The 114,128-nt window shown below is 63.3% G+C and carries 101 protein-coding genes, 9 tRNA genes and 1 riboswitch (2 of these 111 running past the window's edge); of the genes, 50 read left to right on the top strand and 60 right to left on the bottom strand.

Going from position 1 to position 114,128, the window contains the following annotated elements; all coding sequences use genetic code 11:
- The 11 genes from ACZ0BA_RS03555 to dbpA all read left to right on the top strand — a co-directional run.
- On the top strand, positions 1–2,381 hold the 3' portion of the coding sequence (locus ACZ0BA_RS03555; protein ID WP_463449962.1) for an AAA family ATPase. It extends 1,450 nt beyond the left edge of the window; the window shows 2,381 of its 3,831 coding nt (coding positions 1,451–3,831); its start codon lies beyond the left edge, outside the window; the stop codon is at positions 2,379–2,381.
- 93 nt (positions 2,382–2,474) lie between these two features.
- Positions 2,475–3,059: a putative metalloprotease CJM1_0395 family protein gene (locus tag ACZ0BA_RS03550; RefSeq protein ID WP_463449961.1), complete on the top strand. Its 585-nt coding sequence runs from the start codon at positions 2,475–2,477 to the stop codon at positions 3,057–3,059.
- Positions 3,060–3,113: 54 nt separating this feature from the next.
- Positions 3,114–3,323: a hypothetical protein gene (locus tag ACZ0BA_RS03545; RefSeq protein WP_008449977.1), complete on the top strand. Its 210-nt coding sequence runs from the start codon at positions 3,114–3,116 to the stop codon at positions 3,321–3,323.
- 67 nt (positions 3,324–3,390) lie between these two features.
- The gene (locus tag ACZ0BA_RS03540; protein WP_463449960.1) at positions 3,391–4,386 is read left to right on the top strand and encodes a hypothetical protein; all 996 of its coding nucleotides are present in this window, start codon (positions 3,391–3,393) and stop codon (positions 4,384–4,386) included.
- A gap of 129 nt (positions 4,387–4,515) precedes the next feature.
- Positions 4,516–5,685, top strand: coding sequence for a methyltransferase (locus ACZ0BA_RS03535; protein WP_463449959.1), 1,170 nt, complete (start codon positions 4,516–4,518; stop codon positions 5,683–5,685).
- Positions 5,686–5,748: 63 nt separating this feature from the next.
- Positions 5,749–5,825, top strand: a tRNA-Met gene (locus ACZ0BA_RS03530).
- A gap of 165 nt (positions 5,826–5,990) precedes the next feature.
- Positions 5,991–6,791, top strand: a complete 801-nt coding sequence (locus ACZ0BA_RS03525; RefSeq protein WP_463449958.1) for an alpha/beta fold hydrolase — start codon at positions 5,991–5,993, stop codon at positions 6,789–6,791.
- Between the two features lie 4 nt (positions 6,792–6,795).
- Positions 6,796–8,394, top strand: coding sequence for a hybrid sensor histidine kinase/response regulator (locus ACZ0BA_RS03520; protein WP_463449957.1), 1,599 nt, complete (start codon positions 6,796–6,798; stop codon positions 8,392–8,394).
- Positions 8,395–8,499: 105 nt separating this feature from the next.
- Positions 8,500–10,200 (top strand): acid phosphatase, encoded by a 1,701-nt coding sequence (locus ACZ0BA_RS03515; RefSeq protein ID WP_463449956.1) that lies wholly within the window; start codon positions 8,500–8,502, stop codon positions 10,198–10,200.
- 125 nt (positions 10,201–10,325) lie between these two features.
- A complete protein-coding gene (locus ACZ0BA_RS03510; RefSeq protein ID WP_090314314.1) occupies positions 10,326–10,550 on the top strand; it encodes a hypothetical protein in 225 nt (74 codons plus the stop codon).
- A gap of 102 nt (positions 10,551–10,652) precedes the next feature.
- Positions 10,653–12,092, top strand: coding sequence for an ATP-dependent RNA helicase DbpA (gene dbpA, locus ACZ0BA_RS03505; RefSeq protein WP_463449955.1), 1,440 nt, complete (start codon positions 10,653–10,655; stop codon positions 12,090–12,092).
- A 20-nt stretch (positions 12,093–12,112) separates the two neighbouring features.
- On the opposite strand, the gene ACZ0BA_RS03500 is transcribed toward dbpA, so the two are convergent.
- The 6 genes from ACZ0BA_RS03500 to ACZ0BA_RS03475 all read right to left on the bottom strand — a co-directional run bounded on the left by ACZ0BA_RS03500 (position 12,113) and on the right by ACZ0BA_RS03475 (position 20,133).
- Complete coding sequence (locus ACZ0BA_RS03500; protein ID WP_463449954.1) at positions 12,113–14,101, bottom strand: hypothetical protein; 1,989 nt, start codon at positions 14,099–14,101, stop codon at positions 12,113–12,115.
- 538 nt (positions 14,102–14,639) lie between these two features.
- Positions 14,640–14,963 carry a hypothetical protein gene (locus ACZ0BA_RS03495; protein WP_463449953.1) on the bottom strand — a complete coding sequence of 108 codons (324 nt, stop codon included), beginning with the start codon at positions 14,961–14,963 and terminating at the stop codon, positions 14,640–14,642.
- 438 nt (positions 14,964–15,401) lie between these two features.
- Entirely contained in the window at positions 15,402–16,412 is a 1,011-nt protein-coding gene (locus tag ACZ0BA_RS03490; protein ID WP_463449952.1) for an alpha/beta fold hydrolase, read from the bottom strand.
- A 135-nt stretch (positions 16,413–16,547) separates the two neighbouring features.
- The gene (locus ACZ0BA_RS03485) at positions 16,548–17,621 is read right to left on the bottom strand and encodes a c-type cytochrome (protein ID WP_463449951.1); all 1,074 of its coding nucleotides are present in this window, start codon (positions 17,619–17,621) and stop codon (positions 16,548–16,550) included.
- Positions 17,618–19,387, bottom strand: a complete 1,770-nt coding sequence (locus ACZ0BA_RS03480) for a GMC family oxidoreductase (protein ID WP_463449950.1) — start codon at positions 19,385–19,387, stop codon at positions 17,618–17,620. The genes ACZ0BA_RS03485 and ACZ0BA_RS03480 overlap by 4 nt, the downstream gene beginning before the upstream one ends.
- Positions 19,387–20,133 (bottom strand): gluconate 2-dehydrogenase subunit 3 family protein, encoded by a 747-nt coding sequence (locus ACZ0BA_RS03475; RefSeq protein ID WP_463449949.1) that lies wholly within the window; start codon positions 20,131–20,133, stop codon positions 19,387–19,389. The genes ACZ0BA_RS03480 and ACZ0BA_RS03475 overlap by 1 nt, the downstream gene beginning before the upstream one ends.
- A 229-nt stretch (positions 20,134–20,362) precedes the next feature.
- Between ACZ0BA_RS03475 and ACZ0BA_RS03470 the strand changes: the two genes are divergently transcribed.
- Positions 20,363–21,112, top strand: a complete 750-nt coding sequence (locus ACZ0BA_RS03470) for a hypothetical protein (protein WP_463449948.1) — start codon at positions 20,363–20,365, stop codon at positions 21,110–21,112.
- A gap of 15 nt (positions 21,113–21,127) precedes the next feature.
- On the opposite strand, the gene ACZ0BA_RS03465 is transcribed toward ACZ0BA_RS03470, so the two are convergent.
- From ACZ0BA_RS03465 to apbC, 15 genes are all read right to left on the bottom strand, one after another.
- On the bottom strand, positions 21,128–22,723 hold the full coding sequence (locus ACZ0BA_RS03465; RefSeq protein WP_463449947.1) for an amidase: 1,596 nt from the start codon (positions 22,721–22,723) through the stop codon (positions 21,128–21,130).
- A gap of 244 nt (positions 22,724–22,967) precedes the next feature.
- Positions 22,968–23,543, bottom strand: a complete 576-nt coding sequence (locus tag ACZ0BA_RS03460) for an elongation factor P (protein ID WP_209715243.1) — start codon at positions 23,541–23,543, stop codon at positions 22,968–22,970.
- Between the two features lie 130 nt (positions 23,544–23,673).
- Positions 23,674–24,825 carry an elongation factor P maturation arginine rhamnosyltransferase EarP gene (gene earP / locus ACZ0BA_RS03455; protein ID WP_463449946.1) on the bottom strand — a complete coding sequence of 384 codons (1,152 nt, stop codon included), beginning with the start codon at positions 24,823–24,825 and terminating at the stop codon, positions 23,674–23,676.
- A 127-nt stretch (positions 24,826–24,952) separates the two neighbouring features.
- Positions 24,953–25,028: transfer RNA gene (locus ACZ0BA_RS03450), tRNA-Glu, on the bottom strand.
- A gap of 65 nt (positions 25,029–25,093) precedes the next feature.
- A tRNA-Glu gene (locus tag ACZ0BA_RS03445) sits at positions 25,094–25,169 on the bottom strand.
- Between the two features lie 174 nt (positions 25,170–25,343).
- Positions 25,344–25,419, bottom strand: a tRNA-Glu gene (locus ACZ0BA_RS03440).
- A 22-nt stretch (positions 25,420–25,441) separates the two neighbouring features.
- A tRNA-Ala gene (locus ACZ0BA_RS03435) sits at positions 25,442–25,517 on the bottom strand.
- 73 nt (positions 25,518–25,590) lie between these two features.
- A tRNA-Glu gene (locus ACZ0BA_RS03430) sits at positions 25,591–25,666 on the bottom strand.
- A gap of 44 nt (positions 25,667–25,710) precedes the next feature.
- A tRNA-Ala gene (locus tag ACZ0BA_RS03425) sits at positions 25,711–25,786 on the bottom strand.
- 124 nt (positions 25,787–25,910) lie between these two features.
- Positions 25,911–25,986: transfer RNA gene (locus ACZ0BA_RS03420), tRNA-Glu, on the bottom strand.
- Between the two features lie 58 nt (positions 25,987–26,044).
- Positions 26,045–26,120, bottom strand: a tRNA-Ala gene (locus ACZ0BA_RS03415).
- Positions 26,121–26,203: 83 nt separating this feature from the next.
- Positions 26,204–27,610, bottom strand: a complete 1,407-nt coding sequence (gene gltX, locus ACZ0BA_RS03410) for a glutamate--tRNA ligase (RefSeq protein ID WP_463449945.1) — start codon at positions 27,608–27,610, stop codon at positions 26,204–26,206.
- A 30-nt stretch (positions 27,611–27,640) separates the two neighbouring features.
- The gene (locus tag ACZ0BA_RS03405; protein ID WP_463449944.1) at positions 27,641–28,054 is read right to left on the bottom strand and encodes a VOC family protein; all 414 of its coding nucleotides are present in this window, start codon (positions 28,052–28,054) and stop codon (positions 27,641–27,643) included.
- 149 nt (positions 28,055–28,203) lie between these two features.
- Positions 28,204–28,821: a TetR/AcrR family transcriptional regulator gene (locus ACZ0BA_RS03400; RefSeq protein ID WP_463449943.1), complete on the bottom strand. Its 618-nt coding sequence runs from the start codon at positions 28,819–28,821 to the stop codon at positions 28,204–28,206.
- Positions 28,822–28,837: 16 nt separating this feature from the next.
- Positions 28,838–29,926 (bottom strand): iron-sulfur cluster carrier protein ApbC, encoded by a 1,089-nt coding sequence (gene apbC / locus ACZ0BA_RS03395; RefSeq protein ID WP_463449942.1) that lies wholly within the window; start codon positions 29,924–29,926, stop codon positions 28,838–28,840.
- Between the two features lie 133 nt (positions 29,927–30,059).
- On the opposite strand from apbC, the gene metG reads away from it, so the two are divergent.
- The 5 genes from metG (at position 30,060) to ACZ0BA_RS03370 (ending at position 36,009) form a co-directional block, all read left to right on the top strand.
- A complete protein-coding gene (gene metG / locus ACZ0BA_RS03390) occupies positions 30,060–32,231 on the top strand; it encodes a methionine--tRNA ligase (RefSeq protein ID WP_463449941.1) in 2,172 nt (723 codons plus the stop codon).
- A gap of 14 nt (positions 32,232–32,245) precedes the next feature.
- On the top strand, positions 32,246–32,725 hold the full coding sequence (locus ACZ0BA_RS03385) for a GNAT family N-acetyltransferase (RefSeq protein ID WP_463449940.1): 480 nt from the start codon (positions 32,246–32,248) through the stop codon (positions 32,723–32,725).
- Positions 32,726–32,874: 149 nt separating this feature from the next.
- Positions 32,875–33,348 (top strand): hypothetical protein, encoded by a 474-nt coding sequence (locus tag ACZ0BA_RS03380; protein ID WP_463449939.1) that lies wholly within the window; start codon positions 32,875–32,877, stop codon positions 33,346–33,348.
- Positions 33,349–33,767: 419 nt separating this feature from the next.
- Positions 33,768–35,504 (top strand): extracellular catalytic domain type 1 short-chain-length polyhydroxyalkanoate depolymerase, encoded by a 1,737-nt coding sequence (locus tag ACZ0BA_RS03375; RefSeq protein ID WP_463449938.1) that lies wholly within the window; start codon positions 33,768–33,770, stop codon positions 35,502–35,504.
- A 145-nt stretch (positions 35,505–35,649) separates the two neighbouring features.
- Complete coding sequence (locus ACZ0BA_RS03370) at positions 35,650–36,009, top strand: hypothetical protein (RefSeq protein ID WP_463449937.1); 360 nt, start codon at positions 35,650–35,652, stop codon at positions 36,007–36,009.
- A 53-nt stretch (positions 36,010–36,062) separates the two neighbouring features.
- Here the strand turns inward: ACZ0BA_RS03370 and ACZ0BA_RS03365 are convergent, their stop codons facing one another.
- The 4 genes from ACZ0BA_RS03365 to ACZ0BA_RS03350 all read right to left on the bottom strand — a co-directional run bounded on the left by ACZ0BA_RS03365 (position 36,063) and on the right by ACZ0BA_RS03350 (position 42,944).
- On the bottom strand, positions 36,063–37,127 hold the full coding sequence (locus ACZ0BA_RS03365; protein ID WP_463449936.1) for a porin: 1,065 nt from the start codon (positions 37,125–37,127) through the stop codon (positions 36,063–36,065).
- A 16-nt stretch (positions 37,128–37,143) separates the two neighbouring features.
- Entirely contained in the window at positions 37,144–40,767 is a 3,624-nt protein-coding gene (locus ACZ0BA_RS03360) for a hydantoinase B/oxoprolinase family protein (protein WP_463449935.1), read from the bottom strand.
- 44 nt (positions 40,768–40,811) lie between these two features.
- Complete coding sequence (locus ACZ0BA_RS03355; RefSeq protein ID WP_463449934.1) at positions 40,812–42,089, bottom strand: MFS transporter; 1,278 nt, start codon at positions 42,087–42,089, stop codon at positions 40,812–40,814.
- A gap of 81 nt (positions 42,090–42,170) precedes the next feature.
- Positions 42,171–42,944, bottom strand: a complete 774-nt coding sequence (locus ACZ0BA_RS03350; RefSeq protein ID WP_463449933.1) for a putative hydro-lyase — start codon at positions 42,942–42,944, stop codon at positions 42,171–42,173.
- Positions 42,945–43,097: 153 nt separating this feature from the next.
- Between ACZ0BA_RS03350 and ACZ0BA_RS03345 the strand changes: the two genes are divergently transcribed.
- On the top strand, positions 43,098–44,033 hold the full coding sequence (locus ACZ0BA_RS03345) for a LysR family transcriptional regulator (protein WP_463449932.1): 936 nt from the start codon (positions 43,098–43,100) through the stop codon (positions 44,031–44,033).
- Between the two features lie 64 nt (positions 44,034–44,097).
- Here ACZ0BA_RS03345 and ACZ0BA_RS03340 read toward each other — a convergent pair whose 3' ends face one another.
- The gene (locus tag ACZ0BA_RS03340) at positions 44,098–45,000 is read right to left on the bottom strand and encodes a DMT family transporter (protein ID WP_463454700.1); all 903 of its coding nucleotides are present in this window, start codon (positions 44,998–45,000) and stop codon (positions 44,098–44,100) included.
- Between the two features lie 137 nt (positions 45,001–45,137).
- Here ACZ0BA_RS03340 and ACZ0BA_RS03335 point away from each other — a divergent pair, with 137 nt between their 5' ends.
- The 3 genes from ACZ0BA_RS03335 to panC are packed head-to-tail and all read left to right on the top strand — an operon-like array spanning position 45,138 to position 47,183.
- A complete protein-coding gene (locus ACZ0BA_RS03335; RefSeq protein ID WP_315392152.1) occupies positions 45,138–45,347 on the top strand; it encodes a DUF3460 family protein in 210 nt (69 codons plus the stop codon).
- Between the two features lie 18 nt (positions 45,348–45,365).
- On the top strand, positions 45,366–46,286 hold the full coding sequence (locus ACZ0BA_RS03330; protein WP_463449931.1) for a segregation and condensation protein A: 921 nt from the start codon (positions 45,366–45,368) through the stop codon (positions 46,284–46,286).
- Between the two features lie 57 nt (positions 46,287–46,343).
- On the top strand, positions 46,344–47,183 hold the full coding sequence (gene panC, locus ACZ0BA_RS03325) for a pantoate--beta-alanine ligase (protein ID WP_090314342.1): 840 nt from the start codon (positions 46,344–46,346) through the stop codon (positions 47,181–47,183).
- Here the strand turns inward: panC and ACZ0BA_RS03320 are convergent.
- The 16 genes from ACZ0BA_RS03320 to flhD all read right to left on the bottom strand — a co-directional run bounded on the left by ACZ0BA_RS03320 (position 47,180) and on the right by flhD (position 61,625).
- Positions 47,180–47,590, bottom strand: a complete 411-nt coding sequence (locus ACZ0BA_RS03320; RefSeq protein ID WP_463449930.1) for a hypothetical protein — start codon at positions 47,588–47,590, stop codon at positions 47,180–47,182. The two genes, panC and ACZ0BA_RS03320, sit on opposite strands and share 4 nt — an antisense overlap.
- A 54-nt stretch (positions 47,591–47,644) precedes the next feature.
- Entirely contained in the window at positions 47,645–48,862 is a 1,218-nt protein-coding gene (locus tag ACZ0BA_RS03315) for an EAL and HDOD domain-containing protein (RefSeq protein WP_463449929.1), read from the bottom strand.
- Between the two features lie 93 nt (positions 48,863–48,955).
- Entirely contained in the window at positions 48,956–49,345 is a 390-nt protein-coding gene (gene cheY / locus ACZ0BA_RS03310) for a chemotaxis response regulator CheY (RefSeq protein WP_008450066.1), read from the bottom strand.
- Between the two features lie 177 nt (positions 49,346–49,522).
- Positions 49,523–50,593, bottom strand: coding sequence for a protein-glutamate methylesterase/protein-glutamine glutaminase (locus ACZ0BA_RS03305; protein ID WP_463449928.1), 1,071 nt, complete (start codon positions 50,591–50,593; stop codon positions 49,523–49,525).
- Between the two features lie 69 nt (positions 50,594–50,662).
- Positions 50,663–51,259 (bottom strand): chemoreceptor glutamine deamidase CheD, encoded by a 597-nt coding sequence (cheD, locus tag ACZ0BA_RS03300; protein ID WP_463449927.1) that lies wholly within the window; start codon positions 51,257–51,259, stop codon positions 50,663–50,665.
- A 3-nt stretch (positions 51,260–51,262) separates the two neighbouring features.
- A complete protein-coding gene (locus ACZ0BA_RS03295) occupies positions 51,263–52,138 on the bottom strand; it encodes a CheR family methyltransferase (RefSeq protein WP_463449926.1) in 876 nt (291 codons plus the stop codon).
- Positions 52,139–52,195: 57 nt separating this feature from the next.
- Complete coding sequence (locus tag ACZ0BA_RS03290; RefSeq protein ID WP_463449925.1) at positions 52,196–53,920, bottom strand: methyl-accepting chemotaxis protein; 1,725 nt, start codon at positions 53,918–53,920, stop codon at positions 52,196–52,198.
- A 135-nt stretch (positions 53,921–54,055) separates the two neighbouring features.
- Entirely contained in the window at positions 54,056–54,544 is a 489-nt protein-coding gene (locus tag ACZ0BA_RS03285) for a chemotaxis protein CheW (protein WP_463449924.1), read from the bottom strand.
- 32 nt (positions 54,545–54,576) lie between these two features.
- Complete coding sequence (gene cheA / locus ACZ0BA_RS03280) at positions 54,577–56,766, bottom strand: chemotaxis protein CheA (protein WP_463449923.1); 2,190 nt, start codon at positions 56,764–56,766, stop codon at positions 54,577–54,579.
- A 39-nt stretch (positions 56,767–56,805) separates the two neighbouring features.
- Complete coding sequence (locus ACZ0BA_RS03275; RefSeq protein WP_090314352.1) at positions 56,806–57,171, bottom strand: response regulator; 366 nt, start codon at positions 57,169–57,171, stop codon at positions 56,806–56,808.
- 82 nt (positions 57,172–57,253) lie between these two features.
- Positions 57,254–57,802, bottom strand: coding sequence for a chemotaxis protein (locus ACZ0BA_RS03270; protein WP_463449922.1), 549 nt, complete (start codon positions 57,800–57,802; stop codon positions 57,254–57,256).
- A 55-nt stretch (positions 57,803–57,857) separates the two neighbouring features.
- Positions 57,858–58,820: a flagellar motor protein MotB gene (gene motB, locus ACZ0BA_RS03265; protein WP_463449921.1), complete on the bottom strand. Its 963-nt coding sequence runs from the start codon at positions 58,818–58,820 to the stop codon at positions 57,858–57,860.
- Between the two features lie 52 nt (positions 58,821–58,872).
- Positions 58,873–59,733, bottom strand: a complete 861-nt coding sequence (gene motA / locus ACZ0BA_RS03260; protein WP_463449920.1) for a flagellar motor stator protein MotA — start codon at positions 59,731–59,733, stop codon at positions 58,873–58,875.
- A 132-nt stretch (positions 59,734–59,865) separates the two neighbouring features.
- Positions 59,866–60,678 (bottom strand): SAM-dependent methyltransferase, encoded by an 813-nt coding sequence (locus tag ACZ0BA_RS03255; RefSeq protein ID WP_463449919.1) that lies wholly within the window; start codon positions 60,676–60,678, stop codon positions 59,866–59,868.
- On the bottom strand, positions 60,675–61,220 hold the full coding sequence (gene flhC / locus ACZ0BA_RS03250; RefSeq protein WP_463449918.1) for a flagellar transcriptional regulator FlhC: 546 nt from the start codon (positions 61,218–61,220) through the stop codon (positions 60,675–60,677). Before flhC ends, ACZ0BA_RS03255 begins: the two co-directional genes overlap by 4 nt.
- Positions 61,221–61,307: 87 nt before the next feature.
- Positions 61,308–61,625, bottom strand: coding sequence for a flagellar transcriptional regulator FlhD (gene flhD, locus ACZ0BA_RS03245; RefSeq protein WP_463449917.1), 318 nt, complete (start codon positions 61,623–61,625; stop codon positions 61,308–61,310).
- A gap of 650 nt (positions 61,626–62,275) precedes the next feature.
- Between flhD and kynU the strand changes: the two genes are divergently transcribed.
- The 4 genes from kynU to ACZ0BA_RS03225 all read left to right on the top strand — a co-directional run bounded on the left by kynU (position 62,276) and on the right by ACZ0BA_RS03225 (position 65,830).
- On the top strand, positions 62,276–63,538 hold the full coding sequence (gene kynU, locus ACZ0BA_RS03240) for a kynureninase (protein WP_463449916.1): 1,263 nt from the start codon (positions 62,276–62,278) through the stop codon (positions 63,536–63,538).
- 10 nt (positions 63,539–63,548) lie between these two features.
- On the top strand, positions 63,549–64,439 hold the full coding sequence (kynA, locus tag ACZ0BA_RS03235) for a tryptophan 2,3-dioxygenase (protein WP_463449915.1): 891 nt from the start codon (positions 63,549–63,551) through the stop codon (positions 64,437–64,439).
- Between the two features lie 149 nt (positions 64,440–64,588).
- The gene (locus tag ACZ0BA_RS03230; RefSeq protein ID WP_463449914.1) at positions 64,589–65,134 is read left to right on the top strand and encodes an RBBP9/YdeN family alpha/beta hydrolase; all 546 of its coding nucleotides are present in this window, start codon (positions 64,589–64,591) and stop codon (positions 65,132–65,134) included.
- An 81-nt stretch (positions 65,135–65,215) separates the two neighbouring features.
- On the top strand, positions 65,216–65,830 hold the full coding sequence (locus tag ACZ0BA_RS03225) for a CHRD domain-containing protein (protein ID WP_463449913.1): 615 nt from the start codon (positions 65,216–65,218) through the stop codon (positions 65,828–65,830).
- A gap of 83 nt (positions 65,831–65,913) precedes the next feature.
- On the opposite strand, the gene htpG is transcribed toward ACZ0BA_RS03225, so the two are convergent.
- Together htpG and ACZ0BA_RS03215 are read right to left on the bottom strand one after the other, a co-directional pair.
- Complete coding sequence (gene htpG, locus ACZ0BA_RS03220) at positions 65,914–67,833, bottom strand: molecular chaperone HtpG (protein ID WP_463449912.1); 1,920 nt, start codon at positions 67,831–67,833, stop codon at positions 65,914–65,916.
- A 118-nt stretch (positions 67,834–67,951) separates the two neighbouring features.
- Positions 67,952–69,625 (bottom strand): aminotransferase-like domain-containing protein, encoded by a 1,674-nt coding sequence (locus tag ACZ0BA_RS03215; RefSeq protein ID WP_463449911.1) that lies wholly within the window; start codon positions 69,623–69,625, stop codon positions 67,952–67,954.
- A gap of 186 nt (positions 69,626–69,811) precedes the next feature.
- Here ACZ0BA_RS03215 and ACZ0BA_RS03210 point away from each other — a divergent pair, with 186 nt between their 5' ends.
- From ACZ0BA_RS03210 to ACZ0BA_RS03195, 4 genes are all read left to right on the top strand, one after another.
- The gene (locus ACZ0BA_RS03210) at positions 69,812–70,690 is read left to right on the top strand and encodes a DMT family transporter (RefSeq protein WP_463454699.1); all 879 of its coding nucleotides are present in this window, start codon (positions 69,812–69,814) and stop codon (positions 70,688–70,690) included.
- A 112-nt stretch (positions 70,691–70,802) separates the two neighbouring features.
- Positions 70,803–71,264, top strand: a complete 462-nt coding sequence (locus tag ACZ0BA_RS03205) for a RidA family protein (protein WP_463449910.1) — start codon at positions 70,803–70,805, stop codon at positions 71,262–71,264.
- 109 nt (positions 71,265–71,373) lie between these two features.
- On the top strand, positions 71,374–72,567 hold the full coding sequence (locus tag ACZ0BA_RS03200) for an aminotransferase-like domain-containing protein (RefSeq protein ID WP_463449909.1): 1,194 nt from the start codon (positions 71,374–71,376) through the stop codon (positions 72,565–72,567).
- A 315-nt stretch (positions 72,568–72,882) separates the two neighbouring features.
- Positions 72,883–74,238 carry a diguanylate cyclase domain-containing protein gene (locus tag ACZ0BA_RS03195; protein ID WP_463449908.1) on the top strand — a complete coding sequence of 452 codons (1,356 nt, stop codon included), beginning with the start codon at positions 72,883–72,885 and terminating at the stop codon, positions 74,236–74,238.
- Here ACZ0BA_RS03195 and ACZ0BA_RS03190 read toward each other — a convergent pair.
- Positions 74,216–75,415 carry a hypothetical protein gene (locus tag ACZ0BA_RS03190; protein WP_463449907.1) on the bottom strand — a complete coding sequence of 400 codons (1,200 nt, stop codon included), beginning with the start codon at positions 75,413–75,415 and terminating at the stop codon, positions 74,216–74,218. The genes ACZ0BA_RS03195 and ACZ0BA_RS03190 overlap by 23 nt on opposite strands.
- A gap of 175 nt (positions 75,416–75,590) precedes the next feature.
- Here ACZ0BA_RS03190 and ACZ0BA_RS03185 point away from each other — a divergent pair, with 175 nt between their 5' ends.
- Positions 75,591–76,655 (top strand): AraC family transcriptional regulator, encoded by a 1,065-nt coding sequence (locus ACZ0BA_RS03185; RefSeq protein ID WP_463449906.1) that lies wholly within the window; start codon positions 75,591–75,593, stop codon positions 76,653–76,655.
- Positions 76,656–76,673: 18 nt separating this feature from the next.
- Here the strand turns inward: ACZ0BA_RS03185 and ACZ0BA_RS03180 are convergent, their stop codons facing one another.
- Genes ACZ0BA_RS03180 through ACZ0BA_RS03170 form a run of 3 tightly spaced genes read right to left on the bottom strand, consistent with a single transcriptional unit; the run spans position 76,674 to position 80,507 of the window.
- A complete protein-coding gene (locus ACZ0BA_RS03180; protein WP_463449905.1) occupies positions 76,674–77,549 on the bottom strand; it encodes an SDR family NAD(P)-dependent oxidoreductase in 876 nt (291 codons plus the stop codon).
- A 19-nt stretch (positions 77,550–77,568) separates the two neighbouring features.
- On the bottom strand, positions 77,569–79,086 hold the full coding sequence (locus ACZ0BA_RS03175; RefSeq protein WP_463449904.1) for an aldehyde dehydrogenase: 1,518 nt from the start codon (positions 79,084–79,086) through the stop codon (positions 77,569–77,571).
- 8 nt (positions 79,087–79,094) lie between these two features.
- A complete protein-coding gene (locus ACZ0BA_RS03170) occupies positions 79,095–80,507 on the bottom strand; it encodes a flavin-containing monooxygenase (protein ID WP_463449903.1) in 1,413 nt (470 codons plus the stop codon).
- Between the two features lie 262 nt (positions 80,508–80,769).
- Here ACZ0BA_RS03170 and ACZ0BA_RS03165 point away from each other — a divergent pair, with 262 nt between their 5' ends.
- Complete coding sequence (locus ACZ0BA_RS03165) at positions 80,770–83,208, top strand: TonB-dependent receptor (RefSeq protein ID WP_463449902.1); 2,439 nt, start codon at positions 80,770–80,772, stop codon at positions 83,206–83,208.
- A gap of 4 nt (positions 83,209–83,212) precedes the next feature.
- On the opposite strand, the gene ACZ0BA_RS03160 is transcribed toward ACZ0BA_RS03165, so the two are convergent.
- Complete coding sequence (locus ACZ0BA_RS03160) at positions 83,213–83,644, bottom strand: hypothetical protein (RefSeq protein WP_463449901.1); 432 nt, start codon at positions 83,642–83,644, stop codon at positions 83,213–83,215.
- A 151-nt stretch (positions 83,645–83,795) separates the two neighbouring features.
- Between ACZ0BA_RS03160 and ACZ0BA_RS03155 the strand changes: the two genes are divergently transcribed.
- Entirely contained in the window at positions 83,796–84,194 is a 399-nt protein-coding gene (locus ACZ0BA_RS03155; RefSeq protein WP_463449900.1) for a VOC family protein, read from the top strand.
- Positions 84,195–84,201: 7 nt separating this feature from the next.
- On the opposite strand, the gene ACZ0BA_RS03150 is transcribed toward ACZ0BA_RS03155, so the two are convergent.
- Both ACZ0BA_RS03150 and ACZ0BA_RS03145 read right to left on the bottom strand, forming a co-directional pair.
- Complete coding sequence (locus ACZ0BA_RS03150) at positions 84,202–84,402, bottom strand: hypothetical protein (protein ID WP_090314373.1); 201 nt, start codon at positions 84,400–84,402, stop codon at positions 84,202–84,204.
- Positions 84,403–84,455: 53 nt separating this feature from the next.
- Complete coding sequence (locus ACZ0BA_RS03145; RefSeq protein WP_463449899.1) at positions 84,456–87,302, bottom strand: M16 family metallopeptidase; 2,847 nt, start codon at positions 87,300–87,302, stop codon at positions 84,456–84,458.
- Between the two features lie 96 nt (positions 87,303–87,398).
- Positions 87,399–87,548, top strand: a riboswitch (FMN riboswitch).
- Positions 87,549–87,644: 96 nt separating this feature from the next.
- Between ACZ0BA_RS03145 and ribB the strand changes: the two genes are divergently transcribed.
- Complete coding sequence (gene ribB / locus ACZ0BA_RS03140; RefSeq protein ID WP_463449898.1) at positions 87,645–88,325, top strand: 3,4-dihydroxy-2-butanone-4-phosphate synthase; 681 nt, start codon at positions 87,645–87,647, stop codon at positions 88,323–88,325.
- 92 nt (positions 88,326–88,417) lie between these two features.
- Here ribB and ACZ0BA_RS03135 read toward each other — a convergent pair whose 3' ends face one another.
- Positions 88,418–89,806, bottom strand: coding sequence for an MFS transporter (locus tag ACZ0BA_RS03135; protein WP_463449897.1), 1,389 nt, complete (start codon positions 89,804–89,806; stop codon positions 88,418–88,420).
- A gap of 115 nt (positions 89,807–89,921) precedes the next feature.
- On the opposite strand from ACZ0BA_RS03135, the gene ACZ0BA_RS03130 reads away from it, so the two are divergent.
- The 6 genes from ACZ0BA_RS03130 to ACZ0BA_RS03105 are packed head-to-tail and all read left to right on the top strand — an operon-like array spanning position 89,922 to position 94,638.
- Positions 89,922–90,800, top strand: a complete 879-nt coding sequence (locus tag ACZ0BA_RS03130) for a LysR family transcriptional regulator (protein ID WP_463449896.1) — start codon at positions 89,922–89,924, stop codon at positions 90,798–90,800.
- Positions 90,801–90,840: 40 nt separating this feature from the next.
- Positions 90,841–91,629: an MlaE family ABC transporter permease gene (locus ACZ0BA_RS03125; RefSeq protein WP_463449895.1), complete on the top strand. Its 789-nt coding sequence runs from the start codon at positions 90,841–90,843 to the stop codon at positions 91,627–91,629.
- A gap of 21 nt (positions 91,630–91,650) precedes the next feature.
- A complete protein-coding gene (locus ACZ0BA_RS03120; protein WP_463449894.1) occupies positions 91,651–92,631 on the top strand; it encodes an MlaD family protein in 981 nt (326 codons plus the stop codon).
- On the top strand, positions 92,628–93,299 hold the full coding sequence (locus tag ACZ0BA_RS03115) for a hypothetical protein (RefSeq protein ID WP_463449893.1): 672 nt from the start codon (positions 92,628–92,630) through the stop codon (positions 93,297–93,299). Before ACZ0BA_RS03120 ends, ACZ0BA_RS03115 begins: the two co-directional genes overlap by 4 nt.
- 11 nt (positions 93,300–93,310) lie before the next feature.
- Positions 93,311–94,291, top strand: a complete 981-nt coding sequence (locus ACZ0BA_RS03110) for a nucleoside hydrolase (protein ID WP_463449892.1) — start codon at positions 93,311–93,313, stop codon at positions 94,289–94,291.
- Positions 94,288–94,638, top strand: a complete 351-nt coding sequence (locus ACZ0BA_RS03105) for a translation initiation factor Sui1 (RefSeq protein ID WP_463449891.1) — start codon at positions 94,288–94,290, stop codon at positions 94,636–94,638. The genes ACZ0BA_RS03110 and ACZ0BA_RS03105 overlap by 4 nt, the downstream gene beginning before the upstream one ends.
- An 18-nt stretch (positions 94,639–94,656) precedes the next feature.
- On the opposite strand, the gene ACZ0BA_RS03100 is transcribed toward ACZ0BA_RS03105, so the two are convergent.
- Positions 94,657–95,925 carry a DEAD/DEAH box helicase gene (locus tag ACZ0BA_RS03100; protein ID WP_463449890.1) on the bottom strand — a complete coding sequence of 423 codons (1,269 nt, stop codon included), beginning with the start codon at positions 95,923–95,925 and terminating at the stop codon, positions 94,657–94,659.
- A gap of 115 nt (positions 95,926–96,040) precedes the next feature.
- On the opposite strand from ACZ0BA_RS03100, the gene ACZ0BA_RS03095 reads away from it, so the two are divergent.
- Positions 96,041–97,015, top strand: coding sequence for a dipeptidase (locus ACZ0BA_RS03095; protein ID WP_463449889.1), 975 nt, complete (start codon positions 96,041–96,043; stop codon positions 97,013–97,015).
- A gap of 34 nt (positions 97,016–97,049) precedes the next feature.
- On the opposite strand, the gene ACZ0BA_RS03090 is transcribed toward ACZ0BA_RS03095, so the two are convergent.
- Entirely contained in the window at positions 97,050–98,891 is a 1,842-nt protein-coding gene (locus ACZ0BA_RS03090) for a DUF4153 domain-containing protein (protein WP_463449888.1), read from the bottom strand.
- Between the two features lie 179 nt (positions 98,892–99,070).
- On the opposite strand from ACZ0BA_RS03090, the gene dapC reads away from it, so the two are divergent.
- The 3 genes from dapC to ACZ0BA_RS03075 all read left to right on the top strand — a co-directional run bounded on the left by dapC (position 99,071) and on the right by ACZ0BA_RS03075 (position 102,340).
- Complete coding sequence (gene dapC / locus ACZ0BA_RS03085) at positions 99,071–100,285, top strand: succinyldiaminopimelate transaminase (protein WP_463454698.1); 1,215 nt, start codon at positions 99,071–99,073, stop codon at positions 100,283–100,285.
- A gap of 22 nt (positions 100,286–100,307) precedes the next feature.
- Positions 100,308–101,135, top strand: coding sequence for a 2,3,4,5-tetrahydropyridine-2,6-dicarboxylate N-succinyltransferase (gene dapD / locus ACZ0BA_RS03080; RefSeq protein WP_463449887.1), 828 nt, complete (start codon positions 100,308–100,310; stop codon positions 101,133–101,135).
- Positions 101,136–101,197: 62 nt separating this feature from the next.
- On the top strand, positions 101,198–102,340 hold the full coding sequence (locus ACZ0BA_RS03075) for a PilT/PilU family type 4a pilus ATPase (RefSeq protein WP_463449886.1): 1,143 nt from the start codon (positions 101,198–101,200) through the stop codon (positions 102,338–102,340).
- Positions 102,341–102,404: 64 nt separating this feature from the next.
- Here the strand turns inward: ACZ0BA_RS03075 and ACZ0BA_RS03070 are convergent, their stop codons facing one another.
- From ACZ0BA_RS03070 to ACZ0BA_RS03060, 3 genes are read right to left on the bottom strand one after another with little or no spacing between them, the layout of a single operon-like run.
- Complete coding sequence (locus tag ACZ0BA_RS03070) at positions 102,405–103,172, bottom strand: hypothetical protein (RefSeq protein WP_463449885.1); 768 nt, start codon at positions 103,170–103,172, stop codon at positions 102,405–102,407.
- Positions 103,159–104,298, bottom strand: coding sequence for an AAA family ATPase (locus tag ACZ0BA_RS03065; RefSeq protein ID WP_463449884.1), 1,140 nt, complete (start codon positions 104,296–104,298; stop codon positions 103,159–103,161). The genes ACZ0BA_RS03070 and ACZ0BA_RS03065 overlap by 14 nt, the downstream gene beginning before the upstream one ends.
- A gap of 18 nt (positions 104,299–104,316) precedes the next feature.
- Positions 104,317–105,519, bottom strand: coding sequence for a hypothetical protein (locus ACZ0BA_RS03060; protein WP_463449883.1), 1,203 nt, complete (start codon positions 105,517–105,519; stop codon positions 104,317–104,319).
- Positions 105,520–106,119: 600 nt separating this feature from the next.
- Here ACZ0BA_RS03060 and ACZ0BA_RS03055 point away from each other — a divergent pair.
- The 5 genes from ACZ0BA_RS03055 (at position 106,120) to ACZ0BA_RS03035 (ending at position 111,194) form a co-directional block, all read left to right on the top strand.
- On the top strand, positions 106,120–106,347 hold the full coding sequence (locus tag ACZ0BA_RS03055; protein ID WP_463449882.1) for a hypothetical protein: 228 nt from the start codon (positions 106,120–106,122) through the stop codon (positions 106,345–106,347).
- Between the two features lie 384 nt (positions 106,348–106,731).
- Positions 106,732–107,085 carry an ArsC family reductase gene (locus ACZ0BA_RS03050; protein ID WP_463449881.1) on the top strand — a complete coding sequence of 118 codons (354 nt, stop codon included), beginning with the start codon at positions 106,732–106,734 and terminating at the stop codon, positions 107,083–107,085.
- A gap of 8 nt (positions 107,086–107,093) precedes the next feature.
- Positions 107,094–108,227: a succinyl-diaminopimelate desuccinylase gene (gene dapE / locus ACZ0BA_RS03045; protein ID WP_463454697.1), complete on the top strand. Its 1,134-nt coding sequence runs from the start codon at positions 107,094–107,096 to the stop codon at positions 108,225–108,227.
- Positions 108,228–108,280: 53 nt separating this feature from the next.
- Positions 108,281–109,168, top strand: coding sequence for a 50S ribosomal protein L3 N(5)-glutamine methyltransferase (prmB, locus tag ACZ0BA_RS03040; RefSeq protein ID WP_463449880.1), 888 nt, complete (start codon positions 108,281–108,283; stop codon positions 109,166–109,168).
- A 25-nt stretch (positions 109,169–109,193) separates the two neighbouring features.
- On the top strand, positions 109,194–111,194 hold the full coding sequence (locus ACZ0BA_RS03035) for an ATP-binding cassette domain-containing protein (RefSeq protein ID WP_463449879.1): 2,001 nt from the start codon (positions 109,194–109,196) through the stop codon (positions 111,192–111,194).
- A gap of 22 nt (positions 111,195–111,216) precedes the next feature.
- Here the strand turns inward: ACZ0BA_RS03035 and ACZ0BA_RS03030 are convergent, their stop codons facing one another.
- Positions 111,217–111,738 (bottom strand): chemotaxis protein CheW, encoded by a 522-nt coding sequence (locus ACZ0BA_RS03030; RefSeq protein WP_463454696.1) that lies wholly within the window; start codon positions 111,736–111,738, stop codon positions 111,217–111,219.
- Between the two features lie 168 nt (positions 111,739–111,906).
- Between ACZ0BA_RS03030 and arfB the strand changes: the two genes are divergently transcribed.
- The gene (arfB, locus tag ACZ0BA_RS03025; protein WP_463449878.1) at positions 111,907–112,305 is read left to right on the top strand and encodes an alternative ribosome rescue aminoacyl-tRNA hydrolase ArfB; all 399 of its coding nucleotides are present in this window, start codon (positions 111,907–111,909) and stop codon (positions 112,303–112,305) included.
- Here arfB and ACZ0BA_RS03020 read toward each other — a convergent pair.
- Positions 112,295–113,080 (bottom strand): sulfite exporter TauE/SafE family protein, encoded by a 786-nt coding sequence (locus tag ACZ0BA_RS03020; RefSeq protein WP_463449877.1) that lies wholly within the window; start codon positions 113,078–113,080, stop codon positions 112,295–112,297. The two genes, arfB and ACZ0BA_RS03020, sit on opposite strands and share 11 nt — an antisense overlap.
- 82 nt (positions 113,081–113,162) lie before the next feature.
- On the opposite strand from ACZ0BA_RS03020, the gene ACZ0BA_RS03015 reads away from it, so the two are divergent.
- Positions 113,163–114,071 (top strand): LysR substrate-binding domain-containing protein, encoded by a 909-nt coding sequence (locus ACZ0BA_RS03015; RefSeq protein ID WP_463449876.1) that lies wholly within the window; start codon positions 113,163–113,165, stop codon positions 114,069–114,071.
- On the opposite strand, the gene ACZ0BA_RS03010 is transcribed toward ACZ0BA_RS03015, so the two are convergent.
- Positions 114,068–114,128, bottom strand: the final stretch of a protein-coding gene (locus ACZ0BA_RS03010; protein WP_463449875.1) for a flagellar assembly protein A. Its footprint extends 1,808 nt past the window's final position; the window shows 61 of its 1,869 coding nt (coding positions 1,809–1,869); the start codon falls outside the window, past its right edge — the gene reads right to left on this strand; the stop codon is at positions 114,068–114,070. The two genes, ACZ0BA_RS03015 and ACZ0BA_RS03010, sit on opposite strands and share 4 nt — an antisense overlap.

Raw genomic sequence — 114,128 nt, 5'->3', positions numbered from 1 at the left:
CCAGCGCCAAGCTGGCGACATCGAGCGCCGTGCTGCAAACGCTGGAAGCCCGGCGCCAGGACGCCGTTCAGGCGTTGGCCGCGTTCTCCGCCGAGCAGCTGCAAGCGACGCGCAGCGGCTGGGAGCAGCGCCGGGACCTGCTGGCCAGCGCCGAGAAAATATGGATAGAGCTGGAGGCGCGCCAGCAGCGCGGTGCGCAGATCGCGGCGCAGTCGGCGCAACTGCGCCAGACGATGGAGGCGGCCGAGAAGCAGTTGGCGGCGGCGCAGCAGGAAAACATCGCCATCATGGCGGCGTTCTCCCAGGCCGAACGTTCGCTGAAGCTGGCGGAAGCGGCGTGCGCGGAAAACGTCGAATCGCTGCGGGCCTCGCTGGAAGACGACACGCCCTGCCCCGTGTGCGGCGCGCACGAGCATCCGTACCGCCACAACGACGGCCCGCTGCAAGCGATGCTCGGCGGGCTGCGGGACGAAGTGACGCGCTGCCGCCGGCAGATGGAGGCCAACGTCCATCAGCAGGCGGTCCAGCGCGCGAGCGTGCAGGCCAGCGTCGAGCAGTTGCAAGTGCTGGCCATGGAAGACCGCGGCGTGCAGCAGGCGCTGGAAAAAACCAGTGCCGCGTGGAGCGCCCATGCGCTGGTTTCAGAAAGCGCCTCGGCGCTTCAGTTGCCGCCGGAGCCAGAGCGCACCGACTGGTTCACGTCTGAGCTGGAGGCCGCGCGCACCGCCCTGCAAGCGGCCGAGCGGCAGGAACGCGCCCTGTACGCGGCGCGAATCGCCCGCGACCAGGCGCAATCGGCCTGGGATGCGGCGTCGGCGGAACACGCGCGCCTGCAAGGCGTAGCATCCAGCGCGCAGACCGCGCTGGCGCTGGCCAATACCGAATACAAGGGCCTGGAAGACCAGCGCATCGACGTGGCGCTGACACTGGGCGCGCTGCTGTCGGACCTCGACGCCGCCTTCAGTGGCGGTGACATCCCGAGCGACGAATGGAAGGATGACTGGAAAACCGGCCCGGCGCGCTTCCACGCAGCCCGCCAGGCCGAAAGCAAGCAATGGCTGGCGCAACGCGCAGCCTACGACGAACGCAGCGCCGCCATGGCGACCATCGACGTCGAGCTCAATGCACTGAACGAAGCTCTTGCCAAGACCGGCCACGATGCGCTCAGCGCCCGCGAAGCCTGGAACGCAGCCGACGCCGCGTTGCGCGCCATGCAGGAACAACGCATGGAATTATGGGGCGGCAAACAGGTGCGCGAAGTCGAACAGGCACTGAATGCGGCAATCGACGCCGCCAGGTCGCAATTGTCCAGCCGCCAGCAGGCCGTCCAGCAGGCGACACAGACCAGGACACGGCTGGACGAGGCGCTGGCGCAAGCGGGCCATCGTCTGGTCTCGTTGCGCGATGCCGCCACGGCAGCCGCTGAAGATCTGCAGGACTGGCTCGCAGCGTTCCAGCAGCGCCAGTCCGCCGACGACGAACACAGTCTGCGCGATATCGACGACCTGTACGCGCTGCTGGCCCATACCGCCGACGACATCGACGCGCGGCGCAGCGCCCTGCAAGCCATCGACCGGGCCGCAGACAACGCCGCCACTATTTTGAAGGAACGCCAACGCCAGCGCGAACTGCACCAGTTGTCGGCGCCGCCCGGGCGCATGCCCGCGATAGTGACGACGGAGGACGGGCCTCCCGAGCTTCCCGAGTCGCCGGTCGCCGCACTTGCCACCGCGCTCAATCAGCTGATGGCCGAACGCAAAGCGGCGCACGACGCCGCGACCGCGCTGCAACTGGCGTTGGCGCAGGACGACGCCAAGCGCCAGCAATCGCAGGCGATGCTGGCCGAGATCGAAAAACAGGAAGCGATCGAACAGCGCTGGTCGCGCATGAGCGACTTGATCGGCTCGGCCGACGGCAAAAAATTCCGCAACTACGCGCAGCAGTTCACGCTGGACGTGTTGCTCGGCTATGCCAACGCCCACCTGAACCACCTCGCGCGGCGCTACCAGCTCGAACGCATCAACAATCCGGCCAGCCCCTCGCTGGCGCTGCTGGTGCGCGATCAGGACATGGGCGGCGAAATGCGCTCGGTGCACTCGCTGTCCGGCGGCGAATCGTTCCTGGTGTCGCTGGCGCTGGCCCTGGGACTGGCGTCGCTGTCATCGAACCGGGTGCGCGTCGAATCGCTGTTCATCGATGAAGGCTTCGGTAGCCTCGATGCGGAAACGCTGCGCGTCGCCATGGACGCGCTGGACGGTTTGCAGGCCATGGGCCGCAAGGTGGGCGTCATCTCGCACGTGCAGGAGATGACGGAGCGGATCGCCACCAAGATTCTGGTGCAACCGTCCGCCGGTGGCCGCAGCACGATCACGGTGATGTGAGTGCCGGCGCCCGCGCGGCGCCGTTGACAGCCAATTCGCCAGCGTCCAAGGTAATTTTGCTATCATGAAGACACCATTCTGGAAGCGACCATCATGAGCATTGGCGCCATATCAACCAGTTCAGCGATCCTGCCGCCCGGGCGCACCGCGCCGCAGGCCCGGGAGGATGCGTCCGCGCCGGTCGGTTCCAGGACCGCCGCCAGCGCTGGCCCCTCCACCACAACCCTGACCCCGGAAGCATTGAAGCTGATCGACGAGCTCAAAGCGCGCGATGCCGAAGTGCGCCAGCACGAGCAAGCGCATTTGGCGGCGGCCGGCGGCCTGGCCGTTTCTGGTGCCAACTACACCTATCAACGCGGCCCCAATGGCGTCAATTACGCGATCGGCGGAGAAGTCCAGATCGACACCTCGCCCGGCGGCACGCCCGAGGAAACCATCGCCCGCGCCGCAAGCATCCAGGCGGCGGCGCTGGCGCCAGCCGGACCGTCGGGCCCCGACCGCGCGGTGGCCGCCCAGGCGCAGCAGATGGAAACCCAGGCCCGCGCGGAACTGGCGCAGCAATCGCAAGCGCCGACGGGCGCCGGCCAGCAGCAAGATCAGGGTGGCTCATCCGACCGCGTCCGCCGCGCTTACGGCAGCGGGCCGGCGCCGCAGCCCGCGCTGAATGTGTATGCGTGAGCGGCCGGCACGAATGCTAAAATCCCGCCTTTGTCGCTCGCTTCCGGATCAATCATGTTAAAAGCACCACGCACCCTCACCTTCAAATGCGCCAAGTGCGCCAAAGCCGTGCAGGTGCGCCTGCAAAAAGTATCGGCCTGCTCGCACATCCAGCCGTACCTGGGCATTTGCGCTTGCGGCGAGGTCAAACACCATGCCATCGGCCAAAAAGACGCTGTCGCATCCTACCTGGCCGCCCCCGAAGGCTGGACCCACCACCACTAATTAGCGGCGGGCCCTCAAGTTTTCGGCGGCCGAACCGTTATATAAGTATTACTAAACGGAAACTGCCATGTCTACTCTCTCCGCACTCGGCGCCCGCGCTTTGCCGGCGTCCTACACTGCCGCCACGCCGCAAAACGACGGCAAGACCACCGGCGCCGCCGCCACGCAGAAGAGCAACAGCGCAGCGTCCTCGCCGCTTTCCCTGTCCAGCAGCGCGCTGGACATGCAAAAACGTGTCGCCTCGGTCGGCACGGCGACCGTCGATTTCGCCGAAGACCTGATGAACAGCTTCACGCAGGCGCTGTTCGGCGACGCCGCCAAAGGCGCGACCATCGACTTCGACTCGGCCAGCCTGGAAGCCTCCTCCAGCTACGCGCTCGGCGTGCAGCAAAGCTCCGGCCCGAACGGCACCCGCTCGCTGGCCGCCTTCAGCCTGACGGACAGCTCGCACTTCATCGGCAAGGGCACGATCACCACCGCCGACGGCCGCAAGTTCGACTTCGAGGTGGAAGTCAAATACGCTTACCAGCTCGACGCCGCCGCCAGCCAGACCAGCGGCAACGCGCCGAAGGCCGACAAGGTTGCCAATAACGCCGGCGACCGCGCCGACCGCGCCAATGAAAACGCGGGCAACAAGCCGCAAACGATCGACCTGCCGAGCGTGCAACTGCCGAACATCGACTTCGCCGGCACCCTGGCCGACCTGTTCCAGCTGATCGGACGGGATCTGCAAACGGCGTTGTCCACCAGCGGCGACCAGGACGACCAAAGCGTCGACCGCAACGCGCTGCGCAGCCTGTCGCTGCGGTTGCTCAACCTTGTCGATAGCAAGGATGCCGGCGCCTACACCGCGCCAACCACGGCCGACCAGGCCAAATCGGCCGCCGCGTATGGCGGCCAGGCCGGCGCCGCCGACCAGGTGACCGGCGGCCCGTCGGGCACCATCGATCCGGCCATGGAAGCGGCCAAGCCGTCTGCCGTGGCGGCAGCGCAAGCCGATTCCGCGCCACCGGCCTCGGTCAACGCCGATGACGGCAAAGGCGCCAGCACCGCCGCAAGCTGACCACAAAGTATAATAAGCACCGCAACACGGAACGCCGCAGGGATGCATTGCATCCCCGGCGTTTTTTGTGCTTGTTTTTTTCCCATCGTTGCCATCCGCTTAGCTGTTTATTCCTACCGATTGCCTGACATGCCCGTACAAACTCCCGCCTCCCCGATTCCGCAGCTGATCCACTGGGAGGAGAACGGCGTGCAGTGCTCCGCGCGCTGGCGCTCCGAGGCCGGCATGCCGCCGCCCAAGCGTGTGATCATCGCCGACGACCGCACCAACGCCGATGTGGCCTACCGGCTGGCCTGCGAAGGCACGGCCCTGCTGTGGCGCGGCGACTTCCAGAACGCGCGCCAGCTGCTGCAAGCGCTGGCCCGCCGCGCCGACGTCAAAGGCAAGCCATCCAAAAAAGCCAAGCCGGCCAAGGCGCCGGCATCACCGACCGAAGCGTTCCACCTGCACCGCCAGGCGCAATCGCAGCGCGCCCGCACGCTGGCCATGCTGCTGATCCCTTTCGACGCCGGCTACGCCATTCCGCTGCGCCGCGCGCCGGACGTGCAACTGGCCTGCAACGAGGCGTATGGCCGTTTCGAGGAACCGTTCATCGCCTCGCTGCGCGAGCTGCTTGGACTGATCGGCGCGCACGAATGGCGCCGTACCGGCGTCGAGATCCCGGCGCTGGACGCGCGCATCCACCCGCACTACGGCGTGTTCTCGCCGGTGCGCGGCGAATACGTCGACCTCGTGGCCAACACGCCGCTGCCGGCCGGCGTCAAGCTGGCGTATGACATCGGCGTCGGCACCGGCGTGCTGTCGGCGGTGCTGGCCAAGCGCGGCATCGCCCGCGTGATCGGCACCGACCAGGACCCGCGCGCGCTCAGCTGCGCGCGCGAAAACCTGGCGCGGCTCGATCTGGACGGTCAGGTCGAGCTGCTGCAAACAGACCTGTTCCCCGACGGCCGCGCGCCGCTGGTCGTGTGCAACCCGCCGTGGGTGCCTGCGCGGCCGAGCTCGCCGATTGAATACGCCGTCTACGATCCGGACAGCCGGATGCTGCGCGGCTTCCTGGCCGGGCTGGCCGATCACCTGACACCGGGCGGCGAAGGCTGGCTGATCCTGTCCGATCTGGCCGAGCACCTGGGACTGCGTCCACGCGACGACCTGATGGCGTGGATCGCCGCCGCCGGCCTGAAGGTGATCGAGCGCCACGACGTGCGTCCGACCCATCCGCGCGCCGCCGACGCGACCGATCCGCTGCACGCCGCGCGCGCGGCAGAGGTGACGTCGCTGTGGCGCCTGGCCGCCGCGTAAAACAGCGCGATTTATCAGCCCCTTGCGGATTCGCGCAGGCCTGTGTATAATTTGGGCCTCAGACGCGGGGTGGAGCAGTCTGGCAGCTCGTCGGGCTCATAACCCGAAGGTCACAGGTTCAAATCCTGTCCCCGCAACCACATTCGAAAAGCCGTTGATTCTTGCAAAGGAATCAGCGGCTTTTTCCATTTTCGCCCGCCCCTGACCGCCCTCGCCTATCTCATCGCTGGCATTCCCGTTTTGATGCTATCCTTGCGCTATCCTTATCTTGCAAAAGTAATATTAATGTCCTGGACAACATTCCTATGCAACTGAAAAGCCGCAACAATATCAGCGTCCATGGCGAGGGGGACGCGACCATGATATTGGTCCACGGCTTCGGGTGCGACCAGAGCATGTGGCGCCACTTGCTGCCGGCCTTCCGCGACCAGTTCCGCATCGTGTTGCTCGATCTGGTCGGTAGCGGCGGCTCGGACCTGTCGGCCTATGATAAAAACAAATATTCCACCCTGCACGGCTACGCGGACGACCTGCTGGAGATCGTCGACCATTACGCGACGGGGCCGGTGGTGTTCGTCGGACATTCCGTGAGCGCCATGATCGGCCTGCTCGCGTCGAACGCGGCGGCGCACAAGTTCGCCGCGCAAATCATGATCGGTCCGTCGGCGTGTTACATCGATGACGAGAACTACCGCGGCGGCTTCTCGCGCGCCGACATCGACGATCTGCTCGACACGATGGCAGGCAACTACCTCGGCTGGTCGAGCACCATGGCCCCGGCCATCATGGGCGCGCCCGACATGCCTGAACTGGGCGTGGAGTTGACCAACAGCTTTTGCCGTACCGATCCCGATATCGCCAAACACTTTGCGCGCGTCACGTTCCTGTCGGACCACCGCGCCGACCTGGTCAAATCGACCATCCCGACCCTGATCCTGCAATGTAGCGACGACTTGATCGCCCCCCGGGAAGTGGGCGAGTTCATCCAGCGCGCCATCCCCGGCAGCCAGCTGGCGATGATCGAGAACACCGGCCACTGCCCGCACCTGAGCGCGCCGGCTGCGAGCATCGACGCCATGCGCGCCTTCCTCGCCACGCCGCGCTGACGGCATGCGGGAGCGACGCAGCTCGGGCTGGGACCTGTGGGAGGACGCCCCCTGCGGACTGCTGATCGCCGCGCCCGACGGCAAGGTGTTGCGCGTTAACCTGACGTTGTCGCGCTGGCTCGGCTACGAATTGGCCGAGCTGGTCGGCCACAAGCGCTTTCCCGACCTGATGCCGATGGGCGCGCGCGTGTTCCTGCAAACTCATTGGACGCCGCTGCTGCAAATGCAGGGGTCGGTGTCCGAGGTCCAGCTGGACCTGCTGCACAAGGACGGGCGGCGCATTCCGATGATGTTGAGCGCCATCCGGCGTGAGCGCAACGGCGCCGCGCAGGACGAAATCGCGGTGCTGATGGCGGCCGACCGCAAGCTGTACGAACGCGAGCTGCTGGCGGCGCGCGCCAAGGCGGAGGCGGCCACCGACGATCTGGCGCTGGCGCAAACCCGGCTGCGGCAGGCCAACGACGCCATGGCCGCCGAGGATCGCCGCAAAGACGAATTCCTGGCGACGCTGGCGCACGAGCTTCGCAACCCGCTTGCGCCGCTGTCCAACGTCATCGCCACGATGGCGTTGCGCGGCGCGGACGCGCCACCGTCGGCGCGCGAGCTGGCGGTGCTGGCGCGCCAGGTGACGCAAATGACCCGGTTGGTGGACGATTTGATGAACGTTTCGCGCATCAGCCAGGGCAAGATCGACCTGCGGCTGGAGCCGACCGATCTGGGGCAGACGCTCCGGTTCGCCGCCGAGGAGGCGTTGTCGTCGCTCCACGCGGCCGGCCAATCGCTGCGCGTCGACCTGCCGCCCCATCCGATGTGGGCCAACGTCGACCGGGCGCGCTTGACGCAGATCGTCGCCAATTTACTCAACAACGCCAGCAAATATAGCCACTCGGGCGCCTACATCGATCTGGTGGCCGGAATTTCCGACGGCAGCGCGGTGATCGAGGTCATTGACGACGGCATGGGCATTCCCGAAGACCAGCTGGACAATATCTTCGGCATGTTCTCGCAGCTGACCCCGGCCCTCGACCGGGCCCAGGGCGGACTGGGCATCGGCCTGTCGCTGGTCAAGGGCTTGGTCGCGCTGCACGGTGGCGAGGTCTCGGCCAGAAGCGCGGGCGTCGGACAGGGCAGCTGTTTCACGGTTCGCCTGCCGTTGATCGAAGCGCCGGCGGCGGCGGTCGCCGAACCGGCCGCGCCGACCACCACCACGCCCGCGAGCCGACCGGCGAGCGTGGTCATCGTCGACGACAACGTCGACGCAGCCGACACGCTGGCGGCGGCGATGGAGATGCTGGGTTATGTGCCGGCCGTCGCCAACACGGGGCGCGACGCCTTGCGCCTGATCGGCCAATCGCTTCCCGACGCGGCCATCCTGGACATCGGCTTACCGGACATGAACGGCTATGAACTGGCGCGAAAGATCCGCAGCGAGCCGTGGGGACGCGCCATGGTGCTGGTCGCCGCGACCGGCTGGGGCCAGGAGTCGGACAAGCAGGCCGCCAGCGATGCCGGATTCGACCTCCACTTCACCAAGCCGCTCGATTTCATGAAACTGGACCAGCAGCTTCGGCCGTTGATGCCAACCAACCGGGGTCAAGTCTGACATTCGGACACGTGCTGTACCGTGCTGCTGACGAGGCCGTGTCCGAATGACAGACTTGACCCCGCAGGTTTTTTTACATTCCGACACATCCATTTGGCTCCGTAAATGCCACAATTACGCTTTTTGGCAGCTCAGGAGGCAGTAGTGAAGGATACGGACCCGGTCGAAGTACAAGCACAGCAGGACGCACCCGCCAATCCGGCGCGCCGCCGCATCTTCCAGGCCGCCGCGGCGACCGGACTGGCCACCTCCCTGCCCGTCCTCGGCAATGCCGCGCCGGCCAGGCAGCCGGCCAAGGGCTCGCTGGACGCCAAACTCAAAGCCAGCGTCAAGAACGTGGTCGTGATCTACCTGGAAAACCGCAGCTTCAACAACCTGTTCGCCAACTTCCCCGGCACCGCCGCGCCATTGTCTGCCGTGCCGGCCGCCTCCTACCAGCAGCGCGACCGCAACGGCGCGGTGCTGCCTGCCCTGCCCAAGGTTTGGGGCGGCATGGTGCCCACGCCGCAGGACATCGGCGGTAAAAAATACGCGCTGAAGGAAGATGACATCAAGGACTTGCCGAACGCGCCCTTCAAGCTTGCCGACGTCGAAGGCAAGCCGCTGCCGGAGGCGGTCATCACGCGCGACCTGTGGCACCTGTTCTACCAGAACCAGATGCAGATCAACGGCGGCAAGAACGACGGCTTCGCAGCGTGGGGCAACACCGGCGGCATGGTCATGGGCTACTACGGCGAGACCAGCAAAAACCTCGGCCTGTGGAAGATCGCGGAGCAGTTCACCTTGTGCGATAACTTCTTCATGGCGGCTTTCGGCGGCTCCTACCTGAACCACCAGTTCCTGATCACCGGTCGCACGCCGGAGTACTTCAACGCGCCGCAGACCGCCGCCAAGAAGAAAATCGCGGTGCTCGACGACGGTCCGACCGGCATGTGGCTGAGCGTGACCAAGGACAGCCCGGCGTCGGCGATGGACGGTATGCCGCTGTACGTCAACAACGGCGCCATCACGCCGGACGGCTACGCGGTCAACACCATGGCGCCGCCTTACCAGCCGAGCTACATCCGTCCGGCGGCCGGTGGCGATAAACTGCTGGCCGATCCCGACGATGCCGGCACCCTGCCGCCGCAAACCTACGACACCATCGGCGACCTGCTGTCGGCCAAAAAGGTGGGCTGGGCGTGGTACGGCGGCGCGTGGCAGGCGGCGCTCGACGCGCGCGGCGGCGGCGAGAAACCGAACTTCCAGTACCATCACCAGCCGTTCAACTACTTCAAGCAGTTCGCGCCCGGCACCGCCGCGCGCGCCGAGCACCTGCGCGATGCCGGCATGGGCGATAGCCCCATTTCGAACAAATTCATCGCCGACGCCATCGCCGGCAAGCTGCCCGCCGTGACGTTCTATAAACCGCAGGGCAACCTCAATCTGCACGCCGGCTATTCGGACGTGGAGTCCGGCGACGCCCACATCGCCAACGTGATCGAGCACCTGAAAAAATCCCCGCAGTGGAAGGACATGGTCATCGTGATCACCTTCGACGAAAACGGCGGCTGGTGGGACCACGTGGCGCCGCCCAAGGGCGACCGCTGGGGTCCCGGCTCGCGCATCCCGGCCATTGTGGTGTCGCCGTTCGCCAAGAAGGGCCAGGTCGATCACAGCTTCTACGACACCACGTCGATCCTGCGCTTCATCACCCGCCTGCACGACCTGCCGCTGCTGCAAGGGCTGAAGGTGCGCAACGAGGCCTTCGCGGCGCGCCAGGCGACGCCGCCGGGCGATCTGACCGGGGCTTTGAGCTTCCGCTGATTCCCCTAGGGGCCGCGTGGGTATGCTACAATCGCGGTCATTACCTCACTGAGCCCGACTCCTGCAGCCGGGCTTTTGTTTTGAGCGGCGCATTTTCGATGGCGCCGTGGGCACGAGATTTTGAAATGAGAGATAAAAAAGATAACGCTACGTTCGACCTGCCCGGTTTCAGCCCGGCCGCGCCGCTCGAACCGGAAGCGAAGCGCCCACCGGCGCCACGCGCCAGGCGCGCGCAGCTCAAGCAGGAACAACTCGAACTGCTCGATCCGACCGACGCCAGCGGCTTGCCGGTCTGGGTCCGCGACGAGTCCCTGGACCTGACCGGCTTGCCGGTGTGGGCGCCAAACTAATCGTCACAGTAGTAACACCGACATCACCACCGCACACAGCATCAGGGCCGGAACGGAGCCTGTTAGACTGTGCTTACGTCCTTTTTGAACAGGCCTGACATCATGACTTCCCCCGACAACACCACGCCGGAAGGCGACAGCACCGCCTTCGCCAGCCTGCCGCTGACCGCCGAATTCCTCGCCAACCTCGATTCGCTCGGCTACAAGTCGATGACCACCATCCAGGCGCAAAGCCTGCCGTCGGTGCTGGCCGGACGCGACCTGATCGCGCAGGCCAAGACCGGCAGCGGCAAGACCGCCGCTTTCGGCATCGGCATCCTGGCAAAACTGAATCCGGCCTGGTTCGCGGTGCAGGCGCTGGTGCTGTGCCCGACCCGCGAGCTGGCCGACCAGGTGGCCAACGAGTTGCGCCGCCTGGCGCGCAGCACCGGCAACGTCAAGGTGCTGGTGCTGACCGGCGGCTCGCCGATGCGTCCGCAAATCGCTTCGCTTGAACACGGCGCCCACATCGTCGTCGGCACCCCGGGCCGCGTGCGCGACCACCTGGGCCGCGCGACGCTGGACCTGTCCAAGGTCGAAACGCTGGTGCTCGACGAGGCCGACCGCATGACCGACATGGGTTTCTATGACGAAATCGCCGGCATCGTCAGCGCCTGCCCGAAGCGCCGCCAGACCTTGCTGTTCTCGGCCACCTATCCGGACGACATCCGCCGCGCCACCGATTCCTTCCTGGCCGATCCGGTCGAGGTGACCGTCGAGGCCCAGCACGACAACAGCAAGATCGAACAGCTGTTCTTCGAGATCGGCTTCGACCAGCGCACCGCCGCCGTCGGCAAGCTGCTGGGGCACTACAAGCCGGCATCGGCGATCGCCTTCTGCAATACCAAGGTGCAGTGCCGCGAACTGGCCGACGACTTGCGCGCCAAGGGCTTCTCGGCGCTGGCCTTGTTCGGCGAACTGGAACAGCGCGAGCGCGACGAGATCCTGGTGCTGTTCTCGAACCGCAGCTGCTCGGTGCTGGTGGCAACCGACGTCGCCGCGCGCGGCCTCGACATCCCGAATCTCGAGGCGGTGATCAACGTCGACGTCTCGAAGGACACCGAAGTGCACATCCACCGCGTCGGCCGCACCGGCCGCGTGGGCGAAAAGGGCCTGGCGCTGTCGCTGTGCGCGCCCAACGAAAAAAAATGGGTCAAGCTGATCGAGGAATACCAGGGCTCCAAGGTCGAGTGGTTCGACCTCGATAGCCTGGACGGCGACGACTACGGCGTCGATCCGGCGCCGATGATGACGTTGGTGATCTCGGGCGGCAAAAAGGACAAACTGCGTCCCGGCGACCTGTTGGGCGCCCTGACCGGCGACGCGGGCCTGAGCAAGGAACAAGTGGGCAAGATCAACGTCTTCGAGTTCCAGACCTATGTGGCGATCGACCGCCGCGTCGCCTACGAGGCGTTCGATCGCCTGAGCAAAAACAACCCGCTGGGCGGCGACTTCGGCGCCATCAAAGGGCGCAACTTCAAGATGCGCTTTATCGAGGCTTAAACTACTGTCCAACGGTCGGGCTAGCGCTGCAGGATCAGGCCGTCGAGCATGGCGCCACCCTGCGCGCCGGGCCGGCCGGACGCACTGTCGTAATCGACCACCGCCGCCTTGGTGGTGGCATCGGTGTGCCAGATTTTCAGGCTGAAGCGCCCTTTCGCCTCCCGCGCGGTCGCTGTGCCGGCCGCGGTGGCCAGTTCGAACCGGTAGTCGCCCCGGCCGTCGACCTTGCCGCGTCCTTCAAATTGTCCCGGCCTGCCGGCCGTCGCACGCAGCTCGTCGCTGCGAAAACCCCATCCCGCCAAATGAAACTGCAATTGCCCCGCGCCCGGGGACGCGCCGGCCGGTGATGGCGCGACAAAGCGGAAGCTTGCCTTGCCGGCCTTGAGCGGCGACGCCTTGAGCGCGCCCTGGGCGGACGAGACCGCGCCACTGCCGCCGACGATGCCGGCGCCCGGCGCGTAGACCACGACCTGGCGGCTGACCGAGACCGCGAGTCCGGCGCGGTTGACCAGCGTGACGGTCACCGGATAGATGCCCGGCGCCGCGTAGCGATGGCTGGCGCTGGCGCTGCCGGCGCCCCGCCCTTCGCGCATCGCGCCCGGCTGCTCGTCGCCGCCGTCGCCCCAGGACCAGCTGACGCCGCGCATGCCCACCAGGTCTTCATCGGCATAGTGGACGGCGGCGTCGAGTGGCTCGCCAACGGCGACCAGGTCGGCGGCCACCACAGGTCCCAGCGCGTGCGTCCCCTTGCTGGCGCAGCACGGCAGCAACAGCACCATGCCGGCGTTGCTGTCGGCGACGATGACACCGGCGTCGGAGATCGCCAGGCCGCCCTCCACCACCAGTTCGGCGGGTGCGTTGCGCAGACGGGTGTTCAATTCGACCATGCCGGCGGCGGCGGTCCAGGCGAACGGTTCGTACTTGCCGCCGGCGTTGCGCGCCCAGCCGACGATGGTCCCATGCTTGTTGACGCCCAGCGCGCGGGAGCCCGTACCGAGCGGGGCGCCGTCCAGCGTGCCCAGGTCGATCATGCCGCCGGCGTCGGTCCACGCCATCGCGTGCTGGTCGCCGCTGGCGAGATTGACGACGCCGGCGATATTGGCGTTGGGACTCATCGCCAGCACATATGATTCGACGCCGCCGGCCGTGCCCAGGTCGCGCATGCCGTTGGCGGCGCTCCACATGAACGCGTGGTTCAGATTGGCGGAGCCGGGAACGGCATAGTAGCCCGCAACGCGCCCGTCGCGGGCGACGGCGGCCGGCGCCGAATAATCGCTGCGGAAGCTGTCGATGTCGATCATGCCGGCCGCCTGCGTCCAGGCGAACGAGTGGGTGTCCGACGACGAGGTGTCCGAGTTACCGGCGATCAGTCCCGCATCGTTCAACGCGGTGGCCACCGAAAAACTTGCAAGGCCGCTGGTGAACGCGCCCAGGCCGCGCATGCCGTCGGCCGCACTCCAACGGAAGGCCAGCGGCGGCGTCGCCGGCACGCCGTCGGAATAACCGGCCACCACACCCTCGTTGTTGATCGCGAACCCGGCCGACGCGGAGGCGCCCGGCAGCACGCCGAGATCGGTCATGCCCGCGCCGGCGCTCCAGACAAACGCGTGGTTGGCGCCGACGCCGGTGTCGGCGCGGCCCACCACCTGGCCGGCGTCGTTCAAGCCGACGGCGTTGGCGCTCGCGCCGCCCAGCGTGCCGATATCGCGAACGCCTTTGCCATCGTAGAAAAAGCCGCGCGAGCCCTGTTCCGTATGCAGCGAGAACGATACCTGGTTGCGGACATTGATGACGGGCAGCTCGCTGATTTGCCCGGCGCCGAGGTTGACCACGCGGTAAAGCGTCGTCGCCGGGTGGTCGCCGGCGGCGCGGGCTTGCGGCTGGGCCTGTGCAGAGAAGGTAATGGTGGCAGCAGCTGTGATCGCCAAGCCGGCCAACAGGCGCGGAGCGATGAGGTTGCGCCGCTTCGTAACCCGGCACGCTGGCGATACGGTGTTGATCGATGACATGTGCTGCTCCTTTCAACAATGAAGAACGCCGGCGCCGTCCGCTTGATGCGGAACGACGACGCGAACTTTGAGTGTGGAGCGATACATCGACGCCGGCATGCGCGGCGTCAGTCGTGCGCATGATGCCGATCATGGACAGCACGATAAAAACGGGGTTGTTCCTGCGCGCTAACGTCGTTCCATATTCGGCAGCAATACCGCCAGCACACCGAGCAGCGGCAGATAGGAACACAGCTTGTACACATAGGCGACAGACCACATCGGCAAGATGGCCGAGCACCAACGCGTTCACCTTGTTAAGGCGGTCCCTGCCTAGCGCTCTCGACGCCACATGTTGGCGCATCTTTTGTCGACCGCCGCAGCACTACCTGATCAACTGGCAAGCAGATTGCAGCTAGCGGCACTGCAGCCTGCATGAGGCCCATGTACCGCCACGATACTGTTTGACAAAAGATGCGGTTATACACAATACCGATTGAGCTAACAGATTAGCAATGACTTTACTTGCAGCATTTTTATCGTCAGCATCGCCACTGATTCAGAAGCGTGGAACGCCCTTTTTGCTCCTCGTAGCGTCCATTGACATTTGACGACGTACCGCCACACAGGTTTCCTCAAATATTTTTCCGTTGCAGTACCTATTCAAGAACTCCTGCTGCTGCATTGGCTTGCCTCGGATAACTATATCGCTTGGGTTGCTTACCTTGGGCACAGCAGATGGCTTAGCCCGCTCTGCTACGCACGCTTCGCGCAGCGAAATCCGCTTGATCTCGTTACACACACTGTCGGACGCATGGCAAACATTGGAAAGCATCCATAAAGCAGCAGAGATAGCAGTAATCCGGAATATCAACTTGTTCATGTATTGTTCACTATCTTTAAGGACTACTTCGCGAAACTTTTATCGAAGGCTTTGGAACGGTCCTCGGTTGACGACTTGTCGCTCCGGTCCATAGCTAAAAAGCCGACTACAGCAACTAAGAGGACAATTAAAATGATGATTAAAGTTTTCTTTTGCACCGTTCCTCCGCTAAGGTGTAATGTACTAGTTGCCGGGATGGCCGCCATCGGCGGCCCGATTCTGCTATCGCCATAAGACTTAAGCCAATGTAGCTCCGTATTAGCGCCTACGCCATGCGCTGCGCCAAAGCGCTCTCACTCTGTCGCGGCAGATTGAACGAACGGATCAGTGCCAATAGGACATGCGTAACCGTAAGATATGGTTTTCAGCCGCTCTCTTCTTGCGCGGTTGTATCTCCGCGTCGAACTTCACCGTTCGACTAAAGCAGCACGTCAGGGGCTATTTCAGTTGCCTGAGCACGTCCAGCACCGCTTGCACCACGGCTTCGGGCTTGTCCGCATGGATCACGTGGCCGGCGCCCGGCACAATGCGCTGTTTGCCGCGCGTGGACAGCGCGGCCATCTCTTTTTGGATGGCGACGTTCTCGTCCTCGGTCGCTTTATTCAACGCGCTCTGTGGCTTGCCCGGCTGTGCGTAAGGGCTGACGCCGCGCGTCAGCACCACCAGCGGCAGATCGCCGAATGGCCGGCGCAGTTTGCGCAGCTGTTCGTCGCTGACCTTGATGGCGTCCCACTCGGCGACGTTGGTGCGCCAGTAGGCTGGCGTGGTGTTTGACTTCAGCACCGCCGCGCCCAGCGCCGGGCCGTATGCCTGCGCCACATCGCCGACGCAGTTCATCTGCTCCTCGCTGCCCGGCTTGATGCCCTTGGTGGCGGCGGCCAGGCAGTATTTGTTCTGCTCCGCGACCATCCCGTAAAACTTGCCGATCATTCCCTGGCTGGCTTTGTCGAGGCGGCTGGTCTCATCCTCGTGTTCGGCTTCGACCAGCACGAGCCCTTTGACCTCCTGCGGATAGCGATACGTGTAGACCTGCACATTACCACCACCGAGCGAGTTGCCCACCAGGATATAGGGCGGCTTGACGCCGGCGCCGGCCAGCAGCTTGTGCAAATCGGTAGTCACGCTCTCAGAAGTATTTGGCGTCTTGGCCGGATCGCTGAATCCAAAGCCGGCGCGGTCGAACACACAGGCGCGGGTATGCTTGGCCACTTCCGGCTGCACGCGGTGCCAGTTCCAGCCGGCGTCGCCCGACGGTGCATCGAAGATCACCGTGGTCGCGCCCTGTCCGGCGCAGAAGATATTCATCTTGCGTCCACCGACGTCAATCAACTGGTGCGGCACCGCGAAGGCGCTGGATGCCTCCTGCCATGACGAAGCGGCCGCATACACCGAGCCAGGAACAGCGGCCGTCAATGCCAGCAACGTAACACCGGACAAAACTTTTCTCATCGAGACTATCCCTTGTACAAGTGGTTCGAACGCGGCGGCAACCGGCGGCGCCGCCAGGAAAGTTGATCATACAACAAGCGGCGTCGCGCGGCTATCGACGGCGCCGCTTGCTGGTGCCGGCAAAGCTGGCCATGCTCAGCGACGCTGCGCCGGTGGCGGCGGGTTGCGGGCCGGCTGCTGCGACGATCCGTTCGACTGCCCACCCTGCTGCCCGGCCGGCTGCGTCTGGTTGCCTTGCGCGCCACCGCCGCCACCCTGGCCCTGGTTGCCGCCGGTTAGCGGGGCGCCCTGCTCGGTGCCCACGCCTTGCGGCGCGGTGGCGGTTGCGCGCGGCCCGGACGTGTCGGCACGCGCCGCCACGGCGGGCCGCGCGACGGATCCTGCGGCGACATTGGTCCGCAGCGCCGGCGCCTGCGCCTTCTGCGCCGCGTAGAAAGCGGCCAGAGCCGCGACATCCTGGTCACCCAGCCGCGCTGCGATGGTCGGCATTTGTCCGCTGGGATCGGTCTTGCGCGCCCCGCTCTTCCATTCGGCCATCGCCGCCGTCAAATAGGTGGCATGCTGGCCGGCCAGGTAGGGATAGGCCGGCGCCTCGCCCGCGCCGTTCGGGCCGTGGCAGTTGATGCACGCTTGCACCTGGAGCTTGTCGTCGCCCTGGTTTGCCAGCGCCAACGCGCGCTTTTGCCGCGCGGCGTCGGGCTTGGCGGCGCCGGCTCCCGGCTGGGCGCCAGCAGCCTTGGCCGGGTCGACACTGGCATACCACGCGCTGCTGTCGAGGCGCTGCTGCGCAGTCATCGCCTTGGCGATCGGCGACATCACCGGATTGTTGCGGCGGCCGTCGGCGAAGGCGCTCATCTGCCGTTCCAGATAAAACGACGGCTGGCCCGCCAGCCGGGGAAAACCGGCGGCAGCGTTGCCCTCGCCCTGCGCGCCATGGCAGCTGATGCACGCGGTGACGCCGTCGGCGCCCTTTTCGGCGAGCTGCCGCCCCCGCTCGGCCGAGGCCGGCTGCTGGGCTTGCTGCTGGGGCTGCGGCTGGCGTTGTTGTTGCGGTGCCGGCTGCGCAGCGGGTGCCTGAGCGGGTGCCTGAGCGGGCGACTGCCGCGCCAGCGCCGGCATCGCCAACAACGCCAGGAAGGCGACCAGCGCGGCCACCGCGCACGCGAACACCAGGCAGCGTCCGGCAAACAACCAATGCCGGGCGTTCATGCTTGCACCATGGGGCCGGGCGACTTCAGGTAGCGCTTGACGATGGCCTCCGCCGCCATATAAGCGAGCGCACCAACGGTGTCGGTCGGATTATAGGACGCGTTCTGCGGGAAGTTGGAGGCGCCGATGACGAATAGATTGGACACGTCCCAGCTCTGCAAATAGCGGTTGACCACGCTGGTGTTGCGGTCCGCGCCCATCACAGTGCCGCCGGTGTTGTGGGTGGTCTGGTATTGCGTGACCGTGTACGGCCCCTTGCGCCCGGCGCCGTTGACCTGCCGCGCGCCCATCCCGCGGCCGATCTCGACCGCCTTGCCGGTGACGTAGGCCGACATGCGCAAATCGTTGGCCGGGAAATCGAACGTCATGCGCAGCAGCGGCAGGCCCCAGGCATCCTTGTAGGTGGGGTCGAGGTCGAGGTAGTTGGCGCGGTGCGCCATCGAGCTGCCGTGGACGTTGAGCACCGACGTATGGTTGTAGTGGCGCACCACGGCGCTTTTCCACTTGCCGCCCCACGACGGCGTGCCCGGCGGCGTCGGATGGAACTCGATCGGACGGCCGTTGGTCATCACCTCGCCGACATAGGCGCCGCCGATGAACTTGTGCGGTCCATGGTCGAAGTTGTCGCCGACGAAATCGGCGATCACGGTGCCGCAGGCGCCCGAGCGCATGAAGGGATTGATGTTGGTCTTTTCGTCGAAAAACACTTGCACCGAGCTCATGGTTTGGTAGGCGTAGTTGCGCCCGACCGTGCCCTGGCCGCTGCGGGGATCGTACGGCGTGCCGATCCCCGACAACAACAGCATGCGCACGTTGTTGAGGGCGAACGAGCCCAACACGACGAGCTTGGCCGGCTGCTCGAATTCGCGTCCGGCCGCGTCGACGTAGGTGACGCCGGTGGCGTGGCGTTTGTCCTTGCTCAGATTGATCCGCAGCACCTGTGCCTGCGTGCGCAAGGTGAAGTTGGGGTCCTTGAGCAGCACCGGCAGCAGGATCGTCTGCGGCGATGATTTGGCGTAGTGCTCGCAGGCGTAGCGTTCGCAGTAGCCGCAGAACATGCAGGTGCTTAGCTGCATGCCCTCCGGATTGGTATAAGGCTGGCTGAGGTTGGACGACGGTTGGGGAAACGGATGGTAACCCTGCTGTGCGGCCGCCTTGCGGAACAGCGCCGAGCCGTACGGCTCCTTCATTGGCGGGGTCGGATAGCCGCGCCGGCGCGGATCCTCAAACGGATTGCCGCCAGCGATCTTTTTACCGCCGATGTTGCCCGCCAGGCCACTGACGCCAAGCAGGTACTCGAAGCGGTCGTAATGCGGTTCCATGTCGGCCGCCGTCACGCCCCAGTCCTGTATCGTCAGCTCGGGATCGGCAAAGCGCGCGCCATAGCGCTCGGTGGTCCGGGTGCGCATGCGAAAGTCGCTGTCCTGAAAACGGTAAGTCTGGCCGTTCCAGTGCACCGCCGCGCCGCCAAGACCCGTGCCGGGAAGGAAGCTTTCCCACCGGCGCACAGGCAGCGCCACCTGGTCGGCGCGGTTGCGGAACGTCACCGCCTCTTTGGTGTTGTCCTGCATGAGTCCCTTGCGCACCGAGTAGCGCAGCTCGTCATGCATCTGCGGTCCCTGGAAATCGGGCACCGTGAATTGAGGCCGCCCCCGTTCCAGTCCCACCACTTTGAGTCCGGCGCGCGTCAGCTCGCGTCCCAGCATGGTGCCCACCAGCCCGACGCCGATCAGCACCGCGTCCACCTCCGCCAGTTTGGTCGCCATCACGCCCCCCGCTTGCCGGAGTGCTGCGTGGATACGGGATGCAGGTGGATGACACCGGCGCCGTTATCGCCCATGCTGATCGGCGCGCGCGTATAGGCCACGCCGTGCTGGTCGACCAGGTCGTAGAAGCTGGCGTAGGCGCCGGGAAAGCCGATCATCTTCCAGGACGCCATGTCCTTGTTGCCGCCGTAGACTGGGTCGCTGAAGTAGCCCTCGATGGTGAGCGCCAGCAGCGATTCGAAAAACACATGGGCCGGCACGCCGTGCAGATCCTGTTTGCCGTTTTGCAGCGATTCGAGATATGCATCCTGGCGCGGACCGGGCAGCGCTTCGAAGGCGCCCTCCTTGCGGCCTTGCAGTTCTTCGCGCGCGCCGCGCAGCGCGTTGCGGAACAGCTCTGCCGGCGTGAACGGCAACTGATAGCCCTGGCTGGCCTCGCCCGGCTGCCATGGACCGCTACGGTACAAGCGTTCGCCGGCGCCCCACGCGCCGGCCAGTTGCCGGTCGATGTACACCGGCACGCCGGAAGCGCGCGCGCCGGGGCCGTTGTCGTCCTCGGGAATCAGACGCTCGGTGGCGGCTTCGATCCAGCGCATCTCGTCAGGGTTGAAAAACAGCGCCGCGCCGGCGTGGGTGGCAGGCGTTGGCGCCGGCGCCGCATGCGCGACCAGCGCCGGCGCCTGGGTCAGCGCGGCGGTGGCGCCACCGGCTAGTTTGAAAAATCCTCGTCTGGAAATTTTTGTCATCGGTACTCCTGCTGAGTGTCTGAGGGGACCGAGTCAGCTTAATGTGGCGCGGCCGCGTCGTTAAATTGTATGAGTCGGAGAAGCCGGTTCCGATTGAAACCGCGACAACGCCCGCAAAAAAGAAGCCGAGTGTGGCCGCCCGCGCCACAGGTTTTCCGGCGATCATTTAAAAACATGCACGCTGAAAAGATGGATAATGCGGGACGATGAAAACAGGAAAGGAAGAGCGATGCACAAGCTGATAGCGGAGCTGCGGCGTCTGTATTTAACCAACGACAGGCGCTACCCTGACGCCGACCTCGAGCGCCATCTGCGCGGCGAGCTGGGCATGGCGGTCGACCTGGCCGACGACGAGGGCATGGCGCGCGCGATGGTGATCAACTTCGTCAAGCGACCCGGCGACGAACACTGGAGTCAACTCTGTGCCACCGCTAACGCGCTGCAAACCGAACTCGGGTTGCCGGCACCGGCGGTGAGCGTATCGGGCGGCGACAGCTATGGCTTGTGGCTGTCGCTGGAAAAGCCGGTGCCGGCGGCCCGCCTGCAACAGCTGAAAGCCTTGCTGCACCAGGCTTACTTCGCCGAACAGCCGCTCGAGCTCGACAACGCTGCGGTCGAATTGCCGCCGTGCATACACCAACCCGGCGGCCTGTGGGCGGCCTTCATCAATCCGGGCATGGGGGCCTCGTTCGCGGACGAGCTGGGGCTGGAGATGGCGCCGCCCCTGACGGCGCAAGTGGCATTTCTGGAGGGACTGCGCGGCATCACCGGCGCCGAGCTGGAACATGCGCTGGCGGTGCTGCAAAAGCCGCGCGATGAGGGCAAGGCCTCAACGCCAGCGCCGGCGCCGACGCCGGCAGCCATCGTCAACCCGCGTGGCGACGGCGATGGTCCGCTACTGAAAGATGCTTCGATCGAACAAATCGTCCGGCACCTGCAAGAGCGCCATATCGAACCGACCTTGCGGTTCCTCAAGTAACGCCGCCGCGCGGTCCTACCGCACCGCCAACGACACGCTGGGCGGAAATTGCGGCGCGCGCCGGTGCAAGGTGGCTTGCTCGTACGAGTAGGCCATACGGATCAGCGCGGCGTCGCTGTAGGCCGCGCCGACAAACGACAGTCCCACCGGCAAGCCATGCACATATCCCGCCGGCACGGTGATGTGCGGGTAGCCCGCCACCGCCGCCGGCGACGAGAAGCTGCCGGTGAAATGGTCGCCGTTGATGAAGTCGGTCAGCCACGCCGGGCCGCCGGTCGGCGCCACCAGCGCGTCGAGCTGGTGCTCACGCATCACGCGGTCGATGCCTTCGGCGCGCGCGTAGCGGTGGTTGTTGGCCAGCGCCTCGCGGTAGGCCGGCGTGTCCAGTCCGCCCTTTTGCTGCGCGCGTTCCAGCTGCTCCTGGCCGAAGTAAGGCAACTCCTGCTGACGGTGCTGCTGATTAAAAGCGATGACGTCCGCCATGTTGGCCACCGACGCGTTGGGCGCGTACTCTTTCAGATACGCGGCCAGATCGGCCTTGAATTCGTACAGCAACACTTCGGTCTCGGTATCGCCATATTTGTTCACGTTCGGCACTTCCGTGTCGATCAGCACCGCGCCCTGCGCGCGCAGTTCGGCCAGCGCCTTTTCGATGACCGCGTCGAGGTCGGCGTTGTCGCCGAAAAAATTGCGCGCCACGCCGATGCGCGCGCCTTTCAGCCCGCCTGTCCGCAGCGCCTCCGTGTAGTCGCCGCCCTTGCCCGCGCCTTCCTTGGTGATCGGGTCCTTCGGATCGACGCCGCTCATGGCCGCCAGCATCAGCGCGGCGTCGGCGACGCTGCGCGCCATCGGCCCGGCCGTGTCCTGCGAATGGGCGATCGGAATGATGCCGCTGCGGCTGACCAGCCCCAGGGTGGGCTTGATGCCCACCAGGCCGCAGATCGACGCCGGCGAAACGATCGAACCATCCGTCTCCGTGCCCACCGCCAACGTGGCCAGGCCGGCGGCGATGGCCGCGCCGGATCCGGAGCTCGAACCGCTGCAATTGCGGTCGAGCGAATACGGATTCAACGTCAAACCGCCGCGCGCGCTCCAGCCGCTGACCGAATGCGTCGAGCGCATGTTGGCCCACTCGCTCAAGTTGGTCTTGCCGATGATCACGGCGCCGGCCGCGCGCAATTGCGCGGCGACATGCGCGTCGCGCGCGGCCCGCACGTTCGACAGCGCCAGCGAGCCGGCGGTGGTGCTCATGCGGTCGCCGGTGGCGATATTGTCTTTCAACAGGATGGGGATGCCGTGCAGCGGTCCGCGCACGCGCTTGAGATGCCGCTCGCGGTCCATCTCGAGCGCGATCTTGAGCGCCTCGGGATTGATTTCGATGATGGCGTTGATGCGCGGGCCGGCCTTGTCGATGGTGCGGATGCGCGCCAGGTATTGCGATGTCAGCGCGTGCGAGGTCAGCTTGCCGGCCTCCATCATCTGCTGCTGCTCGCGGACGCCGGCGTCAAGGATGCCGCCGGCATGCTTTGCCGCCGCCGGTGCGGCCTGGGCCCGGGTGGCCCCGGCGGCGCCCGCCGCGACGCCGATTCGAACGAACTGCCTGCGATCCATACCGTCCTCGTGAGTGGTAACCCTGACAATCCCGCGATCATCAATACGCAAAATTTGTTGCGTCGCATTAATATATCAGCGTGTTAGCACCTACACCAAAAAAATTACTTCTATTTCAGCAATTAATTGCAATCGGCACACTTTTAGGCGTAAAAAAAGCACGCCAGCGGTTGCGGGCGTGCTTTTTGCGACACAATCGCCGATGTTCGGCGATGATCGGCGCAGTGTTTGCGCTGGATTACGATTAGTTGCGAACGATACGCTTGTATTCGTTGGTACGGGTGTCGATCTCGATGACGTCGTCCTGGCTCACGAACAGTGGCACCTGAACGGTGTGACGCTTCGATTCGATGGCGTTTTCGATCTTGGCTTCTTTCAGGACGTTGCCCGACGTGTTGCCCTTCACCGCTGGCTCCGAGTACACAATCTGGCGTGCGATGGTGGTTGGCAGTTCAACCGAGATCGCCTTGCCGTCGTAGAACACGGCTTCGCATTCCATACCGTCTTTCAGGTAGTTCAGTGCGTCGCCCAGGTTCTCTTCTTCGATTTCGTACTGTTCGTAGTCCGCGTCCATGAAGACGTACAGCGGATCGGCGAAGTACGAGTAAGTTACCGGCTTTTTGTCCAGTACGACCACGTCGAACTTGTCGTCGCCGCGGAAGACGTTTTCCAGCGGGCTGTTGGTCAGAAGATTCTTCATCTTCCATTTGTACGTGAAGCCCGTGCGGCTCGAACCGTTGACATCGGAACGCAGCACGATGAATGGTTTGCCTTCGACCATGATGATATTGCCAACACGAATTTCTTTTGCAGGTTTCATAGGGAGTGTACGTAAAAAGTAGGTTGCGTAAAAATCATCTGTCGCCGGGCCAAAAGCCGTCAGCTCACGGTTGATCCAGTAAAAATGTGCGAGATTAACCCGGCATTATACCCGGCTTTTCCCGCGAAGCCTATCTCAAGCTGGCGGCAAACCGCATCAGGTTGGCGGCCAGATCGCCGTTTGCCAACATCTGTTGCCGCCATTCTTCCGCGCGCGCGGCCATTTGCGGCATCTCATCGTGGAAGGCCGGCCATAGCGCGGCGCCATCGCCCTGCCCGCCCGGCACCGGGGCGCCGTTCCAGTCCAATGAAAACTGTTCCAGCGCGGGCAGCGCCACGGCGTAACGCTGCAGGAAGGCGCGCAGTTTCTTGTGGTGCAGATTTTCATCCTGCGGATAGATGTGCCATACGAACGGCTTGCCGGCCCACTGCGCGCGTACGAACGAGTCCTCGCCGCGCACGAAGTTCAGTTCGCACGCCCACAGCAGTTTGTCGTAGTCGGGCTGGGGCACGAACGGCAGCACGCGCACCGTCAAGGCGCCCTGTGTGGCCGCCGCGCCCGCCGTGGGCGCCGTGCCGAGGAACGCTTGCATCGTCCCGGCGGCGACGCCTTCCGGCACCAGGCAGACGATGGCTTCGTCGCCGTCCCGCCAGGCGTCGAACAGTGGCGCCAGCGGCGCGTGCGGATAGCAGAACAGCGACACTTTGGTCGCGGCCAGTTCGTGCTCCATCACACCCAGTCCACGCAGGAACGCGGCCATCGCCGCCGGGTCCGACTGAAACGCCAGCCGTTCGGGTTCCAGTGCGGCCTCGCGCAGCAGGCCGCCGGTTTTGTCGGTGAAGCCCGGGAAGAAGAAATGCTTGGTCAGCGGCAGGCGCGGATGCGGCGACGTCAGCCGGTGGCAGCCCTCGACCCACTCCTCCGCCGTCAAGCCCTCCAGATTGAACCAGACCGGACGCGGCGTGCACGCGGCCATCGCGGTGATGTAGCCGGGCGGGATGTCGCAGGCAAAGAACTCGATGACGATGTCGGCCACATCGGCGGGACCGTAGACGCCGTCCTGGTCGCGCCAGTGCTGCACGGTGACGCCGTCGATTAGTTGTGTATCGGCGCCGGTCGCCACTTGCGGACAGAGGCGCTGGAAGCTGACCAGGTCGTCCACCCACAGCCGGACGTCGAGCGCGTGTTCGCGCAGCAGCTGGCGGGCCAGGCGCCAGCAAATGCCGATGTCGCCGTAATTGTCGACGACACGACAAAAGAGATCGAGGCTGCGCAAGGTCATGTTTCGGGGCGTTTTAAAAATGAGGCTGGATGATAACTGATTAACGTGCGGCCGGAACCGGGAATGCCGAAACTTCCCTGCGCAATGCAAAAAGCCGCACAAGGCGGCTTTTTGCATACTGCTTATCTGGCGTCCCCAGGGGGATTCGAACCCCCGTACTCACCGTGAAAGGGTGATGTCCTAGGCCTCTAGACGATGGGGACAGAAATCTGTCCGTGCTGCTGACCTATACTGCGCCGGCGTGACTGCTGCGCGGCTGGAAAAATCCTGGCGTCCCCAGGGGGATTCGAACCCCCGTACTCACCGTGAAAGGGTGATGTCCTAGGCCTCTAGACGATGGGGACTTTTCCAAGGCGCGAATCATAGCAGTCAAATTCACCCAGCGCAATAGCAAACCCTTGCTTTGGCACGAGATTCCCGCAAGATTGGCAGCCCGGCAACGGCGTCACGCGAAAGCAAAAGCGGCCGTGCAAATACAAAAAAGCCGCACAAGGCGGCTTCATCATCGAATCAAATACTGGCGTCCCCAGGGGGATTCGAACCCCCGTACTCACCGTGAAAGGGTGATGTCCTAGGCCTCTAGACGATGGGGACATGTCGGTGCTCTCTGCGCTAATGGTGGAGGTAAGCGGGATCGAACCGCTGACCTCTTGCATGCCATGCAAGCGCTCTCCCAGCTGAGCTATACCCCCCGGGCGCAGAAAGTCTTCTGTCGTACTACGGTGCTGCAACTACCTCTTCTACTACTCGCCGGCTTGGCAAAGCTGGCGTCCCCAGGGGGATTCGAACCCCCGTACTCACCGTGAAAGGGTGATGTCCTAGGCCTCTAGACGATGGGGACCTTGGCACTACGGTTACTACGTCATCGCTATCATTCCCGCGCAGTGGTGGAGGTAAGCGGGATCGAACCGCTGACCTCTTGCATGCCATGCAAGCGCTCTCCCAGCTGAGCTATACCCCCCGGGCGCAGAAATAATAAAAGCCGCTTGCGCGACTTTTGTTTTCACTACTTGTATCTATCCAGCATGAAGCCAAACATCAAACAAATCAGTACAAACAACGTCAACTACAACTACTTTACAACTTGGCGTCCCCAGGGGGATTCGAACCCCCGTACTCACCGTGAAAGGGTGATGTCCTAGGCCTCTAGACGATGGGGACCGCGAACAACCAAACTGCCACTACGCTCTGCGCATTTTCAACAACCACCAACGTTTCTTGGTGGAGGTAAGCGGGATCGAACCGCTGACCTCTTGCATGCCATGCAAGCGCTCTCCCAGCTGAGCTATACCCCCGTTGGCGCAGAAACAAGAGTATAGCAAAGAAGCCGCACTATGCAAATACCCTTTTGCAACTTTGCTCGGGTTTTAATCCAAACTCAGAGAAATTTCGCCAGGCGCGCAACAATCGACTCGCGGCCGAAGATTTGCAACACCGCGTCGATGGCCGGCGTCTGCAGTTGACCGGTGACGATCAAGCGCAGCGGCATGGCGATCTGCGGCATCTTCAGGCCGTTTGCGGCCAGCACTTCCTTGATCATCGCGGCCAGCGCTTCCTTGCTCCACTCCACCGTTTTGCAGCGGTCGGCAAACTGCGCCAGCGCCGGCTTGACGGCGTCGGTCAGGTGCTGGGCCAGCAGCGCCGCGTCCGGCTGTGGCGTGCGGTAGAACAGCATGGCCGCGTCGGCCAGTTCGTTGACGGTGTTGGTGCGCTCCTTCATCAGCGCCAGCACGGCCGGCAGGTCGGGCGCGCCATCGAACTCGGCGCCGGCCGCCAGCATGCGCGGCTTGGCCAGTTCGGCCAGACGTTGGTTGTCGGCCTGCTTGATATAGTGGTTATTCAGCCAGTTGAGCTTTTCGATATTGAACTGCGCGGCCGAATTCGACAGGTGCGAGCCGTCGAACCATTCGATCACCTGCTCCATCGAGAATACTTCGTCATCACCGTGGCTCCAGCCCAGGCGCGCCAGATAATTCAGGATCGCTTCCGGCAGATAGCCTTGCGCCGGATAGTCCATGACGTTGACGGCGTCCTTGCGCTTGGACATCTTCTGGCCGTCGGCGCCCAGGATCATCGGCAAGTGGCCGTACAGCGGCAACGGCGCGCCGATCGCGCGCAGGATGTTGATCTGGCGTGGCGTGTTGTTGACGTGGTCGTCTCCGCGCAACACGTGGCTGATCTGCATGTCCCAGTCGTCGACGGCGACGCAGAAGTTATAGGTCGGCGTGCCGTCCGGACGGGCGATGACCAGATCGTCCAGTTCCTTGTTGCCGATGGTGATCGTACCCTTGACGAAATCGTCCCAGGTCACTTCGCCGTCGAGCGGATTCTTGAAGCGCACCACGGGCTTGCGGCCTTCCGGAATCGCCGGCAGCGTCTTGCCCGGCTCCGGACGCCAGGTGCCGTCGTAGCGCGGCTTTTCGCCGGCCGCGCGCATGCGCTCGCGCATCGCCTCGACTTCTTCCGGCGACGAATAGCAGTGATAGGCGCTGCCGCTGCTCAGCATTTGCGCCACCACTTCGCGGTAGCGATCCATGCGCTGCATCTGGTAGAACGGGCCTTCGTCGTGGTTCAGGCCCAGCCACTCCATGCCTTCGATGATGGCTTGCACCGCTTCCGGCGTGGAACGCTCCAGGTCGGTGTCTTCGATGCGCAGTACGAAGGTGCCGCCGAAGTGACGGGCGAAAGCCCACGAGTACAGCGCCGTGCGGGCGCCGCCGAGGTGGAGGAAGCCGGTCGGGCTGGGAGCGAAACGTGTACGGACTGGCGTAGCGGAGGTAGTCATCGAAGTATCAAAGCCGGGATGTAAAAGACGCTATTTTACAGTGTCGGCAAGGGCTTGGTGCGCGAAGCCGGCCTGGTAGCGCGCCTCGGCGTCGGCCCGGGTATTCATCTCGAACAGCAGGCCGCCGGGCGCCTCGCAAAAGAAGCGCGAGCCGCGCGCGTGTCGGAACAGATCGGTTTTCATCGCTACGCCCTGTTGCAGAAAGCGTGCATGAAGCGCCCGCAGCGCGTCTACCGACGGCAGCTCGAAGCCAAGGTGGAAGTTCTCCGGCCAGACCACGTCCCCAGGCCGGCCGGTGGCGTCCTCGATGACGAGATCGAATCCGCCACGCTTGAGCACCGTGCTGGTGCCGAAGGCTTCAGCCGAGCAGCCCAGTTGCTCGACAAAAAAGCCCACAGTGGCGGCAACGTCGGTCGATGGGAAGCTGATATGGTTGAAAATCATGATGTTTCTCCTGTTGTGAAAGCAACAGAATAAGGCCCGGACCGGGCGCCATCAACTCGCTTTGGCGCACCGCCAGTGCAGCCAAAAACACCCAAGGAATCAAACGTTTGCGCGGATTTTTCGGATATTGCACCGGGCCTGCTCGCATTTCAACCCGGCGCCGCCGCCAGATAACCAAACGCGGCCGCGCCGATGCGCTGCGCGAGATGGATCGCATCGCGCTCGCCGCGCTCGCCGGCTGCGTCAATCATGCCGCGCATGAGCGCCAGCAAGTCGTCCGCCGCCAAGCGCCGAAGCGCTGGGTCTTGAAACCGCGCCGGGGCGTCGGGCTTACACAGGATTTCCGCCAACAGGTCGTGGAACCGGTACTTGCCGCTAAGCGCGGCACGGATCTCCGGACGCCCCTCCTGCTGGTCCAGCAGCAGCGCGAGGTTGGGCCGGGAAAATTGCTGGCGCACGGCAACGTCGATGAAGGCGTTCAACGCGGCGTGAAAGCCGGTCAGCGCCACCGTTGCGGCGGCGGCATCGTGGAACAAGCGGTCTTCGCGCAGCAGCAGCGCCAGGGTCAGCGCATCCTTGCCCGGAAAATATTGATACAGCGTGCCGACGCTAGCGCCGGCGCGGCGGGCCACGGCGTTGGTATTGTAGCCGTCTAGCCCGTCAGCCTCCAGCACCTGGGCCGCCGCTTCCAGCAGCGCCTCCACCGTATGGGTGGCACGTTGCTGGCGCGGCGTTTTGCGCGGACGTAACGGTGACGACGCTGCCATCCCCGTCAAGCCCGGCTTAATCGTTCTTGATGACGATGCTCGGGAACTTGCTGGTCATGTCCTTGGCCTTCTCCGACACCTGCACCGCGATCTTGCGGGCGATGTCCTTATAGATGGCGGCGACCTGGCCGTCGGGATCGGCCACCACCGTCGGCTTGCCGGAATCGGCCTGCTCGCGGATCGCCATCGTCAACGGCAGCGCGCCGAGGAACTCGACATTGAAGTCCTTGCACATCTTGGCGCCGCCGCCGGCGCCGAAGATTTCCTCCGCGTGGCCGCAGTTCGAGCAAATGTGCGTGCTCATGTTCTCAACGATGCCCAGGATCGGAATGCCGACCTTCTCGAACATCTTCAGGCCCTTGCGCGCGTCCAGCAGCGCGATGTCCTGCGGCGTGGTGACGATGACGGCGCCGGTGACGGGCACCTTCTGCGACAACGTCAGCTGGATGTCGCCGGTGCCAGGCGGCATGTCGACAATCAGATAATCGAGGTCGCGCCAGTTGGTCTGCTCCAGCAACTGCTGCAGCGCCTGCGTGACCATCGGGCCGCGCCACACCATCGGCTCGTCCGGATCGATCAGGAAGCCGATCGACGACACTTGCACGCCGTGGTTTTCCAGCGGCTCCATCGATTTGCCGTCCTTGGTTTCCGGACGGCCCGACACGCCCAGCATCATCGGCTGCGACGGACCGTAGATGTCGGCGTCGAGCAGGCCGACGGAGGCGCCCTCGGCGGCCAGCGCCAGCGCCAGGTTGACGGCGGTGGTCGACTTGCCGACCCCGCCCTTGCCCGAGGCGACGGCAATGATGTTCTTCACGTTCGGCATGAGCTTCAAGCCGCGCTGCACCGTGTGCGGGATGACCTTGGTCGACACGCCGACGCTGATGTTGCCCGCGCCCGGCACCGTCTTCAGGCCGGCGATGACGCTGGCGCGGATGGCGTCGATCTGGCTCTTGGCCGGATAGCCGAGTTCGATGTCGAGCGAAATATCACCGTTGTCGACCTTCAAATTCTTGACGGTCTTGCCGCTGACGTAGTCTTTCGTTGTGTTTGGATCAATGATTTTAGACAGCGCTGCCTTGACGTCTTCTACTGTGATGCTCATGTGACTCTCCGTGAAATGTGCTGCCATTTTAGCGCATCGCGCCATAATTACCGGCCGCGCCCCATTGCCGGAGTGACCGCATGCCTCATCCACTGTTAAAATGCTGCTTTTCCACCCACAAAGTGCATCAACCATGACTCGCAAGCTGTTCGTCACCACTGCCCTGCCCTACGCAAACGCCGCTTTCCATATTGGCCACATGATGGAGTACATCCAGGCCGACATCTGGGTCCGGTTCCAGCGAATGCAGCGCGACGAGGTCGATGGCCAATATGCGCCGCGCACGGTGCACTTTGTCGGCGCCGACGACACCCACGGCACGCCGATCATGATCGCCGCCGAAAAGGAAGGCATCACGCCGCAGGAGTTCGTCGCCAAGATCGCCGCCGGCCGCGCCCAGTACCTCGACGGCTTCCACATCGCCTTCGACAACTGGTACTCGACCGACTCGCCGGAAAACGTCGAGTTGTCGCAGGGCATCTACCGCAAGCTGCGCGACGCCGGCCTGATCCAGACCAAGATCGTGCCGCGCTTCTACGACCCGGTCAAAGGCATGTTCCTGGCCGACCGCAACATCAAGGGCGAGTGCCCGGTGTGCCACGCCAAGGACCAGTACGGCGACAACTGCGAAGTGTGCGGCGCGGCCTACCAGCCGACCGAACTGATCAATCCGTTCTCGGTGTTCACCAACGCCACGCCGATTTTGAAGGATTCCGAGCAGTATTTCTTCAAACTGTCCGATCCGCGCTGCTACGAGTTCCTCAAGGAATGGCTGAACACGCCCGGCCGCTTGCAGCCGGAAATGGTCAACAAGGTCAGCGAATGGCTCGGCGAGTCCGGCGAGAAGCTGGCCGACTGGGACATCTCGCGCGACGCGCCGTACTTCGGCATCCCGATTCCGGACGCGCCGGGCAAGTTCTTCTACGTCTGGCTGGACGCGCCGGTCGGCTATCTGGCGAGCCTGAAAAACTATTGCGAAAAGCAAGGCATCGACTTCAACGCGCTGCTGAATGACCCGGCCACCGAACAGATCCACTTCATCGGCAAGGACATCGTCTCCTTCCACCTGCTGTTCTGGCCGGCGATGCTGAAGTTCGCCGGCCATCCGGTGATCGACAAGCTCAAAGTCAACGTGCACGGCCACCTGACCGTCAACAACGAAAAAATGTCCAAGTCGCGCGGCACCGGCATCTCGCCGCTGCGCTACCTGAACCTGGGCATGAACCCGGAATGGCTGCGTTACTACATCGCCTTCAAGCTCAACTCGAAGGTGGAAGACCTGGACTTCACCGGCGAGGACTTCGTCGCCCGCGTCAATAGCGATCTGATCGGTAAGTACGTCAACATCGCCAGCCGCTGCGCCGGCTTCATCGCCAAGAAGTTCGACGGCAAGCTGGCCGGTTCGCTGTCCGAGGGCGCGCAGGGCTGGATCAAGCGCGCGCTGGTGACGGCCGAGGGCGTCGAACGCCAGGCCAGCATCGCCGCCAATTTCGAGGCGCGCGAGTTCGGCAAGGCGCTGCGCGAAATCATGGAAATCGCCGACATCACCAACCAGTACGTCGACGAGAACAAGCCGTGGATTTTGGCCAAGGACGAAGCGAAAATTGCTGAGTTGCACGACGTCTGCACCGCAGCGCTGATCCTGTTCCGCCAGCTGACCATTCTGCTGTCGCCGGTGCTGCCGGGCGTGGCCGCCAACGTCGCCAAGTTCCTCAACGACGAGCAACTGGTATGGGCCGATACCGATGTCGCCAGCGGCGCCGTCTCGCAGGCCGTGCTGGGCCGTACCATCGGCGCCTACAGCCACCTGATGACACGCGTGGACGCCAAGATGATCGAAGAATTGTTCGACGCGCCGGCGCCTGCCCCAGCCGCCCCGGCCGCCGCCACGACTGCCACCACCGCAACGACCGCCGCCAGCGCGGCCGCCGCGCCGGCCGCCACCGGTATCGAAGATTTGGCGCCGGAGATCAAGATCGACGACTTCGTCAAAATCGATTTGCGCATCGCCAAGATCGTCAACTGCGAACACGTCGACGGCTCCGACAAGCTGCTGCGCCTGACCCTGGACGTCGGCGAAGGCCGCCACCGCAACGTCTTCTCCGGCATCAAGTCGATGTACAAGCCGGAAGAACTGGTCGGCAAACTGACCGTGCTGGTGGCCAACCTGGCGCCGCGCAAGATGAAGTTCGGCGTGTCCGAGGGCATGGTACTGGCGGCCTCGGCAGCCGACGAGAAGGCCAATCCGGGCATCTACATTTTGAATCCGTGGCCGGGCGCCGAGCCGGGCATGCGCATTCGCTAAAGGACCGTCCAGGCATGAACATCGTCGTGCGTGAAGCAACCGAAGAAGATGCCAGACTGATTGCCGAGCTCACGCGCGCCGCGTGGGCCGGCAAGGTCAGCGTCACCTCCAGCGGGCACCGCGAAACCGCCGTCGTCGTTGCAGACCATCTGCGCGACGGCGGCGGTTTTGTTTTATTGGTCGACGACGAACCGGTCGGCTCGGTGCGCTGGCTGCCGCTCGACGCCGATGCCGACGTCTGGGAAATCTGCCGCAAGGGCGTACTGCCGCGTTACCGGGGCAGCAACCTGTCGCAGCACCTGCTGGAGGCGGTGATCCACCACGGCTTGTCCTGCGGAATCGAAGAGGTGCGCCTGGCCGTGCGGGCCGACCAGCCCAAGCTGATCGACTTTTACGCGGCCTACGAATTCGAACTGGCCGAAGAGCTCGAATACTCGCACGCCAATCCGATGGAGACGCCGCCGCTGGTGATGCGCCGCTCGCTGCGCCATTGATACATCGCTGCTCAACTGCTGAGTATTAAGGCATTTACTTGCAGATCGGCTTCCGCCAATCCGACCTCGCCACGGGCACCTATCCTACCCGTGGTCATGGCTGCGTATGGAAAAATGGCCACTCCTAATAACTTAATTGAGGAGCAAACATGAAAACCAAAATTGCAGCATTGACCATTGCAGTCCTGATGAGCGCGGCAGCTGTCGCACAAACCGGCGGCACCAGCGGCGGTGGTAGCGGCAGCGGACAAAGCGGTTCCACGGGCCAAAGCGGCTCCACCAGCGGCCAAACCGGTAGCGGCGGCAGCAGCTCCGGCACCGGCGGCCAATCGGGCACCGGCAGCAGCTCGGCCGGCAGCCAGTCGACCGGCAGCGGCGGCATGACCGGCGGGTCGGGCGGCTCGTCGACCACGGGTTCGGGTACGACCGGTGGCTCGTCGAGCACCGACCAGTACGGCAGCGGCAGCGCCACCGGCACCGGCACCGGTGCGGGCTCCAGCGGCAGCAGCGCCACCGGCACCAGCGGCAGCGGCAGCCAGGACGGCACTTCGTCGTCCAGCCGCAGCAAGCAGTCCAAAAACAAGAACAAGTCCGACCGTAGCGACAGCTCGAGCAGCCGCTAAGGCTGGCAGTTAAGCCGTCCGCCCTCTGTCGTGAAGCCCGCCCCGATGGCGGGCTTCTCTTTATCATCCCGCACTTCCCCTCCCCTCGCACGCCAGCCAGCTTTTGAAGCCGGCCCCGCTCCTCCTCCCGTCCCTCCGTTTCCTTGCTACTAACAACACCGCGCTGCGTCGTACCGGCACGCAAAAAAAATGTGCGCAAAACTATTTTATGACGGAACCAAGTTCGTTTGATCTAGGTCAAAGAGTGGTAGCAGCAAGCGATAACGGACTCGCCGCTCAAAAAATCGCTCACAGAAGCGAATCGCGCACACAACAGTAGAACTACTGGGGTGCTTGTAAGCATATTTTTTTGAACTAATATTTCCTCACCGCTTTACCTGGCGGTCGAAAATATACCTAGATAACGGAGACAACGAATCATGGCTATCAACATCAAACACTTGGTGTCGCGCGCGCTCGCCGCGACCGTCATGCTGGCGTCCGCCTGCATGGCGCACGCCGCTACGGCAGGGCCCGGTACTTGGAGCACGCAACAGAGCTGGGCGGCCGATACCGTCAATGGCGGCAATCTGACCGGCTACTTCTACTGGCCCGCCGCGGAACCGACGCTGGCCGGCAAGCGGGCGCTGGTTCTGGTGCTACATGGCTGCCAGCAAACCGCCACCAACGACGTCATCAACAGCAGCAGCGACGGCGGCTACAACTGGAAGGCCGTTGCCGAGAAATACGGCGCTGTCGTCATCGCGCCCAACGCGCCCGGCAACGTTTATTCGAATCATTGCTGGGACTACGCCAGCACCAACCACAACCGCAGCAGCGGCCACGACGCCGTCCTGCTCGACGTCGTCAACCGCTTCGTCGCCGATCCGAAATACGCGATCGATCCCAACCAGGTGTACGTGACCGGCCTGTCCTCGGGCGGTGGCGAAACCATGGCACTGGGCTGCCTGGCGCCGGACGTGTTCGCCGGTATCGGCATCAACGCCGGCCCGACACCCGGCACCACGACCTTGCAAATCGGCGCCGTGCCGTCGGGCTATACCGCCACCACGGCCGCCAACAAATGCAAGGCGATGGCCGGTAGCGCCGCCAGCAAGTTCTCCACGCAAATTGCGGGCACCATCTGGGGCACGCTCGACTACACCGTGGGGCAAGCGTACGGCCCGCTGGGCGCGGCGGCGATGCGCCAGGTCTACGGCGGCACGTTCACGGCAGGCGCGGCCGAGACGGTACCGGGCGGCGGCACCAATATCCCTTACCGCGACAGCAACGGCAAGCTGCGCACGCACGAAATTACGGTCGCCGGCATGGGCCACTCGTGGCCGGCAGGTAGCGGTGGACAGAACATGAACTACGTCGACAGCAGCAAGGTCAACTACCCGGAATTCGTCATGGATTTCTGGTACAAGAATAATCTGCGCGTGTCGGCCGTCGCCGGCCCCACCGTGACCGCTTGCTCGGCCAACGTGATCAGCGCCACCAGCGCCACCATCGCCGGCGCCGCCACCAGCCCTGGCAGCGTGACGAACTACACCGTGGCGTTGAACGGGCCGACCCCGGTCAACGACAAGGCGGCCGGCAGCGGTCCGAACTTCAGCAAGACGTATAACCTGAGCAACGGCTACTACAGCGGCACCGTCACCGCCACCGACAACCTCGGCCAGACGTCGGCCGCCTGCTCGGTTGCGCAGTTCCTGGTTGGCAGCGCCCCAAGCCTGCCGGCGCCGGCAGGTCTGACCGCCGGCAGCGCCAGCGCCACCGCCGTACCGCTGAGCTGGAAGGCCGTCAACGGCGCCACCGGTTACAACGTCTACCGCAACGGCGTCAAGGTGACCGCCACGCCGGTGACCACGCTGACGTACACCGCTTCCGGCCTGACCGCCGGCACGACGTACAGCTTTGCCGTGTCGGCCGCCGGCCCGGATGGCGAGAGCGCGATCTCGGCGCCGGTCAGCGTCACCACGACCTCCGGTTTCGCCTGCACCACGGTTACGGCCAACAACTACGCGCATGTGCAAGCCGGTCGCGCCCACCATGTCGCCGGCTACGCGCTGGCCAACGGCTCGGACCAGGTGTTGGGTCTGTACAGCCTGTTCTTCACGCGCACGTTGGCACAAACGTCCGCGGGCTACTACATCGTCGGTAGCTGCCCATAAGCAATCACTTGCCGTCTCGCAGCAGCATGCGGGACGGCATTTTCAGCGCGTCGATTCCCACCATGACGCGAGAAGTCGTCCTACGCACGAGCTCAGCTTAACGTGGAAAAATGGGTCTCCATTCATCGAACAACGAGGAGTCACCATGAACACCAAATTGACCGCAATGATCGCCGCCATGTGCATGAGCGCAAGTGTGTTCGCACAGACCCAGGCAACGGGCCAGTCCACGACGGCAGCCGGCACCAGCAACACCGGTACCCCAACCGCAGGCCAAAGCACCAACAACAGCGGCGAGCAAAATGCCAGCGCCATGCAGAACAATACCAACACGCAGAACACCACGACCCCGCGCAATGCACAGCGCAAGACCGACAAGTCGATGCAACAGTCGAAAGTGAACGCCGACTGCGCCCAGGGTCACACCGACGGCCACGCGACCGCGCCGACCCATAGCGGCACCTCGACCGCCGAAGGCTGCGACACCAAAACCATCAAACGCTGATGTGTGACAGCGCGCGGGATGGCCGGCCCGCCCGGCCATCCCCGCAGCTGTTCTTAAAACACGTGACGGATACCGAGGTTGACGCCCCGGTTGCCCGTTCCGCCTTCGATCGCACTGCCCACCGTGTAGCCGGCGCCGTTCTTGTTACGGATGTACGCATACACGCCGTACAAATCAGTGCGCTTGGATAGATAGTAGCGATAGCCGCCTGCGAACTGCTGCGCGTCCTGATTGAAGCGCGTCTTGTCGTTTTTGCGGATGTACGATCCAAGCCATACTCCACTCCCCTGCGGTACCGTCAATCCCAGCAGCAGCACGTCGCTGTCGGTGCTGGGCGTCGGCGCCACCGCGTAGCCGAACGGATTGGCCAGGTTGCGCGGCAGCGCGCTGTTCATCCCCTTGTCGATGCCATACGCGCCGTGCAGCTTCATAAAGCCCGCGTCGTACAACGCCGTCAGCACGGTGTTGTTGGCGGCGCTGGTATTCTTCAGCGTGGCCGTATCGTTGTCGCGATGATGCGTTGCCAGGCGCAAGGTCAAGGCGCCCAGATTGTAGATCAGCGATCCGCCCAACTGGCGGCCGGCCGCGCTGTCGCCGGACACTTCGCCCGCGCCGTACACCAGCTCCACGCTAACACCACCGAACACCGGCGAGACGTACTTGATCGCGTTGTCCATGCGACTGGCGCTGTTGCCGGTCGACGCCATCAGGTTTTTGGTATCGCCGGCCGTGCCGGAACCGAAGGGATCGACCGTCGCCACGGCCAGGTACTGCGGCGTGTACTGGCGGCCCAGCGTGATCGTGCCGGACCGGGTCTGCAGCCCGACATACGCCTGGCGACCGAACAGCAATCCGCCCTGCCCCAGCGCGCCGGTATCCGACTGGAAGCCATTCTCCAGCAGGAAGACGGCCGACATGCCGCCGCCAAGATCCTCGATGCCCTTGAAGCCGAGCCGCGATCCCGCCTCCACGCCGCTGGTCAATTTGGTGGTGGTCGCGGTGCCGCCGCTTTCGCGCACCAGCGCCATATCGACGATACCGTACACCGTCACATTCGATTGGGCGACAGCCGTCGCCGCCGATGCACCGAGCATCAGCGCAAGCATGGTCTTTTTCATGTTTTATCCTTGATGGTTATTGTTGTGGACCGAAGCCGCCGCCACCCGGCGTCTCAATGGCGAAGACATCGCCCGGCTGCATGTCCGTGGTGTGCGTGGCGCCGAATTCCTCCACCGAGCCATCGCCGCGCTCGACCCAGTTGCGACCCAGCGCGCCCGGCTGCGCGCCTTCAAGCCCGAACGGCGCGACGCGGCGGTGGCCGGCCAGGATGTTGGCGGTCATCGCCTCGAGGAAGCGGATGCGGCGCAGCGCGCCGTCGCCGCCGTGGTGCGCGCCCGCGCCGCCGCTGCCGCGCCGTATGGAGTGCGTCTCGACCAGCACCGGGAAGCGCCATTCCAGCACCTCCGGATCGGTCATGCGCGAGTTGGTCATGTGCGTCTGCACCGCCGCCGTGCCATGGAAGCCGGGACCGGCGCCGGAGCCGCCGGCAATGGTCTCGTAGTACTGGTGCTCGTCGTTCCCGAAGGTGAAGTTGTTCATCGTGCCCTGCGAGGCCGACATCACACCAAGCGCGCCATACAGCGCGTCTGTGACGGTCTGCGACACTTCCACGTTACCGGCCACCACGGCCGCCGGATAGCGCGGATTGAGCATCGAGCCTTCCGGGATGATCAGCTTGAGGGGCTTGAGCACACCTTCGTTCATCGGAATGTCGCTGTCGATCAGGGTGCGGAACACGTACAGCACCGCCGCCTTGCAGACCGACAGCGGCGCGTTGAAGTTGGTCGGCCGCTGCGCGCTGGTGCCGGTGAAGTCGACGATGGCGCCGCCGCTGAAATGGTCGATGGTCAGCTTGACCTTGACCACCGCGCCGTCGTCCATCTCGTAGGCGAAGCTGGCGTCGCGCAGGCCGATGATGGCCTTGCGCACCGCCGCCTCGGCGTTGTCCTGCACGTGGCCCATGTAGGCCAGCACCACGTCCTCGCCGTAGGTCGCCACGGCCTTCAGCAGTTCGTTGGCGCCGGTCTCGCAGGCGCCCAGTTGGGCGATCAGATCGGAGATGTTCTGGTCGATGTTACGGCTAGGCCAAGGTCCGGCGGCGAACAGGCCGCGCACCAGCGGCTCGAGGAACACGCCCTTGTCGACGATCTTGACGTTGTCCAGCAAAACGCCCTCCTCCTCGATGGTGGTGCTGTTGGGCGGCATCGAGCCGGGCGTGATGCCGCCGACGTCGCCGTGGTGGCCGCGCGCGGCCACGTAGAACAGCGGCGCGCCCCAGCCGGTTTCACCGTACACCGGGCAGACCACGGTGATATCCGGCAGGTGCGTGCCGCCGTTGTACGGCACGTTGAGCACATAGGCGTCGCCCGGTGCCATGGTCTTGGCGTGCTGGCGGATCACGCACAACACGCTGTCGCTCATCGAACCCAGATGGACCGGAATGTGCGGCGCGTTGGCGATCAGGTTGCCGTCGCGGTCGAAGATCGCGCACGAGAAGTCCAGCCGCTCCTTCATGTTGACCGAATAGGCCGTGTTCTCCAGGGTGGTGCCCATCTGGCGCGCGATGGCCATGAACAGGTTGTTGAAGATCTCCAGGTGGATCGGATGGGCGGCCGTGGTGACCTTGTGGGCGCTGCCGGCGGCGGCGCCGCGCTCGAGCAGCAAGGTGCGGTCGGGCAGCACGCTGGCGCTCCAGCCGGCATCGACCACGGTGGTGGCGATCTCCTCGCGGATCAGCGCCGGACCGGCGACGCGGCTGCCGACCGCCAGCTCGGCGCGCACATGCAACGCGATCGGCACGGTCTGGCCGTCGACATAGCTGTAGACGCGGCCGGAACCGGTGTCGGCGCCGCCGCTTGCCGGCACCTCGATGACAAAGTCCGCGCCGTCGCCGGCGCCGATGGCCTCGGCCGACACCGATTCGATCACCAGCGGCTGGCCCTCCATGACGAAGCCGAAGCGGCTCCGGTACAGCACCGCGAACGCCTCCGCCATCTCCTCGACGCCGGCCAGCGCGATGACAAAGGCCGAATCGCTGTCCTGGTACTTGAGGCGCGCGCACAGCTCGACGCGGATATCGTCCTCCGCCACCTGCTGCACCAGCAAATCGGCGTGGGCCTGGCGCGCCAGATCGGCCAGTTGCGGTTGCAGCGCCTCCAGCGTCGCCGCGTTCAGCGGCTGTTCGACCGCGCCTTCGCGCATGGCCCGGATATCGGCGAGCCCCATACCGAAGGCCGACAGCACGCCGGCGAACGGATGGATGGCGATCTTGGTCATGCCCAGCACATCTGCCACGCGGCACGCATGCTGGCCGCCGGCGCCGCCGAAGCAGCACATGGCGTAGCGGCTGACGTCATAGCCGCGCTCCACCGAAATCGACTTGATGGCCTGCGCCATATTGTCGACGGCCACGGCCAGGAAACCATCGGCGACCGCCGACGGCGACAGGCGTGTACCGGTTTCGCGCTCGATCCTCGCGGCCAGCTCGCCAAAGGCGCGCACCACCACGTCGCGGTCCAGCGGCAGGTCGCCGTTGGGCCCGAAGACATGCGGGAAGTGTTCCGGCTGGATGCGGCCCAGCATGACGTTGCAGTCGGTGACGGTGAGCGGTCCGCCCTTGCGGTAGCTGGCCGGCCCCGGATTGGCGCCGGCCGATTCGGGCCCCACCTTGAAGCGGCCGTTCTCGAAGCTGCAGATCGAGCCGCCGCCCGCCGCCACGGTATGGATGTGCATCATCGGCGCGCGCACCCGCACGCCCGCCACCACGGTCTCGAACACACGTTCGTAGGCGCCGTCGTAGTGGGCGACGTCGGTCGAGGTGCCGCCCATGTCGAAGCCGATCACCTGTTTCAGGCCGATCGCCTCGCAGCTCTTGACCGCGCCGACGATGCCACCGGCGGGGCCGGATAGGATCGCGTCCTTGCCTTGGAAGCGGCCGGCGTCGGTCAGGCCGCCGTTCGACTGCATGAACATGATGCGGGTGTCGCCAGTGTCGGCAGACACGCGGGAGACGTAGTCGCGCAGCACCGGCGACAGGTAGGCGTCGACCACCGTGGTGTCGCCACGGCCGACGATCTTCATCAGGGGGCTGACCTGGTGGCTGACCGAGATCTGCGTGAAGCCCGCCTCCTCCGCCAGGGCGCGCAGCCTCAGCTCGTGCTGCGGGAAGCGGTAAGCGTGCATCAACACGATGGCGATGGCCGCGATGCCCTTCTCGCGCAGCGCCGCGAACTGGCGGCGCAGCAGGTCCTCATCGGGTGCTTGCAACACGTCGCCGCGGGCGCCGATCCGCTCATCGATCTCGATTACTTCCTCGTAGATCAGGTCCGGCAGCTCGATGTGCATGGCGAAGATATCGGGACGGTCCTGGTAGCCGATGCGCAGCTGGTCGGCGAAGCCGCGTGTGATCGCCAGCGCGGTGCGCGCGCCCTTGCGCTCCAACAGCGCGTTGGTGGCGACGGTGGTGCCCATCTTGATCACTTCAATCTGGTCCGACGGCAGCGCATCGCCGGTTTTCAGTCCCAGCATGTCGCGCATGCCCTGGGTGACAGCGTCGTCGTAGCGCTCAGGGTACTCCGACAGCAGCTTGTGCGTCACCAGCTTGCCGTCCGGACGACGGGCGACGATGTCGGTGAACGTGCCGCCGCGGTCGACCCAGAATTGCCACAGCATGGATTGGGTAGGAATGTCGTTTTTCATGTTGATGCCCTTTGATCTTTTGTACGGTGAAATCGGGATGCGACTCAGGACTCGAGTTTTTTGCCGGCGGTTTCGGGCAGGGTCAGCGCGGCCAGGATCATCACGCCGTATGCGGTGCCGGCGAAGACGCCGATCGCCTCGCCCAGCGCCATCGAGTTGCTGCTCAAGCCGATCATCAGCGGGAACAGCGAGCCGATGGCGCGTCCCATGTTGTAGCTGAAGCCCTGGCCCGAGCCGCGCATCGAGGTCGGGAACAACTCGGTCAGGAAAGCGCCCATGCCGCTGAACACACCGGAGACGCAGAAGCCGAGCGGGAAGCCGAGGAACAGCATCACGTTGTCGGTGACCGGCAGCCGGGTATAGGCCAGGGCGATGCACATCGAGCCGGTGGCGAACAGGATGAAGTTCTTCTTGCGGCCCAGGTAGTCGGTCAGGAAGGCGCTGACGATGTAACCCACATACGAACCGACGATCACCATCGCCAGGTAGCCGCCGGTGCCGAGCACCGTCAGATGGCGCTCGGTCTTGAGGAAGGTCGGCAGCCAGGTGGTGATGGCGTAGTAGCCGCCCTGGGCGCCGGTGGTCAGCAGCACGGCGCGCACCGTCACGCTGAGCATCTTCGGCGCGAAGATGGCGGTGAACTGAACGCGGCCCTCGCTGCTGGCGCGCACCTTGTTTTGCTCGGCGATGAAAACCTCAGGTTCATCGACGAAGCGGCGGATGAAGATCACGAACAGCGCGGGCAGTATCCCCAGCAGGAACAGCGAACGCCAGGCCCATTCAGGTGGCAGCAGCGAGAACATCAGCGCGTACAGCAACGCCGACATGCCCCAGCCGAGCGCCCATCCCGCCTGCACCATGCCGACCGCCTTGCCGCGGTCCTTGGCGCGTATCACCTCGCCGATCAGAATCGCGCCGGCGGTCCACTCGCCACCCATGCCAAAGCCCATCAGGCCGCGCGCCCACAACAGCTGCTGGAAGTTCTGCGCAAAGCCGCACAACACGGTGAAGAAGGCGAACCACAAAATCGTGATCTGCAGCGTTTTTACGCGGCCGATGCGGTCCGACATGATGCCGGCGATCCAGCCCCCAAGCGCGGAGGTCAGCAAGGTGACAGTGCCGATCAAGCCCGCGTCGCCCTTCGACAAACCCCAGGTGGCGATCAGCGTCGGAATCACGAAACTGAGGAACTGCGTGTCCATCGCGTCCAGCGCGTAACCGATCTTGCAGCTCCAGAAGGTGCGGCGCTCCTTGCCCGTCAACGCGTGGAACCAGGCGAAATATCCTTCCGGCTGGCTGGTGCTGGCTACTTTGGTGTTCATCGTGCTCTCCTTTTTTTAGATGCAGCGGTCCCCCGGGCGCCTGTGCGGGCCCGTTGCGAGGACGTTGCCATGTTGTTTAAATCAGAATGCGGCTAGCGAGGCGTTGCGTATGTCCGTCACCAACATGTAGCCCGGCTGGTGGGTGATCACCAGCGGCAGCCGCGCGTGGCGGATGGCCTCCTGCGGCGTGACGCCGCACGGCCAGAAAACTGGAATCTCGTCCGGCATGACCTCGACCGCGTCGCCGTAGTCGGGCTGACCGAGGTTGGCGATGCCGATCAGCGCCGGGTCGCCCAGATGCACCGGGGCGCCGTGGACGGCCGGGAAGCGGCTGGTGATCTGGATCGCGCGGATGGCGTCGGCCGCCTTCATCGGCCGCATCGACACCACCATCTCGCCGCCGAACGGCCCGGCGGCCTGGTTGGGTATATTGGTGCGGTACATGGCGACGTTGCGGCGCTGCGCGATGTGGCGCAGCGGGATGCCGGCGTCCATCAGCATGCCCTCGAACGAGAACGAACAGCCGATCGCGAACACCACCAGGTCGTCGCGCCAGACGTCGTGCAGCGCCGCCGTTTGCGCCGACAGCACGCCGTCCCGGTAGACGTTGTAGCCCGGCGTGTCGCTGCGCAGGTCCATGTCGGCGCCCAGGCTGGCGACGTTCCATTGACCCGGTTCGCCGACCGCCAGCAACGGACAGGCGCGCGGGTTGCGCTGGCAGAAAAGCAGGAAGGCGTCGGCATGCGCCTGCGGCAGGATCACCAGGTTGGCCTGGGCGTAGTCGCCGCAATAGCCCGCGGTGGGCAAGCGGAATTCGCCGCTGCGGACTTTGTGTCGGAGTTCAAGGGGAGTCATGGTCGTTTCGCTCACTAGTCGTATAAAAACTGCATGAGTTCAGAATAAACTTGAATATCCCTTCATGCTATCTAGTTATTTTTGCTGTTGTTGTATAGTTTTTCTTATCGCTGTGCGCTATCCCGGTGCATAAGGTTAAGGTATTCTTGTCCCATGAATACCCGATTCCTCGAAACCTTCGTTGCGCTGGCGCAGTTACGCAGCTTCCGTGCCACGGCCCGCGCGCTGCACGCGACACCGGCCGCGATCTCGCTGCGCATCAAGTCGCTAGAGGAGGAACTGCAGACGGAATTGATCGATCGGAGCTGCAAGGACTTCCGCCTGACGGCCAACGCCGAGTACCTGCTGGGGCATGCGAAAGCGGTGGTGGACGCCACCCGCAGGCTGCAGGCGGCGGCGCACAAAGATAGTGCGGTGCGCGGCCGCTTGCGTCTGGGGGTGATCGAATCGGTGGTCCATAGCTGGCTGGCGCAGTACATCCGCCAGCTCAATGTGTTGTATCCGGAGCTGGAAGTGGACCTGGCGGTCGATATCAGCAATGTGCTGGAACGCAGATTGCGCGCGCGCGAGCTCGATCTGGTGATCCAGGTCGAGGGCGTCGAGAGCAACGACATCGTCTCGGAGGCGCTGGCGGTCTATCCGCTGCACTGGATCGCGCGCCGTGGCTTGCTCGACACCCGCAAGGAGAGTTTGAACCAGCGCCTGCTGCAGCTGCCGATCCTGACCTTCGGACGGGGCACCGCGCCGCAGCGCGCGCTGGAGGAAATCGTCAGCAAGATGGCCAACCTGGCGATGATCCCGCTGGAGCAGACCCGCATCACCTGCTCGCCGTCGGTGGCGGCGATTGTCCAATTGGTCAAGGACGGCTACGGCGTGGCGGCGATTCCCAGCCTGTTCGTGGTGTCGTCGCTGGAAAGCGGCGAATTCATCGAACTGCCGGTGCAGCCGGAGCCGCCGTCGATCATCGTCTCGCTGTGCTTCCACACCAACGCCGAAATGCTGGTGCACGCGGCGGCCAACGCCGCCCGCCACGCCTGCGCCACTTACTGCGCGCAGGTTGACCCTCGCTACATCAAATCACTGGGATGACGCCACTGCGCTGGAATTTTAATGGCGTCGAAACGCGCGCATTGGCATGCGGGGCGCCCGGCAGCTAGCCCTTGCGCGCCGAGACCACGATACCGGCGACGATCAGCACGAACGCCACCGCATGGTAGGCATGCGGCGCCTCGCCCAGGAAGGCCGACGACAGCAGCGCGGTAAATAGCGGCGTCAGATTGACGAAGAAGGCACCGATGGCCGGACCGGCGCGCTGCACGCCTTCGCCCCAGCTGCGGAAGGCGATCACCGCCGGGAACACCGCGACATACACCAGCGCGGCGGCCAGCCACCAGCTCCACTGCACCGGAATCGCCCCGAGCCACTGCTCGCCGAGCGCGAAACCGCCCGACCACAGCGCGCCGAACGCCACCTGCGCGGCCAGGAAACTGGCCCAGTTGGCGCGGATCGCGGCCGGCTCCCTGGTGCGCATCAGCAGCCAGCTGTAGAACGACCAGGCGATGGTGGCCAGGATCATGAACAAATCGCCCGCCACCAGCCGCAGCTCCAGCACATGGCGCCACTCCCCGCGCGCCAGCACCACCAGCACGCCGGCGATCGACAGCGCGGCGCCTGCCATCTGCCGTCCCGAGACCGGCACGCCAAAGAACAAACGGCCCGTCAGCATCATCCACACCGGCAGCCCGGAAGCGACCAGCGTGACGTTGATCGGCGTCGAGCTTTGCAAGGCCATGTACTGGAACGTGTTGTACAGGCCGATGCCGGTCAGCCCCAGCAGCGCATATTGCTGCCAGTGTTGCCACAGCGCGCTGTCACGCCGGAACACCGGACCGGCCAGCGGCAGCAGGATCAACAGGGCGATCACCCAGCGCAGGAAATTGAGCAACACCGGCGGCAACATATCGTGCACCAGGCGGCCGACGATGGCGTTGCCAGCCCACAGCAACGGTGGCAGGGTCAGCAGAAAGATGGTTTTGGGGGTCAGACGTGCGGTCATCATTGTATATCTTGGCAACATTAGCCCTGGGAGCTTACCCGATTCCGCCACTTTGCGTGGCCGGGCGGCGATAGAATTAGCGCGTCGGCGCGTCGGCGCGGTAAAATACGCATTGCTGAGCCACTCACTTGGACTATATGAAACTCTCTAAACAACATTCGATGTACGAATCCGACCACACCTTGTTCATCAAGTCGCTGAAGGAAAAGAATCCGGCGATCGAAGAAGGTCAACGCCTGGGCCGCGCGCTGCTGTGGGACAAGGCGCCGCTGTCGCTCGACGAGCAGGAACGCCAGCTCGAGTCGGCCGTCAAGCAACAAGCTTACGTCTACCAGAACAAAGTCTAAGGACTTGGGGCGGCACGGATGTTGCCAGACGATACGGCTGAACAGCCGGCCGGCGAGGTTCCCGACCCGCAGCCGGCGGTAACCGCCGACGGCAACGCCGCTGCGGACGCTCCCGTGTCGCCCGAGATCGCCGAGGCGGCCGCCGCCGTGACGTCCGAAGTGGCCGCCCTCGCCCGCCTGTACGGCGAACCGCTGCTCAAGCTGCCCAACGATCTGTACATTCCGCCGGACGCGCTGGAAATCTTCCTCGACGCCTTCGAAGGGCCGCTCGACCTGCTGCTCTACCTGATCCGCAAGCAAAACTTCAACATCCTCGACATTCCGATGGCGCAGCTGACGCTGCAATACCTGAAGTATGTCGACCAGATCCGGCTGTCGAACCTGGAGCTGGCCGCCGAGTACCTGCTGATGGCGGCGATGCTGATCGAGATCAAGTCGCGCATGTTGCTGCCGCAGCGGCAGTCGGACCTGGAGATCGAGCACGACGATCCGCGCGCCGAGCTGGTGCGCCGTCTGCTGGAATACGAGCAGATCAAGCTGGCCGCCTACGACCTGAACGCGATTCCGCAGGTCGACCGCGATTTCGTACGCACCCAGATCTTCATCGAGCAAAGCCTGGTGCCGACCTGGCCGGAGGTGGCGCCGATCGACCTGCAGCAGGCCTGGCTGGACGTGATCAAGCGCGCCAAGCTGACCCAGCACCACAAGATCAGCCGCGAGGAGCTGTCCGTGCGCGAGCACATGACCGGCATCCTGCGGCGCCTGCAATCGAGCCGCTTCGTCGAATTCGCCGATCTGTTCGACATCGCCGGCGGCGTGCCGGTGGTGGTGGTGAACTTTGTCGCGCTGCTCGAACTGGCCAAGGAAACGCTGATCGAAATCACCCAGGCCGAGCCGTTCGCCCCGATCTACGTGCGCCTGGCCTACTCGCCGGCCTGAGCGCGGCGCCGCCGCCCACACCATCGAATTCCTTTTTACGCAGATAGCGAACATGTTATGAAAATCATCACCACCATTGAAGAACTGCGCGACCAACTGAGCGGTCAATTGCGCACCGCCTTCGTCCCGACCATGGGCAATTTGCACGAAGGCCACCTGTCGCTGATGCGCCTGGCGCGCAAGCATGGCGATCCGGTGGTCGCGTCGATCTTCGTCAACCGCCTGCAGTTCGGCCCCAACGAGGACTTCGACAAGTATCCGCGCACCTTCCAGGCCGATGTGGAAAAGCTGGAGAAGGAAGGCGTCTACGTGCTGTTCGCGCCGACCGAGAAGGACCTGTATCCGGAGCCGCAGGAGTTCCGCGTCAATCCGCCCGCCGACCTGGGCAATACGCTGGAAGGCGAGTTCCGTCCCGGCTTCTTCACCGGCGTGACCACCATCGTGCTCAAGCTGTTCTCGTGCGTACAGCCGAAGGTGGCCGTGTTCGGCAAGAAGGATTACCAGCAGCTGATGATGGTGCGTAATATGGCGCGCCAGTTCGCGCTGCCGACCGAGATCATCGGCGCGGAAACCTACCGCGCCGACGATGGCCTGGCGCTGTCGTCGCGCAATATGTATCTGTCGGAAGCGGAGCGCGCGGAGGCGCCGGCGCTGTTCCAGGGCCTGAACTACGTGGCCAACGAAATGCGCGCCGGGCATCTGGACATCTTCCAGGTCGAGCACAAGGCGATGGAGGATTTGGCCAAGCGCGGCTGGAAACCGGATTACGTGTCGATCCGCAAGCGCAGCGACTTGCAGCCGCCGAGCGCCGGCGACCTGGCGCAAGGCGCGCCGCTGGTGGTGCTGGCCGCCGCCAAGCTCGGCTCGACCCGCTTGATCGACAATCTGGAGATTTAAGACTGCGGGCGCGCCGCCGGGGCGGGAGCCGTGATGGTCACCCCCTGCGGCGAGAGCTGGATGATCACCGGCGCCACCGGCTGAAGCTGCGGCACGGTTGGCGCCGCTTTGGGCACGGCGTTGTTCAGCACGAAGGTCATTACCGTGATGAAGATCGTCATGGACGCAAGGAAGATACCGACCATCCACTGCACCATGCGCGCACCGGATTCGGCAATTTCTTTGCGCAGATCGGCGCCCAGTCGGTCGATCCTGGCGTTAAGCTCGGCGAATTGACCATTCACGTTCGCCTCGAATGAGTCGAGCCTGCCATCCATGCCAGCCTGGACCGACTCGGTCTTGGCGTCGATATAATCTTTGTCGAAGTGCGCGTTCATCCGTTTATCTTCGACCTGCGGCGAGGCCATGTCAACGCGCGCACCGGAGATATCACGGCAGCGTTTGCGCCAGCTTAAGAAGCGCTACGCGGCCACGCTTTGCGCCCAGGCCAGCGCCGACAGGTGCGCCGTGTTGACGTCTTCCGGGCTCAGCTTGAGCGTCGCCGCCAGCGAGGCCACCAGGTCGGAATTGAGCTCGCACGCCTCGGCCAGCGCCAGATACGGCCCGTATTTGCCGCCGCGCGTCATCAGCGCCGTCACCACGTCGTCCGACAACTGGATGTTGGCCAGCACTTCTTTCATGCTGATGCCCAGCAGCCGGTCCAGCAGCGAGAACATACCGGCGACAAAGATATTCTCGGCCTCGTTCTTGCCCAGCGCGGCCTGCCCCAGCAACTCGGCCAAGCGCCCGCGCACCACCGCCGTCTCCAGCAGCACCGGCGAGTAACCGGACGTGCTGGCGGTCGCCAACAGCAACGTCAGCCAGCGGTACAGCGGCGTGTAGCCCAGCAAGGCCAACGCCTGCCGGATCGATTGCACTTCGCGCCCGGCGCCGAAGCCGGCCGAGTTGATGAAGCGCAGCAGCTTGTACGACAGGGTGGCGTCATGCTTGAGGACGGTTTCGATCTGGCCGACATCGGCGTTCTGCCGCACCAGCTGCATCAGCTGCATGATGACGGTCTGCGCCGGATTCATGCCGCCCGAGAGCATGCTGGTGCGTGGCGTCAGGTGCAGTTTGCCGACAAAGGCGTTCAGCCCCAGCGCGGCGCAGGCGTCGAAGTCGGCCCAGTTGCTGACCGGACGGGCGATCATGCCCACCGTCGATTGCTTGAAGGCGGCGTAAGTGCGCGCCTGGGTGGCGACGTCGGCGCCCGAAAAGCGCACCTCGACATACGACGCCAGGGTCGGCAGGCGGGCGCCGCTGCGGGCCAGGTCGGCCTCGCGCAACAGGATGCCGACGCCGCCGGCGCGCAACGCCTGCACCGCCGACAGCGTGTCCGGATTGGCCAGCGCGGCCGCCTTGAGCGACAGCACCGTGCGCTCCGGCGGCAGGCGATGCAGCGCGTCGGTCGACAGCATCGCCGGCACGGCTTCTAAAAAGAGGATTTTGTCGCGCAGCAGCCAGTTGCCGCCGTTGTCCTCGTCGACCACCTGCTCGGCGACGAAATCGACCAACAACTCGAGGTCGTCCGGCGTGGAGGCCGGCGCGCCGCGCTGCTGTTGCCAGCACAATTCATAGCCCACGACCCGCTGCTTGGCATCCAACAGCGGCTCACGAACGAGGAAATTGGTCTGGTGCATGGCTATGAGGAGTAAAGCCCACGACCCGGGCGCAAGCGCGGGCGACAGGCGGTACGGCGCCAAGGCGGCGCCGCATTGTTGCTCAAACCATCATCAAGCTCCGAGTTTTTCGAAGATCTTGTTCAGTTTTTCATCCAGCGTTGCGGCGGTAAATGGCTTGACCACATAGCCGTTGGCGCCGGCCTGGGCGGCGGCGATGATGTTTTCCTTCTTCGCTTCGGCAGTCACCATCAGCACCGGCAGCTTGGCCAGCGCCGGGTCGGCACGAATGTTTTGCAACATGGTCAGTCCGTCCATGTTCGGCATGTTCCAGTCGGACACGACGAAGTCGAACGATTCGGCGCGCAGCTTTGCCAGCGCCATCACGCCGTCTTCCGCCTCGTCGACATTGGCATAACCCAGTTCTTTCAACAGATTCCGGACGATGCGGCGCATCGTCGAAAAATCGTCAACAACTAAAAATTTCATCTTTGGATCAGCCATGAATTACTCCGTTGATTCTCTACGCGGTTGTGAATAATGCCTACAATTTCCATCAAGTTGTAGGATAGCATTTTCGTTGCTCTAAGGCGAACAAAGTAGCAGTAATACGTCACCCGGGACACATTTAGCCCGGGTTCTTCTCAAATTAAATGCAATAGAAATACGTAATCGCACAGCTTACACCCGCAACGCGCGCGCGCCGTGCGCGGCCAGATGGCCCAGCACCATGCCCGGCAGCGCCTGCAGCGCACCCACCTCGTGGGCGGCGCCCACGGCGATCGCTTCGCGCGGCATGCCGAACACCACGCAACTGGCTTCGTCCTGTGCGAAATTATACGCCCCGGCCGTGCGCATCTCCAGCATGCCGACCGCGCCGTCCTTGCCCATGCCGGTCAGGATCACGCCGACCGCGTTCTTGCCGGCCGCCTGCGCCGCCGAACGGAACAGCACGTCGACCGACGGCCGGTGGCGGTTGACCGGATCGGCCTGGTCGATGCGGGTCATGTAGTTAGCGCCGCTGCGCGTCAGGTACAGGTGCGAGTGGCCCGGGGCGATGTAGGCGTGGCCCGGCAGCACCCGCTCGTTGCCGGCGGCCTCCTGCACCGAGATCTTGCACAGGCTGTCGAGCCGCTTGGCAAACGAGCGGGTGAAGCCTTCCGGCATGTGTTGGGCGATCAGGATGCCGGGACAGTCGGACGGCATTTGCATCAGGAATTCGCGGATCGCCTCGGTGCCGCCGGTGGAGGCGCCAATGATGATCAGTTTTTCCGACGACGTCAGCGGATTGCGCAGCTGCGGCAGCGGCACCTGGCCCTCGGCGCCGGGCTGGGGCAGCACGCGCGCACGCACCCGGGCCTTGGCCGCCGCACGGATCTTGTCGGTGATGAGGTCGGTGTACTCGCGCATGCCCGCCTGGATCGAGATTTTCGGTTTGGTGACGAAATCGACTGCGCCCAGCTCCAGCGCGCGCATCGTGATTTCCGAGCCACGCTCGGTCAGCGAGGATACCATCACCACCGGCATCGGCCGCAAACGCATCAATTTCTCGAGGAAATCAAGGCCGTCCATCTTGGGCATCTCGACGTCCAGCGTCAGCACGTCGGGATTGGTCTGCTTGATCAGTTCGCGCGCCACCAGCGGATCGGGCGCCACGCCCACCACTTCCATATCGGTCTGGCTGTTGATGATCTCGCTCATGACGCTGCGTATCAGCGCGGAGTCATCGACGATGAGGACTTTGATCTTCATAAAACACTACTTTCCGGGCCAGGCCCTGTATCTACTCCAGCTACTCTGTTTACTCGGTATGGCGATCGGTCAGAACAGATCGATCTCGCCGCCGACCGGCGCCTTCTTGAGGCGGCTTGCGTATTCGATCTCGCGCTTGGCCAACGTGTCGTTATGGGTCTGCATCAGCTTCTTGACCAGCACCTTGCCGGTGCGCGGAAAGAAGTACACCTTGCGCGGGTGGATGTCGTTCAAGTCCTCGGCCACCACGCGGATTTTCTCGGTCTTGAGAAAGCTCAGCACGAAGGCGGCGTTGCGCTCGCCGACGTTGATCGCCGTGAAGCCCTTGAGCACGGCGCCGCCGCCGAACACCTTCGCCTCCAGGTTCTCGCGCTTGGCGCCGGCCTTGAGCAAATCGTTGATCAAAATCTCCATCGCGTAGGTGCCGTAGCGTGCCGAGGCCGACACGGGGCTGCCGTCGCCGCCGCCGTCGGGCAGCATGAAGTGGTTCATGCCGCCCAGGCCGGTGACGCGGTCGCGGATGCAGGCCGACACGCACGAGCCGAGCACCGTCACGATCAGCATGTCTTTATTGGTGAAGTAATACTCGCCGGGCAATATCTTGGCGGCTTCGCAGTCGAACGTGCGATCGAAATACACGTTCGTGGCAAATTGTTCGAGGTCCATGTGTTATCTCGTGTTGGTCGCGCCGCTTTTTGAAGCGGCGCCGCGGTGTTGATCGTCCAACTCGTACACCGTCTTGCCGCGTAGTTTGAGCGACTCCGACACGTAGAGGAAATTCTCCGAATGGCCCGCGAACAGCAAGGCGTCCGGCTTCATCAATGGGACAAACCGCGACAGGATCTTGCGCTGGGTCGGCTTGTCGAAATAAATCATGACGTTGCGGCAAAAGATGACGTCGAACTGGCCGCTGAGGGGCCAGCCGTCGGCCAGCAGGTTGAGCGGCTTGAACGTGATCATGTTGCGCAATTCGGGGCGCACGCGCGCCATGCCCTCGCGATCGCCCTTGCCCTTAAGGAAGAAGCGGCGCGAGCGTTCCGGCGACATTTTATCGAGCCGGTCCATCGTGTAGACGCCGTTGGCCGCGTGGGCCAGCACGTTGGTGTCGATGTCGGTGGCGATGATCTGGCAGTTCGGCGTGAGAGTGTTAAAGGCCTCGCACACGGTCATCGCGATCGAATACGGTTCCTCGCCGGTGGAGGCGGCCGAGCACCAGATGGTGAGCGGCTCGCGCTTGTTCTTCACGTGCTCGGCCAGCAGCGGGAAGTGATGCGCCTCGCGGAAGAACGACGTCAGGTTGGTGGTCAGCGCGTTGGTGAACGACTCCCACTCCTCGCCCAGCCGGCCCGCCTCGAGGTCGTCGAGGTACTTGGCGAACGAGGCGATGCCGGTGGCGCGCAGCCGCCGCGCCAGGCGGCTGTAGACCATTTCCTGCTTGCTGTCGGCCAGCGAGATGCCGGCGCGTTTGTAGATGAGGCCGCGAACACGTTCGAAATCCTTGGCGTTGAAATCGAACTCTTTGACGGTGTCTTTAGTATGCGGCATTGGGTATTCCTTGGTTTACTACACGGGTGATGCTGTCCGAGGCTAGGGTTGCAACGGTTAAAACTCTTCCCACTCGTCGCCGCTGGTCTGCGGCGTGGTCAGTTTCTTCGGCGCCGACGGCGCCTTGGCCTTGGCCGGCGCCGCGACGGCAACCGCAACCGATGCGGTGACAGCCTTGGCCGGCGCGCGCTTGACCGGCGGCGCGGCGATGGCGGCGGCCGGCCTGCGGCCGACGTCGTCGGCCAGCTTGAACACGCTGACCGCCTGCGCCAGCAACTCGGCCTGCTCCTGCATGCTCTCGGCGGCGGCGGCGGATTGCTCGACCAGCGCGGCGTTCTGCTGCGTCATCTCGTCCATCTGCGTGATGGCCTGGTTCACTTCCTCGATGCCCGTGCTCTGCTCTTGCGTAGCGGCGGTGATCTCGCCCATGATGTCGGCCACCTGGCGGATCGAGGTCACGATCAGGTCCATGGTCTGCCCGGCCTCGTCGACCAGGCGGCTGCCGGCATCGACCTTGTCGACCGAGTCGCCGATCAGTTCCTTGATCTCCTTGGCCGCGCCGGCCGAGCGTTGCGCCAGATTGCGCACCTCCGACGCCACCACCGCGAAACCGCGACCCTGCTCGCCGGCGCGCGCCGCTTCCACGGCCGCGTTCAGCGCCAGGATGTTGGTCTGGAAAGCGATACCGTCGATCACGCCGATGATGTCGACGATCTTGCTCGAGCTGGCCTTGATCGATCCCATCGTCTCGACCACCTGCGACACCACGCTGCCGCCCTTCTCCGCCACCGACGACGCGGTCACCGCGAGCTGGTTGGCCTGGCGGGCGTTGTCGGCGTTCTGTTTGACGGTCGACGTCAGCTCTTCCATCGACGACGCGGTCTCTTCCAGCGAACTGGCTTGCGACTCGGTGCGCGACGACAGGTCGGCGTTGCCGGCCGCGATTTCATGCGAGGCGGTGGTGATCAACTCTGTACCGCTGCGCACGTCGCCCACCGTCTTGGCCAGGCTCTCGTTCATGTCGCGCAGCGCCTGCAGCAGTTCGCTCGTTTCATCCTTGCCCTCGACCCGCACGTCCGAGGTCAGCTCGCCGGCGGCCACGCGCTGGGCCACGGCCACCGCGCCCGACAGCGGCACCACGATCGAACGGGTGATGACCACCGCGCACACCACGCCCAGCGCCACGGCCACCGCGCCCAGGCCGAACAGCGCGAACATCAGCGAGCGGTCGGCGGTGACGGAACCTTCCATCACGTGCGTGGCGGCGGCCTGCTGCATGTCGACCAGTTTGTTAATCTGCACCAGCGTTTGCTGGTTGAGCGGATCGATGCGGCCGGAAATGACCTTGGCCGCGCCCTCGCTGTTAAACGCCAGCACCTGGCCGATCGCCTCCTTGAAGGCGCTGTCGGTATCGGCGTCGAGCTTGGAGATATCGGCCAGCACCTTTTTCTCGTCGTCGCTCAGGCCCAGCGCCTTGATATCATTGACCGCCTTGTCGTAGCGGGCGCGCTGGTCCTTGACCTTCTGTTCTTCCTTCTGCATCAGGCTGACGTCCGATTGCAGGCCGATGTTGCGCATCGCGATGCCGGTTTCCAGCATGGCGCTTTTCATCGCTCCCGCCTGCAGATTCTTGGCGGTGCTCTGCTCCAGGCCCGTGGTCAGCTTGCTCTTGTTGCTGAAGTTGAGGAAATTAGTCAACAGGACCATCGCCACCAGGATCAGCAAAATACCGCCAAATCCGATGCGTAACCGTGTGCCGATGCTGAAATCGCGTAAATTCATGATGTTGCTCCCCTATGCTGTCTGTGCGTGTGCTCGCCGGAACGGTATTACCAAGCCGATGATCGTTGCTGTCGTTGGGCACGCCCTCTGTGGGGCGCTTCCGCGGCCGACCGCCAGCCGCTTCGGGGGCAAGGTTTAGGCCGCCAGTTGTTCCATCAAGCCCATCTCGGCGCTTGACATCAGCTTGTCGATATTGACGAGGATCAGCATGCGCTCGTCGATGGTGCCCAGGCCGATCATGTAATCGGAGCTGAAGGCGGTGCCCATTTCCGGCGCCGGCTTGACCTGCTCCGGCGTCAAGGTGGTCACGTCGGACACCGAATCGACCACCATGCCGACGATGCGGCCGTTGATGTTGAGGATGATGACGACGGTGAACTGGTCGTACACCGGCTCGCCCAGGTTGAACTTGATGCGCATATCCACCACCGGGATGATGATGCCGCGCAGGTTGATCACGCCCTTGATGAACTCGGGCGCGTTGGCGATGCGGGTGACCGTCTCGTAGCCGCGGATTTCCTGCACCTTGAGGATGTCGATGCCGTATTCCTCGGAGCCCAGCGTGAACGCCAGGTATTCGTGGCCGGCGATCTCGTTGGCGCCTGTGGTTAGTACGTCTGCCATGATGGTTTCCTATCTATGTTGCGTTGGTTCGGTCAGGAGAAAATTTGTTCGTCGGACAGCTGACGCGACGAGCGTATCAGCGCGGCGACATCGAGGATCAGCGACACGCCGCCGTCGCCCAAGATCGTGGCCCCGGAAATGCCGGCCACCTTGCGGTAATTCGATTCGAGGTTCTTGACCACCACCTGCTGCTGGCCGACCAGGTCGTCGACGAACAAACCGGCCTTGCGCCCGTCCGTCTCGATGATGACCACGATGCCCTGGGTCGGATCGGTGAAGCGCGGGGTGATGTCGAACATCTGGTACAGCGGCACCAGCGGCAGGTACTCGCCGCGCACCTTGATGACGCGGCCCTTGCCGCTGATTTCCTTGACGTCGTCGGTCACCGGCTGCAGCGACTCGACCACAAAGCCCAGCGGCAGGATGTAGACCTCCTCGCCGACCCGGATCGACATGCCGTCCAGGATCGCCAGCGTCAGCGGCAGCGAGATCGAAATCGTGGTGCCGAAACCCTTGGCCGAGCGGATGTCGACCACGCCGCCCATGGCGGTGATGTTGCGCTTGACGACATCCATGCCGACGCCGCGCCCGGAGACGTCGGTCACCGTTTCGGCGGTCGAGAAGCCCGGCGCGAAGATCAGTTGCCAGACCTCGGCGTCGCTCATCGTGTCGCTCACGGCCAGGCCGTTCTGTTCGGCCTTGGCCAGGATGCGTTCGCGGTTCAAGCCGCCGCCGTCGTCCGACACCTCGATGATGATGTTGCCGCCCTGGTGGGAGGCCGACAGGAACAGCCGGCCCGAATCGCTCTTGCCGGCCGCGCGCCGCACGTCCGGCATCTCGATGCCGTGGTCGATCGAGTTGCGCACCAGGTGCGTCAACGGATCGACGATGCGCTCGATCAGGCCCTTGTCGAGCTCCGTGGCGGCGCCGTTGGTGATGAAGTCGACCTTTTTACCGAGCTTGGCGGCCAGGTCGCGCACCATGCGCGGGAAGCGCGAGAACACAAAGTCCATCGGCATCATGCGGATCGACATCACCGCTTCCTGCAAATCGCGGGTGTTGCGGGTCAACTGGCTAACGCTGTTGAGCAAACGCTCGTGCGCCATCGGATCGAGCGTGTCGACGCGCTGCTCGATCATCGCCTGCGTGATCACCAGTTCGCCCACCAGGTTGATCAACTGGTCGACCTTTTCGATCGACACGCGGATCGACGACGACTCGGCGCCGGCGCCCGGCGTGCCCTTCTCGTCCTTCTTGGCGGCTTTCTTTTCCTGTTCCTCGACCACGGCCGGCGGCGCTTCGATCACGATGCCTGCCGCGGCGCGGATCTGCTCGACCGGCTGGAAGAAGCCATAGCCGTTGGCGTCGTCGTTGCCCTCCTTGGCGTTGGCGCGGATCTCGTCGAGCGGCTGGAAGAAGCCGTAGCCCTGGCCGCCGCCCGCCATCGGCGGATGCAATGCGGTTTCATCGAAAAAGCCGTAACCGAGGTCGCTCTCGACCTTCGATCGTTCGGCGTTTTCCATGCGCGCCTGCTTCTCGCTCAGCGCCGGCAATTCGGTCACCACCATGTCGTCCGGATTGAGCACGAACGAGCAGATGGCGATGATGTCGTCGAGGCTCTCGTGCGTGGTCACGACCATCGCGTTGCGGTCCTTGTCGAGCGGCGTGATCGACACATGGCCCATCAGTCCAAGCTCGGCGCCCAGCGCGGTCACCTCGCGGTGCACCATCACGGGCAGCTCGAGCCGGTAGCGGCGCCCGCCGCTGTGGTCGACCACCTTGGCCTCGGTCGCATTGAACGCCGGGGCGACCGGCGACAGCGCCACCACCGGCACGTCCTGGGTCAGCGACTGCAGCATCATGCGCACGTCGCCGACGGCGTCCTGGTCGACGTTGCTGCCGAGGCGATGGCCGTCGAGCTGCATCTTGAGGATGTCCTTGGCCGCCAGGAAGGCGTCGACGTGCTCGGACGTCAGCGCCATCTCGCCCTTGCGGATGCGGTCCAGCAGGGTCTCGAGGATGTGCGTGACCTCCGTCATGTCGGTGACGCCAAACGTGGAGGCGCCGCCCTTGACGGAATGGGCGGTGCGGAAGATCGCGTTCAGATCCTCGGCATCGGGGGCGGCAATGTCCACGGCCAGCAGCAGCCGCTCCATTTCAGCCAGCAGTTCCTCGGCCTCATCGAAGAAGACCTGGAAAAACTGGCTTATGTCGATGGTCATGGTGATACTCCGTAAAGTTCGCTCATTGCTCGCGCCTTATCAGCCGATGACCTTCTTCACTACCTCGATGAGGCGCTGCGGATCGAACGGTTTGACCAGCCAGCCGTTGGCGCCGGCCGCGCGGCCCTTGGCCTTCATCTCGTCGGACGACTCGGTGGTCAGCATCAGGATCGGGGTCTTGGCGTAGGTCGGCAGCTCGCGCAGCAGCGCGATCAGCTGCAGGCCGTCCATGCGCGGCATGTTCTGGTCGGTCAGCACCAGGTCGACGCTTTGCAGCTTGGCTTTTTCCAGGCCGTCCTGGCCGTCAACCGCTTCCACCACCAGGTAGCCGGCGGCCTTGAGGCTGAACGCCACCATCTGGCGCAGGGAACTGGAATCATCAACTGCAAGTATTGTCTTGGCCATCTTGGTTCTCACTCTTATCAATGCTGGACACTCAGGTCCATTTTTTAAAACAATCGGTATCTAGCGGGGGCCGGCACGACCCTTAAAACAATTCGATATCACCGCTCTCCAGGTGTTGCTGACTTACCGCCTTGCGCAACACGCTGCGCAGTTCCAAACTCTGTATCGCCAGCGCCATGCTGACCTTGCCCAACAACGCGACGATTTCCTCGTTGTCGCTCTCGGGCAGCATCTCGGCGCCGTGCGCGCCCAACGTGCCCAGGAACTCGCGCAGGCCGGTGACGCGCTTGAGCGTGCGGTCGATCAGCTGGCTCGTCATGTCCTGGAACTGCATGCTGGTGATGGCGGCGTTGACATAGCCGCCCACCTGGCCCTGCAGCGCCTGCAGTTGCGCGCGCTGCTCGGGCGTGGCGATGCCGCCGTCAAGCAGCAGCTGGATCGTGGCCCGCTCGGCCTCCACCGTCTGATGGATGGCCATGAAGTTGAACGACAACTTCTCGATGGCCTCCTCCAGCAGCAGCCGGGTCTGGATCAGATCGGTCTCGACCTCGGTTAAATGCTTGCGCCCGTGGTCAGACACGCCCGACAGCAGGCGTTTTACATGCGACCCAAGGATTTTTTTTCTCGTCATAACATTCTCGTTGTTCTACTCTGCGCGCTTTACGTCTTGCTACGTATCATTGTTGCTATTTGCGGACCGGCGGCCCCGCCGGCGTGGCGGCCGCGGCCGGCGCGGCTGGCCCGGCGGCGGCCGCTTCGTCCTCGGCGCCCACCTCGATCTGCCTGCCGCCGTCGCGGATCACGCTTTCCTCGGTCCGCTTGTTCATCACCAGGATGCTGATGCGGCGGTTGATCGGGTTGAACGGATCGGCCTTGTCCAGATTGGCGGCCGAAGCCAGCCCCACCACCCGCAGCACCTTGGCGTCGGCCATGCCGCCGACGATCAGTTCGCGCCGCGAGGCGTTGGCGCGGTCGGCCGACAATTCCCAGTTGCTGTAGCCGGTCTCGCTCATGTAGGGCGTCGAATCGGTGTGGCCCGACAGGCCGATGCGGTTCGGCACATCGTTCAGCACAAACCCGATCTCGTGCAAAATCTCTTTCGTGTACGACTGCAAATCGGCCTTGGCCAGCGCGAACATCGGACGGTTCTGCTCGTCGACGATCTGGATCCGCAAGCCCTCGGTGGTGATATCGAGCAGCAACTGGTTCTTGTATTTGACCAACACCGGATTGGTCTCGATCCTGGCCTCGATCTTTTCCTTCAGCGACTTCAGGCGCTGCGCGTCCTCGGCCTCGACGGCGGCGCGCGCGGCGGTCAGGTTGAAGGTCTTCTTGACCGACGGCGCGTCGCTGGCCTGAACCTGGCCGTCCTTGCGGGTCAGGTCCTTGCCGCCGCCGGGGATCACCGACGAACTGTCGCCGCTGCCCGAGCCGCCCTGCATGGCCACCTTCAGCGGCGTCTTGAAGTAGTCCGAAATGCCTTTGAGGTCGCCCTTGGAGGTCGAGCCGAGCAGCCACATCAGCAGGAAGAACGCCATCATCGCCGTCACGAAGTCGGCATACGCGATTTTCCACGCGCCGCCGTGGTGGCCACCGCCGTGCTTCTTGATGCGCTTGACGATAATCGGCCGTAAGCCTTCTTCAGCCATGACGCTTCCTCAAAGAGTCCAACATGATTCCAGTCGCGCGTTTCATCCGGGCTTACTTCGCCTTCGATTTCTTGATATGGTCTTCCAGCTCGCCGAAGGTCGGACGCTCGGTCGAGTACAGCACCTTGCGGCCGAACTCGACGGCCAGCGCCGGCGCATAGCCGTTCAGGCTGGCCAACAGGGTGACCTTGACGCACTGGTACATCTTGGTCGACTCTTCCAGCTTCTGCTCGAGCAGGCTGGCCAGCGGACCGACGAAGCCGTAGGCCAGCAAAATACCGAGGAAGGTGCCGACCAGCGCGTGCGCAATCAGAATGCCCAGCTCGGCCGGCGGCAGGCCGACGTTTTCCATCGTGTGCACCACGCCCATCACCGCCGCCACGATACCGAACGCCGGCATGCCGTCGCCCAGGCGGGCGATGGCGTGGCCGGGGGCGGCGCCCTCGTGGTGGTGGGTGTCGATCTCGTTGTCCATCAGGTTCTCGATCTGGAACGCGTCCATATTCCCCGACACCATCAGGCGCAGGTAATCGGTGATGAATTCGACGATGTGATGGTCTTCCAGCACGCTTGGATACTTGCTGAACAGCGGGCTTTGCTCCGGGCTGTCGATATCGCCTTCGATCGACATCAGGCCCTCTTTGCGCACTTTGGAGAGGACGTCGAACAGCAGCGACATCAACTCCATATACAAATCCTTGGTGTATCGCGATCCCTTGAACAGGGTGGGCAGCGCGGCCAGCGTGGCCTTCAGGGTCTTGCCGTTGTTACCGACGATGAAGGCCCCGACCGCTCCGCCGCCGATCATCACCAGCTCCAGCGGCTGGACCAGCGCGGCCAGATGCCCGCCGCCCATCGCGTAACCGCCGAAGACGCCGAGCAGCACCACCACATATCCGATTATGACTAACAAGCGACCTGACTCCCCAGAATGAAACAAGGCCAGAATGTCAACTAACGCCGGCCGGATTTCAATAAATTTACGTGTAGAACTACAATAACGTGTCCGGGGGTGGCCGAGCAAGTGATTAACGCCAAATGATGCTTAAAAGTACCATTTATAGAGTGGCGTGTTGTCGTCTGTGGCAAGAATGGTCTGATCCGGCGCCCGCGCGTCGATTGCAAATTCATAGCTTATAAGTATTGCATCACGACACATTTCGGCCTCCGCCTTGCGCCATAAACCACTCATCACAGCCGGCGACAGGTAGGCGAACACCAGGTCGTATTGGCCGAAATCGAGGCGTTCGTAGTCGCCGAACAGGAAGCGCGCGCGGCTGCCCGTCATCGCGGCGCGCAGCCTGCTATATAACCAGGGCAGCGGCGCCAGCTCGATGCCGACGCATTCGATATCCGGCCGCACGCGCGCCAGGTACATCGCCAGGCCGCCCAGTCCGCTGCCGATGTCGATCACCCGCAGCGGCCTGGCAGCGCCGTGCTCCGGCAGTCGCGGCGGCGGCAACTGCTGGCGCACCGCGTCCCACACGGCCGGGTTGGACGGGTAATAGGGAACTTGCGTGCGGAACGTCGACCAGTACAGGCCCAGCAAGACCAGAAAGACCGCCAGGAACAGCCATGGCGGCAGCCGCAAGGACAAGGCCGCCAGCACCGCCAGCGGAAAAAAGAACTCGATCGCGCGCCACCACACGGCCAGCCCCGCCACCCATGTGAGGGCGGCGGCGACCAGGCCGTGCACGACGGCGACGGTCAGGTAATCGACGGGAAAATGGAAGCTTGCCAGCAGGTACACCAGGCCAAGGCTGAGCGGCGCGGCGCCGCATTGAATCAGCAAGGCCCGCACGGCGGGCGCGCGGACGATGCGTTGGAGGTAGGACGATTGCGGAATGTGGCGGGTCACGCGGCCAGGGCGTCGGCGTCGCGGGATTTCTTGGTCTTGCCGGCGCGCGAAGGCATATGGCACAGGCCGCAGACATAGCTGCCGTTCAGGTCCATGCAGTTGACCACGTATTTACCCTGGCATTTGCCGCAAGGGGCCAGTTCCAGCATCTTGCTGCCAAAAAAACGCACCAGGGTCCAGGCGCGGGTCAGCGACAGCAGCGGCTCTTCGCCCGGTTCCGGCGGCAGTTGTTCGAGGTACAGCTTGTAGGCCTTCATGACCGCTTCGATGCCGGTGGCGCCGGCGTGCTCGACCAGGAATTTGTGGATGTTGATAAACAGCGACGAATGGATGTTCGGCTGCCAGGTCAGGAACCAGTCGGTCGAGAACGGCAGCATGCCTTTCGGTGGCGATACACCGCGCAACTCTTTATAGAGCTTGAGCAGGCGCTCGCGCGACAGCGACACTTCGGTTTCCAGCAGTTGCAGGCGCGCGCCCAGTTGGATCAGTTCAATCGCAAGCTGAATCTCTTGTGCTTCAGACACTACGCTTTTCTTGGTCATGATCTCTGCTCCGGGCCGTTATATATATGAACCTGCTGCTACGATGGTAATGCGCTTTGCGATACGGTGCGACTCTGTACGACGCGATTACGCGATTTCCTCGACCGCCTGGCCGGCCATCAGGATGGCGGCGTGCGATTGGGCCAGCGAACGGTCTTTATTGTAGTTGGTCAGCATCGACAGGATAGCGCCGTCGTCGAAGCGGAAGCGGGCCAGCATCATGTTGCCGCCTGCCAGTTTGAGGATCTGCGCGTTGCTCATGCCTTCGATCAGGTCGGCGATGTCGGCGGCGATGCCCAGACGGAAAATCGCGGTGACTTTGTCGGCGCGGATCATCTGCTGCGCGAGCATCAAGTAGCTCAGGTTAGCGTCGCGAATTTCAGCCATCATATCGTTTGCGGTCATTTCCATCTCCCTGTATTTGTTTCACTGCGGAACACAATTGCGTTTCCAGTGAGATACATTCTGCGGGAGCAACAAAAATACGAGTAGAGGATACCCTCCGTATTTTCGGTCAGGCAATAGCGAACGCGACCCGTCGGTGTTTGTCTGACAAACACACTAGGATCGAGGCTCTACGCCCTTGCGGCGCGGCAATTTTATGGCTGAGAATCTTCAAAAAAGCCCTGTCATGACACGAAAAAATAGTTCGTTTGGCGACTCTTTTTTGCTACATCTAACCCGGTTACGGCAGCTTTTTCGGGAACTTTAGGGTTTCCACAGAAAAATTTTAAATTATTTTCGACTACATCCATGAAAGCTGAAGCGTCATTTACCTGCTCTTACTTGCTCTCGGTTGCTTTTACCCGCTTCATGGATCTGGTAACGGCAGCGTCTGCGGGAACTTTAGGGTTTTTTTGAATTTATTTGAAAAAAAACGAAAATAGTTTTCGAATCACCCGCAAAGCTCGCATTCATGCGGGTCTGCGGGATACGGGGAGGTGTTACTGCCGGGCCTCAGGTGGATAAAACCGCCGATTTTTCCTGTTACACTGGCGCATAAGACAACATGTTTAAGCCTAAAGTATCAATAGACGCATAGGAACGTAATCTCAATGACAACCTTGGTAACAACTCGTCAAGACTGCTTGCAACGTGACGCGCAAGATCCGCTGGCCGCGCTGCGCGAACGCTTCGATCTTCCGACCGGCGTGATTTATTTGGATGGCAACTCTTTGGGCGCCCGCCCGAAGGCCGCCCTCCCCCGCGCCCAGCACGTCATCGCCCAGGAATGGGGACATGACCTGATCCGCAGCTGGAACAGCGCCGGCTGGTTCGACCTGCCGAAAAGGCTGGGCAACCGGCTGGCGCCGCTGATCGGCGGCGGCCCGGACGAGGTCGTCGTCACCGACACCACCTCGCTCAACCTGTTCAAGGCGCTGGCCGCCGCGCTGCACATGCAGGCCGGCCAGCCGGCCAGCGCCAGCCGCCGGGTGATCGTCACCGAGCGCTCGAACTTCCCGACCGACATCTATATGGCCCAGGGGCTGAGCAGCTGGCTCGATCGCGGCTACACCGTCAAGCTGGTCGACTCGGTGGAGGAACTGCCGACCGCCATCGGCGCCGACACGGCGGTCGTCATGCTGACACACGTCAACTACCGCACCGGCCGCCAGCACGACATGCGCGCCACCAGCGCCCTGGCCCACGCGGCCGGCGCACTGATCGTTTGGGACTTGGCGCACTCGGCCGGCGCCGTGCCGCTGGACCTGAACGGCGACGGCGCCGACCTGGCCGTCGGCTGCACCTATAAATACCTGAACGGCGGTCCCGGCGCGCCAGCCTTCATCTGGGTGCCCCTACGGCACCAGGCCCGCTTCACGCAACCGCTGTCGGGCTGGTGGGGCCACGCCGCGCCGTTCGCGATGGCGCCGGACTTCGCTCCGGCGGAAGGCATCGGCCGCGCGCTGTGCGGCACCCAGCCGGTGGTGTCGCTGGCGATGGTCGAGTGCGGGCTGGAGGTCTTCGAACAAACGTCGATGGCGGCGATCCGCGAAAAATCGCTGGCGCTCACCGACCTGTTCATCGAACTGGTCGAGCAACGCTGCGCCGACCACCCGCTGGGACTGGTCACGCCACGCGAACACGCGCACCGGGGCAGCCACGTCAGCTTTACCCATCCGCACGGCTACGCGGTGATGTCGGCGCTGATCGCGCGCGGCGTCATCGGCGACTACCGCGAGCCGGCGATCATGCGCTTCGGCTTCACGCCGCTGTACACCAGCCACACCGAAGTATGGGACGCGGTCGATATCCTGCGCGACATCCTCGACCGCAAAGACTACGACGTCGACGCCAAGCGCGACGCCGTCACCTGACGAGATCACCATGACCGAACCAACCCCGGCGGCCCAGGGCTGCCCGATGCACGCGAACGCAACCGGCCCCGGCGCCGACGACGCCACATGGCACGGCGCGCAGATGGACTTCAGCAACGCGATGAGCTACGGCGACTATCTGGGCCTGAACCAGATCCTCAACGCCCAGCACCCGCTATCGCCCAACCATAACGAAATGCTGTTCATCGTCCAGCATCAGACCAGCGAACTGTGGATGAAGCTGATGCTGCACGAAATGCACGCGGTGCGCGCGCACCTGCAATCGAACGACCTGGCGCCGGCTTTCAAGATGCTGGCGCGGGTGGCGCGCATCATGGACCAGCTGGTGCACGCCTGGGACGTGCTGGCGACCATGACACCACCCGAATATACGGCAATCCGCCCGTATCTGGGCGCATCGTCCGGCTTTCAGTCATATCAGTACCGCGAGATCGAGTTCATTCTCGGCAATAAGAATGCCGCGCTGCTGAGCGTTCACAACACCGCGCCGGACGCCTTCGCGGTGCTGGACAAAGCCTTGCGGGCGCCGTCGGTATACGACGAAGCGGTCAAGCTACTGGCCCGCAACGGCCTGCCGATCGCCGCCGAACGGCTGGAGGCCGATTGGACGCTGCCGACATCGGCCGACGAATCGGTGCAAAACGCCTGGCTCGAGGTGTACCGTGACCCGTCGCGCCACTGGGCCTTGTACGAGCTGGCCGAAAAGCTGGTCGACCTGGAGACGGCGTTCCGATTCTGGCGCTTCCGACACGTCACCACGGTCGAGCGCATCATCGGCTTCAAGACCGGCACCGGCGGCACGGCCGGCGTCAGTTACCTGCGCAAGATGCTGGACGTTGTGCTGTTCCCCGAGCTGTTCGCGCTACGCACCGCACTGTAATTCCGGGGTCACGTCCGACAATGCTACACGGGCACGGCCGTCAGGCCCGTGGGCCGGGCTTGTCCCTGCTTGCGCATATCGCGTGCGCCGCGCGGCGGGGCGCCGTGCAAGGGTTAAGATGCAAGCCACCCAACCCGGCAAGGACGCAAATGGACTACCAAGTACTCACGCTGGCCGGCCTGTGGAACTCAGGCCCGGCGCACTGGCAAACCCGGTGGGAGCAAAACCACCCGACCTGGGTCCGCGTGGCCCACCGCGACTGGGAGACCCCCGACCGCGACGAATGGGTCGCCGAACTGGACGCCGCGATCGGCCGGTGCCAACGTCCTCCTGTGCTGGCCGCGCACAGCCTGAGCTGCTCCCTGGTGACACGCTGGGCCGCCTCCGGCTCGACGCACCGGATCGCCGGCGCCTTCCTGGTCGCGCCCAGCGATACCGACGCCCCCTCCTACCCCGACTGCACCACCGGCTTCCAGCCGATGCTGCTCGAGCGGCTACCCTTCCCCAGCATCGTCATTGCCAGCGCCGACGATCCCTACGTCGGCACACAACGCGCGCGCCAGTTCGCAAAGGCCTGGGGAAGTGACTACAATGAGATCGGCAACGCCGGCCATATCAACGGCGACGCCGGCTACGGCCCCTGGCCGGAAGGTGAACAGCTCTTGCTGGACCTGTGCAAAAAAGTCCAGCGCTGAGGGAACTCACGTACGGACGCTCCCTCTAACATTGACGCAAGAAGACCCAATAACGCATCAATAACAAAGGAGGGAACAAGAATGAACCAGCGTATCCGCAACCTCATGGTGGCTGCAGGTTTGATGTTATCGGCGATGGGCGCCGGTGCCGCCAACTACAGCGCCATCCTCACCGGCCAGCAGGAACAGCCGCCCAACACCTCACCGGCCATCGGCGCCAGCACGATCAGGTTCGATCCCACCGCCCATCTACTGGAAATCAACGTCACCTTCAGCGGCCTGGTGGGCGAAACCTACGCCGCGCACATCCACTGCTGCACGCCGACGCCAGGCGAGGGCATCGCCGGTATCATGACGGAGTTTCCCAACCTGAGCGGTTTTCCACAGGGCGTGCGGAGCGGCGTCTATACCCACACCTACAACACCGCGCTGGCGTCGAGCTGGAGCCCGGCCTTCCTGAGCAGCTGGGGCAACAGCACCGCGTTCGCCGAAGCGGCGTTCGAAAGTGGGCTCAATAGCGGGACCGCTTACTTCAATATTCACACCAGTTACGCGTCAGCTGGCGAGATACGCGGCTTCTACGAGCCGGCGCAGGCGACGGCGGTTCCGGAGCCGGAAAGCATGGCGATGCTGGGGATAGGGTTGCCGGTGTTGCTGATGCTGGCCCGGCGACGCTCGAAGGATTCAGTGAAATAAGCAGCTTCTAAAACACGTCGGGCGGATTAGCGTAGCGTAATCCGCCTAATCCGCCCTACGTGGATCTGTGGTGACGCTTGCGCTTACTTAGCCGCGCCGCTCAGCAGCATCTCGTTCAGACGCTTGACGAAGCTGGCCGGGTCGCTCAGCGAACCGCCCTCGGCCAGCAAGGCCTGATCGAACAGGATGTTGGCCCAGTCGCCGAACAAGGTGCCCGATTCCTCGTACTTCAAGCGCGTCACCAGCGGGTGGTTCGGATTGATCTCGAGGATAGGCTTCGACTCGGGCGCGCTCTGTCCCGCAGCCTTCAGCATGCGCAGCAGATTACCCGACAACTCATGCTCGTCGGCCACCAGGCAGGCCGGCGAATCGGTCAGGCGGAACGTCACGCGCACGTCCTTGGCTTTGTCCGACAAGGCTTCCTTCATCTTGCCGACCAAGTCCTTGTACGCGCTTTCGGTCTCTTCGTGCTCCTTCTTCTCGGCCTCGTCTTCCAGCGCGCCCAGATCCAGCCCGCCCTTGGCCACCGACACCAGCTCCTTGCCTTCGAACTCGGTCAGGAACGACAGCATCCATTCGTCGACGCGGTCGGTCAACAGCAGCACTTCGACACCCTTCTTGCGGAAGATCTCCAGATGCGGGCTGTTCTTCGCGGCGACGTAGTTATCGGCCGTGACGTAGTAGATCTTGTCCTGGCCTTCCTTCAGGCGCGCGACATACTGCTCGAGCGAGACGCTCTGCTCGTCGTTCTCGTTGGCGGTCGAGGCGAAACGCAGCAGCTTGGCCAGACGGTCCTTGTTGGTCGCGTCCTCGCCGATGCCCTCTTTCAGCACCTGCCCGAATTCGTTCCAGAAGGTGACGTACTTGTCCTTTTTCTCCTGCTCTTCGGCGTTGGCCAGTTCCTCCAGCATGCCGATCACGCGCTTGGTCGAGCCGTCGCGGATCACCTTGACGTCGCGCGACTCCTGCAAAATCTCGCGCGAGACGTTCAGCGGCAGGTCGGCCGAGTCGATCACGCCCTTGACCATGCGCAGGTAGGCCGGCATCAGCTGTTCGGCGTCGTCCATGATGAACACGCGCTTGACGTACAGCTTGATGCCGCCGCGCTTGTTGCGGTCCCACAGGTCGAACGGCGCCTTGGCCGGGATGTACAGCAGCTGCGTGTACTCGCTGCGGCCTTCGACGCGGTTGTGCGTGTACGCCAGCGGCGCCTGGAAGTCGTGCGAGACGTGCTTGTAGAATTCCTCGTACTGCTCCGGCGTGATGTCCGATTTGCTGCGCGCCCACAGCGCGCTGGCCTGGTTGACGGTCTCGAATTCGTCCTTGACGACGGTTTCCTTCTTCTCGTCGTCCCACTCCTCTTTCTGCATCACGATCGGCAGCGAGATATGGTCGGAGTATTTGCGGATAATGGATTTGATCTTCCACGACGACAGCAATTCGTCCTCGCCTTCGCGCAGGTGCAGGATGATGTCGGTGCCGCGGCCGGTCTTCTCGATCTGTTCGACCGAGTAGTCGCCCTCGCCGGCCGATTCCCAGCGCACGCCCTCGGACGCGTCGGCGCCCGCGCGACGGGTTTCGACGGTGATCTTGTCCGCGACGATGAAGCCGGAGTAAAAGCCGACGCCGAACTGGCCGATCAGGGCCGCGTCCTGCTGCTGGTCGCCCGACAGCTTGCCGAAGAATTCCTTGGTGCCCGACTTGGCGATGGTCCCAAGATGCGAGATCGCCTCGTCGCGGCTCATGCCGATGCCGTTGTCCGAAATGGTGATCGTGCGGGCGGCCTTGTCGAACGAGACCTTGATCTTCAGTTCATGGTCGTTGCCGTATAGGACATCGTTGTTGATCGCCTCGAAGCGAAGCTTGTCGGCCGCGTCGGATGCGTTCGAGATCAACTCGCGCAGGAAAATCTCTTTATTCGAGTACAGGGAGTGAATCATCAGCTGCAACAGCTGTTTCACTTCAGCCTGGAAACCAAGGGTTTGCTTATCGTTATCTGCCATTTTTAGAGCCTCTAATAGTCTTAGTGTACGTGCGCGAAGTCGCACGGGTGTGGCGAAAGTGGGGATTATAAAATGGTTTTCAAGAGCAGCTTGCCATTTTCCCAACTTGCCGGCCGGCTTATTTGCCCAGTTCACGCTCCAGGAACCGCCAAACGCCCGGCTCCTGCATCGCCGCCACGTTGAGGCGCATGCGGGTCGAGGGCATCTGCGCCGGCGAGAACAGGCTGCCCGGCGCCAGCAGCAGGTTGTCGGCCATGGCGCGCTCGGTCAGCACGCTCGTGTCGCAGCCGGCGTCGGCCCACACGAACATCCCGGCCGGCGACGCCACATCGACCTTCAGGCCGACACGCTCCATCTGCCGCACCGCCTTGGCGCGGATGCCGTCGAGCCGCGTGCGCACCCGGTCCGCGTGCTTGCGGTAGGAGCCTTCGGACAGCACCTTGTACACCACCCGCTCGCCGATGTCGCTGGTGGTCAGGGTCGACAGCATCTTGCGGTCGGCCAGCCGCTCGGCCCGTTCCGCGGACGTGGCGATGAAGCCGACCCGCAGGTTGGCCGCCATCGTCTTCGAAAACCCGCCCAGGTAAATCACCCGCTGCAGCTGGTCCAGCGCCGACAACCGCGTGGCCGGCTGCACCGCGCTGCCGGGGTGCAGGTCGCAGTAGATATCGTCTTCGACGATGATGAAGTCGTGCTCCTCCGACAGCCGCAGCACCTGGAACGCCTTGGCCGCCGACAGCGAGGTCGAACTGGGATTGTGCAGCACCGAGTTAATAATATAGAGCTTGGGCTTGTGCAGCGCCGCCAGCTCGTTCAGCCGGACGATATCGGGGCCGTCGGCCAGGCGCGGGATGCCGATCACATTGGCGCCCAGCGCGGCGAAGGAGCCGAACATCAAAAACCACGCCGGGTCGTCGACAAAGATGGTGTCGCCGGGGCGGGTGAACTCGCGCGCCACCATGTCCAGCGCCTGCGTGACGCCGGCGGTGGTGACGATTTGCTCCGGCGCGGCGGCGATTTCCAGTTCGGCGAGCTTGTGCTGCAGCTGCTGGCGCAGCGGCAGGAAGCCCTGTGGCAGGCCGTAGCTTACCAGTAGATTGGGGTTCTGGCGGCTGACCGCGCGCAGCGCGTTGGCGATCGCGGCGCCGTCCAGCCATTCCGGCGGCAGCACGCCGGAGCCGGGCATCTGGTGGTGCGGCATCTGGCGGAACATATTCCGCACCAGCCAAACCACGTCGATCGGCTTGGTGTCGAGACGTGAGCGCACGGCCGCCGCCCCCGCCGCCTCGGCGCGCGCCATGGTTCCGTCGGCGGCGTTGAGCGCCATCGGCGCCCGTTCGCGCACAAAGAACCCGGCGCCCCGGCGCGACTCCAGATAGCCCGTCGCCACCAGCTTGTCGTAGCTGGCTACCACGGTGAAGGCGGAGACACCGTGGGCCGCCGCGAACGCGCGAATCGACGGCATGCGCGCCCCGCCGCGCAGCAGGCGATCGTCGATGCGCGCCGCCACCGAACGCACGATCTGGTCGATCAGCGTTTCGCCCGATGCGCGCGACAGCAATCCCACCAGCGGTCCGGCGGCGGGCCTGGGCTTGGATACGCGCGCGGCCCGACCCGGCGCCTGGGCCGTCGCCTGAACCGGCGCCTGAGCCAGCGCCGGAGCGGCGGCCAGCACGGCGACCGGCGCGGCCAGTGCGCGGGCGTGCGCGGCGGCCAAAGCCTCGTTGACCGCCTCGGCGGCGGCCGACGCTGCGGCCCCTAACAGCGATGTGCGCTTGCGTGTATTGGTCATCCCACCGTCACAGTATAAGAAATTAAGTTTAAAGTGTACTGGCACTGTACTGGGCTTTGTACCGTAGGATACACGTATCGCTTTGATAAATCCACTGGAGCCCGCATGACGCACAGCCCACCGCCCGCCACCATCGCCCCCATCCCGACGCATCGTCCGCTCGGCATCGGCGACGAGACGGCCGGCATGCTGCTTGGCCTGATCGGCGTGGCCATTTTCAGCCTCACCCTACCCTTCACCCGGCTCGCCGTTGGCGCGGCGGGCGACGCCAGCGGTCTGTCGCCGATGTTCGTGGCGCTGGCCCGCGCGCTGGTGGCCGCCGCCCTGGCCGGCGCCTGGCTGCTGTGGAAGCGCGCGCCGCTGCCGCCCCGCGCAGCACTGGCGCCGCTGGCGATGGTGGCCGTCGGCTGCGTGATCGGCTTTCCGTGGCTGACCTCCATCGCCATGCGCTCGCTGCCCGCCGCCCACGGCGCGGTCCTGATCGGCATCCTGCCGCTGGCCACCGCCGTCTTCGCGGCCCTGCTGGGCGGCGAAAAACCATCGGCGGGCTTCTGGATCATGGCCATGTGCGGCTCGGCCCTGGTGGCCGGCTTCGCGCTGCGTCAGAGCGGCGGCGGCCTGCATGCGGCCGACCTGGCGATTTTCGCGGCGGTGCTGCTGGCCGCCATGGGCTACGCCGCCGGCGGGCGCCTGTCGCAGACCCTGGGCGGGCAGCAAACCATCTGCTGGGCGCTGGTGCTGGCCGTGCCGGTGCTGATTCCCGTCGTCGGCTGGCTGTGCTGGCGCGAGGCCGGGCAAATCGCCGCCGCCGGCGCCGCCGCCTGGACCGGCTTTGCCTATGTCTCGGTGTTCTCGATGTTCATCGGTTTCTTCTTCTGGTATCGCGGCATGGCGCTCGGTGGCGTGGCGCGGGTCGGCCAGGTGCAGCTGGTGCAGCCCTTCCTGTCGCTGCTCGGTGCGGCCGTGATCCTGGGCGAGTCGCTGGAGTGGCCGACCGTGATATTTGCAATCGCCGTCATCGCCACGGTGGGCATCGGGCGCAAAATGCAGGTGAAACGCCGCTAAAACCGTGGAGTATTCTGATTTTGGCACGATTGAAGGCATCGCCTGACGCAAGAGTACAATATCGGTCTACAGTCCCACCGGATTACCGCCTACTTACTAATTGGATAAGCACATGTCTGTCTACGAAAAACTGAAAGCGCTCGATATCACCCTGGCCGCACCCGCCACCCCGGCCGCCGCCTACGTCATGTACGCGCAAACCGGCAACACGGTGTTCCTGTCCGGGCACATCGCCAAACGCGCCGACGGCAGCGTGTGGGTGGGCCAGCTGGGCAAAAATATCGACACCGCAGAAGGCAAACAGGCCGCGCGCGCCATCGCCATCGATTTGATCGGCACCCTGGAGGCGGCCGTCGGCGGCGATTTGAACCGCGTGCGCCGCATTGTCAAGGTGATGAGCCTTGTGAACTCCACTCCTGATTTTACCGAACAGCACCTGGTCACCAACGGCGCTTCCGAGCTGCTGGCCGAAGTCTTCGGCGAAGCCGGCAAACACGCCCGCTCGGCCTTTGGTGTCGCACAAATCCCGCTTGGCGCCTGCGTCGAAATCGAACTGATCGCGGAAGTCGCGTAAGCGGGCGGCGTCTTATCCGGCGCCGTTCCTTTTATAAGAGCCTGCCACAAGCGGGCTTGTTGAATTGCCCGGCCTTGCACGGCCAGGGCGCACATCTAGTGAGACATGTATGAAAATCGAAAATCCGAACCCGATCCAGTGGCGCTTCTCCGAACGCGCCGACCAGCTGCAATCGTCCTTCATCCGCGAGATCCTGAAGATCACGCAGCAGCCGGAGATCATCTCCTTCGCCGGCGGCCTGCCATCGCCGCTGACCTTCCCGGTCGACGAGATGAAGGTCGCCTTCGACAAGGTCCTGCAAAACAACGGCAAAGTGGCGCTGCAATACGGCCCGACCGACGGCTACCTGCCGCTGCGCCAGTGGATCGCCGACTCGCTGTCGACCAACGGCGCCAAAATCATCCCTGAACAGGTGTTGATGACGTCCGGCTCGCAGCAGGCGCTCGACCTGCTGGGCAAAGTGCTGATCGACGAAGGCAGCCGCGTACTGGTCGAGACGCCGTCCTACCTGGGCGCGCTGCAGGCCTTCTCGGTCTACCGTCCGGAATTCAAATCGGTCGACACCGACGAACATGGCCTGGTGCCGTCGTCGCTGGACCCGGTCGCCGCCGGCGCGCGCCTGCTGTACGCGCTGCCGAACTTCCAGAACCCGACCGGCCGCACGCTGTCCGTCGAGCGCCGCCTGGAACTGGTCGAGACCTGCGCCCGTCTGGGCCTGCCGCTGATCGAGGATGATCCATACGGCGCCTTGAGCTACAAGGGCGATCCGCTGCCGAAGATGGTGGCGATGAATCCTGAAGGCGTGATCTACATGGGTTCCTTCTCCAAGGTCCTGACGCCGGGCATCCGCCTGGGCTACGTGGTGGCCCCGTTGCCGCTGGTGCGCCGCCTGGAGCTGGCCAAGCAGGCCGCCGACCTGCACACCTCGCAGCTGACGCAGATGGTGGTGCATGAAGTGATCAAGGACGGCTTCCTCGAGCAGCACATCCCGAAAATCCGCACCTTGTACGGCAACCAGTGCCAGGTCATGCTCGATGCGATGGCCCAGTATTTCCCGGCCGGCGTCGAGTGGACCAAGCCTGAAGGCGGCATGTTCATCTGGGTCACACTGCCGAAGCACATCGACGCCATGAAGCTGCTGGACGAGGCGATCGCGCAGAAGGTCGCCTTCGTACCGGGTTCGCCGTTCTACGCCAACGAACCGGAAACCAACACCTTGCGCCTGTCGTTCGTAACCGTGCCGCCGGAACGCATCCGCACCGGCATCGAGATCCTCGGCAAACTGATCGCCGCCAAGATCTAAGGCGTTTCCCAGTATCCTCCCGTGGGCGGCGATCGCCGCCCACGCGCCCCTTCTTGTCTCCCCTGCAAAAAAAAGCACGGTCCCTTCTGGCTATTGGGCCGGCATCGCTTCAACCCTGAAGCATCCTTCCAAAAACATGCGCTGAATGTTTACATATCAGGCGGGCAACGCGGTATGATTTGAATGGATAGTCACTTGGTAAGGCAAGAATTTGTTCATGCGTGTACAAACTTCCCCAGCTCGCCCCTTGCGCCGCGCGCCCGCGCGATTGCGGCCGCATGCCAAAACGATCCATCGGGTTAAAGGCGACGCGCAATGAACCCCGCCAGTTCCGGCTTGACCACGCGGCGCGACGCCGCCATCCTGATCGTCGATGACGCGCCGGAGAATCTTGCCGTTCTGCGCAAGCTGATGGTCGAACAGGGCTACCAGACCTTTGTCGCCACCTCCGGCGAGCGGGCGCTCAAGATCGCGCGCCGCGTCCATCCGGACCTGATCCTGCTCGACGTGGCGATGCCGGGAATGGACGGACTCGAAACCTGCCGCCAGCTCAAAAGCCATACCGCCACGCAGCGCATTCCCGTCATTTTCATGAGCGCCAGGACCGACACCGACGACGTGGTGGCCGGCTTCGACATCGGCGCCGTAGACTACATCGGCAAGCCGCTGCGCCTGGCCGAAGTGAGCGCGCGCGTGCGCACGCAACTACAAATCCGCAGCAACAGCGAAACCCAGGAAGAACAGGCCGAGCGCCTGCGCACCATCGTCAACAACATGGCCGAGGGCCTGTTGATCATCGAGGCGGACGGCCGCATCCAGTTCACCAATCCGGCCTGCGACAAATACCTGGGCTACCAGGAGAACGAGCTGGCCGGGCGCGCGATCTCGGAGCTGCTCAATCCCCTGGTGGCGCAGGAATACCTGGAATACTTCGCCCGCTACGCCGCCTCGCCGGAGATGGCGCATAGCCACGGCACGCGCGAGGTGATCATCCGCCACCGCAACGGCAGTTCGGTGTGCATGGACCTGACGCTCACGCCGATGTACCTGCGCCAGCCGCTGTTTATCGGCCTGCTGCACGACATCACGCACCACAAGCAGTCGGAGGACGCGCTGCAGCGCGCCGCCATGGTCGATCCGCTGACGCAGATCGCCAACCGGCGCCACTTCGACAGTTTCCTGGAAAAGGAGTGGCAGCGCTCCATGCGCAGCGGCCAGCCGCTGTCGCTGGTGGTGCTGGACGTCGACCACTTCAAACTATACAACGACACGCTGGGCCATCCGGCCGGCGACGCCTGCCTGCAGCGGGTGGCGGCCGCCATCGCCTCGCACGCGCTGCGCCCCACCGACCTGGCGGCGCGCTACGGCGGCGAGGAATTCGTGCTGCTGTTCGCCGAGACGGGCGCCGAAACGGCCGCCATGATGGCCGAGGCGATCCGCGCCCACATCGAGGCGCTGCGCATTCCGCATCCGCGTTCGACGACCTCCGGCTGGCTGACCGTCAGCATTGGCGTGGCCACCATCCACCCGCACCAGCTGGACAACACGGAATCGCTGTTTGTCGCCGCCGACCGCGCGATGTACGTCGCCAAGGAAGGCGGGCGCAACCAGGTGCAGTCGACCAGCGGCGGCGCCGCGCTGGAAGCGGTCAAGGCGCTGGTGACGCGCTGACCCTGACCGCCCCCCGAAGCGCCTTCAATCCGAGCGGCACGCTGACGGCCAGCGCCAGCAGCGAGGACATGATCAGGCCCACGCCGCCGGCATCCTGGAACAGCTCCCCCGCGCCGACGGTGCCCACCGCCACGGCGGCGAACGTCACCACCACCGATTGCGACAGCAGGCTGCCATCGCGATCCTGCGCCGAGATAAAGCTGTTCAGGACCGCCATGATGGCGTAGAAGGCCATGTTCAACATCAGTTGGCCGGCGAAGAACAGCACCACGCCGTCGGCGGTGAAAAAGCAGGCGACCGACGCGAACATCACCAGCAATGCGCCCATGACGGTCAAACCGCGCCGCGCCGCCAGCGCCGGTATCGCCGGCACCACCGCGCCGAAGAAACCGAGCAGCGACGACACGGCCAGCAAGGTGCCTATCGTCGGCAGCGACAGGCCGATACGCTCGCCCTGCAGCGCCGATACCGCCCACACGCCGGCCTGCACGCTGTAGACGCCGACGAACACGCCCCACGCCAGCCATACGCCGGCGCCGACGCGGCGCCGGCCGGCGCCGGATTTCCCGGACAGCGGCGGACGCGCCGGCACCAGCGCCGGTATGCGCACGGCCGCCACGCCCAGCACCGCCGCCAGCAGGGCAAGGCCGATCCAGATTCCGTCGCCCGCCGCCATATCCGGCAGCAGAGAGACCAACGTGAACACGCCGGCCACCGCAAGTCCAGACGCCAGCAGCACCACGCCCCACAACCGCTCGGCGTCGCGGTGGCAGGCCAGGCAAATGCCGACCATGACGATCATCTGCGCTTCGCAGACGCCGACCACCAGCCGCAACGCGCCGAACAGCGGTGTGGACAGCGTCAAAGCGGTCAGGATCTGGCATAGCGCCAGCAGCACCAGGGCCACGGCGGTGCATCGGGCCGGCCAGCGGCGCGACATCGGCGGCAGCAGGATGCAGCCGGCCAGCATGCCGACCATCTCGACGCCGGTCATCAACGTGGCCTGGCCCTCGTCGAAATGCAGCCGTGCCATCGTGTTGGTCACCAGCAGCGGCATCATGGTGGTGCCGCCTATGCCGAGCGCCCACGCGGATGACAGTATCAGGGTCGAAGCGGCCGTGGTTTTCACGGCGGCGACGTCGATATCGGGCAGGGGCGCTGCGGGGGTGGTGGTCATCGCTGGTCCATGGTGATGGCGGCACGATTTGCCGTGATCAAAGCATACGACGGATACCAGGGAGGACGGGGCCAAAGCGGCCAAAAACGACACCCGCACGGCCATTTAACACGCATCGACGCGCCGGCGCGTAAATCCTGTGCTAGCCTCGTTCATCAATTTGAAGGAGTGGCCCATGCCGGCAACACCGCACCTCCCCGACGCCGAGGCCGACGTTCCACCCCATGTCATTCGCCAGGTGTTGCAGCTGTTGGCCAGCCGTGGCCATTCGGTCGAAAGGCTGTGCAAGGGGCTGGGATTCACGCCGGAGAATCTGCGCGACGCCGGGTTCCGCGTCTCCTACCGCCAAACCAGCATGCTGGTGCGGCGCGCCATGCAGCGCTGGGGCGATCCGGCCATGGGCATCGCCACCGGCGCGCGGCAGACGGTGGTGTGTTTCGGCCTGCCTGGCCTGGGCATGCTCACCTGCCCCACCCTGGGCGAGGCGCTGCTCTACCTGATCAAGTATCAGCGCGCGGCGGGCACCCTGGTCATCAACGAACTGGCCGTCATCGACGAGCGCAATTTCATGATCGAAGCGGCCACCCGTTTTCACGATCCGGAGCTGGAACCGTTCTTCATCGAGGAGATTTTCGTCAGCGGCGTGGAGGTGGCGCGCGCGATGGTCGGCTCGCACGTGCGCCCGTCCCGGCTCGAGCTGCGCTATCCCCGTCCGGCCTACGCCAGCGCCTACAACGAATACTTCCGCTGTCCCGTGGTATTCAATGCGCCCCTCAATCGGCTGATCTGCGACATGTCCTGGTACCACTGTCCCTTGCCGACGCATGACAGCTTTATGCAGGAAAGCCTGCAGGCGCAGATCGACCAGTTGCTGTCGATCGGCACGCCACGCAACGATCTGGTGGAATCGATCATGAACGTGCTGCGCGCCTCGGTCGACGAGATGCCAGGGCTGGCGGAGACCGGGGCGGCGCTTAACATGAGCGAGCGTACGCTGCGCCGCCGCCTGGCGGAACTGGACACGTCCTACCAGCGGCTGGTGGACCAGGTCCGCTACGAATGCGCGCTCGATCTGCTGAGGCGCAGCGCGATGTCCCTGGTCGATATCGCGATGGCGACCGGCTTCACCGACGCCCGTAACTTCCGCCGCGCTTTCAAGCGCTGGTCCGGCATCCTGCCGAACCAGATAAGGCAAGGCGTGCCCGCCCCACGGCTGCTGATACCGGAACGGGCGCCCTGACCGGCAGAGCAACGACGGTCAGGGAATCTCCCACTTTCCGGCGCGCAGCACCACCAAACCGCGCCGGCGCAGCGACTCCAGATAGCGCGCGTGGCCGCGCACCCCTTTTTTGCGGAACAGCGGTATCAGCTTGGGCAGCATGTTCGGCACCAGCATCGCCAGCCTCACCGTCCACGATTCACTGACACGCGGATAGCGTTCCAGGCATGGGCTGTCCAGCATCCGCATGACCTGGCGTGCGACGTCCTCCGGCTGCTGCGGCGGGTCCATGAACTGCAGCGTGTTGCCGCCGTCGATCGCCTCGCGCATCAGCATCTGGGTTTCGGTCGCCGACGGCAGCACGCTACCGACGTGCACGCCGTGGCGCTCGCGGTCCAGCCCCAGGCACAGCATCGCGCCGCGCAGACCGAACTTGGTGGCCGAATAGATGCCGGTTTCCGGCAAGGGGAAGATCCCGCCCAACGACACGGTATTGATCACGCGGGCGTCGCCGGCGCGCTGCAAGGCACCAAAGGCCAGCCGGGTCAGCACGATCGGCGACAGCAGGTTGATATTCAATTCCGCCAGAATGTGATCGACCGATCGCTCCTCGAAATGCCCGGTGCCGGTCATGGCGGCGTTGTTGACCAGGATGTCGAGCCGGCCGAAGCGCTCCTCGATAAAGGTCAGCAAATCTGGCAGTTTGTTCAAGTCATCCAGATCGACCCGCACGCCCACCGCCGCCGGCCCCAGCGCCGCCGTCGCGCGATCCAGCGCCGCCTGGTCGCGGTCGGCCAGCACGCAGGTGATGCCGCGCTCGATGAAGCCGCGGCAGATCGCCCGGCCGATGCCGCCCGCGCCGCCCGTGACCAGGGCCACCCGCTCCGCCCGGCCGGCGTTCGTTGTTCTCGCCATGTGTATTCCTCTTGTGGTCTTAGTGACTTTTATGGCCGGCCGCGCCCAGCTGCATCCAGATGGTCTTGGTCTCGGTGTACTGGTCGTGGGCCAGCAGCGATTTTTCGCGTCCGCCGAAGCCCGACTCCTTATAGCCGCCGAACGGCACGCCGGTATCGCCTTCCGAAAAACAGTTGATCGACACCGTGCCGGCGCGGATGGACTTCGCCACCCCGTGGGCCGAATCGAGGTTGCTCGTGTAGACCGACGACGCCAGGCCGTAGCTGGTATCGTTGGCGATGGCCACGCCCTGGGCCAGGTCGTTGAACTCCATTACCGACAGCACCGGCCCGAATATCTCCTCGCGCGCGATCGTCATCGACGGCAGCACGCCATCGAAAATGGTCGGCTCGACGAAGCTGCCGCCGCTGTCCTGGCGTACCTGGGCGCCGCCGTGCACCAGCCGCGCGCCCTGCTCCCGGCCGTCGGCGATATACCCCAGCACACGCCGCATGTGTTCCGGCTCGATCAGCGCGCCGACACGGGTGGCCGGATCGAGCGGGTCGCCGACGGTCCACTCATCGAAGGCCCGCTTGACCTCCTCCAGCAACTCGTCCTTGCGCGAACGGTGGACGATCAGGCGCGAACCTGCGCTGCAATTCTCACCCTGGCAGAACAACGCGCCGGTCGCGACCTGTTGCGCCACACGCGGCAGGTCGAAAGCGTCCGCCAGCACCAGCGCCGGGCTCTTGCCGCCGCATTCCAGCACCACCCGCTTCAGGTTCGACTCGGCCGAGTATTTCAGGAACAGCCGTCCCACCTCGCCCGAACCGGTGAAGCTGATGCAGTCGATGTCACGGTGCCGGCCCATCGCCTGGCCCACGGTTTCGCCGTAACCCGGCACGATATTGAGCACGCCGTCGGGAATACCCGCTTCCAGCGCCAGGCGGCCCAGCATCAGCGCCGTCAAGGTGGTCTGCTCAGCCGGTTTGATGACGAGCGAGTTGCCGCTGGCGAGCGAGGGGCCGATCTTCCATCCCGCCAGGTAGATCGGAAAATTCCACGGCAGGACCGCGCCCACTACGCCGATCGGCTCGCGCACGATCATCGCCACCACGTCCGGCGCGGTCGGCGCCACCTGGTCGTACAGTTTGTCGGCCGCCTCGGCGTGCCAGCGCAGGCTCTCGATCATGTCGGGCAGGTCGGCCGACAGCGCGTCGCGTATCGGCTTGCCCGAGTCCAGGCTCTCCATCAGCGCCAGCGTTTCCAGATTGACCTCGACCAGATCGGCCAGCCGCAGAAGCACCTTTTTGCGATGCTTGGGCGAGGCGCGCGACCAGTGGCCGTTATCGAAGGCGCGACGTGCCGAATCGACCGCCAGGTCCACGTCGGCCTCGCCGCAGCTGGCGATGCTTGCCAAACGGGCGCCGTCAGCGGGATTGACGGTGTCCAGGCGATTGCCGGAGACGGCGTCGACGAAGCGTCCGCCGATCAGGGCGCGGGTTTCGAATTCCAGTCCAGCGGCCAGCCGCCGGTAGTACTGCAGTGTCTTATCCATCTTCATCCTCAAGCCGCTGCGCGCAAGCCAGCCGCGGACCGCGAGGCGGCCACGCTGTCGCGCAGGTTGTCGTAGTAGGTTTCGCTCAATTCCGGCCACCCCATTTTCCTGCGCAGCCGCTTCAGATACGATTTGAGCGCGTGCGCCTCCAGATAGACTTCGTGCCGCTGCGACTTGACGAATTTGAGTCCGCCCGACAGATCCGGGTCGTCGCTGGCGATGAGCGCGTCGAAAGGACTGTCCTTGCCGGGGTTGTCCACCTGGTCGCGCAGGTAGGCGGCGATCATGAACGCCTCGGTGTCGAACAGCTTGTAGGCGCTGGAGTTGGTTTCGACATAGCCGATGCCGAACAGGTTGCGGTGATCGCGGCTGAACATCGACAGATACAGCTGTGGCCTGCCGCCGCGCCACTCGAAGTATTCGCCGGCGTATTTGCAGCTCCACTTGTAGCCGGTGGCGTATACCACCAGATCGAGCGCCTCGCGGCTGCCGTCCTTGAAGACGACGTCGTCGCCGTCGTAGTGCGAGATGTCCGGCTTGACCGCGATGTTCCCGTGCTGGAGATTGTGCAGCAGCTGGGAGTTGAGCAGCGGATGGCTCTCGAACAAGCGATGGTCCGGCTTGGGCAGGCCGAAGCGCGTCAGGTCGCCGGTGAATATTTTCAACAGCACGCTCATGACAGGGCGCGCGATCCAGATCGGCAGCGGCGGCCCGCTCTCGCCCACCTGGTCGGCGGGAAGCCCGAACAAATGCTTGGGGATGAAGTGGTAGCCGCGCCGCATGCTGATGAACGCCTTGTCGGCCCGGGTAGCGGCGTCGCAGGCGATGTCCGCGCCGGAGTTGCCTGCGCCGACGATCATCACCCGCTTGCCCTTGAATTCATCGCTGCTTTTGAAGGTGACCGAATGGCGGATCTCGCCGTTGAACCGGCCTTTGATCTCGGGCATGTTCGGGTCCCAGTTGCAGCCGGTGGCGCAGATGACCGCCAGATAGCGCCGGCGCGCGCCGTCGCCCAAGGTCACCACCCACTTGCCGTCAGGTTCCTTGCGCACGTCCCGCACGGGGGTGTTGAAGCGGATCGCCTCGCGCAGGCCGAAGGCGTCGGCATAACTGCGCACGTAGCTTAATATTTGCTGGTTGGTCGGATAGTCGGGATAGGACTTCGGCATCGGAAAACCGATGAAGCCCGACAGGTCGCGTGACGAGATGAAGTGCGCCGATTCATAAATCGGGCTGCCGGGATTGTGCATGTCCCAGATGCCGCCCACGTCCGAGTGACGTTCGAACTGCTCGTACGGCAGCTTCATGCCTTTCAGGGCGCGGGCAGCCGACAAGCCGCCGGGCCCCGCGCCGATCACGCAGACGGCGCTGCCGCAGTCGATAACCTGGTCTGTCCGCTCCTGTACCCGTTCTTGTCCCATCTTGGTCTCCTGTCGTTGTTTGTGCGAACCCATTGTGCAAACAAAGTGGCCGCCGCACGGGGGCCAAAGGGACAGGCAGGGAGCTTTTCCGGCCAACGCCGCCTTCCGGGCGCTCACGCAACACCGGAGCCTGTTTGGCCACGCCGGCGTCCTTCGGTGTCCGATCCAGCCCCTCTGCGGGCCCGGCGCACGACTACATTCGATGACAGAAGCTTAAAAAAATGACCAGTTCGTCAGACCAAACATAACAACGGGAGATATCGTGAAGACAAACGAAAAACAGGCGCCGTCCAAGCGCAAGGTCGTCTCGCACACGCTGGCGCGCAGCATCGCCGTGGCATTCGCCGGCACCGCCGCCGTGCCCCTGGCCGCGCTGGCGCAGGACGACATACAGAAGGTGGTCGTCACCGCGCAATCGCGGTCGCAATCGGCGCAGGAAGTGCCGATCTCGATGGAGGTCGTAACGGCCAGGGACATCCGCAACCTCGGCGCCAAAAACCTCGGCGATTTAAACGGTTATCTTCCCGGCCTGGAGGTGGAAGCCACCCAACCCACGCAGCCGATCTTCGGCATACGCGGCGTGCAGGCGGGCGACTTCGGCATCGGCACCGACATGCCGGTCGGGATCTATGTGGACGGGGTCTATGCCGGCAAGACCGGCGGCGCGCTGATGAACTTCATCGATATCCAGCGCGTCGAAGTGCTCAAGGGGCCGCAAGGGACGCTATTTGGCCGTAACAGCGCCGCCGGCGCGATCTCCATCGTCACCAACGAGCCGGATCAGACGTTCGACATGAACGGCCACCTCAAGGTCGGCGATTACGGCCGCGTCAATGTGGATGCGATGGTCAACGCGCCGCTGGCGGACAACACGGCGGCGCGCCTGGTCTTCGTGCGCGCAGGGAGCGACGGGTGGGTGCGCAATGCCACCACCGGCGAACGCACCGCCGGCGACAAGTCGTGGGCCACGCGGCTCGCGCTCAAACAAAAAATCAGCGATGCGACGTTGAACCTGACCCTGGAACACGAGCAACTGCGCCAGAAAGGCTGGCCGGCTTTCGGCGTGGTCAAGGACCCGGCGCTGCCGTTCGCCGGCTTCACTGGGGTCTACGACGCCGCCTATGTGGCCAACTTCGTCGATCCGCGCAAGGCGCCGCTGGAGAACGACACCAGCGGCAGCGAGCGCCGCACCTTCGATGGCGCCACACTGCGCGCCGAGCTGCCGCTGGGCGGCCTCACACTGCGCTCCATCACCGCCTACCGCACCTTCTCCACCTACAACCTGACCGACAACGACGGCACCGCCCGCAGCGGCTTTTCGCTGGCGAACACGGATCAGAAAAAATCCTACAACTGGCAGCAGGAATTCAAGCTGTCCGGTAAAACCGAACACCTGGACTGGATCGCCGGCGCCAGCTTCTACGACAACCGCGAACGGCAATCCTCGACCGCCCTGCTCAACACCGCGACCCTGGACAACGTCAGCCTGCTCGGTGGCGGCAACGCCGACCTGGCGGGCTTGTTCGGCGCTCTGGGACAGGCCGGCATTCCCGGCGTCGACGCGTCATCGAACTTCCCATGGGGCGAGACCACCCACAACTACCTGCGCACACGCGCGTTCTCGGTCTACCAGGACGTGATCTGGCACGCCACACCGTCCACCAACCTGACCCTGGGCCTGCGCTGGAGCCGCGACCGCAAGAACATGGAATGGCACGTGCCGGGGCGCGAGTCGCCTGCACTGGACGAGCTGCTCAACACCTACGGTCCGCTGGCGGGATTGGACGCTTCCGCGCTGCCGTCGAACCAGATCTTCTATGCGGCCGGACAGCTGGCGGCCACGCCGGTCCACTCGACCAAAAGCTGGACCGACTGGAGCCCGCGCCTGGTGCTGGACCATAAGCTGACGCCCGACCTGCTGCTGTTCGCATCCCTTTCCAAAGGTTATCAGGCCGGCGGGTTCAATGTCTTCACGCCGCCGAATGCGGCATCGCCCAACGCCAAAGAGCGCGACCCAAGCTACGACCCCGAGAAAATGACCAATCTGGAGCTGGGCTTCAAGCTGTACGTCCCCGCCATCAAGGCCACCCTCAACGGCTCCGTGTTCGCCTACCGCTTCAAAAACCTGCAGGACATCAAGCTAGGCGGCACCGGCCCCATACCTACCTACAATGTGGTCAACAGCGACCAGCAGGCCAAGGGACTCGATCTCGATGGCCGCATCCGGGTATCGCCGAACCTGACGCTGTTCGCGGGGCTGGAGCTGATCGACCAGACCTATAAGCGCTACCGCACCACCGACGACAGCGGCGCCGCGCTCGACCTGTCCGGCCAAACGGTCGGCACGCCCACCTTCAACGGTATGGGCGGCGTCAATGCCAGCTGGGAGGCGCTGGGTGGCCGGATCAGCACCACCCTGCAAGGCACCTACCAAAGCAAGGCGCGCTGCAACGACGACACGCGCGCGCTGCAATGCTTGCACGCGCCGGCATTCCGCACCGGCGAGGCGCGCACCAAGGCCGACTTCCGCCTGGGCTGGGACAACGCCAACGGCAAATTCGGTATCGCCCTGCTGGTGAATAACCTGTTCGACAAACAGTATGTGCACACGCTGGACGGCCAGACCAAGCCATTCGGCCTGCCGTACGCCATCGTCACGCCGCCGCGCACCGTCTCGCTGGAGTTAAGGGGCAGCCTGTAGGCCTTTAGATGGCGCTGCCCTCTACCCGCACGAAGGGGCCGATGCAGCGCTCCATGCTGCGCTCCACGCACATCAGGAACATGTCGCCGCCGGGATGAAACAGCAGGTAGTTGGTGACAGAGCGCCCCGGCTTGGTGATCTGGCCAGTGCAATCGGGCTTGCCGTTGTCCTTGACGATGGTGTCGACCGATTTGTAGAAGCCCTGCTTGTCCGGCTGGTCGGCGATGACGTAGGTCGATTCGGCCACCTCCTCGTTGCTGAACACCAGCGTGCTGCCGTCGCCGCGCACGCGGTAGGTCTCGCTGCAGGAGCCGTCGGGCAGCGTGATTTTCCAGATGCCGACATACGGATGATCGCGCCGCACCGGCGCGGCGCTGGCCGTCGTCGTCCCGCCGGCCAGGGCCAGGGCCAGCGATGCCGCGAGTGTGACCTTCAAGGCGGCCGCCCGAAAAAGAGGTTCTCTCATCATTGCACACCCCACGCCAGGTTGTTTTGTCATTATGCTATTAAAGCATAAACGTGCGCCGGTCAAAGCTCGTTTCCCCAAGTATATAATTATCGGATTGATACTCGATCATGGGGAACGAATGCTATCGCATGTCTACACCGGCACCAACGATTTCGAACAAGCTTTCGGCTTTTATCGCGCGGTGATGGACACGCTCGGCATGCGGCTGCGCTTCAGCGATCCGGTCAAACCATGGGCGGCGTGGATGCCGGCCGAAGGCGGAAGGCCGCTGTTCATTATCGGCACACCGCATGACGGCCAGCCGGCGGGATGCGGCAATGGCCAGATGATCGCCCTGATGGCGCCATCGCGCGACGCGGTCGACCGCGCCCACGCGGCGGCGTTGGCGCATGGAGGCCAATGCGAGGGGCCTCCGGGGCTGCGTCCGCAATACCACGACAACTACTATGGCGCCTACTTCCGCGACCCGGAGGGGAATAAACTGGGCGTCGTTTGCCACGACGCCGTCGGTCCTTGATACAAAATTAAGCCAGGGCCTCCTTGGCCGCTTCCTCGGGCGTCAAGCCGTCGTAGAACTGATCGGTGAACCATTCGACCTGTTCTTCGATGTGATCCTGCGCCTCGGCCACCGTCGCGCCACCTTTGACCAGGAAACCTTCAACTTCGATACACCAGTTGATCAACTCCAGGGTTTCCGGATCCAGTTCCTCTTTTTTCTTTGCCATGATTTACCTCTACATCGGGTGGGTACGAGCCGCCAGTGTAACAGGCGGCAGGCTTACTTCTCCGGGTACAGCACCACCTGCACATAATTATTCATGTCGAAGTAGCGCTTGGCCGCCTCCTTCAGGTCCGACGGCTTGAGCGCCTGCACGCGCTCTTCGTACTTCAGGATATCCTCCGGATTGCTGTTGTTGAAGAAGGCATTTTGCAGGGACGCCATCCAGTAGCCGTTCTCGCGCATGCCCTTTTGGTAGCCCTTGAACCAGGCCGACTTGACCTTGTTCAGGTCCGCCTCGTCGGCGCCGTCCTGCTTGATCTTCTCGATCTCGGCAAAGGTCGCGGCGATCACCTTGTCGACATTCTCCGGCGCGCACGGCAGATTGGCGCTGATAGAGTAGTTCCCGTACGGGATGCGGTTCAGCGAGCCGTTCATGCCGCCGCTGTAGATCACGCCCATCTTCTCGCGCAGCACCTCGATCAGTTTAATGTTCAGCACTTCGATCAGCGCCTGCAGCCGCATGCGTTCCTCGCGCGAGTATTGGGCCTCGCCGGTGAACGACAGCGAAATCGTACTCTTAGGATCGGCGCCGGCGCGCACTTCTTTCTTGACCACGCCCCGTACCGGACGCACGCCTTCATCCCTGAAGGCCACCGGAATCTCGGCGGTCGGCAGGCTGGCCAGATAGGTGGCGATCAGCGGTTTAATTTTCTCGACATCGAAGCTGCCAACAATGAAGAAAGTGAAATCACGCGCGCTGGACAAACGGCTTTTGTAGATCTCCATCACGCGGTCCAGCGTCAGCTGGTCGAAGTCCGCCGGCTTGGCGGCGCGCAGCACGCGCGGGTTGTTGTTGTAGATCGTCGCGGTGATCGTGTCGTAGAACACCGACTCGGGCCGCGCCATATTGTTCTGCGCCAGTTCGCGCTGGCGGTCGACGTAGGCGCTGTAAATGGCCTCGTCCTTGCGCGGCTGCGTCATTTGCAGATAGGCCAGCTGCAGCATCGACTCGACATCGTCGCTGCCGGAACCGCCGCCCACCGATTCGTTGAGCGAACTAACGCTGGCCTGCGAGCTTACGCTTTTCCCGGCCAGGACTTTCACCACGTCGTTCGGCGTGTAGTTCAATATGCCCATCTGGCCGACGATGCTGCTGGCATAGTGGGCCGCGAAAATATCCTTATTGTCGAACAGCGACCACCCGCCGTAGCGCAGGCCGGCCATCATCACCTGATCGTTATTGAAGTCGGTCGGCTTGAGCACCACCTTGACGCCGTTGCTCAAGATGAGCTCCGTGGTGCCGATTTTCGCGTTGACGGTCTGCTTGACGATGGTGCCCGGCTTCGGCAGCACAGGCATCAGCTGGCTGGCGTAGACTTTCTCCTCCTGCGCCTTGACGCTGATTTTTTCGGCGGCGTTGGCGATGGCCACCAGATCGGCAGCCTTGGGCGCCGGCACGCCGGCCTTGTCCACGCCCGTGTAGACCACCAGTTTGCTCTGGTTGTCCGGGATCGCGACTTTGACGGCCGCATTCACTTCGGACAGCGAGATCTCCGGAATGAGCTCGCGCGCATAGCGGTATTCGGCGGCGATGCCCGGTATCGTTTCATCCTCGAGGAAATGGCGGATATATTCGGCCGCGTAACCTGCCGAATCGGATTTATCGCGCTCGTTGTACAGATTTTCGTAGGTACGCAGGATGCCTTTCTTGGCCCGCTCCACTTCGGAGGCGGTAAAGCCGTACTGGCGCGCGCGCTCGTCCTCCTCCACCAGCGCGTTGATGGCTGGCGTGACACCGCCCTTGCCCAGCACCGCGCCGGCGCCGAACGAGCGGTAGCCGCGCACGATCTTGTTCATGCCGCTGCCGCCTTGCAGGAACGGCGGATTGGCCTGCTGCGTCAATTCGTACATGCGCTGGCTGAGAATAAAGCTGTACAGGCTTTCGATCAGCTTCTGGCGGTAGTCGGCCAGCGTCGCGCCGGCCGGCCAGGGCTGGATCGGATAGCGGATATAGACCGAGTTGCTACTGACTTCCTTGTCGGTGAAGACGATGCCTTCCGACTCCTGGCGTTCCGGTATCTTGGCGTATTCGCGCGGACGCGGATTGGCCGGGTTCTTCAACTTGCTGAAATGCTGTTCGATCAGCTTCTGCGCCGCTTCCGGCTCAATGTCGCCGACCACCACCACCGCCATCAGGTCCGGACGATACCAGTCGCGATAAAAGCGCTTGATGGCGTCATACTTGAAGTTCTTGATGATGTCTTCTTTACCAATCGGCATGCGCTGCGCGTAGCGCGAGCCATTGAGCACCTTCGGCAGCAGCACCTTGTTCATGCGATCGTCCACACCCTTGCCCATGCGTAGCTCTTCAAGCACGATGCCACGCTCGCTGTCGATGTCTGCGTTATTGAATGACAAGCCGTGCGCCCAATCCTCCAGTACCTGGAAGCCCTGCTCGACGACCTCCTTTTTGTCGGTCGGTATCGGCAGGATGTAGACGGTTTCGTCGAAGCTGGTGTAGGCGTTCAAGTCCGCGCCGAACTTCACACCGATCGACTGCAGATACGATACCAGCTCGTTGCGCTTGAAATTGGTGGAGCCATTGAAGGCCATATGCTCGGTGAAGTGGGCCAGCCCTTGCTGGTCGTCGTCCTCGAGGATCGAACCGGCTTTGACGACCAGCCGCAGTTCCAGCTTCTTCTCGGGACGTGAGTTCTTCTGCACGTAATAAGTCAGACCGTTTGCCAGCTTGCCAACCTTGACCTGGGGCCCGATCGGCAGCACATCACTTAGTTTGAGCGGGGGCTCCTTGACCTGCCCCCCGACTTGGCCCTGGCCCTGCGCCAGGAAGGAAAACGACAGCAGCAACGCCCCGGACAGCACCTGCAATTTAATCAATTTCATTCGGCAGACAGTCAATAATCAGAAAAAGCTACCTTACACCGAAAATCCTGATTTGGGCTAGAATCCTTGTTCGCCTGCCAGCCGGCAGGCGCTAACTTACGTCTTCGGGGCGGGGTGCGATTCCCCACCGGCGGTAAGGCCAGCGATGGTCAAGCCCGCGAGCGCCCTTCCGGCCTGCCGGAAGGGGTCAGCAGATTTGGTGTGATTCCAAGGCCGACGGTATAGTCCGGATGAAAGAAGATGTGCGGTGACGCGGCCTGCCGCCCGAGCGATCGGTGCGGCGGGCCGCGCGGTATTCGCTTGCCCTGTCGCGTTTTTCGCTATTGCGAGGAGCGTTCCACCATGTTTGACCAAGTATCCGCTGTATTGCACCACTCCCACCACTCCCCCTCCTCCCTGGTTTCGGACGATCTGGAAGGCCGGATCGCCGCCGCGCTGGAGGCCATGCGCACCGGCGTGCCGGTGATCCTGCTCGACGATTTCGATCGCGAAAACGAAGCGGACCTGATCGTCGCCGCCGAAAAAGTCACCGTTCAGTCGATGGCGTTGATGATCCGCGAATGCAGCGGCATCGTTTGCCTGTGCCTGAGCGCCGACAAGGTGCGTGCGCTGGAGCTGCCGCCGATGGCCGCCGACAACGGCAGCCGTTACGGCACGCCGTTCACGGTCTCGATCGAAGCGCGCGAAGGCGTGACCACCGGCGTCTCGGCGGCGGACCGCGTGACGACGATCCGCGCCGCCATCGCCGCCGACGCCCAGCCGGGTGATCTCGTGCATCCCGGCCATGTATTCCCGTTGCGGGCGACACCGGGCGGCGTACTTGCGCGCAAGGGCCATACCGAAGGCTCGGTGGACCTGGCCGCGATGGCGGGACTGCGGCCGGCGGCCGTGCTGTGCGAGTTGATGAACCCCGACGGCACGATGATGCGCGGCGCCGAGATCGAACGCTTCGCAGCGCTGCACGCCATGCCGATATTAACGATCGCCGAAATGATCGAGTGGCGCAAGGCCAACAACATCTGATTCACGACGGCCAGACGTAGAGCGGATTAGGCGGAACGCCGTAATCCGCCATTCCGTGAGCCGCCGGTAGCGCATCCATGCGCACCCTAAGCTTAACGAATCTGCGGCTTCACATATAAATACACCAGCGCCAGCGCCGCCGCATACGCGCACGACACCAGGCAGAAAGCCGCCGGCAACCGCCAGGCCCAGTCCTCCGTCACGTGCAACACGGTCCCCATCATCGCCACACCAACCAGCGCGCCGATCTGACGATTGGCGTTCAGCGCCGCAGCCGCGCTATTCGCGTGCGCCTTGCCCGCGACCAGCATCACCGTCGCCGTCATCCCCGGAATCGCGATGCCGATGGCGACGTTCATCACGATAATCCCTAGCACCAGCAACCAGTAAGGCGTCTGTGGCGACAAACCGGCAAGCATCACCAGCGCCGCACCCAAGCCAACCGCCAGCCCATACAACATCGGCGGTCGCGTACCCACCCGCGCCACGATGGCGCCCGACGTCAGATTCCCGACGGCGAACGCGCCCATCATCGGTATCAGCTTCAATCCCGTGTCCAGCGCATCCGCCCCACCCTGCTGAATATAGAGGCTAAGCAGGAACAACTGCCCAAACACCGCGAAGTTGATCAGGAAGCCGACACCATTGGCCGCCGCGAAGGCCGGCGTATCGAACAAGGCGCGCGGCAGCAGCGGATGCGCCCCGGTGCGCTCGCGTCCGACCAGCAGCGCGCCGCAGCCCACCGCGGCGAAAGCGGCGGCCAACACCGCCGCCGACGCCCAACCCAGCACCGGTCCCTCGATCAGCACAAAACTCAAGGCCGCCAGCGCCGCCGCGCCAAGCACATGGCTCAGCATCGACAACGTGCGCCGATGCGGCGGCGTGGCCGGCGCCAGCATCTGCGTCAGCACGATGCCGGCCAGGCCGATCGGCACGTTCACCCAGAACACGCTGCGCCATCCAAATTCGTGCACCAGCAGACCGCCCACCAACGGACCGGCGGTCGCCGAGCAGCCAACGATGGCCGACCAGGTGCCCAGCATGCGCGCCCGCGTGCCCTGGTCTTCGTAGGCGTGGGTCAGCAGGCTGAGGGAGCTAGGCATGAACAGCGCGGCGCCGGCGCCCTGCAACAGTCGCGCGGCGATCAGCGCATTGCCGCTCGGCGCCAGCGCGCACGCCACCGAACCCAATATGAACACGCTCAAGCCGCCCTGATAGACGTTCTTCTGGCCGAAACGGTCGGCCAGCGCGCCGCCGGCCAGCAGCAGCGCGGCGAAAGTCAACGTGTAGCCGTCCACCACCCAAACCAGCCCGGTAAGCGGCACCGACAGGCTGACCGAGATATCGGTTAACGCGGTATTGACGGCGGTGACATCGATCATCGCCATCACAAAGCCGATGGCCAGCGTCATCAGCATCAGCAGCGGGGGAACCTGGCGGACTGGCGCCGCAACGTCTTCACTTGTGGTTTGGAGTGTCATGGAGCGTCCTTCAATGAGATTCGCTTCATCTTAGGCGGCTTGCGTGATGCGGTAAATACGCATAACATCGGCACTCCGATGCAAAAATGCATTCAGAACGACGCAAGGAATCGACATGGACTGGGACAACGCCAGGATCTTCCTCGCCATCTACCGCAAAGGCACGCTGCGCGCCGCCGCCGGTGAGCTCAATATCGACCAGGCCACCGTCGGCCGGCGCCTCAACGCGCTGGAGGACTCGCTGGGGGCGCGCCTGTTCCTGCGCACCCCGTCCGGCTACATGGCCACGCCGGCCGGCGAGCTGGCCGTCACCGCCGCCGAATCGATGGAACAGGCGGCGCTGCGGTTTCAGCGCGAAATGCAGGGCATCGACAACCGCCTCTCCGGCGTCGTGCGCGTCACCACATCGGACACCATGGCGAGCCATTTCGTCATTGACGCGATGCGCCGGCTGCATGTGACGCATCCGGAAATCCGCATCGTCCTGAGCACCGGCACCGAAATCACCAGCCTGACGCGCCGCGAAGCTGATCTGGCCGTGCGCACGCTCAAGCCAACGAGTCCCGACCTGATCTCGCGCCACCTCACCAAACGCAGCATGGGGTTGTACGCCACACCGGGTTACCTGAAGGAGCGCGGCGTGCCGACACAGGGCAATGGCCTGGCGGGACACGACATCGTGATCTATCAAAGCGCGGTGGCGCCGCGCCACCGCGACAAAGTTTGCCTGGAGCCCGTCGCCAACGCCCGCGTGGCGATCGAAGTCAATAGCGGCTTGATGCTGCTGGAGGCGGCGCGCAAAGGCATGGGCGTGACGGAACTGCCCTGCCACATGGCCGACGGCGATCCCCAGCTCACGCGCATCTGGCCGGACCGGGTCGACCAGTACGACGTGTGGCTGGTGATGCACAGCGATTTGAGTCGCAGCGCGCGCGTGCGCGCCGCCGCCGATGCCATCATCGACAGCTTTCCGCAAACGTCAGGAAGCCCGTGACGAACACCTGCGCGCGCCGTCCCGGTGCTAAGATGCCAACATGAACGCACAAGCATCGACTCCATCCATATTGCAACGGCTCCACCAGGGCGCGGTCGACTGGCTGCAGACATGGTGGCGGCTGGCGCAGTTCGCGGTACTGATGCTGTCCGTCGCGCTCACGCCGGCCACTTACGGCCGCGCCAACCGCCCGGTGCTGGCGCGTCATTTGGTGGCCGACACGCTGCCCAACCTGGCCTGGTTCGGCGTTCTGTCCGCGCTGGTCAGCCTGGTGCTGATCCGTATCGTGGTGGTCACCTCGCTGAGCTACGGCCTGTCGCGCTTTGCGCTGGAAATGGTGGTGCGGGTGCTGGTGCTGGAGCTCATTCCATTGACCGCCGCCGCTTTCGTCGCCTTGCGCACCACGCTGCCGGCTGGCCTGGAGTTCTCGCAAGGCCGCGGCGCCGGCACCGTCGCCACCGTGCAGGAGCTGCATGGCGAATTTTTCCCGCGCGTGGCCGCCGGCGTTTTCGCCGTGTGGATGCTGGCCGCCGTCAGTTGCGTGCTGACCCTGATCCTCGCTTACCTGACCTTATACGGCTTCACGCCATGGGCGCTGACCGGCTACACGCGGGTGGTCGGCCAGGTGTTCAACCCCGCCGTCACGCTGATACTGGTGCTAAAGGTCGTATTCTTCAGTTTTGCGGTCGGCCTGATCCCGATGGCCTCCTCCTTCTACTTCGGCGGCAACTACCGCGTCAAAGTCACGCACGGCCTGTCGGACATGGTGCGGCTGTTCGCCATGATCCTCCTCATCGAAGTCGCCTCACTGATGGGTAACTACTACTAAGCGGCGCTAGCCCGAAAAACCATGACTGAACAACCGACCCAAACAACCCATACCGCACCGCCGGTGCGCAACGCCGAATTCAAGGCCGCCGTGCTGCTGGTGATCATGGTGCTGCTGGTCGCCGGCGCGGCGGTGTACCTGCTGTACGCGCGCGGCGCCTTCGAATCGACGCAAACGCTGTTCCTGGAAGCGGACGACTCCGAGGGCGTGGTCGTCGGCATGGACGTCACCTTCGCCGGCTTCCCGATCGGACGCGTGCGCCGCATCGAATTGAGCAAGGAAGGCAAGGCCCGCATCGTCGTCGATGTGCCGCGCGACGATGCGCACTGGCTGCGCAAATCCAGCATCTTCACGCTGGAGCGCGGCCTGGTGGGCGGCGCCAAGCTGCGCGCCTTCAGCGGCATTCCGACCGATCCGCCGCTGGAGGAAGGCGCCGCGCGCGCGCTGCTGGTGGGCGATCCGGGCGCCGAGATTCCGCGCCTGCTGGCGACGGCGCGCGACCTGCTGGAAAACCTCAACACGCTGACGGCTGAAAATTCCGCGCTGGCGGCCAGCCTGGCCAACATTCAGGGCGTGACCGGAAAACTGAACGGACCGTCGGGCGCCATGGGACTGATCGCCGGCGACGACAAAAACGCGCAGCAGTTGACCGAACGCGCCAACAAGCTGCTGGTCACCGTCAACGCGCTGGCCACCAAGGCCGATAGCCTGATCGGCCACGCCGATACGCAAGTCTTCGGCCCGCAAGGCGTGGTGACCGATGCCCAGGCCACCATCGTCCAACTGAATGGCTTGCTGGCCGACGCCCGCAACAGCTTGAAGAAGATGGACGCGGTGCTGGTGGAGGCGCAAGCCGTCGGCGCCAACGCCAAGGAGGCCACCGCCGATCTGGGAACCTTGCGCGCGGAGGTGGAAAGCAGCCTGCGGCGGGTGGAACAACTGGTCAACGAAATCAATAAAAAATGGCCATTCAAGCGCGATACGGAGATCAAACTGCCATGAAGACGACCGCTCCGCTGATCGCCGCTGCCATGACCATGGCCACCATGCTGGCCGCCTGCGGCAATAATCCACCGGTGCCGGATTGGCAGATGAACGCCCAAAGCTCGATTGAACGATACACCGCGGCCTACATGACCGGCAACGCCCGCGTGGAGGAAGCCGAGTACAAACGGGCGCGCGATGCCTTGGGCAGCACCGGCAAGGTCGATCTGATTATCCGCGCCGAATTGATACGCTGCGCCGCACGCGTGGCCTCGCTGGTGTTCGAGGACTGCGCCGGCTTCGACAAGCTGTCGGCGGACGCCAGCCCGGCCGACCGCGCCTACGCGGCCTATCTGTCCGGCCGCGCGACCGTCACCGATGCGACGCTGCTGCCCGCGCAGCACCAGCCGGTGGCGGCGGCGTCCAGCGACACCGCCGCCGCCAGCGCCGCGCAGGCGATCGCGGACCCGCTGTCGAAACTCGTCGCCTCCGGCGTTCTGCTGCGCGCGAACAAAGCCACGCCGGCGCTGCTGGCCGACGCCGTGGACACCGCATCGGCGCAGGGCTGGCGACGGCCGCTGCTGGCGTGGCTGGGCGTGCAGGCCATGCGCGCCGACCAAGCCGGAGACGCCGCCGAAGCCCAGCGCATCAAGCGCCGCATCGACCTGGTCTCCACTAAGCCTTGACGACAACGACCATGACTCTATTCCCAACCCGACCGCTGCGCGGCCTGCTCTCGATATTTGCGCTGTCGTGCGCCATGCTGGCGCCGCCGGCCCATTGCGCCGAGAAGATCAAGGTCATCGTCGATATGGACATCGGCGACGACATCGACGACTCCTTCGCACTGGCGCTGCTCCTGCAAAGCCCAGAAATCGAGATCATCGGCATCACCACCGCGTGGGGCGACACCGCGCTGCGCGCGCAACTGCTGGAACGCATGCTGCGCGAGACGGGCCACAGCGGCATCCCGGTGGCGCAAGGCGTCGCCAGCACCGGCAATCCGCAGCCGTTCACGCAGGCGCGCTATGCCCGGCGCGGCAAGCTGCCGGCCAAGGTGCCGGCGGTGGACTTCCTGCTGGATCAGATCAAACGCCAGCCCGGCCAGATCACGCTGCTGGCGCTTGGTCCGCTGACCAACGTCGGCGCCGCCATCGAGCGCGACCCCGCCACCTTCGGCAAGCTGAAACAGGTGGCGATGATGGGTGGTTCGGTACGCATCGGCTACCGGAAATCGCAGTACGTGCCATCGCGGCCGGCGGATAAGGAATACAACATCGCCTCCGACATCGGCAGCGCGCAAAAGCTGTTCAAGTCCGGGGTGCCGATCGTGATGATGCCCCTCGACTCGACACAGATACGGCTCGATGAAGTCGAACGCAACGCCCTGCTCGGCCACGGTTCGCCCGTCACCGACGCGCTGGCGCTGATGTACCACCAGTGGATCGACGCCTACCAGCCGTGGTCCAGCAACATGCCATCGCTGTTCGACGTCGTGCCCGTAACGTGGCTGATCGACCCAGCTAGTTGCCCGACCACGCCGCTGCGCATCGTCGTCAGCGACGATGGCTATACCCGCGAGGAAGCGGGCAAGCCGAATGCGCAGGTCTGCCTGGCGTCCGACCAGAAACGCTTCTTCAACATCCTGATGCCAAGACTGCTGGAGGACAAGCCATGAGCACCCGCCTCGTTTATTCGACCGAGACGGGCCGTATCTGCCCCGATTGCGGCAAGCCGCTTGCCGATTGCATTTGCAAAACGGCGGCCAAAGCCAAACCTGCGGGCGACGGCAACGTTAAGGTTTCGCGCGAATCCAAGGGACGTGGCGGCAAGACCGTCACCCTGGTCAAGGGGCTGGCGCTCGACGCCATCGCGCTGGCCCTGCTGGGCAAGCAGCTGCGCGGCGCTTGCGGCTCGGGCGGCACCGTCAAGGAGGGCGTGATCGAGATCCAGGGCGACCACTGCGACCTGGTGATGGAAGCGCTGAAAAAACAAGGGCATAACCCAAAACGCACCGGCGGCTAAAGCCGCTGTTCGAACGATTTATTCGTCGGACGTCCCGCCACCGTCACGTGCGGCGGCTTCGCGCAGCTTGTCCTTTTTGCTCTTGCGCTTGCCCTTGATGCCGCCGTTGACCGTATCGGTGACCGAATCGGCCGCTGGTGGTGGCAGCGTCTCCACCGGCTCGAAGCCGGCGATCTGCTCGCGCGGCAGCAAAATATCCTGGCGCTTCTCGATCAGCCTGAAATGCTGCTCCGTCTCTGCGCTGACGAAGCTGATCGCCACGCCACTCTCCCCGGCGCGGCCGGTGCGGCCGATGCGGTGCGTGTAGTCCACAGCGGAACGCGGCAGGTCGTAATTGACCACCGCCGGCAGGCGTGCGATATCGATGCCGCGCGCGGCGACGTCGGTCGCCACCAGCACCTGCAGCCGGCTGGCCTTGAAATCGCCCAGCACCACGGTGCGCGCGCCCTGGCTGAATTCTCCGTGGAAGGCGCCGGCGCGAATGCCGTTGCGATTGAGTTTATCGGCCACGTGCTCCGCCGCGTACTTGGTGGCGACGAACACCAGCACCCTGCTCCACTTTTGTTCCTGGATCAGGTGCTTGAGCAGCATGGTGCGGCGCGAGACGTCGACCATGATCGCGCGCTGGGCGATATCGGGCTTGCTCAGCGGCTCGGACAACACTTCGATGCGGGTCGGCTGATGCAGCATGCTGTCGGCCAGCGCTTGCACGGCCGGCGGGAACGTCGCCGAGAAGAACAAGTTCTGGCGCTGCGTCGGCAGCAATTCAATTATCCTTTTTAGTTCTTCGCTAAAGCCCAGGTCCAGCAGCCGGTCCGCCTCGTCCAGCACCAGCATCGCCGTGCGCGATATCTTCAGCGCGTTATGGTCGATCAGGTCGAGCAGCCGTCCCGGCGTGGCGATGACGATGTCGGCGCCGCCGCGCAACGCCATCATCTGCGGATTGATCGACACGCCGCCGAATACGATCGATACCTTGACCTGCATCGACAGATGCGACGCCAGCTTGCGCACCGATTCGCCCACCTGCGCCGCCAGCTCGCGGGTCGGCACCAGGATCAAACCGTGCAGCTGACGCGGACCGCTGCGGTTATCCAGCAACGCCTGCAGCAGCGGCAGCGCGAAGGCGGCGGTCTTGCCGGACCCTGTCTGCGCCGCGCCCAGCACATCCTCGCCACGCAAAATGGCGGGAATGGCGGCGCTCTGGATCGCCGTCGGCTCCAGATAGCCGATTTCTGTGACCGCATTGATCAGGGAGGGAGCAAGGCCCAGCGAAGCAAATGACATGTTGGCCTAAGTAAGCGTGTGAATTGGCCGACAGTATAAAGCATGCGGGCGCGCCATCCCTTGGCAGCGCAGCCCATTGTCGGGTAGAGTGAGCTTTTTGATAAAGAAAAACCAGATGATCAATTGGGACGCCCACGTTTGCCTGCCGCAGCACCCGCATGCCGATTTCACGCCTGTCCGCAAGCTGCACGCGGCCGGTGTGAATTACGTCTCGCTGAACGTGGGCGCCGATATGAACCCGGTGTCGCAGGTCATGTCCGTGATCGCCGGCTACCGCGCCACCATCGCCGCAGAACCCGAACGCTATACGCTGGTGTCCAGCGTGGACGATATCATCCAGGCCGCCGCCGATGGGCGCATGGCCATCACCTTCGACCTGGAAGGCGCCATGCCGCTGCTCGACCAGCCGGAAATGGTGGCGTTGTATGCGCAGCTGGGTGTGCGTCAGATCCACCTGGCCTATAACCGCAACAACAACGTGGCCGATGGCTGCCACGACCTGCCGCGCGGCCTGACGCCCCTCGGACACAGCATGGTGGCGGCCATCAACGACGCCGGTATTCTGATGGACTGCTCGCACACGGGGCGCATGTGCAGCCTCGATATCATGGCCGCGTCGTCCAAGCCGGTGATCTTCAGCCATACCAATGCCTACGCGCTGGTGCCGCACGGACGCAACGTCACGGACGAACAAATCCGCGCCTGCGCCGAAACCGGTGGTGTGGTGTGCGTGTCGGGCCTGTCGTGGTTCGTCGGCGCCGACAACCCTGGCGCGGACGACGTCGCACGCCACGTGGCATATATCGCCGATCTGGTGGGGGTGGCGCACGTCGGCATCGGCCTCGATCTGTGCTTCCAGCAGGCCAGCCTTGACGATACGCCGCCGGGCGAATTCGATCCGGCCCACTGGTGGCCGGCATCGGCCGGCTACCGCGCCGACAAACCGCCAACCTTCACGCCGCCGGAAGTCTGGCGCGAACTGGCCGCCGCCCTGCGCAAGGTCGGCATGAGCGACGCAGACACCGCCCTGGTCATGGGACGCAACATGATGCGCGTGGCCCAGCAGGTATGGCGCCAGCCGCAACGCTGATTTTACGCGGTGGCTGACCCGTTAGGCGGCCGCGCTACTTGATCGCCATGCAGCCGGCTTCCGGCGACACGGGGAGCATGACCAGCCCTACCCGCTGACCGGCGACCTCCAGTTCCCGCACCTTGGGTTCAACCACGCTAAAGGTGCCGGCTTTGAGCTTTTCAAGCAGGGGTTTGCAGTGCGAATATTGGTAGTTGAGGGTGCCGATCAAACCCCAGCTGCCATCGGGACGCTGGGCCATCAGCGCGTTGTCGCCGCTGGCGACATCGATCAGAAGCACTTCGTCGACGCCATCGCCGGTCATATCGATCATGAAGCCGTCGCAGCGGCCTTTTTTACTGTTCAGGCAATCGGGCTTGGCTTCGTCGACGACCGTCTCCCACTTCTGCGATACGAAACTGGCCGGAAGCTTGGCGCCCGCAGGCCACGCGGTGACGTTTTCCTCGACCGAGATCGGCACCGCCGCGAGCTTGTTCCCGCTCCAGCGCTGACTATCCTTCAGCGCCAGCACCAGGGCCGCCTCCCGACGCACCAATGCCGCGTCGGTGCCGGATGACCATAGCTTGAGCCGCTCCAGGGCGTCCTTGCCATAGCGCCCACCCTCGAAGCGCAGGTAGCGGAAATCGAACTGCCCCACAGCGGTCTTGCCGCTTTCGAGGCGTGCCATCTGGCTGTTGACGGAGATTCGCGCGGGGTCGGCAATCGGCGTAAAGAGCGCCAGCATCACCACGATCACCAGGAACGCGGCGGTAACATTGACCGGCGCGAGAGGACGCAGCCATGTGTCGTATTGATACGCGGCCCAGGCATAGCCGATCGCATAGCAGCTTGCCACCAGCAGGCAGGCCGCCGCGATGATGCGATCCGTCGTCCAGCCGTACTGCGCCACCCGCAACCCGAGCGCGTAGATGCCGATCACGGTCAGCGGGAATATCAGGATGCACGCGGCGCGGGTGCTCAGTCGCACGATCGTCTGGACGCCGGCAACCGCTTCGCCGTTCTGGAACGCCGCATTGATCAACACCACCAGCACCACCACCGCCGACAACAGCACCGACGTCGCGTGGCGCGTCTCCCATAACGCCTGCAAACCGGTGAATGGAAGGCTGCACAGGAATCCGGTGACGATGATCGCCGCCACCGGCAAGATCCACGACATCAGCACCAGCAGCAGTGTGCGGATGCCCCGCACGATGGCAGGCCGCACATCGGTGATGTGCATGGCGCAGGAAAAAGCGGTGAATATCACCGGCACATTGAACCACGCCTCCCGCAGCAGCAGCTCCAGGAAGTTCAACTTGATCAGCGTAAACAGCGCGCTTCCCATGAATAGCACCATGAACAGCGCGCCGACGAAGAACGCTGAAAACAACAGCTGCACGCCGAGCTTCCAAGCGGTTTCAAAGTAGGTGCCGTAACTGGCCACCCGGCGTCGATCGTGAACGCCGGACAGCACCAGCGACTGGGCGATGAAGAAGAACGGAACGCTGCACAGCGCGAGTATCTGCGACGGCGAGTACACTTCGCGGTCCGCCCAGTTGTCTAACATCGGATACCCGTGGTGGCCGCGCCAGGCATCGTGCAGCGCCATCGCCAGGATGACCAGCGACGCCGTCGCCAACCAGCCCGCCGCCTTACGCGGCGGCAGATGGCCGATACTCGACACCAGCAGCACCGGAAGGAACAGCGCCAGCATCATCAGCGGCACAATCAGATACGGCGCCGTGGCGGGCCAGACGCCATCCTTGCCGGCGCGGTATAGCCAATACAGCAATGCGCCTTGCAGCAGCCCCGTGATCAGCCTCACGGCCATCACCCGCCGGCTGGCGCTCGATCCCAGCGCCATTTCATCCCGCTCCACCGCCGATAGCTCCATGATTTGTCCTTTTCTTACTATGTAGGCGCCGAGTATCGCATGATTATCAATCACGCCATGTTACCGGTTTAGCATTGATGGCAAAGCGTCCAGCCTTTGAAAGACCGGTGCACGCCATAGGCGCTATAATGCCTGACCTACGCCGTTCCTTTTTCAACGATCCGCATCCGGTCCGCCACGTGAATCCACATCTCGAAAAGCTGCAACCCTATCCGTTCGAAAAGCTCCGCCAGTTGTTTGCGCAGGTGAAGGCCAGCCCAGACCACAAGGCGATCAGCCTTGGCATGGGCGAACCCAAACATCCTACGCCCGCGTTCATTCAGCAGGCGCTAATCGACAATATCGACGGCCTGGCCAACTACCCCACCACCATCGGCTCGGACGCGCTGCGTGGCGCCATCGCCGGCTGGCTGGAACGCCGCTATGGCCTGCCTGCGCTGAATCCGGCCACCCAGGTGCTGCCGGTGAACGGCTCGCGCGAGGCACTGTTCGCGCTGGCGCAGACGGTAATCGATCCCGCCGCCAAGTCGCTGGTGGTGTGCCCCAACCCGTTTTACCAGATCTACGAAGGCGCCGCCTACCTGGCCGGCGCCGAGCCTTACTTCGTCAATTCCGACCCGGCGCGCAATTTCGGCTGCGACTACGACAGCATTCCGGCCTCGGTCTGGGAACGCGTGTCGCTGCTGTTCCTGTGCTCACCCGGCAATCCGACCGGTGCGGTGCTGACCCTGACCGACTGGGAGAATCTGTTCGCCCTGTCCGAGCGCTATAACTTCATCATCGCCGCCGACGAGTGCTACTCGGAGATCTTCCACGGCGAGCAGGCGCCGCTGGGCGCGCTGGAAGCGGCCCACACGCTGGGCCTGTCGACGGTCGAGAAGCCGTATGCGCGCCTGGTGGTGTTCAGCAGCCTGTCGAAGCGCTCCAACGTGCCGGGCATGCGCTCGGGCTTTGTCGCCGGCGACGCCGACGTGCTGAAAAAATTCCTGTTGTACCGCACCTATCACGGCGGAGCCATGAGCCCTTCCGTGCAAGCTGCCTCGATCGCGGCCTGGAACGACGAGACCCACGTCGAACAGAACCGCGAAAAATACCGCGCGAAATTCAACACCATCACGCCGCTGCTGCAAGAGGTGCTCACGGTGGAACTGCCGGACGCCGGCTTTTACCTGTGGGCGGACGTCAGCAGCACCGGCCTGTCGGACACCGAATTCGCGCAGCGCCTGTACGCCGAATATAATGTCACGGTACTGCCGGGCAGCTATCTGGCGCGCGACGCGCACGGCGCCAACCCGGGCCGCAACCGCATCCGCATGGCGCTCGTCGCCGAGACGGAGGAAGGCCTGGAAGCCGCCCGGCGCATCGTCCAATTCTGCAAGTCCATCAACAAATAATCACCACATAATTGAGCAAATCATGACCCAACAACTCCAGCAAATCATCGACCAGGCATGGGAAGACCGCGCCAACATCAACCCGGCCAACGGCGCCGCCGAACTGCGCGACGCGGTTTCGCACGTGATCGCGGGCCTGGACGCCGGCACCATCCGCGTGGCCGAAAAAACCACCGGCGACTGGGTGGTCAACCAGTGGGTCAAGAAAGCCGTCCTGCTGTCGTTCCGCCTGGAGAACAACGTGGTCATGCCGTCCGACGGCACCATGCAGTTCTACGACAAGGTCCCGACCAAGTTCGCCGACTACACGCCTGAAGATTTCGCCAAGGGCGGTTTCCGCGTTGTGCCGCCGGCAGTTGCGCGCCGTGGCTCTTTCATCGCCAAGAACGTGGTGCTGATGCCTTCCTACGTCAACATCGGCGCCTACGTCGATGAAGGCGCGATGGTCGACACCTGGGCCACCGTCGGTTCGTGCGCGCAGATCGGCAAGAACGTCCACCTGTCGGGTGGCGTCGGCATCGGCGGCGTGCTGGAACCGATGCAAGCCAATCCGACCATCATCGAAGACAACTGCTTCATCGGCGCCCGTTCGGAAATCGTCGAAGGCGTGATCGTCGAAGAGAACTCGGTGATCTCGATGGGCGTGTACATCGGCCAATCGACCAAGATCTACGACCGCGCCACCGGCGAAGTGACCTATGGCCGCGTGCCGGCCGGTTCGGTGGTCGTCTCGGGCAACCTGCCATCGGAAGACGGTAAATACTCGCTGTACTGCGCCGTCATCGTCAAGCGCGTGGACGCCAAAACCCGCGCCAAGACCGGCATCAATGAACTGCTGCGCGGTATCTAAGCGCGCGTCCGGCGGGTGCCTCATAACGGCGCCCGCCGGCCTTTGATTTTGAGGAGCGCATCATGGCCATGGACCGCCTGTTCCAGCTGATGAAGGAAAAAAACGCGTCGGACATGTTCTTCGCGGTGAATTCGCCGGTACACATCAAAATCAACGGCAACCTCATCCCCATCAACCAGCAGAAGCTAGAACCCGGCAATATCGAGTCCATGCTGGCCGAAATCGCCTCCCCGGCGCAGATGGACGAACTGGCCGCCACCAATGAGCTCAACATGGGCGTGTCGGTGGCGAACCTGGGGCGCTTCCGCCTGTCCGCCTTCAAACAGCGCGGCACCATCTCCGCCGTATTCCGCTTCGTCCCCGCCACCATCCCCGTACTAGCCGATCTGCGCCTCCCGCCGGTGCTATCGGACCTGATCATGGAAAAGCGCGGCCTGCTGCTGCTGGTGGGCTCGACCGGCTCCGGCAAGTCCACCACCATCGCCTCGATGCTGGACTACCGCAACGAGCTGCGCTCGGGCCATATCCTGACGCTCGAAGACCCGATCGAGTACCTGTTCAAGAACAAAAAATCGATCGTCAACCAGCGCGAGATCGGCAGCGACGCCAAGGACTTCACGACGGCGTTGCGCAATTCGATGCGCCAGGCGCCGGACTGCATCCTGATCGGCGAGATCCGCGACAAGGAGACCATGGCGGCGGCGCTGGCCTACGCACAGTCGGGCCACCTGGTGCTGGCCACACTGCACGCCAACAATAGCTATAACGCGCTAAACCGTATTATCAGTTTCTATCCGATCGAGAACCGCGCGGCGCTGCTGCAGGACCTGTCGTCGACGGTCAAGGCGATCATCTCGCAGCGGCTGGTCCGCTCGATCAACGGCGGCGCGCGCACGGCGGCGGTGGAAGTGATGGTCAACACTCGCTACATCTCGGACCTGATTGAAAACGGCGACATCGGCCAGATCAAGGAAGCGATGGAGAAAAGCCTGTCGCCAGGCTCGCAGTCGTTCGAACTGGCCTTGCTCAAGCTGGTGCAGGAGGGTTTGATCAGCCAGGAAGAGGCCCTGGCCAACGCCGATTCGGCCACCAACCTGCTGTGGCTACTGAATAATGGCCCGGACAGCAAAGCCGCCAAAGCCGAACCGGAGGCCAAGACGCCTCCGGACGAGGCGTCCTTCACCGAGTTCACGCTCAATCCGTAAACGAACAGTTTTACGCCGACTTCTTCATGTCAAGATATGACGTCAAATTAGCATTCTCAACGTATTAATCCTTCATCAAATCTGCAGAACATAGAAAATCGCCTACCCCATCAAATATGCGGCGCAATAATGGACCAGGTCTTGCTGCCGCAATTCCCATAAATACTGATGGATTCACTTTCAATTCGCGAGAATGATGAAGTAACTGGCGGGAGGCAATCTGCACCAACGACTTCCCCCGCACATATCTCATTCCATCCGACTTTACCAATTCGTAAATCTCTTGTGGATATATTTCACCAATTTCCAATGCTGTCCGCAATTGAAACTCCTCTTCACTATCTAAAACTCGCCCTGGATAGAATTTCAAGTCAGCGTCAGGGTGCCCGTCCAACGCCCTGCGAACCATTAATGAATACCAATAAGCATATTTATTAATTTCGCTTGAGAATCTTGCACGCTCCACATCTGACATTACGCCGTTAACATTGCAATCTCGCAATACGTCATTTTCAATAGAATACCCTTCGGTCAATATCAATTGACGTGAAACATACTCTTCAGGTATCGAAGATACCACCCACAAATCTTGATCAGCAATAAAGGCTAGATTCTTCCTAGTTGAAATTGTTATCAGCTGATCAAAAATTTTAAGCACGTTTTTTCTGCCCCCGACGGGTAAAACAGAAAGACCGGAATCAAAGAACTCTTCTTCCATTTTTCGATAGACAACAACATCATCGTTTCCCTCAATGATTACTGTGGGAAGCCTCGACTTCGATAGCAATGAAATCACTTCTTCGACAGTGGGAATCGCTTTATTTTTCTTCATCTGATTCCTCTTCCATATCTCCACGATTAGGGTCAATACTAACTTCCTTATCTGGATATTTGGTGTAGATGAATGGAGAGTGAGTAGCAATAATAAATTGATTAGACGACTGCTGACGCTGCAATATTGGAAACAGTTGACGTTGCCAATCAACATGGAGACTTAATTCTGGCTCATCTATGAAAATTATGCTATTTTTATGGAACGCGTTATAGCAAATGAAACTCAACATCTGTTTTTCACCTGCAGACAAAGCGTCTGAATTGATTGCGCTAGCGGCTTCACCAAAGCTCAGACGGTTATTGATTGTAATTCCGGCATGTGTAAAAAGCTTGGCAACTAAAGATCGTATTTCCTCGATAGGGGTCATAATTCTTTCGCGTGCCAACTCCATTGCCTCAATTCTCTCGCGAATTCCATCAAGCACTTTATTGGCTTCTGAAACACTGCTATCATCGACAACGTCAGACTTATAATGTTTAATGGTCTCAATTATTTCCTGCGATGTCATTTGTTGTAGAACATTTGATTCGTCAGACATCTCCGCGTGCTGCCTCAATACCAACCCAACAATGTCAACAGTAGACATTGCGGAAACAAATTTATGCGGCCCTACAGATAGTTTAGTTGAAAGCGCAAACAGCGCATCTTCCACGTCTGTTTTTACTCTCACCCCTGCGATAAGCCCGGGACTATTTCTTCTGGTATTTAAACTAAAGCCACCTTCAATGCGCCTGAACGTAGGAAAGAAAACTGAACTACCATTTTCCTGCAATGTTCCTTTAACTTGATCTTCCGCATTGGTAAAAGTACCGTCCTCGTCATTATATTCGTCCTCGAACTCCCAATTTTGACCTGCCATAGAGAATTCAACTTTACATGTATTGTTACTGATTCTATATATTGAAATCTCATACACATCGGTCTTAAGCGAGATTCTTTTGAAATTGATTTCGGCAATCGCGAGCGAAATATTCCCACTGACGATATACCATAAAAGTTTCAATATTGTTGTTTTCCCCGCGCCATTTCTGCCAGTTAAAATATTTAAATCAGTATGGAAATTGGCAGATATAGGTAAAGGACGACCAAAGAGCCCGAACACTTCGAATTTTTCGATTTTCAATTTATTTTCCAGATAAAATTATAGAGACATCTGATTTGATGGAATAACAATTCCTACTTTATTCGCAAGCATCCGATCAATAGAATCTATAATATTGGTCACGGTAGAACGTGTACTATCAACCTCAATCAAAAACGCGTCAAGCTCATGTATGACAATACGCTTAGCCGCATTAATCTCTTTGGTTAATCTGGGCAACCCGCTCACGGCCTCTCTAAAGCCTGAAGTCCCTTCATCAGCATCGCCTAAGCCGTCAATAAGACCACACAGCATAGTTTTAAGTAAATTCAAACTTTCATCTTTTTCTTTCGATTCGCCTTGGATAGCCAGCGCGTTACTGAGCGCAGTAAAAGCACTTTCTCGAGAAACTGATAAAATTGGAACCTGCGCTTTCATTGTAAGCGCATAACTAACCATGTCCTCTGCCACCCTTTTAATTAATCGACGAGTTTCTTTTTGATCGCTTTTACTAACAGTCAGAGTCTCAGCCGCTTTGGTAGAAAACTGATTTCCTATACGTACAGTTGCTTCGTTAATGATATTTATAGCAGCCAACATTTCAATTTGCCGGGATTCATAGATTTCAAAATAATCCATATATCCGTAGTCATCACCTTCAATTTCAATTTTATCATTTAATTGAGAAGTCAGCGGACCAGTAGCCACAAGATTGGTGACACTCTTATTTTTTGAAACGAAATCTTGCGCGACGGCAGAAAGATGCGATCTGATAGAAGACTCAAAACCAGCCTCATCCTCAAACTCCGAATATAGGCCACCCATCTTAGAAACGGATTTTTTAAATTCCATGACCTGCTGCATTTGTTGGATGTCTATTTTTGAAGGTGAGATAGGCGCATCTTTAAAGTAAAGCATGATTTCAGGGACTGCCCCAGTTCTTTTTTTTCTTTCTAAGGCACGTTCAAACTCCTCGATTGTTCCTGAAATGGCGCGTGGAGTATTCGTTCCCAGCCTACCCCAGAAAATTCCTATGAATACATCATACTCGCACCCAATCTGCTCATTGATAGCGGCTTGCGGATCACTGGAAAACGCAGGCCGCACATTGGTTTCCCACTTTATCAGTTCATACGTTACGCCCAGTGTAGTGCTCCAAGTTTGGTTGAGCTGCGAAATTACACCTTCCATGAGATCCCGTTCCGCACTAACGTCAGAAGGAGACGCGACGAAAACTTGCAAAACAATAGTTTGGCGGGCCATTTTGTCCTTTAGATAAGCACTATGTGAGAAATTCGGCTGAACAAGGCATAGATGCCTATTCTAACCTTGAAAAAAGGAATTAAGAATTTTATATGTCCGCTTGTCATATGTGTGCAATCCACGGCTAGGTCATGTAACTCCGTCAACGCAACCTGATTCCAAAGCGAGATGTCTCCCGACGCTTACTTCATCTCCCGTAATTTCTCAGCATTTCAACCACACCGTGGGTTGGACCATCAATAAAATTTAGCTCAGTACACAGAGGTTAGGAGGTTGCTTCAGATGGGGCCTCGTGGACGCTTGCACGAACAGGGTAGAAAGTTCCGACGAGAAGGTGGCGGTATCGACCCGCTAGGTTTTGCATGTTTCTCGCAGTCAGGTAGGTAGATGTTCTGGCGACAAAAATCAAAATGCGCATTAACATTTATAGAGCGGTATAGCTTGATTGAAGATTTGATCTAAGCTGAAGAAAGCGAGCGTCTCGCGGCTGGTGCGCGCGATCAACGGCGGCACGCGCACGGGGGCGGTGGAGGTGATGGTCAATACCGCTACATCTCGGACCTGATTGAAAACGGCGACATCGGCCAGATCAAGGAAGCGATGGAGAAAAGCCTGTCGCCAGGCTCGCAGTCGTTCGAACTGGCCTTGCTCAAGCTGGTGCAGGAGGGTCTGATCAGCCAGGAAGAAGCCCTGGCCAACGCCGATTCGGCCACCAACCTGCTGTGGCTACTGAATAATGGCCCGGACAGCAGGGCCGCCAAGACCGATCCCGAAACCAAGTCGCCTCCCGACGAGGCGAGCTTCACCGAATTCACGCTCAATACCTGAGCGGGGCCACTCAAATCAGCGCGGTGGCCTCGGCTCCGATGGCCGATGGTCTTCCTCGGTCGACGGCACCAAACCCCAACCAAGCTGCCGGCGGATATCCCCGGTCGACGGCGGCGAACACTGTTGCGACAATCGCTCGCTCATATACTGACGGATCTGTTCTTTCGTCGGCTTGTTCGGCAATTCCATCCCACGGCTCCTGGTAGTTGTACGACAACCGAACCATAGTAGGCAGCGGACCAGCAGACTACCAATGCCAATTCGATAAGTAGCAATATCAAATTGTTATATCAGCATGGCGCGGGCGGGCCGTGCGGCGCCGGGCTGTATCCTCCTCCCGCGCCCCATGGTATCCTGTCGCCCTTCCGCCCGATCCGCACGCCCATGAAAATCACCCTTTACGGCATCCCCAACTGCGACACTGTCAAAAAAGCCCGCGTATGGCTGGCCGGCCAGCAGCAGGAATTCACCTTCCACGACTTCAAAAAGCAGGGACTGACCCGCGACATCGTCGCCGGCTGGCTCAAACACCTGTCGCGCGATGTGCTGGTGAATAAAAAAGGCACGACCTGGCGCGCCCTGTCCGATGAGCGCAAAGCCTCCATCGTCGACGACGACTCGGCCATCGCGCTGATGCTGGAGAACCCCTCCGTGATCAAGCGCCCGGTGCTCGACAAGGACGGCACTTTCGCGGTCAGCTTCTCGGACGCGCAGTACAAACAAATTTTCAATCTCTAACCTTCATGATGACATCTTCCAAGACCCTGGCGCTGACCGAAAAACTGATCGCCCTCTCCTCTGTCACCCCGGACGACAAGGGCTGCCAGCAGCACTTGATCGACCTGCTGTCGCCGCTGGGCTTTGTCTGCGAAGTGATCGAATCGAACGGCGTCACCAACCTGTGGGCGCGCAAGGGCACGACCGCGCCGCTGCTGGTATTTGCCGGCCACACCGACGTGGTGCCGACCGGGCCGGTCGAGCAATGGCGCTCGCAGCCCTTCACCCCGACCCACCGCGACGGCAAGCTGTATGGACGCGGCGCCGCCGACATGAAGACCTCGATCGCCGCCTTCGTGGTCGCCTGCGAGGAGTTCGTCGCCGCCCACGCCGACCACAAAGGCTCGATCGCCTTCCTGATCACCAGCGACGAGGAAGGCCCGGCCACCGACGGCACCGTGATCGTTTGCAATATGCTCAAGGAACGCGGCGAGACACTGGACTACTGCATCGTCGGCGAACCGACCTCCAATGAGACGCTGGGCGACGTGATCAAAAACGGCCGCCGCGGTTCGCTGTCCGGCAAATTGACGATCAAGGGCGTGCAGGGCCACATCGCCTACCCGCAGCTGGCCAAGAACCCGATCCACCTGGCCGCGCCGGCGCTGGCCGAGCTGGTGGCCGAGGTGTGGGACGCCGGTAACGAATACTATCTGCCGACGTCCTGGCAAATGTCCAACATCAACGGCGGCACGGGCGCGAACAACGTCATCCCGGGCGAGATGGTCATCGACTTCAACTTCCGCTTCTCGACCGCCAGCACGCACGAGGAACTCAAGCGCCGCGTGCACGCGATCCTCGACAAGCACGATTTGCACTACGACCTGAAATGGGCGCTGAGCGGCCTGCCGTTCCTGACGCCGCGCGGCACCCTGAGCGACGCGCTGTCGGCGGCGATCAAGTCCGAAACCGGCGTCGACACCGAACTGTCGACCACCGGCGGCACCTCGGATGGACGCTTTATCGCTCAGATCTGCCCTCAAGTGATAGAATTCGGGCCTCCCAACGCAAGTATCCACAAGATCGACGAGCATATCGAGCTGCGTTTTGTCGATCCGCTGAAGAATATCTATCGCCGTACTTTGGAAAACCTGCTGGCCTGACCGTGCAGAATGCGCGGCGTGCGCGAACCGATTACCGTTTTACCGAGATAACCATGAACACGACTCCTTTCACCACGCCGCGCGACCTGTTGCGCTACGCCGTCACCCGCTTCAACACCGCCCAGCTGTTCTTCGGCCATGGCAGCGTCGAGGCCTTCGACGAAGCGGCCTACCTGATCCTGCACACGCTCAAGCTCCCGCTGGACAAGCTGGAACCGTTTCTGGACGCGCGCCTGCTGCCGGAAGAAGTCGCGTCGGTGCTGGCGGTGATCGACCGCCGCACCGTGGACCGCGTGCCGGCCGCCTACATTACCAACGAGGCGTGGCTCGGTACTTACAGCTTCTACGTCGACGAGCGCACCATCGTGCCGCGCTCCTTTATCGCGGAACTGATCCCCGACTACTTCGCGCCGTGGGTCAACCAGCCGGATAACATCGCCAACATCCTGGAGCTGTGCACGGGCTCCGGCTGCCTGGCCATCATGCTGGCCGACGCCTTCCCGGACGCCCAGGTCGACGCGGTCGATATCTCGGCCGACGCGCTGGAAGTGGCAAAGAAAAACGTCGCCACCTACAAGCTGGAAGACCGTTTGACGCTGATCCAGTCTGACCTGTACGCCAATGTGCCGGACAAGAAGTACGACCTGATTATCACCAATCCGCCGTACGTCAATTCGGGCTCGATGTCCAAGCTGCCGAAGGAATACCTGGCCGAACCGCAAATCGCCCTCGACGGCGGCAGCGACGGCATGGACCTGGTGCGCAAGATCGTGGCCGGCGCCGCCGAGCGCCTGACCGACGACGGCATCCTGATCGTCGAAATCGGCAACGAACGCGAATTCGCCGAAGCCGCCTTCGGTGCGCTGGGCCTGACCTGGCTCACCACCAGCGCCGGCGACGACATGGTCTTCCTGCTGACCGCCGACCAGCTGAAGCTGTAACACCCTCTTTAAAGTACAAGAACAAATGATCCGCTTTATACAAGTAAGTCTGATGCGCGGCACCAAGCCGCTGTTGGAACAAGTCGATGTCACACTGAACCCGGGCGACAAGATCGGCCTGATCGGCGCCAATGGCGCTGGCAAATCGAGCCTGTTCGCGATGATGCGCGGCGAGCTGCACCCGGACCAGGGCGAGATCGACTTCCCGGCCAAATGGCGCGTCGCTTACGTGGCGCAGGAAACCCCGCCGCTGGACCGCGCGGCGCTCGATTACGCCATCGACGGCGACGTCACCCTGCGCAAGCTGGAAGCGGAACTGGCTCGCCTCGAGTCGGAACCCGAATCGTCGGAAAACGGTATCGCCATCGGCGAAATCTACAGCGCGCTGGCCGACGCCGACGCCTACACCGTGCAATCGCGCGGCGAACAGCTGCTGCTCGGCCTGGGCTTTACGCTCGACCAGATGCAGCAGCCGGTGGCCAGTTTCTCCGGCGGCTGGCGCATGCGCCTGAATCTGGCGCAAGCGCTGATGTGCCCTTCCGACCTGCTGCTGCTCGATGAACCGACCAATCACCTGGATCTGGACGCGATCATCTGGCTGGAAGACTGGCTCAAACGCTATGCCGGCACCCTGCTGATCATCTCCCACGATCGCGACTTCCTCGACGAAGTAGTCAACGTGGTGGTGCACATCGACGAGCGCAAGCTGAAACGCTACTCGGGCAACTACTCGTCGTTCGAGCGTCAGCGCGCCGCGCAGATGATCCTGGCCGCCGGCGCGCTGGAAAAGCAGCAGCGCAAGCGCGCCCACCTGGAGTCGTTCGTCAACCGCTTCAAGGCGCAGGCCTCCAAGGCCCGCCAGGCGCAGAGCCGCATGAAGGCGCTGGCCAAGATGGAAGAACTGGCGCCGCTGCGCGCCGCCGCCGAATTCTCGTTCGAGTTCCGCGAGCCGCTGAGCGCCCCGAATCCGCTGCTGGTGATGGAAGACGTCAACGCCGGCTACAAGATCGAAGACGAAGCGACCGGCGACATCACCCACAAGACCATCGTCAACAACATCAAGTTCTCGCTGCAGATCGGCCAGCGTATCGGCCTGCTGGGCGTGAACGGCGCCGGTAAATCGACCTTGATCAAAACGATCGCCGGCGAACTGGCGCCGCTGACCGGCGACGCCACCATCGGCAAGGGCCTGAACATCGGCTACTTCGCCCAGCACCAGGTGGAGATGCTGCGCCACGACGAATCGCCGCTGTGGCACCTGGCGAAGATCGCCCCGACCGTGCGCGAACAGGAACTGCGCAACTTCCTGGGCGGCTTTAACTTCCCGGGCACCATGGTCACCAGCTCGATCGCGCCGTTCTCCGGCGGCGAAAAGGCCCGCCTGGCGCTGGCGCTGATCGTGTGGCAGCGCCCCAACCTGCTGCTGCTCGATGAACCGACCAACCACCTGGATCTGGAAACGCGCGAGGCGCTGACCGAGGCGCTGGCGCAGTTCGAAGGCACCCTGGTCGTCGTCTCCCACGATCGCCACCTGCTGCGCGCCACCACCGACGAATTCATCATCGTCGCCGACGGCAAGCTGCAGCCGTTCGACGGCGATTTGGACGACTACAAGGATTGGCTGTTCAAGACCAAGCTGGGGAAAGGCACCGATGTGCTGCCGGCCGCCGGAAAAGCCAACAAGACCGACTTCCCGGTGGTGTCGCCGGTCGCCGCGCCAACGGCGGCAGCCGCTCCCGTGGCCAGCAAGGACCAGAAGCGCCAGCAGGCCGAGGACCGTCAGCGCCTGGCCGCGCTGCGCAAGCCGCTGGAGCAGAAGATCAAACGCCTGGACGATCAAATCGCCAAGCGCAGCGCGCAGAAAGCCGAGGTGGATGCCAAGTTGGGCGAGTCCTCGATTTACGAGGCGGCCAACAAGGCCAAGCTGAAACAGCTGCTGGCCGATCAAAGCTTCTTCACCAAGGACTTGGGCCAGCTGGAAGCGGAATGGCTGGAATTGCAGGAGCAGCTCGAAGCGCTGGCCTGATCGAGCGGTCCCGCGCAGGTGCTCAGGCGGCCTGGCGGGCGCCGACCGGCACTTTGCGGATCGACATCAGCCGGTCGATGTCAACCACGATCAGGCGGCGCCCATCGACCTCTCCGAGGCCCAGCAGGTAATCGACCGGCGGCGCGGTTCCGGTTCCGGCGCCGACGCCAGTGCCAGTGCCGGGTATCGGCAGCAGCTCGTCGAGCGTCAGCGAGACGATGTCGGTCACGCCATCGACCACCATCCCCATCACGCAGCTCGACAGCTTGAGAATGATCACGTCCGTCAGCGGATCGTGCGCCGGCGGACGCGGACCGAAGGCGATGCGCATGTCGACGATCGGCATGATCACGCCGCGCGACACCGCCACCCCGCTGATAATCTCGCCGTCCGAGGCGAAGCGTTCCAGCTCCTTGAGCGGACGCAGTTCCTGCACCTTGCTGAAGTCCAGCGCGTAATCGAGGCCGCCGAGCCGGAACACCAGATACTGCTGCGCTGTGCTGTCGGTGGGGCGCGCGGCGGCGTTGGCGGCGCTTGCATTCATGGCTTGCATCTTCGAGAGTATCATGATCATCCTTTCGTCTATTGACGTGCGGTAACAGGCATGAATCATCCTAACCGCCCGCTTCCCGCGCGGGATTGATTGACATCAACGATAGTCCGGCGGCCGGCACCCGTTTGCTACAATGCGACAAAGAGTGCGACCTACCCTATGACGAATTTAATCGATATGAACGACGTGGAGCTCAGTGCGATCCGCGCGCAGGGACCGGGGGGACAGAATGTCAACAAGGTCTCCAGCGCGGTGCATCTGCGTTTTAATATCGTCGCCTCCTCGCTTCCCGAGCATATCAAGGAGCGACTGCTGGCTATGCGCGACAGCCGCATCACCAAGGACGGCGTGGTGGTATTGAAGGCGCAGCAGTCGCGCAGCCAGGAAGCCAACAAGGAGGACGCCCTGCGGCGGCTTCAGGAACTGGTCGACAGCATCGCGGTGCTGCCCACGGTGCGGCGTGCCACCAAGCCGACGCGCGGCTCGCAGCGCCGCAGGCTCGATGGAAAAACCAAAGACGGCGAGCGCAAACAACTGCGCGGCAAAATCAGCCTGTAGCAACGCGCAGGCACTGATGCGCGCCCAGCGCCAGCAGGCTCATAAAAAAACAACGCCGAAACGCCGCAGCCGGCATGCGGTCGCGCAGCCACTGCCCGAGCATCATGCCCGCGCCGGCCGGCAGCAGCGCCAACACCGAACCGCCGGCGGCCGACACTTGCCAGCTTCCCCGACAGGTCAACACCACGGCCAGCGCCAGCGTCGAAACGGTGAACGCCAATCCCAACGCCTGCACCAGATCGTCCTTTTCCAGGTTGAGCGCCTGCAGATAGGGAGCGACCGGCATGACGAAGACTCCCGTTATGCCAGCCAGCACACCGGTGGCAGCGCCGGCCAGCGGACCGGCCCACGGCTCCGCGCGCGGCGCCACGCGTCCGCGCCAGCCGCTCAACCCCAGTGCGCCGTACGCCGCCAGCGCCAGCCCGAGCACCAGCGAGGCGCAGGCGCCGCTGGACAAGCCCGCCGCGCCGGAAGCGGCGAAATCGTCCGGCGCCGGTGGCGACGACAGCAGCCATCCGCCCGCCGCCGTGCCCACGCAAACGGCAACCAGCAAGGTTCGCAGGCGCAGCCAGAGCGGGTACAGCGCCGGCCCCGTCGCCAGCTGCCATACATTCGTCACAGCCGAAGGCACGATCAGCAGTGCCGCCGCCTCCAGTGGCGACAGCGTCAATGTCAGCAATGCCATCGCCACCGTCGGCAGGCCCATGCCCGTCACGCCTTTCACCAGGCCGCCCAGCACGAAAACCACTGCGATAAAAAGTGTCGATGTATCCATGGCAGCTATTCTGCACTCCGGGAGCTTGCCTGGGAATGTGGAATATACTTAGCCTGACTTCACATTATCCGTAGGCTGGACCATGCGCTTCGACTTGATCGACCTGAAATTATTCGTCCACATCGCTGAAAGCGGCAGCATCACGGCCGGCGCCAAGCTAGCGCACCTGTCGCTGCCCTCGGCCAGCGCACGCATCCACGGCATGGAGGAGGGCTTGAACCTGGCGCTGCTGGAGCGTGGTCGCCGCGGCGCCGAGCCCACCGAGGCGGGACGCGCCCTGCTTCACCATGCCCGCGCCATCGCCCGCCAACTCGACGACATGCGCGCGGACCTGGCCCAGTTCGGGTCGGGCTTGAAAAGGCAGGTGCGCCTGCTCTGCAACACCTCGGCCATGACCGAGTTCCTGCCGGAGGCGCTGGCCGGCTTCCTGGCCAGCCATCCACAATTAAGCATCGATCTGGAGGAGCGGCTTAGCCGCGACATCGTGCGGGCCGTCACCGACGGCGCGGCCGATATCGGTATCGTCACCGATGCCGTGGACAGCGCGGCGCTGCAAACCTTGCCGTTCCGCGACGATCCCCTGGTGCTGGTGATGGCGCGAAAACATCCGCTGGCGCAGCGGATTGGAAAACCGCGTGGCAAACGGCGCGGCGTGCTGTTCGCCGATGCGCTGGATGAGGATTTTATCGGCCTGGCGGGCGACAGCGCCTTGCAGCAGTATGCGGCCGAGCAGGCGTCGCGGCTGGGGCGCAAGATGCACTGCAAGATACGGTTGCGCAGCTTCGAGGCGGTGTGCCGGATGGTTGCCAGCGGCGCTGGCGTGGCGATATTGCCGGAGACGGCGGCGCGCCGCAGCGCGGACCTGGAGGCGCTGCGAGTAGTAGCGTTGAACGACGATTGGGCCGACCGTAAACTCCTGATCTGCGTGCGGGATCATGCCGCGCTGCCGGTTCACGTGAGGGAGTTGGTCGCGGTCTTGCGGCGGGGTTAGGAGTCTCCGGATAACGCCCAGTTGATCGGGCCGACATGGCCGGAGAATATCTTCTTC

It is taken from the genome of Duganella sp. AC917 (assembly GCF_979258245.1).
The sequence above is the reverse complement of the archived record's forward strand: the minus strand, read 5'-3'. Positions and strand labels throughout refer to the sequence as shown.

Excerpts from the sequence above, each read along its gene's own strand:
- ACZ0BA_RS03500 (WP_463449954.1), bottom strand. The coding sequence starts at position 14,101 with ATGTCATCGATCAACACCGTATCGCCAGCGTGCCGGGTTACGAAGCGG.
- ACZ0BA_RS03540 (WP_463449960.1), top strand. The coding sequence starts at position 3,391 with ATGTCTACTCTCTCCGCACTCGGCGCCCGCGCTTTGCCGGCGTCCTAC.
- kynA (WP_463449915.1), top strand. The coding sequence starts at position 63,549 with ATGACCGAACCAACCCCGGCGGCCCAGGGCTGCCCGATGCACGCGAAC.
- ACZ0BA_RS03285 (WP_463449924.1), bottom strand. The coding sequence starts at position 54,544 with ATGGCAGACGTACTAACCACAGGCGCCAACGAGATCGCCGGCCACGAA.
- ACZ0BA_RS03095 (WP_463449889.1), top strand. The coding sequence starts at position 96,041 with ATGATCAATTGGGACGCCCACGTTTGCCTGCCGCAGCACCCGCATGCC.
- apbC (WP_463449942.1), bottom strand. The coding sequence starts at position 29,926 with ATGAGCATCACAGTAGAAGACGTCAAGGCAGCGCTGTCTAAAATCATT.
- ACZ0BA_RS03475 (WP_463449949.1), bottom strand. The coding sequence starts at position 20,133 with ATGACAAAAATTTCCAGACGAGGATTTTTCAAACTAGCCGGTGGCGCC.
- dapD (WP_463449887.1), top strand. The coding sequence starts at position 100,308 with ATGACCCAACAACTCCAGCAAATCATCGACCAGGCATGGGAAGACCGC.
- ACZ0BA_RS03120 (WP_463449894.1), top strand. The coding sequence starts at position 91,651 with ATGACTGAACAACCGACCCAAACAACCCATACCGCACCGCCGGTGCGC.
- ACZ0BA_RS03330 (WP_463449931.1), top strand. The coding sequence starts at position 45,366 with ATGTTGCCAGACGATACGGCTGAACAGCCGGCCGGCGAGGTTCCCGAC.
- ACZ0BA_RS03090 (WP_463449888.1), bottom strand. The coding sequence starts at position 98,891 with ATGGAGCTATCGGCGGTGGAGCGGGATGAAATGGCGCTGGGATCGAGC.
- ACZ0BA_RS03345 (WP_463449932.1), top strand. The coding sequence starts at position 43,098 with ATGAATACCCGATTCCTCGAAACCTTCGTTGCGCTGGCGCAGTTACGC.
- ACZ0BA_RS03195 (WP_463449908.1), top strand. The coding sequence starts at position 72,883 with ATGAACCCCGCCAGTTCCGGCTTGACCACGCGGCGCGACGCCGCCATC.
- kynU (WP_463449916.1), top strand. The coding sequence starts at position 62,276 with ATGACAACCTTGGTAACAACTCGTCAAGACTGCTTGCAACGTGACGCG.
- ACZ0BA_RS03175 (WP_463449904.1), bottom strand. The coding sequence starts at position 79,086 with ATGGATAAGACACTGCAGTACTACCGGCGGCTGGCCGCTGGACTGGAA.
- ACZ0BA_RS03150 (WP_090314373.1), bottom strand. The coding sequence starts at position 84,402 with ATGGCAAAGAAAAAAGAGGAACTGGATCCGGAAACCCTGGAGTTGATC.
- ACZ0BA_RS03385 (WP_463449940.1), top strand. The coding sequence starts at position 32,246 with ATGAACATCGTCGTGCGTGAAGCAACCGAAGAAGATGCCAGACTGATT.
- ACZ0BA_RS03270 (WP_463449922.1), bottom strand. The coding sequence starts at position 57,802 with ATGACGAGAAAAAAAATCCTTGGGTCGCATGTAAAACGCCTGCTGTCG.
- ACZ0BA_RS03210 (WP_463454699.1), top strand. The coding sequence starts at position 69,812 with ATGCTGCTTGGCCTGATCGGCGTGGCCATTTTCAGCCTCACCCTACCC.
- ribB (WP_463449898.1), top strand. The coding sequence starts at position 87,645 with ATGTTTGACCAAGTATCCGCTGTATTGCACCACTCCCACCACTCCCCC.
- ACZ0BA_RS03185 (WP_463449906.1), top strand. The coding sequence starts at position 75,591 with ATGCCGGCAACACCGCACCTCCCCGACGCCGAGGCCGACGTTCCACCC.
- ACZ0BA_RS03135 (WP_463449897.1), bottom strand. The coding sequence starts at position 89,806 with ATGACACTCCAAACCACAAGTGAAGACGTTGCGGCGCCAGTCCGCCAG.
- cheD (WP_463449927.1), bottom strand. The coding sequence starts at position 51,259 with ATGGACCTCGAACAATTTGCCACGAACGTGTATTTCGATCGCACGTTC.
- ACZ0BA_RS03215 (WP_463449911.1), bottom strand. The coding sequence starts at position 69,625 with ATGACCAATACACGCAAGCGCACATCGCTGTTAGGGGCCGCAGCGTCG.
- ACZ0BA_RS03305 (WP_463449928.1), bottom strand. The coding sequence starts at position 50,593 with ATGAAGATCAAAGTCCTCATCGTCGATGACTCCGCGCTGATACGCAGC.
- flhD (WP_463449917.1), bottom strand. The coding sequence starts at position 61,625 with ATGACCGCAAACGATATGATGGCTGAAATTCGCGACGCTAACCTGAGC.
- ACZ0BA_RS03100 (WP_463449890.1), bottom strand. The coding sequence starts at position 95,925 with ATGTCATTTGCTTCGCTGGGCCTTGCTCCCTCCCTGATCAATGCGGTC.
- cheA (WP_463449923.1), bottom strand. The coding sequence starts at position 56,766 with ATGACCATCGACATAAGCCAGTTTTTCCAGGTCTTCTTCGATGAGGCC.
- ACZ0BA_RS03360 (WP_463449935.1), bottom strand. The coding sequence starts at position 40,767 with ATGAAAAACGACATTCCTACCCAATCCATGCTGTGGCAATTCTGGGTC.
- flhC (WP_463449918.1), bottom strand. The coding sequence starts at position 61,220 with ATGACCAAGAAAAGCGTAGTGTCTGAAGCACAAGAGATTCAGCTTGCG.
- ACZ0BA_RS03190 (WP_463449907.1), bottom strand. The coding sequence starts at position 75,415 with ATGACCACCACCCCCGCAGCGCCCCTGCCCGATATCGACGTCGCCGCC.
- ACZ0BA_RS03550 (WP_463449961.1), top strand. The coding sequence starts at position 2,475 with ATGAGCATTGGCGCCATATCAACCAGTTCAGCGATCCTGCCGCCCGGG.
- ACZ0BA_RS03355 (WP_463449934.1), bottom strand. The coding sequence starts at position 42,089 with ATGAACACCAAAGTAGCCAGCACCAGCCAGCCGGAAGGATATTTCGCC.
- ACZ0BA_RS03460 (WP_209715243.1), bottom strand. The coding sequence starts at position 23,543 with ATGAAACCTGCAAAAGAAATTCGTGTTGGCAATATCATCATGGTCGAA.
- ACZ0BA_RS03520 (WP_463449957.1), top strand. The coding sequence starts at position 6,796 with ATGCGGGAGCGACGCAGCTCGGGCTGGGACCTGTGGGAGGACGCCCCC.
- ACZ0BA_RS03060 (WP_463449883.1), bottom strand. The coding sequence starts at position 105,519 with ATGGCCCGCCAAACTATTGTTTTGCAAGTTTTCGTCGCGTCTCCTTCT.
- ACZ0BA_RS03380 (WP_463449939.1), top strand. The coding sequence starts at position 32,875 with ATGAAAACCAAAATTGCAGCATTGACCATTGCAGTCCTGATGAGCGCG.
- gltX (WP_463449945.1), bottom strand. The coding sequence starts at position 27,610 with ATGACTACCTCCGCTACGCCAGTCCGTACACGTTTCGCTCCCAGCCCG.
- ACZ0BA_RS03535 (WP_463449959.1), top strand. The coding sequence starts at position 4,516 with ATGCCCGTACAAACTCCCGCCTCCCCGATTCCGCAGCTGATCCACTGG.
- ACZ0BA_RS03105 (WP_463449891.1), top strand. The coding sequence starts at position 94,288 with ATGAGCACCCGCCTCGTTTATTCGACCGAGACGGGCCGTATCTGCCCC.
- ACZ0BA_RS03485 (WP_463449951.1), bottom strand. The coding sequence starts at position 17,621 with ATGAACGCCCGGCATTGGTTGTTTGCCGGACGCTGCCTGGTGTTCGCG.
- ACZ0BA_RS03480 (WP_463449950.1), bottom strand. The coding sequence starts at position 19,387 with ATGGCGACCAAACTGGCGGAGGTGGACGCGGTGCTGATCGGCGTCGGG.
- prmB (WP_463449880.1), top strand. The coding sequence starts at position 108,281 with ATGAACACGACTCCTTTCACCACGCCGCGCGACCTGTTGCGCTACGCC.
- cheY (WP_008450066.1), bottom strand. The coding sequence starts at position 49,345 with ATGGCTGATCCAAAGATGAAATTTTTAGTTGTTGACGATTTTTCGACG.
- panC (WP_090314342.1), top strand. The coding sequence starts at position 46,344 with ATGAAAATCATCACCACCATTGAAGAACTGCGCGACCAACTGAGCGGT.
- ACZ0BA_RS03525 (WP_463449958.1), top strand. The coding sequence starts at position 5,991 with ATGCAACTGAAAAGCCGCAACAATATCAGCGTCCATGGCGAGGGGGAC.
- ACZ0BA_RS03125 (WP_463449895.1), top strand. The coding sequence starts at position 90,841 with ATGAACGCACAAGCATCGACTCCATCCATATTGCAACGGCTCCACCAG.
- htpG (WP_463449912.1), bottom strand. The coding sequence starts at position 67,833 with ATGGCAGATAACGATAAGCAAACCCTTGGTTTCCAGGCTGAAGTGAAA.
- arfB (WP_463449878.1), top strand. The coding sequence starts at position 111,907 with ATGACGAATTTAATCGATATGAACGACGTGGAGCTCAGTGCGATCCGC.
- ACZ0BA_RS03470 (WP_463449948.1), top strand. The coding sequence starts at position 20,363 with ATGCACAAGCTGATAGCGGAGCTGCGGCGTCTGTATTTAACCAACGAC.
- ACZ0BA_RS03145 (WP_463449899.1), bottom strand. The coding sequence starts at position 87,302 with ATGAAATTGATTAAATTGCAGGTGCTGTCCGGGGCGTTGCTGCTGTCG.
- ACZ0BA_RS03405 (WP_463449944.1), bottom strand. The coding sequence starts at position 28,054 with ATGATTTTCAACCATATCAGCTTCCCATCGACCGACGTTGCCGCCACT.
- ACZ0BA_RS03335 (WP_315392152.1), top strand. The coding sequence starts at position 45,138 with ATGAAACTCTCTAAACAACATTCGATGTACGAATCCGACCACACCTTG.
- ACZ0BA_RS03340 (WP_463454700.1), bottom strand. The coding sequence starts at position 45,000 with ATGACCGCACGTCTGACCCCCAAAACCATCTTTCTGCTGACCCTGCCA.
- dapE (WP_463454697.1), top strand. The coding sequence starts at position 107,094 with ATGACATCTTCCAAGACCCTGGCGCTGACCGAAAAACTGATCGCCCTC.
- ACZ0BA_RS03545 (WP_008449977.1), top strand. The coding sequence starts at position 3,114 with ATGTTAAAAGCACCACGCACCCTCACCTTCAAATGCGCCAAGTGCGCC.
- ACZ0BA_RS03020 (WP_463449877.1), bottom strand. The coding sequence starts at position 113,080 with ATGGATACATCGACACTTTTTATCGCAGTGGTTTTCGTGCTGGGCGGC.
- ACZ0BA_RS03130 (WP_463449896.1), top strand. The coding sequence starts at position 89,922 with ATGGACTGGGACAACGCCAGGATCTTCCTCGCCATCTACCGCAAAGGC.
- ACZ0BA_RS03370 (WP_463449937.1), top strand. The coding sequence starts at position 35,650 with ATGAACACCAAATTGACCGCAATGATCGCCGCCATGTGCATGAGCGCA.
- ACZ0BA_RS03055 (WP_463449882.1), top strand. The coding sequence starts at position 106,120 with ATGGAGAAAAGCCTGTCGCCAGGCTCGCAGTCGTTCGAACTGGCCTTG.
- ACZ0BA_RS03295 (WP_463449926.1), bottom strand. The coding sequence starts at position 52,138 with ATGCCGCATACTAAAGACACCGTCAAAGAGTTCGATTTCAACGCCAAG.
- ACZ0BA_RS03110 (WP_463449892.1), top strand. The coding sequence starts at position 93,311 with ATGACTCTATTCCCAACCCGACCGCTGCGCGGCCTGCTCTCGATATTT.
- ACZ0BA_RS03365 (WP_463449936.1), bottom strand. The coding sequence starts at position 37,127 with ATGAAAAAGACCATGCTTGCGCTGATGCTCGGTGCATCGGCGGCGACG.
- ACZ0BA_RS03015 (WP_463449876.1), top strand. The coding sequence starts at position 113,163 with ATGCGCTTCGACTTGATCGACCTGAAATTATTCGTCCACATCGCTGAA.
- ACZ0BA_RS03490 (WP_463449952.1), bottom strand. The coding sequence starts at position 16,412 with ATGAGAAAAGTTTTGTCCGGTGTTACGTTGCTGGCATTGACGGCCGCT.
- ACZ0BA_RS03070 (WP_463449885.1), bottom strand. The coding sequence starts at position 103,172 with ATGAAGAAAAATAAAGCGATTCCCACTGTCGAAGAAGTGATTTCATTG.
- ACZ0BA_RS03315 (WP_463449929.1), bottom strand. The coding sequence starts at position 48,862 with ATGCACCAGACCAATTTCCTCGTTCGTGAGCCGCTGTTGGATGCCAAG.
- ACZ0BA_RS03275 (WP_090314352.1), bottom strand. The coding sequence starts at position 57,171 with ATGGCCAAGACAATACTTGCAGTTGATGATTCCAGTTCCCTGCGCCAG.
- ACZ0BA_RS03510 (WP_090314314.1), top strand. The coding sequence starts at position 10,326 with ATGAGAGATAAAAAAGATAACGCTACGTTCGACCTGCCCGGTTTCAGC.
- metG (WP_463449941.1), top strand. The coding sequence starts at position 30,060 with ATGACTCGCAAGCTGTTCGTCACCACTGCCCTGCCCTACGCAAACGCC.
- ACZ0BA_RS03350 (WP_463449933.1), bottom strand. The coding sequence starts at position 42,944 with ATGACTCCCCTTGAACTCCGACACAAAGTCCGCAGCGGCGAATTCCGC.
- ACZ0BA_RS03050 (WP_463449881.1), top strand. The coding sequence starts at position 106,732 with ATGAAAATCACCCTTTACGGCATCCCCAACTGCGACACTGTCAAAAAA.
- ACZ0BA_RS03155 (WP_463449900.1), top strand. The coding sequence starts at position 83,796 with ATGCTATCGCATGTCTACACCGGCACCAACGATTTCGAACAAGCTTTC.
- ACZ0BA_RS03465 (WP_463449947.1), bottom strand. The coding sequence starts at position 22,723 with ATGGATCGCAGGCAGTTCGTTCGAATCGGCGTCGCGGCGGGCGCCGCC.
- ACZ0BA_RS03200 (WP_463449909.1), top strand. The coding sequence starts at position 71,374 with ATGAAAATCGAAAATCCGAACCCGATCCAGTGGCGCTTCTCCGAACGC.
- ACZ0BA_RS03075 (WP_463449886.1), top strand. The coding sequence starts at position 101,198 with ATGGCCATGGACCGCCTGTTCCAGCTGATGAAGGAAAAAAACGCGTCG.
- ACZ0BA_RS03170 (WP_463449903.1), bottom strand. The coding sequence starts at position 80,507 with ATGGGACAAGAACGGGTACAGGAGCGGACAGACCAGGTTATCGACTGC.
- earP (WP_463449946.1), bottom strand. The coding sequence starts at position 24,825 with ATGACCTTGCGCAGCCTCGATCTCTTTTGTCGTGTCGTCGACAATTAC.
- ACZ0BA_RS03180 (WP_463449905.1), bottom strand. The coding sequence starts at position 77,549 with ATGGCGAGAACAACGAACGCCGGCCGGGCGGAGCGGGTGGCCCTGGTC.
- ACZ0BA_RS03290 (WP_463449925.1), bottom strand. The coding sequence starts at position 53,920 with ATGAATTTACGCGATTTCAGCATCGGCACACGGTTACGCATCGGATTT.
- ACZ0BA_RS03115 (WP_463449893.1), top strand. The coding sequence starts at position 92,628 with ATGAAGACGACCGCTCCGCTGATCGCCGCTGCCATGACCATGGCCACC.
- ACZ0BA_RS03495 (WP_463449953.1), bottom strand. The coding sequence starts at position 14,963 with ATGAACAAGTTGATATTCCGGATTACTGCTATCTCTGCTGCTTTATGG.
- ACZ0BA_RS03515 (WP_463449956.1), top strand. The coding sequence starts at position 8,500 with ATGCCACAATTACGCTTTTTGGCAGCTCAGGAGGCAGTAGTGAAGGAT.
- ACZ0BA_RS03400 (WP_463449943.1), bottom strand. The coding sequence starts at position 28,821 with ATGGCAGCGTCGTCACCGTTACGTCCGCGCAAAACGCCGCGCCAGCAA.
- ACZ0BA_RS03030 (WP_463454696.1), bottom strand. The coding sequence starts at position 111,738 with ATGAATGCAAGCGCCGCCAACGCCGCCGCGCGCCCCACCGACAGCACA.
- ACZ0BA_RS03035 (WP_463449879.1), top strand. The coding sequence starts at position 109,194 with ATGATCCGCTTTATACAAGTAAGTCTGATGCGCGGCACCAAGCCGCTG.
- ACZ0BA_RS03225 (WP_463449913.1), top strand. The coding sequence starts at position 65,216 with ATGAACCAGCGTATCCGCAACCTCATGGTGGCTGCAGGTTTGATGTTA.
- dbpA (WP_463449955.1), top strand. The coding sequence starts at position 10,653 with ATGACTTCCCCCGACAACACCACGCCGGAAGGCGACAGCACCGCCTTC.
- ACZ0BA_RS03230 (WP_463449914.1), top strand. The coding sequence starts at position 64,589 with ATGGACTACCAAGTACTCACGCTGGCCGGCCTGTGGAACTCAGGCCCG.
- ACZ0BA_RS03205 (WP_463449910.1), top strand. The coding sequence starts at position 70,803 with ATGTCTGTCTACGAAAAACTGAAAGCGCTCGATATCACCCTGGCCGCA.
- ACZ0BA_RS03375 (WP_463449938.1), top strand. The coding sequence starts at position 33,768 with ATGGCTATCAACATCAAACACTTGGTGTCGCGCGCGCTCGCCGCGACC.
- motB (WP_463449921.1), bottom strand. The coding sequence starts at position 58,820 with ATGGCTGAAGAAGGCTTACGGCCGATTATCGTCAAGCGCATCAAGAAG.
- ACZ0BA_RS03320 (WP_463449930.1), bottom strand. The coding sequence starts at position 47,590 with ATGGCCTCGCCGCAGGTCGAAGATAAACGGATGAACGCGCACTTCGAC.